The organism is Paenibacillus beijingensis (assembly GCF_000961095.1).
Taxonomy (GTDB): Bacteria; Bacillota; Bacilli; order Paenibacillales; family Paenibacillaceae; genus Paenibacillus_O; species Paenibacillus_O beijingensis.
On the sequence record NZ_CP011058.1, the window covers coordinates 3,624,900 to 3,740,242 of the forward strand.

The 115,343-nt window shown below is 48.1% G+C and carries 88 protein-coding genes and 7 pseudogenes (2 of these 95 cut by a window edge); 76 read left to right on the plus strand and 19 right to left on the minus strand.

What is annotated here, in order from left to right:
• The 5 genes from VN24_RS16430 to VN24_RS16450 form a co-directional block, all read left to right on the plus strand.
• Positions 1-1,594 carry the 3' portion of a PrkA family serine protein kinase gene (locus VN24_RS16430; RefSeq protein ID WP_045671281.1) on the plus strand. 302 nt of this gene lie to the left of the window's left edge, so only the last 1,594 of its 1,896 coding nucleotides appear in the window; its start codon lies off the left edge, out of view; the stop codon is at positions 1,592-1,594.
• Positions 1,595-1,775: 181 nt separating this feature from the next.
• Positions 1,776-2,183 (plus strand): LytTR family transcriptional regulator DNA-binding domain-containing protein, encoded by a 408-nt coding sequence (locus VN24_RS16435; protein ID WP_045671282.1) that lies wholly within the window; start codon positions 1,776-1,778, stop codon positions 2,181-2,183.
• 237 nt (positions 2,184-2,420) lie between these two features.
• Complete coding sequence (locus VN24_RS16440; protein WP_045671283.1) at positions 2,421-3,878, plus strand: circularly permuted type 2 ATP-grasp protein; 1,458 nt, start codon at positions 2,421-2,423, stop codon at positions 3,876-3,878.
• A 16-nt stretch (positions 3,879-3,894) separates the two neighbouring features.
• Positions 3,895-4,887: an alpha-E domain-containing protein gene (locus tag VN24_RS16445; protein WP_045671284.1), complete on the plus strand. Its 993-nt coding sequence runs from the start codon at positions 3,895-3,897 to the stop codon at positions 4,885-4,887.
• Positions 4,884-5,762 (plus strand): transglutaminase family protein, encoded by an 879-nt coding sequence (locus tag VN24_RS16450; protein ID WP_045671285.1) that lies wholly within the window; start codon positions 4,884-4,886, stop codon positions 5,760-5,762. The genes VN24_RS16445 and VN24_RS16450 overlap by 4 nt, the downstream gene beginning before the upstream one ends.
• Before the next feature lie 134 nt (positions 5,763-5,896).
• Here VN24_RS16450 and VN24_RS16455 read toward each other — a convergent pair whose 3' ends face one another.
• Positions 5,897-7,333 carry a SpoVR family protein gene (locus VN24_RS16455; protein ID WP_045671286.1) on the minus strand — a complete coding sequence of 479 codons (1,437 nt, stop codon included), beginning with the start codon at positions 7,331-7,333 and terminating at the stop codon, positions 5,897-5,899.
• Positions 7,334-7,586: 253 nt separating this feature from the next.
• On the opposite strand from VN24_RS16455, the gene VN24_RS16460 reads away from it, so the two are divergent.
• Both VN24_RS16460 and VN24_RS16465 read left to right on the plus strand, forming a co-directional pair.
• A complete protein-coding gene (locus tag VN24_RS16460) occupies positions 7,587-8,663 on the plus strand; it encodes an LLM class flavin-dependent oxidoreductase (RefSeq protein WP_045671287.1) in 1,077 nt (358 codons plus the stop codon).
• A 283-nt stretch (positions 8,664-8,946) separates the two neighbouring features.
• Positions 8,947-9,711 carry a hydrolase gene (locus VN24_RS16465; RefSeq protein ID WP_082083801.1) on the plus strand — a complete coding sequence of 255 codons (765 nt, stop codon included), beginning with the start codon at positions 8,947-8,949 and terminating at the stop codon, positions 9,709-9,711.
• Positions 9,712-10,080: 369 nt separating this feature from the next.
• Here the strand turns inward: VN24_RS16465 and VN24_RS27430 are convergent, their stop codons facing one another.
• Positions 10,081-10,275 (minus strand): hypothetical protein, encoded by a 195-nt coding sequence (locus VN24_RS27430; protein WP_148505263.1) that lies wholly within the window; start codon positions 10,273-10,275, stop codon positions 10,081-10,083.
• Between the two features lie 606 nt (positions 10,276-10,881).
• Here VN24_RS27430 and VN24_RS16470 point away from each other — a divergent pair.
• The 20 genes and pseudogenes from VN24_RS16470 to VN24_RS28465 all read left to right on the plus strand — a co-directional run bounded on the left by VN24_RS16470 (position 10,882) and on the right by VN24_RS28465 (position 34,444).
• Positions 10,882-11,592 (plus strand): metallophosphoesterase family protein, encoded by a 711-nt coding sequence (locus tag VN24_RS16470; RefSeq protein ID WP_045671288.1) that lies wholly within the window; start codon positions 10,882-10,884, stop codon positions 11,590-11,592.
• Positions 11,593-11,638: 46 nt separating this feature from the next.
• The gene (locus VN24_RS16475; protein WP_238590712.1) at positions 11,639-12,337 is read left to right on the plus strand and encodes an MgtC/SapB family protein; all 699 of its coding nucleotides are present in this window, start codon (positions 11,639-11,641) and stop codon (positions 12,335-12,337) included.
• Positions 12,338-13,103: 766 nt separating this feature from the next.
• The gene (locus tag VN24_RS16480; protein WP_082083802.1) at positions 13,104-14,117 is read left to right on the plus strand and encodes a LacI family DNA-binding transcriptional regulator; all 1,014 of its coding nucleotides are present in this window, start codon (positions 13,104-13,106) and stop codon (positions 14,115-14,117) included.
• Positions 14,118-14,211: 94 nt separating this feature from the next.
• The gene (locus VN24_RS16485) at positions 14,212-15,510 is read left to right on the plus strand and encodes a sugar ABC transporter substrate-binding protein (protein ID WP_045671290.1); all 1,299 of its coding nucleotides are present in this window, start codon (positions 14,212-14,214) and stop codon (positions 15,508-15,510) included.
• Positions 15,511-15,593: 83 nt separating this feature from the next.
• Positions 15,594-16,937, plus strand: a complete 1,344-nt coding sequence (locus tag VN24_RS16490; RefSeq protein WP_338012182.1) for a carbohydrate ABC transporter permease — start codon at positions 15,594-15,596, stop codon at positions 16,935-16,937.
• Positions 16,934-17,761 carry a sugar ABC transporter permease gene (locus tag VN24_RS16495; protein WP_045671291.1) on the plus strand — a complete coding sequence of 276 codons (828 nt, stop codon included), beginning with the start codon at positions 16,934-16,936 and terminating at the stop codon, positions 17,759-17,761. The genes VN24_RS16490 and VN24_RS16495 overlap by 4 nt, the downstream gene beginning before the upstream one ends.
• 75 nt (positions 17,762-17,836) lie before the next feature.
• Positions 17,837-18,847: a LacI family DNA-binding transcriptional regulator gene (locus VN24_RS16500; protein ID WP_052702999.1), complete on the plus strand. Its 1,011-nt coding sequence runs from the start codon at positions 17,837-17,839 to the stop codon at positions 18,845-18,847.
• Between the two features lie 86 nt (positions 18,848-18,933).
• Positions 18,934-19,872, plus strand: coding sequence for an AraC family transcriptional regulator (locus tag VN24_RS16505; RefSeq protein WP_082083803.1), 939 nt, complete (start codon positions 18,934-18,936; stop codon positions 19,870-19,872).
• A 140-nt stretch (positions 19,873-20,012) separates the two neighbouring features.
• On the plus strand, positions 20,013-20,495 hold the full coding sequence (locus VN24_RS28460; RefSeq protein WP_052703000.1) for a glycoside hydrolase family 66 protein: 483 nt from the start codon (positions 20,013-20,015) through the stop codon (positions 20,493-20,495).
• A gap of 28 nt (positions 20,496-20,523) precedes the next feature.
• Positions 20,524-21,657 carry a glycoside hydrolase family 66 protein gene (locus tag VN24_RS16510; protein ID WP_274520450.1) on the plus strand — a complete coding sequence of 378 codons (1,134 nt, stop codon included), beginning with the start codon at positions 20,524-20,526 and terminating at the stop codon, positions 21,655-21,657.
• A 298-nt stretch (positions 21,658-21,955) separates the two neighbouring features.
• A pseudogene (locus tag VN24_RS16515) lies at positions 21,956-22,147 on the plus strand (alpha-amylase family glycosyl hydrolase); the annotation flags it as partial.
• A 564-nt stretch (positions 22,148-22,711) separates the two neighbouring features.
• Positions 22,712-23,899 (plus strand): sulfite reductase subunit alpha, encoded by a 1,188-nt coding sequence (locus VN24_RS16520; protein ID WP_238590713.1) that lies wholly within the window; start codon positions 22,712-22,714, stop codon positions 23,897-23,899.
• A 270-nt stretch (positions 23,900-24,169) separates the two neighbouring features.
• Complete coding sequence (locus tag VN24_RS16525) at positions 24,170-25,375, plus strand: ROK family transcriptional regulator (RefSeq protein WP_045671294.1); 1,206 nt, start codon at positions 24,170-24,172, stop codon at positions 25,373-25,375.
• A 114-nt stretch (positions 25,376-25,489) separates the two neighbouring features.
• The gene (locus tag VN24_RS26425; protein ID WP_082083805.1) at positions 25,490-28,369 is read left to right on the plus strand and encodes a CBM35 domain-containing protein; all 2,880 of its coding nucleotides are present in this window, start codon (positions 25,490-25,492) and stop codon (positions 28,367-28,369) included.
• A gap of 249 nt (positions 28,370-28,618) precedes the next feature.
• Positions 28,619-28,954 carry a DUF2325 domain-containing protein gene (locus tag VN24_RS16535; protein WP_045671295.1) on the plus strand — a complete coding sequence of 112 codons (336 nt, stop codon included), beginning with the start codon at positions 28,619-28,621 and terminating at the stop codon, positions 28,952-28,954.
• Between the two features lie 471 nt (positions 28,955-29,425).
• Positions 29,426-30,067: a glycine betaine ABC transporter substrate-binding protein gene (locus VN24_RS16540; RefSeq protein ID WP_202967432.1), complete on the plus strand. Its 642-nt coding sequence runs from the start codon at positions 29,426-29,428 to the stop codon at positions 30,065-30,067.
• A 200-nt stretch (positions 30,068-30,267) separates the two neighbouring features.
• A pseudogene (locus VN24_RS16545) lies at positions 30,268-32,023 on the plus strand (ABC transporter ATP-binding protein).
• Positions 32,024-32,229: 206 nt separating this feature from the next.
• A complete protein-coding gene (locus VN24_RS16550; protein WP_045671296.1) occupies positions 32,230-33,879 on the plus strand; it encodes an FAD-dependent oxidoreductase in 1,650 nt (549 codons plus the stop codon).
• Positions 33,876-34,256 (plus strand): 4Fe-4S dicluster domain-containing protein, encoded by a 381-nt coding sequence (locus VN24_RS16555; protein ID WP_045671297.1) that lies wholly within the window; start codon positions 33,876-33,878, stop codon positions 34,254-34,256. The genes VN24_RS16550 and VN24_RS16555 overlap by 4 nt, the downstream gene beginning before the upstream one ends.
• 62 nt (positions 34,257-34,318) lie before the next feature.
• Positions 34,319-34,444, plus strand: coding sequence for a hypothetical protein (locus tag VN24_RS28465; protein WP_274520383.1), 126 nt, complete (start codon positions 34,319-34,321; stop codon positions 34,442-34,444).
• 340 nt (positions 34,445-34,784) lie between these two features.
• Here the strand turns inward: VN24_RS28465 and VN24_RS16560 are convergent, their stop codons facing one another.
• Positions 34,785-35,831: a LacI family DNA-binding transcriptional regulator gene (locus tag VN24_RS16560; protein WP_045671298.1), complete on the minus strand. Its 1,047-nt coding sequence runs from the start codon at positions 35,829-35,831 to the stop codon at positions 34,785-34,787.
• Between the two features lie 420 nt (positions 35,832-36,251).
• Here VN24_RS16560 and VN24_RS16565 point away from each other — a divergent pair, with 420 nt between their 5' ends.
• The 19 genes and pseudogenes from VN24_RS16565 to VN24_RS16665 all read left to right on the plus strand — a co-directional run bounded on the left by VN24_RS16565 (position 36,252) and on the right by VN24_RS16665 (position 60,653).
• On the plus strand, positions 36,252-37,211 hold the full coding sequence (locus VN24_RS16565) for an ABC transporter permease (protein ID WP_045671299.1): 960 nt from the start codon (positions 36,252-36,254) through the stop codon (positions 37,209-37,211).
• Between the two features lie 19 nt (positions 37,212-37,230).
• Positions 37,231-38,112, plus strand: coding sequence for a carbohydrate ABC transporter permease (locus tag VN24_RS16570; RefSeq protein WP_045671300.1), 882 nt, complete (start codon positions 37,231-37,233; stop codon positions 38,110-38,112).
• A 55-nt stretch (positions 38,113-38,167) separates the two neighbouring features.
• On the plus strand, positions 38,168-39,793 hold the full coding sequence (locus VN24_RS16575; RefSeq protein WP_045671301.1) for an ABC transporter substrate-binding protein: 1,626 nt from the start codon (positions 38,168-38,170) through the stop codon (positions 39,791-39,793).
• Between the two features lie 124 nt (positions 39,794-39,917).
• The gene (locus tag VN24_RS16580) at positions 39,918-41,396 is read left to right on the plus strand and encodes a glycoside hydrolase family 32 protein (protein WP_045671302.1); all 1,479 of its coding nucleotides are present in this window, start codon (positions 39,918-39,920) and stop codon (positions 41,394-41,396) included.
• A 98-nt stretch (positions 41,397-41,494) separates the two neighbouring features.
• Positions 41,495-45,310 carry a GH32 C-terminal domain-containing protein gene (locus tag VN24_RS16585; protein WP_052703005.1) on the plus strand — a complete coding sequence of 1,272 codons (3,816 nt, stop codon included), beginning with the start codon at positions 41,495-41,497 and terminating at the stop codon, positions 45,308-45,310.
• Positions 45,311-45,731: 421 nt separating this feature from the next.
• Positions 45,732-47,048: an MFS transporter gene (locus VN24_RS16590; RefSeq protein ID WP_045671303.1), complete on the plus strand. Its 1,317-nt coding sequence runs from the start codon at positions 45,732-45,734 to the stop codon at positions 47,046-47,048.
• Between the two features lie 402 nt (positions 47,049-47,450).
• Complete coding sequence (locus VN24_RS16600) at positions 47,451-48,098, plus strand: helix-turn-helix transcriptional regulator (protein WP_338012183.1); 648 nt, start codon at positions 47,451-47,453, stop codon at positions 48,096-48,098.
• 157 nt (positions 48,099-48,255) lie between these two features.
• Positions 48,256-49,422 carry a threonine synthase gene (locus tag VN24_RS16605; RefSeq protein ID WP_045671305.1) on the plus strand — a complete coding sequence of 389 codons (1,167 nt, stop codon included), beginning with the start codon at positions 48,256-48,258 and terminating at the stop codon, positions 49,420-49,422.
• Between the two features lie 26 nt (positions 49,423-49,448).
• Positions 49,449-50,741, plus strand: a complete 1,293-nt coding sequence (locus VN24_RS16610) for a cation:dicarboxylate symporter family transporter (RefSeq protein ID WP_045671306.1) — start codon at positions 49,449-49,451, stop codon at positions 50,739-50,741.
• 12 nt (positions 50,742-50,753) lie between these two features.
• Positions 50,754-52,174, plus strand: a pseudogene (aspA, locus tag VN24_RS16615) (aspartate ammonia-lyase).
• A 21-nt stretch (positions 52,175-52,195) separates the two neighbouring features.
• Positions 52,196-53,170, plus strand: coding sequence for an ornithine cyclodeaminase family protein (locus VN24_RS16620; protein ID WP_045671307.1), 975 nt, complete (start codon positions 52,196-52,198; stop codon positions 53,168-53,170).
• 4 nt (positions 53,171-53,174) lie between these two features.
• Complete coding sequence (locus VN24_RS16625; protein WP_052703006.1) at positions 53,175-54,275, plus strand: alanine racemase; 1,101 nt, start codon at positions 53,175-53,177, stop codon at positions 54,273-54,275.
• Between the two features lie 290 nt (positions 54,276-54,565).
• Positions 54,566-55,198 (plus strand): annotated as a pseudogene (locus VN24_RS16635) (alpha-galactosidase); the annotation flags it as partial.
• Positions 55,199-55,631: 433 nt separating this feature from the next.
• The gene (locus VN24_RS26435; RefSeq protein ID WP_052703007.1) at positions 55,632-56,060 is read left to right on the plus strand and encodes a hypothetical protein; all 429 of its coding nucleotides are present in this window, start codon (positions 55,632-55,634) and stop codon (positions 56,058-56,060) included.
• A 217-nt stretch (positions 56,061-56,277) separates the two neighbouring features.
• Positions 56,278-57,186, plus strand: coding sequence for an AraC family transcriptional regulator (locus VN24_RS26980; protein WP_082083807.1), 909 nt, complete (start codon positions 56,278-56,280; stop codon positions 57,184-57,186).
• Between the two features lie 35 nt (positions 57,187-57,221).
• Positions 57,222-57,725, plus strand: coding sequence for an NUDIX domain-containing protein (locus VN24_RS16650; RefSeq protein WP_045671310.1), 504 nt, complete (start codon positions 57,222-57,224; stop codon positions 57,723-57,725).
• Between the two features lie 80 nt (positions 57,726-57,805).
• Entirely contained in the window at positions 57,806-59,167 is a 1,362-nt protein-coding gene (locus tag VN24_RS16655) for a helix-turn-helix domain-containing protein (protein ID WP_045671311.1), read from the plus strand.
• Positions 59,164-60,114: a VOC family protein gene (locus VN24_RS16660; RefSeq protein ID WP_045671312.1), complete on the plus strand. Its 951-nt coding sequence runs from the start codon at positions 59,164-59,166 to the stop codon at positions 60,112-60,114. The genes VN24_RS16655 and VN24_RS16660 overlap by 4 nt, the downstream gene beginning before the upstream one ends.
• 128 nt (positions 60,115-60,242) lie before the next feature.
• Entirely contained in the window at positions 60,243-60,653 is a 411-nt protein-coding gene (locus VN24_RS16665; RefSeq protein ID WP_082084232.1) for a VOC family protein, read from the plus strand.
• Positions 60,654-60,918: 265 nt separating this feature from the next.
• Here VN24_RS16665 and VN24_RS16670 read toward each other — a convergent pair whose 3' ends face one another.
• Entirely contained in the window at positions 60,919-61,164 is a 246-nt protein-coding gene (locus tag VN24_RS16670; RefSeq protein ID WP_045671313.1) for a hypothetical protein, read from the minus strand.
• An 83-nt stretch (positions 61,165-61,247) separates the two neighbouring features.
• Here VN24_RS16670 and VN24_RS16675 point away from each other — a divergent pair.
• Positions 61,248-61,556: pseudogene (locus VN24_RS16675) on the plus strand (PLP-dependent transferase); the annotation flags it as partial.
• Between the two features lie 292 nt (positions 61,557-61,848).
• On the opposite strand, the gene VN24_RS16680 reads toward VN24_RS16675, so the two are convergent.
• Positions 61,849-62,115 (minus strand): hypothetical protein, encoded by a 267-nt coding sequence (locus tag VN24_RS16680; RefSeq protein WP_045671315.1) that lies wholly within the window; start codon positions 62,113-62,115, stop codon positions 61,849-61,851.
• A 216-nt stretch (positions 62,116-62,331) separates the two neighbouring features.
• Between VN24_RS16680 and VN24_RS16685 the strand changes: the two genes are divergently transcribed.
• The 5 genes from VN24_RS16685 (at position 62,332) to VN24_RS16705 (ending at position 69,951) form a co-directional block, all read left to right on the plus strand.
• Entirely contained in the window at positions 62,332-64,116 is a 1,785-nt protein-coding gene (locus VN24_RS16685) for a cache domain-containing sensor histidine kinase (protein WP_045671316.1), read from the plus strand.
• Positions 64,113-65,291, plus strand: coding sequence for a response regulator (locus VN24_RS16690; RefSeq protein WP_045671317.1), 1,179 nt, complete (start codon positions 64,113-64,115; stop codon positions 65,289-65,291). Before VN24_RS16685 ends, VN24_RS16690 begins: the two co-directional genes overlap by 4 nt.
• Before the next feature lie 68 nt (positions 65,292-65,359).
• On the plus strand, positions 65,360-66,637 hold the full coding sequence (locus tag VN24_RS16695; RefSeq protein WP_045671318.1) for an ABC transporter substrate-binding protein: 1,278 nt from the start codon (positions 65,360-65,362) through the stop codon (positions 66,635-66,637).
• A gap of 312 nt (positions 66,638-66,949) precedes the next feature.
• A complete protein-coding gene (locus tag VN24_RS16700; RefSeq protein WP_238590935.1) occupies positions 66,950-68,686 on the plus strand; it encodes a sensor histidine kinase in 1,737 nt (578 codons plus the stop codon).
• Positions 68,683-69,951, plus strand: a complete 1,269-nt coding sequence (locus VN24_RS16705; RefSeq protein WP_045671320.1) for an extracellular solute-binding protein — start codon at positions 68,683-68,685, stop codon at positions 69,949-69,951. Before VN24_RS16700 ends, VN24_RS16705 begins: the two co-directional genes overlap by 4 nt.
• A gap of 54 nt (positions 69,952-70,005) precedes the next feature.
• Here the strand turns inward: VN24_RS16705 and VN24_RS16710 are convergent, their stop codons facing one another.
• Together VN24_RS16710 and VN24_RS16715 are read right to left on the minus strand one after the other, a co-directional pair.
• Complete coding sequence (locus VN24_RS16710) at positions 70,006-72,612, minus strand: glycoside hydrolase family 31 protein (protein ID WP_082083808.1); 2,607 nt, start codon at positions 72,610-72,612, stop codon at positions 70,006-70,008.
• Positions 72,613-72,717: 105 nt separating this feature from the next.
• Entirely contained in the window at positions 72,718-75,219 is a 2,502-nt protein-coding gene (locus VN24_RS16715; RefSeq protein ID WP_238590714.1) for a glycoside hydrolase family 31 protein, read from the minus strand.
• 750 nt (positions 75,220-75,969) lie between these two features.
• Between VN24_RS16715 and VN24_RS16720 the strand changes: the two genes are divergently transcribed.
• From VN24_RS16720 to VN24_RS16730, 3 genes are all read left to right on the plus strand, one after another.
• A complete protein-coding gene (locus VN24_RS16720; protein ID WP_045671321.1) occupies positions 75,970-77,604 on the plus strand; it encodes a response regulator transcription factor in 1,635 nt (544 codons plus the stop codon).
• Positions 77,605-77,835: 231 nt separating this feature from the next.
• The gene (locus VN24_RS16725; protein WP_045671322.1) at positions 77,836-79,317 is read left to right on the plus strand and encodes a spore germination protein; all 1,482 of its coding nucleotides are present in this window, start codon (positions 77,836-77,838) and stop codon (positions 79,315-79,317) included.
• A 64-nt stretch (positions 79,318-79,381) separates the two neighbouring features.
• Positions 79,382-81,037, plus strand: coding sequence for a Ger(x)C family spore germination protein (locus tag VN24_RS16730; RefSeq protein WP_238590936.1), 1,656 nt, complete (start codon positions 79,382-79,384; stop codon positions 81,035-81,037).
• Between the two features lie 26 nt (positions 81,038-81,063).
• Here VN24_RS16730 and VN24_RS16735 read toward each other — a convergent pair whose 3' ends face one another.
• Both VN24_RS16735 and VN24_RS16740 read right to left on the minus strand, forming a co-directional pair.
• Entirely contained in the window at positions 81,064-82,710 is a 1,647-nt protein-coding gene (locus VN24_RS16735; protein WP_045671323.1) for a GMC oxidoreductase, read from the minus strand.
• Positions 82,711-82,716: 6 nt separating this feature from the next.
• Positions 82,717-83,505: a coiled-coil domain-containing protein gene (locus VN24_RS16740; RefSeq protein ID WP_045671324.1), complete on the minus strand. Its 789-nt coding sequence runs from the start codon at positions 83,503-83,505 to the stop codon at positions 82,717-82,719.
• A gap of 187 nt (positions 83,506-83,692) precedes the next feature.
• Here VN24_RS16740 and VN24_RS16745 point away from each other — a divergent pair, with 187 nt between their 5' ends.
• The 16 genes from VN24_RS16745 (at position 83,693) to VN24_RS16820 (ending at position 100,160) form a co-directional block, all read left to right on the plus strand.
• Positions 83,693-84,448 (plus strand): ThuA domain-containing protein, encoded by a 756-nt coding sequence (locus VN24_RS16745; protein WP_045673400.1) that lies wholly within the window; start codon positions 83,693-83,695, stop codon positions 84,446-84,448.
• A 231-nt stretch (positions 84,449-84,679) separates the two neighbouring features.
• Positions 84,680-85,150, plus strand: coding sequence for a DUF2269 family protein (locus VN24_RS16750; protein ID WP_338012184.1), 471 nt, complete (start codon positions 84,680-84,682; stop codon positions 85,148-85,150).
• Between the two features lie 215 nt (positions 85,151-85,365).
• Entirely contained in the window at positions 85,366-86,736 is a 1,371-nt protein-coding gene (locus tag VN24_RS16755; protein WP_045671325.1) for an ABC transporter substrate-binding protein, read from the plus strand.
• 69 nt (positions 86,737-86,805) lie between these two features.
• Complete coding sequence (locus tag VN24_RS16760) at positions 86,806-87,675, plus strand: carbohydrate ABC transporter permease (RefSeq protein WP_202967396.1); 870 nt, start codon at positions 86,806-86,808, stop codon at positions 87,673-87,675.
• A 12-nt stretch (positions 87,676-87,687) separates the two neighbouring features.
• On the plus strand, positions 87,688-88,518 hold the full coding sequence (locus tag VN24_RS16765; protein ID WP_045671326.1) for a carbohydrate ABC transporter permease: 831 nt from the start codon (positions 87,688-87,690) through the stop codon (positions 88,516-88,518).
• 20 nt (positions 88,519-88,538) lie between these two features.
• Entirely contained in the window at positions 88,539-89,615 is a 1,077-nt protein-coding gene (locus VN24_RS16770; RefSeq protein WP_045671327.1) for a Gfo/Idh/MocA family protein, read from the plus strand.
• A gap of 43 nt (positions 89,616-89,658) precedes the next feature.
• Entirely contained in the window at positions 89,659-90,642 is a 984-nt protein-coding gene (locus VN24_RS16775) for a sugar phosphate isomerase/epimerase family protein (RefSeq protein ID WP_045671328.1), read from the plus strand.
• 31 nt (positions 90,643-90,673) lie between these two features.
• Positions 90,674-91,465: an AAC(3) family N-acetyltransferase gene (locus tag VN24_RS16780; RefSeq protein ID WP_045671329.1), complete on the plus strand. Its 792-nt coding sequence runs from the start codon at positions 90,674-90,676 to the stop codon at positions 91,463-91,465.
• Positions 91,462-92,967, plus strand: coding sequence for a M81 family metallopeptidase (locus VN24_RS16785; protein WP_045671330.1), 1,506 nt, complete (start codon positions 91,462-91,464; stop codon positions 92,965-92,967). The genes VN24_RS16780 and VN24_RS16785 overlap by 4 nt, the downstream gene beginning before the upstream one ends.
• A gap of 15 nt (positions 92,968-92,982) precedes the next feature.
• Entirely contained in the window at positions 92,983-93,744 is a 762-nt protein-coding gene (locus VN24_RS16790; protein ID WP_045671331.1) for an SDR family NAD(P)-dependent oxidoreductase, read from the plus strand.
• Positions 93,745-93,774: 30 nt separating this feature from the next.
• Entirely contained in the window at positions 93,775-95,070 is a 1,296-nt protein-coding gene (locus VN24_RS16795; protein WP_045671332.1) for an aspartate aminotransferase family protein, read from the plus strand.
• Positions 95,071-95,088: 18 nt separating this feature from the next.
• Positions 95,089-96,846 carry a dihydroxy-acid dehydratase gene (gene ilvD / locus VN24_RS16800; protein ID WP_045671333.1) on the plus strand — a complete coding sequence of 586 codons (1,758 nt, stop codon included), beginning with the start codon at positions 95,089-95,091 and terminating at the stop codon, positions 96,844-96,846.
• A gap of 21 nt (positions 96,847-96,867) precedes the next feature.
• On the plus strand, positions 96,868-97,533 hold the full coding sequence (locus VN24_RS16805) for an RraA family protein (protein WP_045671334.1): 666 nt from the start codon (positions 96,868-96,870) through the stop codon (positions 97,531-97,533).
• A 46-nt stretch (positions 97,534-97,579) separates the two neighbouring features.
• Positions 97,580-98,500 carry an SMP-30/gluconolactonase/LRE family protein gene (locus tag VN24_RS16810; RefSeq protein WP_045671335.1) on the plus strand — a complete coding sequence of 307 codons (921 nt, stop codon included), beginning with the start codon at positions 97,580-97,582 and terminating at the stop codon, positions 98,498-98,500.
• On the plus strand, positions 98,484-99,257 hold the full coding sequence (locus VN24_RS16815; RefSeq protein ID WP_045671336.1) for an SDR family NAD(P)-dependent oxidoreductase: 774 nt from the start codon (positions 98,484-98,486) through the stop codon (positions 99,255-99,257). The genes VN24_RS16810 and VN24_RS16815 overlap by 17 nt, the downstream gene beginning before the upstream one ends.
• 12 nt (positions 99,258-99,269) lie before the next feature.
• Positions 99,270-100,160: a fumarylacetoacetate hydrolase family protein gene (locus VN24_RS16820; protein WP_045671337.1), complete on the plus strand. Its 891-nt coding sequence runs from the start codon at positions 99,270-99,272 to the stop codon at positions 100,158-100,160.
• A gap of 36 nt (positions 100,161-100,196) precedes the next feature.
• Here the strand turns inward: VN24_RS16820 and VN24_RS26440 are convergent, their stop codons facing one another.
• Both VN24_RS26440 and VN24_RS27775 read right to left on the minus strand, forming a co-directional pair.
• Positions 100,197-100,457 carry a hypothetical protein gene (locus VN24_RS26440; protein WP_052703009.1) on the minus strand — a complete coding sequence of 87 codons (261 nt, stop codon included), beginning with the start codon at positions 100,455-100,457 and terminating at the stop codon, positions 100,197-100,199.
• Positions 100,457-100,861, minus strand: a complete 405-nt coding sequence (locus VN24_RS27775) for a hypothetical protein (protein ID WP_052703010.1) — start codon at positions 100,859-100,861, stop codon at positions 100,457-100,459. Before VN24_RS27775 ends, VN24_RS26440 begins: the two co-directional genes overlap by 1 nt.
• On the opposite strand from VN24_RS27775, the pseudogene VN24_RS26985 reads away from it, so the two are divergent.
• Positions 100,752-101,006, plus strand: a pseudogene (locus VN24_RS26985) (LysE family translocator); the annotation flags it as partial. The gene VN24_RS27775 and the pseudogene VN24_RS26985 sit on opposite strands and share 110 nt — an antisense overlap.
• 173 nt (positions 101,007-101,179) lie before the next feature.
• On the opposite strand, the gene VN24_RS16835 reads toward VN24_RS26985, so the two are convergent.
• The 6 genes from VN24_RS16835 to VN24_RS16860 form a co-directional block, all read right to left on the minus strand.
• On the minus strand, positions 101,180-102,382 hold the full coding sequence (locus tag VN24_RS16835; protein ID WP_082083817.1) for an MFS transporter: 1,203 nt from the start codon (positions 102,380-102,382) through the stop codon (positions 101,180-101,182).
• A gap of 80 nt (positions 102,383-102,462) precedes the next feature.
• Entirely contained in the window at positions 102,463-103,455 is a 993-nt protein-coding gene (locus VN24_RS16840) for an aldose 1-epimerase (protein WP_045671339.1), read from the minus strand.
• 94 nt (positions 103,456-103,549) lie between these two features.
• Positions 103,550-104,572: a Gfo/Idh/MocA family protein gene (locus VN24_RS16845; protein ID WP_045671340.1), complete on the minus strand. Its 1,023-nt coding sequence runs from the start codon at positions 104,570-104,572 to the stop codon at positions 103,550-103,552.
• A 75-nt stretch (positions 104,573-104,647) separates the two neighbouring features.
• Positions 104,648-105,460, minus strand: coding sequence for a sugar ABC transporter permease (locus VN24_RS16850; protein ID WP_045671341.1), 813 nt, complete (start codon positions 105,458-105,460; stop codon positions 104,648-104,650).
• Entirely contained in the window at positions 105,457-106,767 is a 1,311-nt protein-coding gene (locus VN24_RS16855) for a carbohydrate ABC transporter permease (protein WP_045671342.1), read from the minus strand. The genes VN24_RS16850 and VN24_RS16855 overlap by 4 nt, the downstream gene beginning before the upstream one ends.
• An 83-nt stretch (positions 106,768-106,850) precedes the next feature.
• Positions 106,851-108,167, minus strand: coding sequence for a sugar ABC transporter substrate-binding protein (locus VN24_RS16860; protein WP_082083819.1), 1,317 nt, complete (start codon positions 108,165-108,167; stop codon positions 106,851-106,853).
• Between the two features lie 412 nt (positions 108,168-108,579).
• On the opposite strand from VN24_RS16860, the gene VN24_RS16865 reads away from it, so the two are divergent.
• The 4 genes and pseudogenes from VN24_RS16865 to VN24_RS28715 all read left to right on the plus strand — a co-directional run.
• The gene (locus tag VN24_RS16865; protein WP_158453681.1) at positions 108,580-109,428 is read left to right on the plus strand and encodes an IclR family transcriptional regulator; all 849 of its coding nucleotides are present in this window, start codon (positions 108,580-108,582) and stop codon (positions 109,426-109,428) included.
• A gap of 65 nt (positions 109,429-109,493) precedes the next feature.
• Entirely contained in the window at positions 109,494-111,206 is a 1,713-nt protein-coding gene (locus VN24_RS16870) for a cache domain-containing sensor histidine kinase (protein WP_238590937.1), read from the plus strand.
• Complete coding sequence (locus tag VN24_RS16875; RefSeq protein ID WP_045671345.1) at positions 111,203-112,762, plus strand: response regulator; 1,560 nt, start codon at positions 111,203-111,205, stop codon at positions 112,760-112,762. Before VN24_RS16870 ends, VN24_RS16875 begins: the two co-directional genes overlap by 4 nt.
• 106 nt (positions 112,763-112,868) lie before the next feature.
• A pseudogene (locus VN24_RS28715) lies at positions 112,869-112,925 on the plus strand (S-layer homology domain-containing protein); the annotation flags it as partial.
• Between the two features lie 42 nt (positions 112,926-112,967).
• Here the strand turns inward: VN24_RS28715 and VN24_RS16880 are convergent.
• Both VN24_RS16880 and VN24_RS16885 read right to left on the minus strand, forming a co-directional pair.
• Positions 112,968-113,882 (minus strand): NADP-dependent oxidoreductase, encoded by a 915-nt coding sequence (locus VN24_RS16880; protein ID WP_045671346.1) that lies wholly within the window; start codon positions 113,880-113,882, stop codon positions 112,968-112,970.
• 102 nt (positions 113,883-113,984) lie between these two features.
• A protein-coding gene (locus VN24_RS16885) for an MFS transporter (RefSeq protein WP_045673405.1) crosses the window boundary here: on the minus strand, positions 113,985-115,343 show its 3' portion. 36 nt of this gene lie beyond the right edge of the window; the window shows 1,359 of its 1,395 coding nt (coding positions 37-1,395); its start codon lies beyond the right edge, outside the window; its stop codon occupies positions 113,985-113,987.

Genomic DNA, 115,343 nt, shown 5'->3' on the forward strand with positions numbered 1-115,343 from the left:
GGGACCCGTGAGCGGTGGTAAGTCGACCATCGTCACGATGCTGAAAAAAGGGCTGGAGCGGTTTTCCCGTACCGAGAAAGGTGCCGTTTACGCGATCAAAGGATGCCCCATGCACGAAGATCCGCTGCATCTCATTCCGCACGATCTCCGTCCGGAAATCGAGAAAGCGATCGGGCTGCGGATTGAAGGCAACCTGTGCCCTTCGTGCCAGCTGCGCGTCCGCACCGAGTATGAAGGTGATATCGAGCATGTGCTGGTGGAGCGGGTGCTCATCTCCGAGGACAACCGCGTCGGGATCGGGACGTTCAGTCCATCCGACCCGAAATCGCAAGATATCGCCGATTTGACGGGAAGCATCGATTTTTCGACGATCACCGAATACGGCTCGGAATCCGACCCGCGCGCTTACCGGTTCGACGGCGAGCTGAACAAAGCGAACCGCGGCCTGATGGAGTTCCAGGAGATGCTCAAATGCGACGAGAAGTTTTTGTGGAATCTGCTCTCGCTTACGCAGGAAGGTAATTTTAAAGCAGGCCGGTTCGCGCTGATCAGCGCCGACGAGCTTATCATTGCGCATACGAACGAATCGGAGTACCGGGCGTTCATCAGCAACAAGAAAAACGAAGCGCTGCAGTCGCGCATGATTGTCATGCCGATCCCTTACAACCTGAAAGTGTCCGAAGAGGAAAAAATTTACGAGAAGCTGATTGCGCAGAGCGACATGAAGCATATCCATATTGCGCCGCACTCTTTGCGCGCGGCTGCCATATTTTCCATTCTGACGCGGCTGAAAGAGTCCAAGAAACAAGGGATGGACCTCGTCAAAAAGATGCGCATGTACGACGGGGAAGAGGTGGAAGGCTACAAAAATGCGGATCTTAAGGAGATGCAAAACGAATACATCGAAGAAGGGATGTCCGGCATCGATCCGCGCTATGTCATCAACCGGATTTCCAGCGCGCTCATCAAGCAGGATCTGCAGTTTATAAACGCCCTGGACGTTTTGCGGGCATTGAAAGAAGGACTCGACCAGCACCCTTCCATTACGAAGGAGGAGCGCGAGCGTTATCTCAACTTTATTTCCATCGCACGTAAGGAGTATGACATCCTGGCGAAAAAGGAAATACAGAAGGCGTTTGTTTATTCCTTTGAGGAGTCGGCGCGCACGCTGTTCGAGAACTATCTGGACAACATTGAATCGTACTGCAACTGGTCCAAAATCAAGGACCCGCTGACCGGCGAGGAGATGGATCCGGACGAGAGGCTGATGCGGTCGATCGAAGAGCAGATCGGCATTTCCGAAAATGCGAAGAAAGCGTTTCGCGAAGAAATTCTGATCCGGATCTCCTCATATTCCCGCAAAGGGAAGAAGTTCGATTATTCAAGCCATGAACGGCTTCGCGAAGCGGTTGAGAAAAAATTGTTCGCCGACTTGAAAGATATCGTCAAAATTACGACTTCGACCAAGACGCCGGACGAAAATCAGCTCAAACGGATTAACGAAGTGATCAAGCGTCTTGTCGACGAGCACGGCTATACGCCGGCCAGCGCCAACGAGCTGCTTCGTTACGTCGGAAGTCTGCTGAACCGGTAACGGCATGATTTGTCAGGGACCTGCCGAAGGGCGGGTCCCCTAAGCGCTAGAGGCAACTTTTTGTTCGAATGTTCTCCTTATATTTACAAAATTCTCCCAAACCTTCATAATAGTATATGAAAAGGAACGTGACGGTGGGCGTCTTACTGTAGACGATCGTCGTTACAGGGGAGGATTTGCGATGAAATTGCCATTGCTGGACAAGAATGGAGCGCCCCATAGCGTCGACATCGACGATGTTCTGACAATCAAACCGACTACCAGAGGGCCGGAATTCCATACGGCAACCGGTATATACACGTTTCCAACGACAACCAATGAACTGATTTCGCTGTTCAACAAGCACGGTTTCCAAAAAGTCGACCGCTGTTCCATTATTAATATGGATAAAGCCGTCCTGTTCGACGCCAAACAGCGCAAAGTCTATTTTGACGGGGAATCGGCTGAGGGGAGCGTCATCTACGCGACCGTATCGGAGCATAACGCGGGCAAGCTGAAGCATCTGATCCGCGAGGACTTTGGGATCCAATCTTACGGTTCCCGATCCTGGATCAACCGGCTTAGTCATCATCCGACCGGTCCGAATTAATCGCCGGCGGGCTTTTTTCTCTGCCTGCGGCAAGCCGCAACAAACAGTGAAAGGACAGGGCTTCCCCAGGCGGCTCTGTCCTTTGTTATATAAGTTGACATGCTTCCGGGCCTCTAGTATGATTTACCTACAATTATTTCCGGTTTAAACGCTAGAATCATCTGATTTCAGACATTTTCCGGCGTTTTTACCGATCAAATCGCGCAGTAGGCGTCATCCCGAAGGAGGCGGTCCATCATGTCGACGGCCCGGCAGTCTCAATTCCCTTTTTACGATTCACAGTCATTTTATGATGAAATGTTTGACGAACACTGCGCGGTTCGCCCTCATTACGAGCCTGTTCACCGAATGTTCTCTCATTTGAAGAAGCCTGAGCTTTCCTACAGGCAGAAGGAGCTCAACCGGCGGATGCTTGAGGAAGGCATTACGTTCACGCTGTATTCCCCGGATCAGCCGGATCCGCTTGAACGTACGATTCCGTTTGATTACATTCCGCGCGTCATTCCGAAACATGAATGGGTCATGATCGAGCAGGGGCTCAGTCAGCGTACCCGTGCGCTGAACCAATTTATCCACGATATTTATCATCGCCAGCAGATTATATCCGACGGTGTCGTGCCGCGGGGCATGATCGTCGCCAACAAATATTTCCGCCCGGAGATGATGGGGCTGGATGTGCCCGGAGGCGTCTATATCACAGCGTCGGGCATTGATTTGATCCGGGATGAGAAGGGACAGTATTTTGTCCTGGAAGACAATTTGCGCAGCCCATCCGGCTTTTCCTATTTGTTCAAAGGCCGTACGATGATGAGTGAGCTGTTCCACGATCTGTATTTATCCTGTGCCGTTCAAGACGTTGAACGCAGTCTGAACGTGTTCCTGAGCTCGCTGCGCGCGCTGGCCCCTTCGGGAAACCGGAATCCGCTCATTGTGCTTCTCACCCCGGGAGCTTACAATTCCGCGTACTACGAGCATACCTTTTTGGCCCAGCAGCTTGGCATCCATCTGGTAGAAGGACGCGATCTTGTCTATAAGGATCACAAAATTTATTTGCGTGATTTGCGCGGTCTCCGTCAAGTAGACGTCATTTACCGCCGGATCGACGATGATTTCCTCGACCCGCTCGCTTTTCAACCGGATTCGATGCTGGGCGTTCCGGGCCTCATGAACGCTTACCGCGCCGGCAATGTGGCGATTGCCAATGCGCCGGGAACAGGGGTGGCCGACGACAAAGCCGTCTACGCTTATGTGCCGGATATGATCCGCTACTACTTGGGCGAAGAGCCGATATTGAACAATGTGCCGACGTATATTTTATCGCGCAAGGAAGAATGCGAATATGTGCTGGATCATCTGCATGAGCTGGTCGTCAAGGAGACGTCGCTTTCCGGAGGCTACGGCATGCTGATCGGACCGAAAGCCGGGGCGGCGGAAATTGCCGCATTCGCGGACGCGATCCGGTGCGATCCGGGCCGTTACATTGCGCAGACAACGATGAAGCTGTCGCGGGCGCCGGTTATGCTGAAAGACGAGATGGCTCCGCGTCATATCGATTTGCGCGGATTTGTGCTCAGCGGACAGGATGTTCATGTCATACCCGGAGGATTGACGAGGGTAGCATTGCAGGAAGGATCGCTTGTCGTCAACTCCTCGCAAGGCGGAGGCGTCAAAGATACGTGGGTGCTTAACCGATAGAAACGGAGGGATTCGCATGTTAAACCGTAATGCCGAAGCATTATTTTGGACGGGAAGGTATATGGAACGTGCGGAAAATCATGCGCGCCTGATCGATGTCCACTATCATCTGCAGCGGGACTTGCCAGAAGGAGACGAACCGGACGGATTGAAGTCGGAAACCGAATCGCAGAGCAAGTGGGCCCGCGTCGTGGATGCTCTCGGAAGCCGCAACGAATACGAGCAGCAGTACGGCGGATACCGGGAGGAGGATGTTCTGCGATATGTCACGATGGATCGCGACAACTCCAATTCATTGGTCTCCTGCGTCAGTCACGCCAGAGCCAACGTGCGCACGCTGCGCGAGAAAGTGCCCGGGGAGCTTTGGGATACAGTGAACGGGTTCTACCTATGGCTCCGGGAGAAGCAGGAAACCGAACCGACGCCGGCTTCCCCGCACCAGTTTTTCCGCCGCATCAAGGAATGGACGGCCTTGTTCCAAGGTTACGCCCAATCGGTGATGCCCCGCGAGAACGAATGGCATTTTCTCGAGGCCGGGCGTTATCTGGAGCGGACGGAGAACACGCTTCGCATTCTGCAGGCGATCGGCAATGCCGTTCCCGGCGGAGACTGGAGCAGCCCCGAGGCGTACCCTTATTTGCAGGCCGTGCTGAAGTCGGTCAGCGGCAATGAAACGTTCCGCCGCAATCACGGCGATGGACTTTCCGTCGACGCGATTATGGAATTTGTCGTGCTGCATCCGGTATTTCCGCGCTCCGTCCACTATTCGCTCCATGCGATGGACCGGCATTTATGCGGCATCGAGCTGCCGGAGAAGCAGCTGCGCAGCGCACATATTCGCGTTATCCGCCAGGTTGCCAAAGTAAAGGCCGATCTCGCTTGTCTGGAACAGGAGGATCTCGTTCTTGACAAGGACGGCCAGATCGTGGCGCATCTGCTGGATGCGGCCGGACAGCTTGGCTTAACGGTTGCCAAAACGTACTTTCGCCTGGGGGAGGCTAGCGCATGAAGCTGAAAATCTCCCATGTGACGCAGTACCGCTACGGATCTCCGGTCGTGGACAGTGTCAATGAAATCCGGCTGACGCCGGTTACGAATGAGCGCCAATCGTGCTATCAGCACAGCATCACCATCGAGCCGAATGCGCCGCTGTTCGCTTACGAGGACTATTTCGGCAACCGTGTACACGCTTTTTCCGTCAACGGGCCGCACGACACGCTGACGATCCGGACGCAGATGACCGTCGTCACCGAGGAGCCGCGGTCGTCGGAGGAGCTTGCCTTCGCCTGCAAGCTGACGCCGGATGAATCGTGGGCTTGGCTGAAAGGAGAAGAAGCGGAAAACCGCTTCGCGGAATATTTGCTGGAGACCGGTTATACGGAGCAGACGCCGGAAATATCCGAGTTCGCTTCATCTGTGCCGGCAGGAGAGACGCCGGGCGTCTACGAATGGCTGGAAGCTTTGTCCAAGCATATCCGAACGGAATTCGTCTACGATCCCGAAGCGACCAACGTCAAGACGAAGTCCGGCGATTTGCTGGAAGCAAAGCGTGGCGTCTGTCAAGACTTCGCACATTTGATGATATCGGCCAGCCGCAGCCGGGGCATTCCGGCCCGTTATGTGAGCGGCTACCACTTTGTAGGCGATCTGCAGGGAGGCAACGCCGATTTCGAGCAAGCTTCGCATGCTTGGGTGGAAGCTTACGTCCCTTCCATCGGCTGGTGCGGCTTCGATCCGACCAATGAAGCGCTTATTGACGAACGGTATGTGAAGCTGGGGCATGGACTGGACTACAAAGATATTGTGCCGGTTAAGGGAGTTTACCGGGGTGCGGGCGGCTCGGAGCTGCATGTCACCGTCGATGTGAGCCGCATAGACGAATAACCGGACAAGGGTAAGCTCTGCGGAACGGTTTGAACCGAGTCCGCAGGGCTATTTTCCGTTTAGTAGCATCGCCGCAGGGCGGCACAGCTTTCTTCTGTGAGCCTGGTCGGACGTCCTAATCAAAGATGGACGCTTCAAATAAATTTCCGGCTTGTTTTTTTGCCGTCGCAGCTGAACACGATTTTTTTGTCCTCGACAACCGTTTCCAGATGGACCGACTTTCCCCACAGCTGAACGACATTGGGCAGGGTGCGCTCCACATATTTAAGATCGAGTTCCACCCCTTCGTAATTGTGCTGCAAATAAAGCTCCCCAACCCGGTTGAAATCCCCATTCCATACATGCAGGCTCGGAAAGCCTCCGTTTACGCGCGAGAAAACAAGCTGATCGCGTATATTTTCCCACGACTTATCGGTAATTTTCCATTCCGGACCTTTTTTCTCAAACACGTACAGATCGAGCTCGCGCACCAAATCCTTGGTTAAATAATTGCGGAGAAACGAAATATCCGAGTCGAGCTCGCGCACCTCGAACAATTTTTCCCGCCCTTTTCCCGGCTTGTAGTCGAACCGTGTCCGCTCCTCCTCGCCCGGATTGTCCCAGCGCCTCTCAATGTCTTCGAAAATTTTCAGCCCTAAATAATACGGATTCAACGAATTGCGGGAGGGGACGACGACGGACGAATTGAGCTTGGCGAATTCGATCGTTTCCTCGCTCGTCAAGTCAAGCTCGCGGATAATGCGCTGATGCCAGTAGGAAGCCCAGCCTTCATTCATAATTTTCGTCTCGATCTGAGGCCAGAAGTACAGCATTTCCTCGCGCAGCATGCTCATAATATCCCGCTGCCAATCCTGCAGATTAGGGGAGTATTCCTCGATAAACCAGACCAGATCTTTTTCCGGCAGCGGCGGAAACCGGTTGGCATCCGCGGTTTGATTCGAGCTGTCCGTTCCATCGTCCAGCGCCCAAAGATCGTCGTAAGCGGTATGACGGACCGAAGGGGCGGAGGCGCGCTCGTTATTTTCGCGGAGCAGCTGCACATAACGCGTTTTATCGAGCTGGTAAGGTTTGATGATGATTGGATCGACATGCTCCTGAATCGACAGGACGGCATCGATGAATTGCTCGACCGTCGCGGTGCCGTAAGACATCTCATACTGCTGCACCCGTTCGGCAGTGGCCGACATGCTCTCCACCATATCGCGGTTCGTGTTCCGGAAGCGGACATTGTTTTTGAAAAAGTCGCAGTGCGCCAGCACGTGAGCTACGATCAACTTATTCTGGATGAGCGAGTTGCCGTCGAGCAGAAACGCGTAGCAGGGGTTGGAGTTGATGACCAGCTCATAAATTTTGCTGAGCCCCAGATCATATTGCATCTTCATCTTGTGAAACGTTTTGCCAAAGCTCCAATGGCTGAAGCGGGTCGGCATGCCGTAAGCCCCGAACGTATAAATAATATCGGCCGGACATATCTCGTACCGCATCGGGTAAAAGTCGAGTCCGAATCCATGCGCAATTTCCGTTATTTCATCTATTGCGCGCTCCAGATTGCGGATTTCATCCTGAGTCATCGTCTATCCCTCCGTACGTCCTGAATGAGGTTCATACCAATTGTATGCTGCTTGGGACAGATTATGAAAAGTTACCGCAAACCGGCTCGTTCAAAATTTTTATTGACATTTCAGTTTTGGGCATGATACGTTTTGATCATATCAAATATAAATAATATATTGATATAGGTAATTAATTGATGGAGATTTAAATCGTACGCAATCTCCATGATTTGATTCTAGCGATTCATTTCAACTGCATAGGGAGGTAAGGATGAAAGCAGATCCAGAAGAAGAACGTTCCGGTATGGAAATCGGGGTATATACATTAGCAGATTTAGGGCCTGATCCGCATACGGGGCAAACAATTAGCGCAAGACGGAGATTGAAAGAAATATTGGATGCCGGAACAATGGCTGAAGAAGCAGGGTTGGACGTTTTCGGTGTTGGTGAACATCATCGTTTGGATTACGCGGTTTCAGCCCCCCCAGTAGTATTATCTGCCCTTTCGCAAGTTACAAAGCGTATTAGACTCATAAGTGCAACGACGGTTTTAAACACGGTAGACCCTGTCAGGTTATTCGAGGATTTTGCTACGCTTGATCTATTGTCAAACGGACGGGCCGAGATCATTGCCGGGCGTGGGGCTTTTGTTGAGTCTTTCCCATTGTTCGGATATGATGTGGATCATTATGATGAATTGTTTGAAGAAAACCTGGAACTATTTCTAAAACTGAATGCGGATGAGAAAGTAACTTGGACGGGCCGTTTTCGTTCCCCATTGCGGAATGCAGATATTTCACCCCGGCCTGTCCAGAAGGCTGTTCCGATATGGGTTGGAGTTGGAGGAACGCTGGAAAGTGCAGCGCGAGCGGGTAGATTAGGCACCGGTTTAGCTTTAGCCATACTCGGGGGCAATCCAATCCGCTTCAAGCCGCTTGTGGATGTATATCGAAAGGAAGCTCTTCAAGCTGGCCATGCTCTCGAAGATTTGAAGGTTGGAGTTGGAGGACATACCTATATTTCGAAAACGACCCAACAGGCTAAAGACGAGTTCTATCCTTATTATTCGAATTATTGGGGATATCTCAATCGTCAACGTGGAATGAGTACACACATGTCAAGAGCGGATTTTGAACGCTTGGCCGGCGCGGACACCGCTTTATTCGTTGGGAGTTCGCAGCAGATCATCGAAAAAATTTTGCATCAACACGAGTTATTCGGACATCAGCGGTTTATCGCCCAAATGGACATAGGTGGTATGCCGTTTAAGAAGGTCGCGGAGAACATCGAGCGATTGGCAACGGAGGTTGCGCCGGTCGTACGTCGGGAAACGAACAAAACAAAATAAGTTGTAGATGAAAAATGAGGCCTCCTTCAAAATTGAGGGGGGCTCTTTGGAGTTCAAAATGATGCTTAAAATATTATAAATATAAATTTTATTTTGATATTACTAAAAAAAGATGTTGACACTCTGTGGGGATCGTGTTAAATTCAAAATATAAGTAATATGAATTAAAGATTGATATTAGAAAAAATGGTATCGTCTATTAAAATTTAAAAAGGCGGGTGAAGTCATTTTTTGCAATTAAGTTTTGTCATTTCTACAAACAATAATCCTTGGAGGGTAAACCATGAATAAGAAAAGCAAAAAAATCATCTTGTCCGTTATCACAGCTACAATAATTGGCGGTGCAGCAATTTATCAATCTACAGTGAACCCTACTCCGGTTCAAGCTGAGACTCAAAAGGTAACAATACCTAAAAACTTTAAGTCCGAATTTCTTTCTCCTGAAAACTCTGTTCTGTTACTGGTTGACCATCAACTTGGGCTGATGCAAGGAGTTAGAGATTTCCGATCTCTCGAAGAATATAAAAACAACGTGATTGCACTTGCCAAAACTGCTAAAGCCTTCAATATTCCAGTTATTCTGAGTACTAGTGTTGATACCGGACCGAACGGTTTCTTAATGCCAGAATTGGAGGAATTGTTCCCGGATGCACAGGTGATCCGTCGTCCTGGAGTAATCAATGCCTATGAATGGCCGGAATTCCGAGAAGCGCTGGAGAAGACCGGCCGCAAGAAAGTGATTATTGGCGCGGTTACACTTGAGACCTGCGTTTTGTTCCCCACTCTCTCCATGTTGCAAAACGGTTACGACGTCTATCCTGTAGTCGATGCATCCGGTAGCTGGAGTGAAATGGCTGCCGAAGCGGCTATGCTTCGTATGACGCAAGCTGGCGCAAAACTTACAAGCTGGGCTTCCGTTGTCGCTGAACTGCAGGCCGACTGGCGCAAACCAACCGCCGCAGCAGCTGCCCAGATCTTCCATGATCATTTGGCCTCCTACGGATTCCTGATGGATACTCACCAGAATTACGCATCTGATAGAAAATAAAAAATTAACAAGACAAAACAAGCCCGCAAGTGTGATACGCTCCATGTCGATGGTGTGCGAATTGCACACCTGAACCGCTACGTCATGCGGCCTTCATTCATATCCCTCATCTGGTTGAATCGTCAGGAAAAGAGAGCTATCACAAAAAAAGGACCCGCTGCCATTGGCAGCGGGTCAAAGCATTTATCTATTAAAAGGGGGTTGAGTCCTATTATAGGAGAATAATGTTAAACGAAACTGAACGAACGATTTCAGTTGTGTTACAGATTGTTTACAGTATGATTGGCAAGAAATATAGATAGGGAAACCACCACCTTCTAAAGAGGGGGGAACTTCTTCCCCCACTTTTCAGTCAGTGGGGGAAGTGATTTAGCTCTGAATCCCTTGCATGTGGTTGTAGCGGATGATGAAGAGAGGGTCGAGTTGGCAGGCAAACGTGACAGCTTTACGGTTGACGTTTGGCATTTCGTAAACAATTTCGGCAATTTCCTGACCGTTGCCACGAGGAATTGTTTGTGCATGCGGATAGAACATCGTGGCCCGGGTCAGGACATAGCGGGACACTATGACGGATCATGGAATCCGTGTGCGATACGATCAGGTAAATGATAGATGAAAGCGCTGCTGCATTGTCGTTTTTCCGGCCTTTATTGTAACCGTCATTCATGTAAAATAAGATTTTGTGTAAGATTAATTGACATCAAGCGGAATTTGTGTTTATACTTAGCTTCGTTGGGGCCAAGTTGGATTAGGCACCGCGTCCAGGCTGGTTCCGCCTCAAACATAGCCCTCGTTTCAATGATAAAGGTAAAGGATTTCATTTTGTTCTACAAGCTCCTTTCTTCTCAAACTCAAGCGATATGAGTGAAGAATTCGCAGCATGAACGTAGTAAGTTAACAGCACCTTAAGCGCAAGCACAATTTCTGCCTCCAGTTCTCACCACTATTGACTTGCGAAGTTCATTCGCTAACAAGTTTATTAAGCCCGCTATTAGCGATCCTGCATTTCAAAGAACATCCATTCAAGTCAAGCGGAATTGATTCGGAAGATTCGAAATGTTCCATCTGGCTAAATGAGCAAGTATAAAGTATATAGTTGCTGGAAACGGTTGATTGGAGGTACGAAAAAGCTGATTTCGTTTAAGGCATTACAGGGAGGTTTATTTGATTATGAAAGCATTGCTAGTCTCGGATATTCACGCCAACATTTTCGCCCTTGAAGCGATATGGAAACAAGAGAAGGATAGCGACGTTATTTATTGCGCCGGCGATTTGGTCGACTACGGCCCTTACCCAAAGGAAGTCATCCAGTGGGTTCAAGAGCATAACGTCATATGCGTCAAGGGCAATCATGATGAGAAGGTTGCGGCGTTCTACCGGAATCAGGACAGTCTCTGGAATGTTTCGGACGAGGAGCGAAAATGGGCGCACGATAACGCACAGAAGCTGGATGAGACGGATGTTGAATTTTTGGAAAACCTGCCGTACTCGGCAACCTTCACGCTGGATGCTGTCGGCTACAGTATGCAGCATATGTACAAGGGCTATGAAACGATTCAAAGTCTTCACCACTATAAGGAATTTTGGGAGCATCAAACTGTTGAACCGATCAAAAGCATGTCACACAAAACAATGATTTTCGGTCACACTCACCGCAGATGCATACACCATCTGGGCAATACGGAACGCTGGATTAATCCTGGCAGCGTATCGTACCGGCGCCCGGATGACCCAGACAAGACCGCGCACTATATGACGATTACCGACGGCCGAATTGACATGAGACACGTGAAATATGACCGGTCTCCCTTGCTGCAAGCAACGTTAGCGAACAAGCTGAATCAGTGGGAACGTGATGTGGCACTGGTCTTTTTTGGATAGCACGTTCTAAAATAGGAGATCTCATACAAATAGGGGGTCAGGAGTATTGGATGTTTGGCATATTTCACATTGGGAAATGGCAATCCGATTGTTCACGGCGATGATTGGAGGAGGCCTGATTGGTCTGGAACGGCAGTGGAGCCAGCACCATGCCGGGTTAAGAACACACATGCTTGTTGCGCTTGGCTCGGCCATCATCATGCTGCTGTCCATTTACGGGTTTTCTGAATTTGTCAATGAACCGAACGTGAGGATGGACCCGGCCCGTCTGGGGGCGCAGGTCATAAGCGGCATCGGGTTTCTGGGAGCCGGCACTATTATTCGCAATGGATTGTCCATATCCGGATTGACGACTGCCGCATCGTTATGGGTATCCGCCGCAATCGGACTGTCGGCTGGAGCCGGATTTTATTTCGTGACCGCTCTAGCTACCGTATTGATCGTAACGACGCTGTTTATTTTGAAGAAGGTCGGCAGGAAGCTGATCCCTTCTCCGACGAATAAAACGCTGCACATTATTGTGGAAGACTTGCCAGGCAAGCTGGCGGAAATTTCGTCGATTTTTGAAGCGCAAAAAATCAAGATGGGCGACCTGATCGTAGAGTCACAGGAGGAAGAAGAGCTGATCTGCATCAAGCTTCGTTACCAGGATCCGCGAAAACAGGGCGTGTATAACGTGATTGGAGAAGTGCAGCGTATATCCGGAGTTCGCAGCGTAGGCACCGTCGATGGAGAAGGTTTATAGCTATTGTAATCTATGGAGTGTAAACATCTTGTTTATCATCCGTTGAGCAGCAGTTTTTTATTGGATTAAACATGACATGTTTATAACACAATATTATTTAGAAAATCCAATAAATTTCGACGATGGCTAAACAATAGTGCACGTTGCATAATAAAAGAGGACATTATTCGTCAAATTAAACAAATCAGATGTGAACATAGTTGACCTTATTGTCGGGAGGATGTATATTTTCCTTACACGAATAATTATTAAATCTAATGCAGTTAATAAAACGTAGCTTTCGGTGGTTTAGTCAAATGGTAGTAAGCCATTCAGTCAAATGCCAAACCACTCTGAATAAGATTTGGGAAATCGATTTCCTAACATCAAATTAAAGGGTGGAGAAGCCTTGAGCATTAAGATAAAAGATTGCCACGAAAGCCGAGGTTTCAGCAGCAACTGTATCACGGGTTCACAAAGGTAGTGGACGTCCCGTCTAACATATGCGAATTACAATCCACTTTAAAAGATTCAGGAAATCGATTTCCTGTTTCACCGGCAACCGTATCACGGGTTCTCAAATGATAGTTAAGCGTCCCGTCTAATGTATGCAAATTACAACCCCCTCTGTATAAGTTATAGGAAATCGATTTCCCACTTCACCAGCAACTATATCATGGGTTCTCAAACGATAGTTAAGCGTCCAGTCTAATGTATGCAAAGTACAAACCATTCTAAATAAGATTTAGGAAATCGATTTCCTAAATCTTATTAAAGGGGTGAAACCTTGAGCATTTCGATAAAAGATATTGCCATGAAAGCCGGGGTTTCAATAGCAACCGTATCACGGGTTCTCAATCGGAGCAAGCCTGTGAGCAAGGTGGTGCGGGAGAGAGTAATGAAGGTTGTGGAAGAGCTTAGCTTTAATCCCAACTCGGTTGCCCGCAGTCTCGTTATGAGGAAAAGCAGGCTCATAGGTGTTCTCATTCCCAGTATGGATAACAAATTCATTTCGGATTTTGTCAACACGCTTGAAAAAGAGCTCTTCAAGTGCAACTATACGACGCTGGTCTGCAATACAAAACGAGATGATGATATAGAGATGGATTTTCTGAGGCTCCTGAAAGACAAGTATGTGGATGGAGTCGTGATGATGGCCTCTAATCCGAAACCGCATCAAATTGAGTTCTTGGAGAAGATGGCGATTCCTGCCGTATTCGCAGGCCATACGGATTCAACGAAGCAATTCTCGTCCGTTAATATTGATCATTGTCAAGCTATGTATGATGCGACCCGGTATTTGCTTCAGAACGGCCATTGCAAAATTGCATTTTTTGGAGGGCCTGATATTTATCAACAGATTGTCGAGCGGTTATCCGGTTATAAGCAGGCGCTGGCCGATTATGGAATCGAATACGACGAATCGCTGTTTTATTATGCTCATGACTATGACATTGAGAACGGCTATGAAAGCGGCATGAAATTGTTCCAAAGAAAGGACAGGCCTACGGCGGTTTGCTGTGTGAGCGATATGGTCGCGATCGGAGCGATCCGGGCAGCGGAAGACAATAGGCTCAGTGTTCCCGAAGATATCTCTATCATGGGATTTGACGACATCTCCATTGCAAAAGCTTACCGTCCCGGCATTACGACAATCCGGCAGCCTATCCATGAACTCAGTGTTCAGGCAGCACAAATGCTGCTGAGCCAAATACAGCAAAAAGAGAACTATGTAAGAGAAACAAGGATTCTTCCGCACGAAATTATGGTAAGGGGGAGTTGCATGGCAGTATCCAACTAATATTCGTATTGAATGGTTTCTGATTTACACGCTTCAAATGTAATGCAGGTTGATAAAAAAACTAGACTTTTACTTGCAAAGGGGAAAAGAATCCATGAAAAAGAAGTTAGGTCTTGTAATGCTGTCTACAACAATAATGCTTTCGCTGGCTGCTTGCGGCGATAAAACGGAAACAGGAGCGACTAATCAACCAAGCAATGCGACAAACTCTCAGACGAATACGAACGAGACTGGTGCAAATGATGAGCTTAAGCCGGAACCAGGGGCAGAATTGAGATTCTGGACGTTCACCACGGACCTGAAGCCGTTCACGGACTATGCTTTGAAAGAATTCGAGCAAAAGTATAACATCAAAGTCATAGTTGAAGACGTGGGTTACTGGGACAGCGTGGGCCGAATTACAACAGACGGTCCAGCCGGTGTGGGCGCAGACGTGTTCGGTCTTCAAACCCCTGATGTTGCCAAGGCTGTAAAAGCAGGACTTATACTGCCAAATGACTATTATGAAGAAGAAACCAAGAAGGTTAACAAACCAGACGCGGTTGCTGCAGCATCATATGACGGTATTCTATACGGCTACCCATGGAACGTCTATACGTTTGGTCTATACTACAACAAGGAGCTTGTTAAGGATGCCAAGCTTGAAACATGGGATGACATCATTGCCTTCTCCAAACAATTCAATGATGTGAAAAACAATAAATTCGGCTTTATGATGGATGCAGGTAACTCTCCTTTTGATGTTGCGTTTATGACGGGTTATGGCGGATACATCTTCGGCGATAATGAAACAAATGTGAATGACATCGGGGTCAATAATGAAGGTTCCGTTAAAGGAATGAAATTCTTCCAATCGCTAAAAGAAATTCTTCCGCTTGAACTGAGCGATTTGGGTGTAAGGGGAGGCTTGTGGGAGCAAGGCAAGCTCGCCATTAATATGGATGGAAGCTGGTCGATCGGTGCAAATAGCAAATTGCCATTTGAAGTAGGCGTTCTTCCGATGCCGAAGCTGCCAGGCGGAGATAATGCGAAGCCGCTTGCCGGAAGCACAGGATACTATGTCAGCTCATACTCCAAATATCCGAATGCGGCAAAAATCTTTGCTAACTTCATTACATCCAAAGAAATGCAAATCAAAAATAATGAGTTGACCGGCGCTCTTCCGGCAGCAGCAGTGTCTGAATCCGAACCGGGTCTTCGCACAGATGATCTTACTAAAGGGTATATGAAACAAATTGCCAGTAGCCACATATTCCCTGGTGTTCCTGAAACAAGTTTTGTCTGGGATGCTTTGAATTCTGCAATAGCTGAAATTTGGAAGGGAGCCGATCCGAAAACTGAAATGGATAAGGCCGCAGAAAGAATCAAGTCAAGCATTGCTAATCAAAAGTAAGTTTAACTAGCAGCAGTAGGCTAAACAACCGGCGATCACCTGGCTTGTCAAGGTGATCGCCTTTCATTGAAGGGGGCTGAAGGGTGGTGCAACAGCTTATTATGGATCAAAACTTGTCAAAAACGAAACCTTACAGGAAAATAGCAGTGGTGTTATCTGTAATCGCGATGGGACTGGGACAATTATATAACCGCCAGTATGTAAAAGGGATCATTCTGCTGGCTTTTCATGCAATCGGGTTATATACATTTATTTTTCGTCTTCCTCATGCTGTATGGGGACTTGTAACACTCGGTGAAACTAAAACTCAACTTAAAAAAGTGGGCAGGTTATATCAGCAGATTTTGGGTGACCATTCCGTCTACTTGATGATTCAAGGTTTGATTACAGTATGTGCAGCGTTCGTTCTCATCTACATTTACACGATGAGCATTAAGGATGCCTATCAAGTAGGCAAACGGAGGGAACGAGGCGAACAGCCCCATAACTTCCTGCAAACAGCCCGTTTTATTGCAACGTACCGTTTTCCTTATCTGATACTTGCGATTCCTTTAGTAGGCGTCTTTTTCTTTACAATCATGCCTATTATATTTATGATTTTACTAGCGTTTACGAACTATACGTCTAATAATATGCCCCCAGCACATTTGCTTGACTGGGTAGGTTTTGATGTTTTCAAGGATATCTTCACGATTAAACAATGGAGCCACACATTCTATGGCGTACTGCTCTGGACGTTCATATGGGCGATTCTGGCGACGGTAACCGGTTTTTTTGGCGGGTTCGCGATCGCCTTGCTTGTACAGCAGAAGGGAATCCGCTTCAAAAAAGTTTGGCGCACTCTGCTTATAATGCCATACGCGATTCCGATGTTTGTCTCCATGCTCATTTTGCAGAATATGTTTAACGGCCACTTCGGTCCGCTTAATCAATACTTAGGACTAATAGGCATTGATTCAATTCCATGGTTGTCTGATCCAACGTGGGCGAAAGTAACGCTGGTTCTTGCTAATTTCTGGGTATCTTTCCCTGCGTCCATGCTTTTGATAATTGGAATATTGTCCACGATTCCAACTGATATGTATGAGGCAGCCGATATTGACGGTGCGACTGCATTTCAGAAAACTCGGCTGATTACATTTCCGTCTGTCATGTATTCGATGGCCCCGCTGTTGGTTATGTCTTTTGTAGGCAATATTAACAACTTTACTATCGTGTACCTTCTGACGAACGGCAATCCGGTGAATGGCGATTACCAGTTTGCCGGAGATACCGATCTTCTGATTACTTGGCTCTACAAACTTTCCTTTGAGCAGGGTCAATATAACTTCGCTTCGGTAATCGGAATCTTTATCTTCATTATTCTGTCGGGATTTGCAATTTGGAATGTTCGCCGCACGAAAGCATTTAAGGAGGACTTGCAATGAACCAAAAAACGACGGTCTGGTTATCAGTCAGTTATATATTGCTCATTCTAATAGTTGTCTTTTCGGTGTACCCTGCAATTTGGGTTGTGATGTCGTCATTTCGGACGGGTGATTCATTGTATAGTGATAGCCTCCTCCCGACAACGTTCACATTAGAACACTACAAGACTTTGTTTACAAAGTATCAGTTCGATCTATGGTACATGAATACGTTGAAGATAGCTGTATCCAGCATGATTCTCGGCACCATCCTGACGCTGCTGACCGGCTATGCTTTCTCGATGTTCCGCTTTTATGGACGGAAGTCCCTGATGAATACACTGTTGGTGCTGGGCTTATTCCCGGGTTTTATGAGTATGATTGCGATATTTATTTTGCTGAATCAGATGAATTTGCTTAATACACATACTGCGGTTGTTATCACGTATGCATCAGGAGCACCTATGGGTTTTCTATTTTGCAAGAGCTTTTTCGATACCATTCCTAAAAGTCTTACCGAAGCGGCGCATATTGACGGCGCAGGTCACAATACCATTTTCTTCCGTATCGTCATGCCTTTATCGACTCCGCTCATCGTATTATTGGCACTGGGCTCCTTTGCAGGCGCTTTTACCGACTTTATTTTCGCCAAGCTTGTACTGAAAACGCCGGAGAAGAAGACGCTGGCCGTAGGACTATTCGACATGATCAACGGCCAGCAAGCAACAAGCTTCACAACGTTTGCCGCTGGTAGCGTACTTATAGCGCTTCCGATTACGGTTCTTTTCATTTTGCTTCAACGATTCTTGGTTGAAGGAATGACCGTTGGGGCTGAAAAGGGATAATATTCGCATTCATACGAACACTATGGGTCTGTAGCCTGGCGATTATTCCTGTCACAAAGATTAGGGGGTAAAGTCTTGGACATTACAATATATGATGTTGCCGTGAAAGCCAACGTTTCAGCAGCAACCGTATCACGGGTTCTCAATCGGAGCAAGCCTGTGAGCAAAGCGGTGCGGGAGAGAGTCATGAAAGCTGTGGAAGAGCTTAACTTTAAACCCAACTCCGTTGCCCGCAGTCTCATTATGAAGGAAAGCAGGCTCATAGGCGTTCTCATACCAGGCATCGCTAATGTATTTATTTCAAGTTTCATCGACACGCTTGAAGAAGAGTTCTTCAAGTATAACTATACGACGCTGCTCTGCAATACAAGACGCGATGATGATATAGAGATGGATTATTTGAGGCTCCTGAAAGACAAGTATGTGGATGGAGTCGTGCTGATGACCTCTAATCCGAAACCTCATCAAATCGGGTTTTTCGAGAAGGTGGAGATTCCTGCCGTATTTGCGGGCCATACGGATTCAACGAAGCAATTCTCGTCCGTTAATATTGATAACTATCAGGCGATGTATGATGCCACCCGATATTTGCTGCAAAACGGCCATCGCAAAATCGCATTTTTTGGCGGACCTGCTAACTATCTACAAATTATGGAGCGGCTATCTGGTTACAAGCAGGCGCTGGCCGATTATGGAGTCGAATACGACGAGTCACTGTTCTATGCACATGACTATGACATTGAGCACGGATATGAATGCGGCATGAAGTTGTTCCTAAGAAAGGACAGGCCTACGGCGGTTTGCTGTGTAAGCGACATGGTCGCGATCGGGGCGATCCGGGCGGCGAAAGACAATGGGCTCAGAGTTCCCGAAGATATCTCGATCATGGGATTCGACGACATCTCCATTGCGAAAACTTACAGTCCTGAGATTACGACGATCCGGCAGCCGATCCGTGAGATGAGTGTTCAGGCAGCGCATATGCTGCTGAGCCAAATACAGCAAAAAGAGAACTACATGAGAGAAACGAGGATTCTTCCACACGAAATTATCGTAAGGAAGAGTTGCATGACAGTATCTGGCTGAAGCTCGCTTTAAGCAAGATCATGCATTTAAGTTTTTTTCTCGTTAACACGAATTATACAACTATGGGCAACAGGAGAACAAAATCGTTGAAAATCCATTTTGAGAATGTAGCCTATGAGAATCCTCTTTTGTCACTTCGTGTATTCCAAGTCCAGCGCTTCGATAACGTTTTGAACAATTGGCACTTTCATCGGGAACTGGAGCTGCTCCTTGTGAACAGCGGCTCGCTGGAAGTTTATATCGACGAAGAATGCTTCGACATACAGGCAGGCGATATCGCCATTATCGGCACCCATCAGCTTCACCGAGACCGAAATTCCGGCGACCAGCTGGATTATATTGTGCTCCAATTTGATCTGGAGCAATTTTTCGATCACAGCACGATGCCCTATATGCGTTTTTTTTCGGAAACGATAAACCCGCTGAGCCAGGCAAATTACATTTTCCGGGAAAACATTGCCGTCCGGGGCGAATTCGCCTCCTGCGTCCGCGAAATCTTGCAGGAGGTAGAACGCAAGGAAAGCGGGTATGAACTGGCGGTCAACCTGCTGATCAAAAAAATATTATTGCTGCTGCTGCGGGGCGACAAGAGAAAGGTGCTGGCGGAGCAGGAAACCTTCGACCAGATCCGTTTGAAGCCTGTATTGGCGTTCGTGGAGCAGCATTTGACTGACAGGATCCAGGTGGAGGAAGTATGCAAGCTTGCCAATATGAGCTATTACTACTTCGTCAAATATTTCAAGAAATCGATCGGACACTCCTTCACCGAGTATGTCAATTACCGCAAAATAAAATTGGCGGAGCGCATTTTGCTTACGAAAGACTTGAGCATCTCTGAGGTGGGAGACCGGATCGGAATGCCGAACATGGCCCACTTCTACAAAATGTTCAGAAAATATAACGACTGCTCGCCGAAGGAGTTTCAGAAACGGATGCTTGCCTCGGTTTCACGGAGTGATAGAGATTCAGGGTTGCGATCAGGACGGGAGGATTCAATGAAATACCTCCAGATGCCAAGAGGATAACTTAGCTTAATAAAAAAAGAGTCTTATCGGGCATTATATTGAAGGAGTCAAAAAGGAATATATAAAAGACATATTTTTTTAAAATGAGGTTAACCGGTTACGTAATACCCATATCATTCACGATAAGGAGTGTTTTATAGATGATGACAGACAGAGCCTTTCTTCGCAGGGCCGGGTTGGCGGCAGCAAGTATGATTCTTATGCTCTCCGCCGCATGTACAAACAAAGAGGAGCTGCGCGTGGATCAGATTCAAACCGTTTCCGTCATGAAAAGTTTATCTACAGACAAAGCGAGCTACAAGCCGGGCGATTCGGTGAAGTTCTCGCTATCGTTGAAATCATCAAGAGCAGATCAGTCCGTACTTATTCGTTACAAGCATCTCAATAAGCTGATTAAGGAAGAGACGCAAGCGTTTACGGGAGACAGCCTGTCCTGGAAGTGGAAGGCGCCTGCAGATGACGGCACCGGGTATATGGTCGAAGTGATCCTTAATCAACAGGACAAGCCGGTTGATCATAGCAATATCGCCGTGGATGTATCATCGGATTGGGGCAAGTTTCCACGTTACGGGTATTTGGCTGATTTCCCTGCGATGAGCAGCGATGCGATGATCCGTAATTGAGCGTCTAAACCGGTTTCATATTAACGGAATCCAGTTCTATGATTGGCAGTACAAGCATCATGATCCGCTAAAAATGGACGGCGACAAGCCTGCCTCTGAGTGGACGGATATCGCGAACCGGCCTGTGTCGTTCGACACGGTTAAAGATTATATTGAACTTGCGCACAACCGGGGCATGAAGGCAATGAACTATAATCTGATTTTTGGCGGTAACAATGATGCGGATCAGGACGGCGTATCGAAGGAATGGGGCCTTTATAAAGATGCCGGGCATGCTGTTCAAGATTCTCATCCGCTTCCAGAAGGATGGAAGAGCCTTGAATTATACGAACCCGGGAACCCGGATTGGCAGAATTACATCATTTCAAAAGAGGAGAATACTTTCAAGTGGCTCCCTTTTGACGGGTGGCATATCGACCAGTTGGGTAGCAGAGGCTCGTTCACTTATGACGGGAAGCCAGTGAACCTTGCGCTCGGTTATCAAAGCTTCATTGAGAAGGTAAAAGATAAACTGGATATCGATTACGTCATGAATGCAGTAGGTCAATACGGACAGCCCTATATTGCTAAGGCTCCGGTCAAATTTTTGTATTCTGAGTTATGGAGTGCTCATTCTACGTTTAACAGTTTGAAAGAAGTTATTGACCAGAATTTGAGCAATAGCGGCAATAAGCTGAATACCGTGCTTGCAGCGTATATGAACTATTTCTTGTCCAACAACGAAGGAATATTTAACGCGCCGGGAGTGCTGCTTACGGATGCAGTGATTTTTGCTTCTGACGGCTCCCATCTAGAACTTGGTGAAAACATGCTGTCCAAAGAATACTTACCGCATAAAAATCTGAAAATCACTCCTGAACTAGAAACAAGTCTGACTCATTATTATGATTTTCTGGTTGCCTATCAAAACGTGCTGCGTGATAGTGTGGAAGATTCCGATGTTAAATTGGAGAGCAGTCAAATCCAGCTTTCCGACAGTGCGGATAAAGGGGGCGTGTGGGCAATTGCCAAGAAGAAGGAAGGTTACGAGATTGTCAATTTCATTAATCTCTTGGATGCGACTACCTTAGGTTGGAATGATACATTTGGCACCCAAAAAGAACCGGCTGAGAAGACGAATATTGACATTTCTGTGGAAACGGAGACAAAGGTCAAAGCTTGAGCCTTGTGGGGCCGTTTCAGAAAACTCCGTATGAGTCCCCGGATATGCAATCAGAAGCGAGCGAAATTCTCTTAGATCAAGAACATCTAGGTCGAAGTGAATAATAACTTTGGATTTGTTTCGCTCTTTAAGCCACCTCAGCACGTCAGAGCTGTCCACTTTAATACGTTGAGGTCCGACGATATCCAATTTGAAATCCTTCATGGCTTCGGTTTTTAATGGCTCCATCATATCGTTTAACCCAACATAAAGAACCTGGTCATCTTGAAATTTTAAGGGGACTTCTTCGACGAATTCGGAATTTTTGAAGGAGATGAACCGCGAGGTGCTGTCTCGCTATCCGGTCATGACGGTCGGCGAAATGCCGGGTGCGACGGTGGAAGAGGCGAAGCTGTATACCGGCTCGCAGCGAAACGAGTTACAGATGGTGTTTCACTTTGAACATGTTAACGTTGGAGACGGCAAGTTCGGCAAGTGGACGCCCAATCCGTGATCGGAGCAGACGGTTTTGTTCTCCGCTCCGCAGGAAATCGCTAAGTATCAAGTAGGAGGACAGCTTATCATCGGAAACTATAAATCGATTGAGGATGAAACGCTGAACAGTATAACTTTGCGGCCGTATGAAGCCCGGGTATACGAGTTAAAGCTAATGCCAACCAGATAAACTGCTCTCGTATATTTAGTCATTTTTTGTACAATCGAATAAGAAGAGCTGCCGAAACTCCAGGTGGTATTATCCCCTTACGGTAGACAGTGAAAACAGAGTTCACGTTATGATCAATTCAACACTGTTGACCGGAGGGGATTTTCATGGCAAAAAGGGACAAACATTCAATTATTATGATGAAGCAACAAAACAGGAAGCAGTTAGACTGCGTCTGAAGCTCATAACCGACACCGGACAGTTCCGCCGCTAAAGATTGCAAAAGGGGAATGTGAAGTTTCCTATTTGTTTCGAGTACGGAAGGTCGGATTTTCACTTCGCGAAACAATAGTGATGTATCCAATGATAAGACTGTGTTATCCTAGACGTATACTTTTTTTTGAGGTGAAGATGATGCAATTTTCTACAGTAAACTCCGACAATACGAAAGAAGGTAAAAAGGTGAGTGCAATATTTTCAAGAACAAATCCATTCCATGCGAAAGTTCTCAGGAATGTAAATTTAAATGGAGTTGGATCCAGCAAAGAGACAAGGCATATTGAGTTGTCGTTAACAGGATCCGACCTTTCTTATGTCCCGGGCGATTGCCTTGGGATGTTCCCTCAAAATGACCCGGAACTCGTGAATTCCATTCTTGAGGAAATCAAATTGGACCCGGAAGCGGCTGTTGAAATTAATAAGCAAAGTGAAACACTCCCATTAAAGGAAGCTCTAACAACACACTTTGAAATTACGCTATTAACGAAAAAAATTGTACAGCAGGCAGTGGGATTGACCGAAAACGAAGAGCTGCAAAAGCTTGTAGCGGCTGAAAATGCCGATCAACTGAAAGAGTATGTAGACGGGCGTGATCTGCTCGATTTGTTACGTGATTATGGACCGTGGAAAGCTTCTGCCCAGGAGCTTGTCTCTTTGTTAAGAAAAATGACACCACGGCTATATTCAATTGCAAGCAGCATTACCGCTAATCCTGAGGAAGTGCATCTAACCATCGGTGCTGTGCGCTATACGGCTCACGGACGCGAACGAAAAGGAGTTTGTTCGACATTAGTTGCTGAACGTCTCCAAGAAGGAGATACGCTGCCGATATTTATTCAACAAAACAAACACTTTAATCTGCCGGAGTCTCAAGACAAAGACATTATCATGGTTGGTCCGGGCACAGGCATCGCGCCATTCCGTTCCTTTATTCAGGAACGTGCAGAGAATAAAGCCCCAGGCAGAGCATGGCTGTTTTTTGGCGACCAGCGTTCAGCCACGGATTTCCTTTATCAAACCGAGTTCGAAAATTATCTAAAAGACGGGGTACTGACCCGATTAGAGACTGCGTTCTCCCGTGATACGGCGGAAAAAGTATATGTACAGCATAAAATGCTTGAAAACAGCAAAGAATTGTTTGAGTGGCTGGAAAATGGCGCATACTTCTACGTTTGTGGAGACAAGCAGTATATGGCGAAAGACGTCCACAACACACTCATTGACATTATTGAAAAAGAAGGCACGATGACCCGTGAAGCAGCCGAAGCGTATCTGAATGATATGAAAGAGCAAGGGCGTTATCAACGTGATGTATATTAAAATCAATAGGCGATAGCTGCACGGACGAATGATTTAGAAGAAGAGGAGTGACTTTATTCCGTAATAAGCGGTTGAAGTCACTCCTTTTTTGCTGAGAGCCCGTGTTAGAGTCGCAGGCTCTTTTTTTGCGACTTTGTATGCGCTTGCATTTTGAATGGGATGGTAATATAATGTAAATAAATTACTTCCTTCATTGAATGAAGTAAGATTTGGATCGTTTTTAACCCTACTTGGAGTTTCCAAATCTAAAGAATTGGAAGGGGGGAAACAGTGAACAAATTAAGAAATGGAAGCAAAGAATTAATTAAAGATATCAATCGATATAAAGTATTGAATATTATTCGCGAGAAACAGTATATTAGTCGATCCGAAATTGCTAGATTAAGTGACTTAGGAATGTCGACGCTCACGTACATCATTGACGATTTAACAAGACAAGGATTGATTTCTGAAGTAGGGGAATCTTCTTCCACAGGTGGGAGAAGAGCTAAGCTCATTGAATTTAACAAAAATTTTGGTACGACGATTAGTGTGAAAATTGAAGAAGAACGTTTTCTCATCGCGTTGACGAACATGAATGCTGAAATCATTGACATGATGAAAATACCATTTGAGAAATATGCTAAACCAGAGTTTGTTGTGGCCATGCTGGAAAAGCAAATTGAAATGCTTCTCCTTAAGAATCAGAAGGTTCGGTCTGATCTTCAGGGGATTGGTATACTTTCTTCCGGCCTAGTGAACCGCCATGAAGGAATCATCCTTCGATCATCTATGCTGGGTTGGAACAATGTTCCGATAGCTCAATTATTGCAACAACAAATAACAGATGTTCCCATTTTTGTGGATAAAAATATTAACGGATACGCTCTTGCAGAGCTTTCGAATGGAGAGGGTCAAGAAAGCGATGATTTTGTATTGGTATCTGTCGGTGCGGGTTTAGGACTTTCCGTTGTTATAGGGAAAAAAATTCACTATGGTTCCATTGGAGGGGCGGGTGAATTTGGGCATACAACGATGGAAATGGGCGGTTACCCATGTCATTGTGGGCAGCAGGGTTGTTTAGAAATGTATGCTTCTGAATTTTATTTTAAAAACAAGGGGAAAGAGTTGCTTTCTCTCTATCCGAATACAAGCCTGAAACACTTTAACTTTGAAGAAGTAGCCGAACACGCTCAAAAAGGAGATCCGCTTGCTTCGGAATTAATGGATAAGATGGGTTGTTATTTAGGTTACGGGATTCGTAATCTGATCAATACCTTCAATCCGGACAAGATTGTTATAGCGGGTGAGGGGATAAAATATAGCAGCCTATTTATGGAAAATGCAAAAAGAATATCCCAAGATAACTTTTTCTCAAAAATGGGTATCGAAACACAACTGGTTCAATCTCGATTGAAAGACGATGCCTGGTTAGTCGGGGGCGCACTACTTGCTATCAATCATATTTTCCAACCACCACTATGGGTGAATGAGTGAAACGTTATCGGAAGAACACCGAAGTGGTGGCTGCGGCATATTAATGTAAAGGCTTCTCTATTTATGTAAGCGCTTTTATATGAGTGAGAACTTGATAAGGAGGTTTTTTTGATTATGAGTAAACATTTCAATAAAACCAAGAAGAGTTTGTTAACTAAGATTACGGCTTTCTCTGTCCTTTCCACTCTGGGACTCACGACAGCAATTACGGGATCGGTTTCAGCTCAGGATAGTGAATTCACAAGGCACGGAGCAGGTCCGATGTATTTTATGACGTATGAGCATCAGTGGACGAAAAATACATTCATGCCCGAGAAGCGTTATAAGGAAAATATCGACTGGATGGCAAAAAATTTTCTGCCGTATGGCTATAACATGGTTTCCACGGATGGATGGATTGAGGGAGCCACTCTGCTTAATAAAAATGGATATGTTGTGAGCCATAATGATAAATGGATGACTAATCCATTGAACATGGACGGTAATGAAGAAGTCACGCTCGGTAAATTACTGAATGGAGATTTTGAAGAAGGCATTGAGAGTGGATGGAAAGTAGAAACTGATGCATGGTTTGGCGTCGATGCGAATGATGCGTATGAAGGTTCAAAATTGTGGGTGTATCACCCTGAGCCGCATACGGCAAAAGTTTCTCAAACCGTCAAAGAACTGGAAAATGGAAATTATACGGTCACAGCACGGGTGAAATTCCCGAATGACGTTCAAGATTACGTTGACGGTACAAGCACGGCCAACATGAAGCTGACAAACTATGCAGAAGCAAAAGAGGGAGAGGAAGCACCTGAACAAGTCGCCCTGTTGAAGGAAGGTTTGACCGATGAATACGGAAAAGCGCGTTATGGACTTTTTGAACTTCAGGCAGAGGTGACAAACGGCCAGCTGAAGGTTGAGTTTAACGTAGACGCCAAAGGACAACATAGCTCCTTCCAACTCGATAATGTCGAGCTTTACAAGACGGGAGAAAAGCCTGCGGAAGGTAACGAGGAGAATGAGCCGTTCCAGTATCCATCGGAAAAATATCCGGAAGGCCATACTTGGAAATTCTGGGGCGACTATCTTAAAGAAAAGGGCATGGAATTCGGCATTTATTACAACCTGCTTTGGATAAGTCCCGAGGTTGTTAAAAACCCGGATAAATATATTGTCAAAGGAACAGAAAACAATCCAGGCGGCCCGACATATGTTGTGGACCTCATTGATCAAGGTGATCCGAATGATCCGACAGACGGCGACCGGTTTAACGGCGGACAAGGTAATGCGCGTTCGCTTTATTGGGTCGACGTCAATCATCCGGACGCTGAAAAATATATAAAGGGTTACATTGAATTTTTTGCAGAGCAAGGAGCACAGTTTCTGCGTGTAGATTTCCTTTCCTGGTATGAAACCGGAACGGATGCAGGTATTGGAACGGTAGGAAGGGCACATGGCGGAGAGCGGTATGAAAAAGCGCTAAAATGGATGTCGGAAGCATCTAAGGAAAACAACGTCTTTTTAAGTCTGGTCATGCCCCATCTCTTTAACCACGGAGAAGTCGAACACAAATACGGCGATATGATCCGAATTAATGAAGACGTTTTCTCGGGCAGTTGGGATCATATCAGCGGCAGACGCCAGGAATGGCAGCCGGGCTGGTCACAGTGGGCAAACTCTTTTCAAGGTTTTACCGGATTCTCTGATATTGGCGGTCGTTCAAGCATGATTTTAGATGGAGATTTCCTCAGGCTGAATACGTTCTCAGGATCTTATAAGGAAAATGAGAAGAAAACAACATTGTCTCTTTACACGTTGGCAGGATCTCCAATAGCGATTGCCGATCAATACGACACAATTGGCGACAATTATAAGTACTATCAAAACACCGAGTTGATTGAGTTCAACAAAATGGGGCTGGTCGGAAAGCCAATCTATGAGAGTGCCGTTCCTTATGAGCAGTCAAATGCAAGCCGTGACAGCCATCGCTGGGCAGGTCAGCTGCCGGACGGTTCATGGGTAGTCGGTTTGTTCAACCGCAATGATGAAAGTAAAACCTTCGATTTCGATTTTAAAGAAGAACTGGGTATTGAAAAAGGCCAGGTCCGCGATGTATGGGCTCATAAAGACCTTGGCATCCAGTCCTCCCATTCCGTGACACTCGAGCCCCATGACAGTGTTGTCTTGAAAGTCGTACCGACAACACCGGATAAAACTTTTGAAGCAGAAGTTGCTTCTTATTCGAAAGGTATTCAATTCGCCAATGCGACTGAAGGTCATGATGGATTTGGTTATCTAAATGGATTTAACAAGGCAGGGGAAAGTGTCACGTATGCGATCAGTGCCCAAACAGCAGGAATCTATCACCTGGATTTAAAATATTTTGCGGATGAAGCCAGTGGAGCAGCCCTCCAGGTAAGAGATGTGAAAAGTGGTGAAACCACTTATTCAGAGTCGGTTTTATTGAACGCGACGCACGGTAAATGGAAAAAAGCGAATCAAAAAGTTGAGCTTAAGGAAGGAACGAACCTTGTAACGGTTAATGCTGCTCACGGTAACTTTAATCTTGACTCCATCACAGTTGAAAATGTCCAGGGTGAAAAAACCATCCTACAAAATGGCGATTTCGAAGGAGGATTCGATAACTGGAGCCGCAGCAACATGGTTAATCAGTCCATTGTTGAAGGGGCTGTTCAAATTGGTGGCGAGGAAGCGTTTAAATCTGATCTCTGGCAATATGTTGTTCCAAATGAAGGCACCTATACGCTGACTGCTGATGTCAAACGAAACGGTAATTTTGATGAAGCTTACCTTTATGTCGAAAACGGTAAAGATAAGCAAATCATTGAGGTTCCTGCATCTGACGTCCTGAAAACGGTTACTATTTCTGGGATCAAAGTATCAAAAGGTGACGTTCTGAAAATTGGAAACATTGCCAATGCACAAGCGGGTGGTACGCTGTCAATGGATAATGTCCGACTCACCCTTCAGGATGATCAAGATTGAGCAAAATCTACCGCCACGAAGCTATATCATTGCGTTTTATAAGGTGAAGAAATGAAAGAAAGCGAGAATTGACTCCGGTGAAAATCGGAGTCAATTTTTTTACGGATTCGATGTATTCCTAAAGGTACGATTTTCGGCCCGTTATTTTTCCGACTAAACTTATTGACTTTAACGTATATTGAGTTAAGATAAATACAACAGATTATGGGAGCGCTGAAGAGGATTTTATTAATATATGGGGGATCGAAAATGAAGACAGTGGCGATCATCGGAGGAAGCCAAACCGAAACGTTCAAAAAAATGGGTGAAAAGCGCGGTTTAATCATAGAGCATCATAATGGAAAAACGGGTGGAGGCTCAGTGGAACATTATTTTCAACGAATTATCAATAAAGCGGATGTTATTATCATTTTAAAAGGCGCCATAAGTCATTCTTCGATGTGGGCCGTGCGGGAGCTCGCAGAAAAAAAGGGGAAGAAGATCGACTACCACGATGGGTTCGGCGCATCCGGGGCGTTGGAAAAGGCTCTGCAATTATCGCTTCCCATGCCGCGCAAAGTTTCGATGACAAAAGCCGTAGAGTAAATTTGTCTATCAATTAGCTCCCTTCTGCAGATGCTTAAAACGCATCAATAGCAGTCAACTTTAAAGTCATTCCCGATCATCTCCATTCGAACTATATCATCAGTCAGTTTTGGGTAATGGAAGACGGCTAAAATGACGGTTGTAAACCCATCGTACGCGTGAACTGTTAGTGCTGTAGTCTTGTATTATTTGACAAAATACTACACGATGTTATATTCCAATTCAAAGTAAATCTCTATGAATTTACTTTTTTGTCAACTGGTCAACCAGAGACTCATTATTTTCTGCGGAACTCATAGTTCCAAAGAAAACAATGAGTCTTTTTTTGGGCTGGTGTTTTCAGAAAACCAATTAAATGAAATTTTACAAAAATGAACAAAAAGAAGTCCATTGTGATTAAAGAAATTCGCGTTTAAATCAAGAAACCAAGGTATGTTTCAATTTTTATTATTCAAAGGGCGTGTTAGAGAGATGAGATTAAATAAAAAGACAGCGAGTAAATTGGGTTTATTACTCACCGCAGTGGCCATGGTGGCCTTCATTCTATCAGGCTGCGGCGGAAAAAATGATGCAGCAACCGCTTCCGGCAACGCCCCCTCCTCTGGAAAAAAGGAACTGCGCATCGGCCATCAAAAATACGGTACATTGAGCTTTCTAAGAGCTCAGGGGACTTTAGATAAAGTACTGAAAGAACAAGGTTACACCGTTACATGGACAGAGTTTCCGGGCGGGCCGCAGCTGCTTGAAGCTCTGAACGTGGGCAGTATTGATTTCGGCTCTACCGGAGAAGCGCCTCCGATCTTTGCACAAGCTGCCAGCACAGAACTCGTTTATCTTGGCTACGAGCCGCCAAGTCCGCAAAGCGAAGCTATTCTCGTTCAAGAGGATTCCCCGATTAAGAGCGTGGCCGAACTTAAAGGCAAAAAGGTTGCGCTCAATAAAGGCTCCAACGTGCATTACCTGCTCGTTAAACACCTCGAGAAAGCAGGGTTGAAGGAAAACCTCCTGTGGGGGAGTGAAGACGCAACCGCCGATGAAATCGTCGAGGCAACGGGAAATGCCCAAATCCACGATACGATCATGAAGCTGCCCATGCAGTATGACGGAGAGTAAGATCCTGTCAACTTTGAAGTCATATGCCTGCACAACGCTATTCATCACCCAGAAGGTGAGTGCGGCGAAGGAGGCGGACAGAATTATTTTGCTGGAAGACGGGCAGATGCTGGCTCAAGGCACTCACGAGGCGCTGCTTCGGTCTTCGTCTCTGTATCGGCAGATTGTATTTTCTCGGCTTAACGAGGAGACCGTACCCCATGCATAACCGGAAAGGAACCACACGAAGCTGGATTACTGCACTGAGGAACATCTGGACTTATCTTTCCCGCTACCGGCTGCTGCTTATGTTGATCTTTTGCCTGGTCGTCGTGAGCTCCGCCCTTAGCTTGGTTGGCCCTTATCTAATCGGGTTTACCATTGACCACAAATTGAGCGGTAACGACCGTAGCGGGCTGCTTGGCATGATCGGCATACTATTAGCCGTTTATTTGTCAGGCACGTTCAGTACCGTCTTGCAAAATGTTCTCATGATCGGTGTTGCGCAAAAAACGGTCGCATCGATCCGGAGCGCACTGTTCAGCCATCTGCTTAAGCTTCCTATTTCCTTCTACTTGAGACGTCAGCAGGGGGAAGTCATGAGCAGACTGACCAATGATATCGATAATATCAGTCAAACGTTGAAACAGCTCATTTATTCAGCTATGTTCCAGTTTGTTGACCTTTGCCGGAATGCTGGGGCTGATGTTTTGGCTGAGTCCCCTGCTGACGTTAATTACGCTAATCGTTGTCCCGCTTATGTTTCTCGGTATGAAATGGATTACGACACGTACGGGAAAATTATTTAAAGAGCAGCAAATCCAGTTGGGAGCGATGAACGGATTTATTGAAGAAACGCTGTCCGGACAGCGAATGATAACGGCTTATTCACGGGAGCGAAAGGTGCTGGAGCAATTCAGAGATAGAAACGAGCGCTACAAAGTCTCGGCGTATTGGGCGCAAACCTACTCGGGGTTCATTTCCAAATTAATGATCGTATTGAACAATTTAAGCTTTGCCATCATTGCGGGGGCCGGGGGGCTGCTGGCGTTGAACGGAAAGGTGACTGTCGGCGTCATTGTAACGTTTACGGAATATGCGCGGCAATTCACCAGACCGCTTAACGACCTCGCCAATCAAGTCAATACGGTGCTTTCCGCGGTTGCTGGAGCGGAGCGGGTCTTCGAGATTATGGCGGAGGAAAACGAGACAGACGGTGAAGACGCAATAGAGCTGAAGAGTGTAAAGGGCGAAATTCAATTCTCGAATGTTTCTTTCTCGTACGGTCAAGAGGGTCGGAATACGCTGGTCGATATCAATTTTCATATGTCTCCCGGTGAAACCGTCGCTTTGGTCGGGCAGACCGGAGCCGGCAAATCGACAATTGTCCAACTGATTTCAAGATTTTACGATGTCGAGCAAGGCCGGATTCTAATCGACAAACAAGACATTGGCAGTATAAAGCGAAATAGTTTGCGCAGTCATTTGGGATTCGTGCTGCAGGACGTGTTCCTTTTTGACGGGACCATTCGTGAAAATATCCGTTACGGGAATCTTAAGGCAACGGACGAAGAAGTCGAGCAAGCAGCCAAGTTAGCTAATTTGCATGTATTTATCGTCAAACTTCCGGATGGATATGACACGAAATTGAGCTATGACAAAAACCGGATCAGTGAAGGGCAAAAGCAGCTCTTATCGATTGCCAGGACCATTTTGGCCAATCCATCGATTCTCGTTCTGGATGAAGCGACAAGCAGCGTCGATACTGTAACCGAGATTAAAATTCAGGATGCGTTATACAAGCTAATGCGGGGACGGACATGCATCGTGATCGCACATCGATTAAACACGATCCGTCAGGCGGATCAAATCATCGTGCTTCATCAAGGACACATTGTGGAAAAAGGCTCGCATGAATCGCTTTTGCAGAAAAAAGGGTTTTATTATGATCTCCATCACGCTAAAAAGTCCGGATAAGCAGTAGGAAGAGATCTTTATGGCGAGAGGAAGAGAGCATTTTCACTAAAATCTGTGACCTCTTGGTGAATTGACGCGGTTGACGGAGTATAAGGTCGATGATAAAATTAACTAATCCTATCTAAATAGTTTTTTATTGTTAACCAGATAACTGGAGACACATGCCGATCGAGCTGTGTCTCTTTTTGCGTTTAGGAGGCTGGAAGATGAAAAGTAAAAGTGACTTACAGCTGACTGCCGACGTTCTCGTACTCGGAGGCGGTCCGGCAGGGGCGTGGGCAGCCTGGAGTGCAGCGAAGCAAGGCGCGAAGGTCGTCATCGCGGATAAAGGTTTTCTCGGTTCGAGCGGAGCGACGGCGCCCGGAGGAACGAATTTGCTTTATTTGCCGCCCGATCGAGAAAAGCGGAATGCAGCGGTGCAGCAGCGTTACCGCGAAAGCGGTTATTTGGCGGAGCCGGCATGGATTCATCGCGTGCTGGACCAAGTCTATGAAAGCTTGCTGCTCGTGGAATCGTGGGGTTATCCGTTTCGCCGGGATGATGACGGTACGCCGCTGCGCGACCATCTTCAAGGACCGGAATATATGAAAATTATGCGCCGCGCAGTAAGCAGAGCCGGCGTTACGATTCTGGACCAATCGCCGGCGCTCGAGCTGCTTGCGGATGAATATGGCGTTGGCGGAGCCCGCGGCCTATCCCGCCTTGAATGTAAGGAGTGGAAGGTGCGGGCGAACGCGGTCATCATCGCCACTGGGGGATGCGCATTTCTTAGCAAAGGGCTCGGCTGTAACGTGTTGACTGGCGACGGTCTGCTTATGGCCTCAGAGCTCGGAATCGAGCTGTCCGGTATGGAATTTTCCCGTCAGTATGCGCCCAGCGCTGCTTTTGCCACTGTCACCCGCGGCAGGCTGCTCGGCTGGGCGACGTATACCAGGGAAGACGGAGAAATCCTTGAGCCCGGCGGTCCTCGGGCGGGAGACTTTCTTCCGCGCATGCTGAGCAAAGGGCCGGTATATGCAGTTTTGGATAAAGCGGACACGGAAGAAAAAAGAACGATTCTCCGAAATTCGCACGCCATATTTTTTCTCCCTTATGACCGGGCCGGCATTGATCCGTTCACACAACGGTTTCCGCTTACGCTGCGCTATGAGGGCACGGTGAGGGGAACGGGCGGCATTCGCCTGACGGGTGACGATTGCTCCACGACAGTCGCCGGATTATACGCAGCGGGGGATGCGGCAACTCGCGAGCGAATAACCGGGGGGAAATCGGGAGGAGGCGCATTTAACGCCTCTTGGGCGATCTCATCAGGCACATGGTCGGGTAAAGCCGCGGCGGACTATGCGCTGTCTCAAGGCCACGATGCCCGTCATCGCAACCTGCGTCCGGCTGGGCGGTATGGACTCGCGTCACAGGGAGCAGGAGGTCCGGAACGGTCAGTGCCTGAGCTGGATGCACACGCCATTATTGAAGCGGTTCAACGCGAGGTATTCCCGCTGGAAATCAATTACTTCCGCAGCGAGCCTGTGCTGCGCGCTTCGCTTAATCGGCTGAACGATCTATGGCCTCTTCTACGTGGCCGCGTTCAATGTAACGTTCAGCAACGTGTCCGGGCACGAGAAGCTGCGGCAATGACTGCCACCGCCAGGTGGATGTATACGGCCGCGCTAGCTCGGCGCGAAACGAGAGGAATGCATACGCTTTGCGAATATCCGTTGACGGATCCCGCCCAGCAGTACCGTTTGCTTGTATCCGGCCTCGATGCGATCCAGGTAAGACCGGAGAGCGGCACAGCTTTGCTGCAGAGCCCTTATTCAAGTCGATCCGACTTTTACGGGGAGGTGCCAACTTCATGATCGAACTCGTCAGCAAAGACCGGTGCGTTCAGTGCAGCTTATGTGTGAAAGTGTGCCCGACCAATGTGTTCGATACGGGTACGGATGGCGTTCCCATAATCGCCCGGCAGGAGGATTGCCAAACGTGCTTCATCTGTGAAGCGTATTGTCCGGTCGATGCGCTCTATGTGTCTCCTTATGCGGACGTTTCGGTAACGTACGAGGAAAACGAGCTGGCTGAAAAGGGATTGCTCGGCAGTTGGCGGGCAACGATCGGCTGGGGACCTGGGCGGACGAAGCTGGCCGCCATCGACACGACCCCGTTTATTGATTGGATTCTTCCTCGGCGTTCGAACGGGGAGGCGGCGGATTCGAGGCGGGACCGAGCAGTAGAATAGGAGTGATAATTCCATTACCCGATAGTCTGTGAAGAATTTTCATCAGCGAGGAGGGCGGATCAATGGCAAAATCCGAACGAGCAGCGGCGGAAGCAGGCGACACGGTATCGTATCCTTTCGAGCAGCCTGTCTGGGGAAGTTACACAGATGTGAAGAAGCCGCGTCATGATTTTCCAGACACTTTGTGATCTGGTCGCTATTGATATCCCCCAATCTGTAGAAGGAAAGAGTTTAGCTCCAGCCATCAAGGATCCACATGCCAATATTCGGGATTCGTTATATTTCGGTTATGGGGATGTCATCCGCGTAAACCTCTAGAAGAGGGTGGTTGGTGAAAATTTTTAAACAGCATTAAGGAGAGGCGAGCCTCTCCTTTTTATTTTCTTTTTTTATACCAATTCACTTAATACCCGATGTGTCTACTAGACAAAATGCAAAATCTATATCGACATATTTCTCGAAGCAGTCTTGTTGGAGAGATACAGTCTCCATCGGATTTTATTACGCTCAATGGGGTTGTTGCTCTAATTAAAGGGGCCAGCTGATATTCGGGGTTGAGTCCCTGATGAGCGGTTTGGTGTAAAAATGCGTAACCTGGTAAGGCTGCGCAGGATCCTCGATGCGCGAAAGGAGCATGTCCGCGGCCTTGGCCCCCATTTCATGACGATAGATGTGGACCGTTGTCAGTTGCGGTTCGACGATGCTGGATTCGGGAGCATTGTCAAAGCCGCAAATGACCACATCCTGAGGGATAAGAATGCTACGGTTCTTTAGGGTTTTCATAAAGCTCACGGCAATGTAATCGTTGGCGCAAACAAAAGCCGCGGGAAGTTCGTTCATATCGTTCAGCCGATCATCCATCCATTCAGGACTGGAAAAAAACCGGTCGTCATCCACGATGCATTGGGCGAGATCGAGGCTGATGCCGGCCTCTGCAAGAGCACGGTTAAAGCCCGACCATCTTTCGTTAAAGCTCCGGCAATGGTTGTAATCACCAATGAATCCAAAGCTCTTGTAACCGCCATCAATCAGCTTTTTGGTGAGCTGATAAGTGCTGTGTTCGTTCTCCATTAGCAGCACATCTGCATGAAACTCCGGGTAACAGATGTGTGCGGAGCAATCGATAAATATGGTGGGTATGCCAATACTTGTAATGAGCTTGCTGTATTCCAGGTCAAAAAGCTCAATGCAAATAATCCCGTCCACATTGGCCGCATCGAAATTATTCGGTAATGACAAGGATTGCAGCTCAATGTCTCGGACGATGTGAATGGACAAATTATATCCTGCGGAACTGATTTTTCTCTCCAGTCCGCTGATCAGGGTGGAACCAAAATGGGAAGTGTTGGGCAGGTTCTCCGTTAACAATGCAATGTTTCCCGAAGGTTTGGACAACTTTTTCTCGCTTTCCATAAAAGCAAATTGTTTATATTTTAATTCAATGGCTTTCTTAAGGACCTTGTTGCGTGTCTCGTCCGGAATACTTTTGCTCCTGTTCAGCGCCTTGGAGGCGGTATTGCGCGATATTCCCAAAGCATCTGCGATGTCTTGGATAGTTACTCTTTCCTTCGCCATTATTACACCTCAAGTTCTCTTTCCTATTTTTCCTCAAATGTATAATAGTTCACGAAAAATATCAACTTAAGATTTGCAAATGCACAACTGTGTTTACATTTTTCTAAAGAAGGTTGGCAAAGAACAAGAGAAATTTTCCTCAGTTGCTCATAGGGGATGTGTAAAAAAAGAACGTGGCAAACATCGACCTTTGAAACTTCTCTTTTTCTGTGAGGAGAACGCCCATTTTGTGCAAATGTAAAAAAATCATTGCTATTCAAAGTTCCGTTTTGCATAAAATTGATCAGAATAATTTTTACAAAATCATTGACGAATGGTGGGGTCTAATGCTAAATTGTAAATGTGGAAATAACAAACGCCCTTTTTTGAAAGCCCTTACTTTTTACAAATGTAAATTTTCATAGAGAACGGAGGTAAGAAATGCAACACTCACTTAAGACCCATCAAGAAAGAACAGCGGTACGAAGCCGGGGGATACAAAGCGGCCTTGAATATTTAAAAAAGACTTATCTTCTTTATTTGTTGCTTGCGCCCGCACTCATTTTAACCCTCATCTTCAAATATGGCCCCATGTACGGAGCCGTTATCGCTTTCAAGGATTTCAGCCCAATTAAGGGGATTATGGGCAGCGAATGGGTAGGATTCAAGCATTTCGACAAATTTCTATCGTCGCCAAATTTTGAAGTCATTTTTATGAATACGCTTAAATTAAGTGCCTTTGGTCTTTTTCTCGGTTTCCCCGTACCGATTTTGCTCGCTTTAATGCTCAATCAGGTGCGAAGAGCAGGCGTGAAGAAGAATATTCAATTGTTTCTGTATGCGCCGAATTTTATTTCGGTTGTCGTTATCGTCGGGATGCTGTTTATTTTCCTGTCGCCTACCGGCGCGATCAACCAGCTGGTTATCTGGCTGACGGGCGAACCGGTCATGTTTATGCTAGGTCCGGAGTATTTCAGATGGATCTATATTTTATCCGATATCTGGACCGGGGCTGGCTGGGCATCCATTATTTACGTGGCCGCACTGGCGAACGTGGACCCTGAGCTGCATAACGCGGCAAGCCTGGACGGGGCCAATCTGCTCCAGCGGATTCGTCATATCGATCTGCCGACGATCCGTCCAATCATGGCCATCGTATTCATTCTGGCTGCCGGCGGAATCATGTCAATCGGTTTTGAAAAGGCTTACTTGATGCAAACGGCGATGAATTTGCCAACATCGGAGATTATTCCGACTTATGTCTATAAAATCGGCTTGCAAAAAGGGGACTACTCTTACTCCGCCGCCGTAGGACTGTTCAACTCTGTCATCAATGTGATCCTGCTCATTACAGTCAACTTTGCTGTCAAGAAAATGAACGACGGCGATGGCCTCTACTGAAGAAGGGAGCAAACAGAAAATGCCCATCAAACATTCCCGGCTGGATCGCTCACTGCTCGTACTTAACGCCGTTTTTTTAACAATGGCAGTTCTTCTGGTCATCCTGCCGCTGCTTTACATTGTCGTTGCCTCATTCATGGACCCGTCGGCGCTGCTTAGCCGGGGGTTATCCTTTAACGTCTCGGATTGGACCGTGGACGGCTACCAAAAGATTCTGTCCAACCCTGCCATGATTCGAGGTTTTGGAAATGCGGTGCTCTACTCGGCATCATTTTCCATCGTCACCGTGCTGATTTCCATCTGCGCTGGATACGCGATGGCGGATGCCCGCCTGAGGGGCCGGACGTTTTTTATGACCCTGTTTCTAATCACGCTGTTCTTTGGCGGAGGGCTTATTCCCACCTACCTGCTCGTCAAGAGTCTCGGGATGATCGATACCATTTGGGCCGTGATCATTCCCAATGCCGTGAATGTGTGGAACATCATTTTGGCCCGCACCTTTTTCAAAGGGGTGCCGCATGAGCTGAAGGAAGCGGCCAATGTGGACGGAGCCTCCGAAATGCAGATCTTTGCACGCATCGTGCTGCCGCTCTCCAAACCGATTATATTCGTTCTGGCGCTGTATGCTTTTGTCGGACAATGGAATTCCTACTTCGATGCCATGATCTATCTGGACAATACGAAACTGCATCCGCTGCAGCTCGTGCTCCGGTCCATTCTGATTCAGAACCAGGTAGACCCGGGGATGATCGGGGATCAGCTGGCTATGGCGGAGATGAAGCGCTTGTCCGAAATTATCAAATACGCTGCCATTGTGATATCCAGTCTGCCGCTTATTATCATGTATCCGTTCTTCCAGAAATACTTCGAAAAAGGTGTCTTGGTCGGTTCTCTAAAATAGCGTGCCGGCTGCACATAAATGCTTAAGAAGCAAATGAACCAGGGAGGTCATTTCGATGAAAAAGATCAATAAGCCAAAAGTCTCCTTCAAGGCCGTTTCTGTATCGGTGCTTGCTTCGGTGCTCCTGCTGTCCGCATGCACCAACGGGGAGAACAGCGGTTCCGCCAACAGCGGTTCCACCAGCACGGAGCAGGAGCAAAGCGGGAAAGTGACACTGAATATGATGACACAGAGCTCACCGACTGCTCCGTCCGATCCGAACGAGAAGCTCATCCTCAAACGCCTGGAGGAGGAGACGAACGTTCACATCAATTGGAAAAACTTCACCCGAGACGTGTTCGTGGAAAAACGAAATCTCGCCATGGCGAGCGGCGATCTGCCCGATGCCATTTTTGACGCCGGGTACAGCGATTACGAGCTGCTCAAGCTGGCCAAAGACGGCGCGATCATCCCGGTGAACGACATGATCGAACAATATATGCCGAACTTTAAAAAAGTGCTGGAAGAAGCGCCGCAATACAAAACGATGATTACGGCGCCGGACGGCAATATTTATGCTTTCCCGTGGATTGAAGAGCTCGGAAGCGGCAAAGAACGCATTCAGGCGGTGGATGCTGTACCTTGGATCAACACCGATTGGTTAAAGAAGCTTGGACTTGCCATGCCGAAGACGACGGACGAACTGAAAAAAGTGCTGATCGCCTTTAAAACTCAGGACCCGAACGGAAACGGCAAAGCGGACGAAATTCCGTTGTCCTTCATCAACAAGCCGGGAGCCGAAGATGTTGCCTTCCTGTTCGCTTCGTTTGGTCTTGGCGAAAATCCGGATCACGCGGTCGTCACGAACGATGGCAAAGTTGTGTTTGCGCCTGCCGATGAAGGATACAAGAATGCGGTGAAGTTCATCAGCGAGCTTTATAAAGAAGGACTCGTTGATTTGGAAGCGTTTACACAGGATTGGAGCACTTATCTGGCTAAAGGAAAGGATCAAAAATACGGTCTTTATTTCTCCTGGGACAAGGCGAATATTACCGGGGCCAATGACAGCTATGATGTCATGCCGCCGATCGCCGGCCCAAGCGGCGAAATTAATGTCGCGCGGACAAACGCTCTGGGCTTAGCCCGCGGCAGAACGGTCATCACTAGCGCCAACAAAAACCTCGAGGCGACGGCCAAATGGATCGACCGGATGTACGACCCGATTCAATCCGTTCAGAATAACTGGGGCACTTATGGCGATGACAAGCTGCAAAATATTTTCGAGTATGACGCTGAGAAAAAGACGCTGAAGCACCTGCCTCTGGACGGCGCTTCTCCGGTTGAACTGAGGGACAAAACGAGCATCGCCGGCCCGCTCGCGATTTTGGACAGCTATTACGGCACATACACCACCTTGCCGGATGACGCAAAAGAAAGATTGCGGATCGTCAAGGAAGTGATGGCTCCCCACATGAAAGCGGAGAACGTCATGCCGAGCGTCTTCAACTCGATCGAAGAGCTGGATCGCTTGGTGACCATTGAAGCCGACTTGTTCGCTTATGTGCTGAGAATGCGTTCGGAATGGTACCAAAACGGCAAGGTCGACGAGCAATGGGATGCATATTTGAAGGAGCTTGACCGGCTCGGGCTGAAAGAATGGCTTGAAATCAAGCAAACCGGTTACGACAGAGCGACGCAATAGTCATTGAGGAGCGCTCAGAGGTCAAAGGCAACGTGCCAGCAATTTATATCATAGACCAAGAGAGACAAAATCCGGCAGGTCAACTGCCGGATCTCATTTATGGAGTAAAGGAGAGAGGCATCCTGTGTCTACGATGATCAAACACAATTACAGAGGGAAATATCATTTTTCGCCAAAAGAGAAGTGGATGAACGACCCGAACGGGATGGTGTATTTTAAAGGGGAGTATCATCTTTTCTATCAGCATCATCCGTATGGAATGACCTGGGGCCCGATGCATTGGGGCCATGCGGTGAGTAAAGACCTTATCGTATGGGAAGAACTCGATATTGCGCTCGCGCCGGATGAGAATGGCATGATCTTTTCAGGAAGCGCTGTCGTGGATTGGAACAATACAACGGGATTTTTCGAAAATGAACCGGGCCTTGTCGCGATTTTTACGCATCATCTTGTGCAGGAGGGCGGCGACCCGGTTCAAACCCAGAGCCTGGCGTACAGCAAGGACAGCGGAAGAACCTGGACGAAGTATGAAGGGAATCCGGTACTGAAGCACGACACTTTTGTCGACTTTCGCGATCCCAAGGTGTTCTGGCACGAGCAGACCGGGCGGTGGGTCATGGTGATCGCTTGCGGGCAATCGGTCTGCATCTATCATTCGGGCGATTTGAAATCGTGGACATTCGGAAGCGAGTTCGGGGCCGATATCGGTTTCCATGGCGGTGTTTGGGAGTGCCCGGATTTGTTCGCCCTGGCGGTCGATGGGGATTCATCGCGTCAAAAGTGGGTGATGCTTGTCAGCATCGGCGATCACCCGGCCTATAAGGAAGGCTCGAGAACGCAGTATTTTACTGGTGAATTTGACGGAGTGACGTTTATGCCCGATGAGGATTCGTACACGGTGCGCTGGCTGGATTACGGCAGGGATAACTACGCCGGCGTAAGCTGGTCCGACGTTCCGGCTGCGGATGGCAGACGTCTCTTTATCGGTTGGATGAGCAACTGGAAATATGCCAACCTTACCCCAACGGAAGGGTTTCGCGGTGCAATGACCGTACCGAGAGAAATCGGGCTCGGGTCGCTTGCGGACGGCAGCGTGATCTTGGTACAGAAGCCCGTGCATGAACTGGAGCGTGCTCGCGTTCCGGTATTGGAGCTTGAGAATGTTTCCAGGGAAGAAGCGGAGGAAGCGCTGTCCGCCTTGCAATTGGAGAGCTACGAGGTAACAGCCGTCGTCCCGGCCGGTTCAACTTTTGCATTCAAGGTAAGAAAGGGCGGCCGGATCGAGACCGTGGTCGGAGTTGAGGCAAGCCGGGGCGAAGTTTATGTCGACCGGACGAAATCCGGATTGCATCAATTTCATGAGCATTTCAGCGGCGTTCATGCAGCCAAGCTGCAATCTCCGGGAAAGACGCTCGATCTAAGAATCTTTATGGACCTCTCTTCCGTTGAAGTATTCGCGAATGACGGGCAGGCGGTAATTACCGACCTGATCTATCCGAATGCCGATTCCACAGAAATCTCCCTGGTTTCCGATGAGGAACGGTTTAAGCTTTATTCATTGTCGGTCTATACGTTGGTACCGTCTGCCAAGGGTTCGAACTAAAGTCGTAAGGAAGGAGCTGCCGACAAGCAGCTCCTTCTTCTCGGCCGTCTTTCAATCCAGAATCTGATCCTATCCTTTTGAAAGAAAAGAGGGTGCGAATGAAAAGAATCAAAACGGTGCTGCCTGTTCTGTTGACCTTCGTACTTGTCCTCGCTTCGATGCCGCTCCTGGCCGCCTTTCCGGGAATGGCCCGAGCCGCCGGGGAACAAGCTGCTGTGGAGCCCGATAAGGAAGACTCCGCTATTTTTGAAAGCGCAACCAAATCAAACAGCGATCTGTCGGGCTGGAGAATAACAGGAAAAGGAAAGCTTGAAGACACGGAGCAAGGGATTGTGCTGACTTCCGATCCCAAAGAGAATGTAATGGCCATTTCAGATACGCGGGCGGATGATTTTATCTATGAGGCGGATGTTATGGTGACGGACGCGAAGGCGGACGCCACGCTTGTATTCCGTTCCAATGAGGATGGCTGGTCCTCCTACTTGCTGCAAATTGTACCTCAAGCCGGACTGCTCCGGTTGAAAGACGCTAACGGTGCAGGCGCTTTGTGGGTGGAACGCCAGGTTAGCCTTGCGGCGGGCGGCATCTATCATCTGAAGGTGAGAACCGAAGGGACCAATATCAAGGTTTTTTGGGAAGATCGCTATAAACCGATCATCGATGTGGATGACGAGGCATACGCGACCGGTTACCTGGGGCTGAATGTGTGGGACGGTTCGGCGGTGTTTCAGAATGTGAGAATAAGCGGTATGAAAGGGAATCTCGGTACTCCGGTCTACCATACAGGTACCTGGAAGCCGGACCTGAGAGGTTATAAAGGTGCGGGAACTTTGGAGCTTCAGGCCTTGCAAATTTATGGGGAAATACACCGGGATTTCGTATTTGAAGGGGATATTTCCTTGAGTCCGGCATCGGCGGACGGTGCGATGCTGTTCAGGGTGGATGAGAAGGGGGTATCGGGCTATGCGGTTTCCTTGCGGAATGAAGGAAATCAGGTTTGGGTGCAGCTGAGGAAAGCGGACGGAACGGTCATCAAGAGTTCGGACCAGACCTATCCCACGCAGCCGGTGTCCCGGCACCATGTTGAAATCCGTGCAATCGGCGACCGGATCAAGGTATATATCGATGGATATGCCGAAGCAGCCATCGATGTAACTGATAGCAGCTACATAAGCGGTCGGGCCGGTTTGTCCGTATCCGCGGGCAGCGCGTATTTTCAGAATGTGTATGTGACCGCGGCAGACGACTATTATACGGAGCCGTATCGTCCCGCCTATCATTATAGCCCTGCCCGCGGGTCTGCCAGCGACCCGAACGGGCTCGTTTACTACGAAGGCGAATATCATCTGTTTCATCAGGATGGAGGGACTTGGGCCCATGCAGTCAGTACCGATCTTGTGAATTGGAAGCGCCTTCCGATTGCCTTGCCCTGGAATGATCACGGACACGTATGGTCGGGCTCGGCCGTTGCCGATCTTCATAATGCATCCGGGTTGTTCACGGAATCGGGCGGTAAAGGGTTGATTGCCTACTATACGTCCTTTAATCCGGATCTGCCGGGCGGCAATCAGCGCATCGGAATCGCATACAGTACGGATAAAGGCCGAACCTGGGTTTACCCCAAGGAACGCCCGATCGTGATCGAAAATCCCGGAAAGCAAGGAGAGGACCCGGGCGGCTGGGACTTCCGCGATCCGAAGGTCGTACGGGACGAGGAGAATCGACGTTGGGTGATGGTCGTTTCGGGAGGCGATCATATCCGCTTCTTTACCTCCACCAATTTGATCGACTGGACGCTTACCGACAATTTCGGCTACGGCGATTACGTTCGGGGCGGAGTGTGGGAATGTCCGGACTTGTTCCCGCTTACCGTGGAGGGGACGGGCGAGAAAAAGTGGGTGCTCATGATCAGTACGGGCGCCAACCCGAGAACGCAAGGCTCGGACGCGGAGTATTTTGTCGGCACGCTTACGCCGGAAGGCAAATTCAGCAATGATAATCCCGTCGGCAAAGTGCTGAGAACCGATTACGGCAAGGAATTTTATGCGTCGATGTCCTTCTCGGATCTCCCCAACCATCGCCGGATCCTGGTAGCTTGGTTGACAAACTGGGATTATCCCTTTGCTTTCCCCACTCAAGGCTGGAAGGGAGAAATCACCCTGCCGCGCGAAGTGACGCTGAAGCGTACGGAGGAGGGACTTCGATTGGCGCAAGCCCCGATCGAGGAGCTGAAATCGTTACGAAGGGAGATTTTCTCCGTTGTTAATCGCGAAGTAAACCCGAACGGGAGCAATTTGCTGGATGGATTGACTTCCGGGGCCTATGAAATCGAAGCTGAAATTGAAATTCCGAAGGGAAGCGGAGTGCGGGAATTCGGTTTCCATCTCCGCAAGGTTGCCGAACAGAAAACGGTAACCGGGTATAACGTCACGGACAATCGGATGTTTGTGGATCGATCCGATTCCGGCGTAACCGATTTTTCCAATCTGTTCTCTACGCTTCATACCGCACCGCTTCAGCCGGAGAACAATCGCGTAAAAATGCATATTTTCGTGGATGAATCCTCGATTGAGGTGTTTGCGAATGACGGCAAGGTTGTCTTCAGCGACCTGATATTCCCGGATCCGGCCAGCCGGTGGATGAGCTTTTACACCGACGGCGGCAAGGTGAACGTGGTATCCATGAAGGTGTACGCGCTTAACGACGTCTGGAATCAAGATACAGCGGATCCGGATTCGGCCCGGATTCGGATGAACACGACCGTCCGTGAAATCGCTCTCGGGGGGGCGGAGACTTTGCATGCCGTGGTGGAGAGCGGAAAAAACAACAACGGAGAGCGGCCGATCCAATGGAACACCAGCGACCCAAGCGTCGTGCAGATCGTCTACGCCGATCATACGCAAGCCGTCATTCGGGCTGCAGCCAAAGGCGAAGCGGTCATTACCGCGTCTACACCTAACGGGAAGACGACGGCAACGGTGCCGGTAAGGGTTTTTGACGGCCAATTCCTTACGAATCTGACCGGCTGGACCCCCGATCTGTCCTCGTCGAAATGGATGGCTGCGGAGTACGGCATCCGGGGCAGTTATTGGAGCGACGCCAATTACATGGCGCAGGAGCAAGCAGGCGACTTCACGTATGAAGCGGATATGAGGCTTGCTGAAACCGGCGGCGCGGGCTCCCTGTTGTTCCGGGCCAGCCAGGACGGGCGCAGCGGCTACTATTTCAATATCGATCCGAATATGAAGGCATTTCGGCTGTTCTACAAAGTGGACGGAGGGTTTGCCGACCGGCAAGTGCTGGCGAAGGTACCGACCTTTGTGACGCCCGGGAAAACATACAGCGTCAAAATCGAAGCGAATGGACCGCATATCCGCATCTCCGTGGACGGAGTAAAGATCATGGACCTTTCGGACGGTACGTTTGCGGAGGGGCATTTCGGCGTGAATGTCTTTGGCGGCCAGGCTTATTATCAGAATGTCAACGCGAGCCAGATGCAGCCGGCCAAGCTGCAAAGGGCAAGCTTCGTAAACAGCGCGACGAACAAGTTCCTGTTCACCGCGACATCGCAAAACGGGGAGCCCGTCACGATTCGGGATGTCAGGGAAGGAGAGGCTAAACAAGCCTGGGTTTTAGTGCCGACGGGCGATGAACTGGGCTCCTACTCCATCCGCACTCCAGAAGGGAAGGCCCTCGATCTGGATACCGGACAAAACAAAATCCAGCTGTACAATTATCTTGGCTTTAACAATCAGCGATGGCTGCTTCGCAACAACGAAGACGGCACGGTTACCATCACCTCGGTTCATCATGGAAAAGCGCTGGAGGTCTCGGAGACGGGGACTGAGCTGATCTTAAATGATCCCGACCCTGCTCTTGATAGGCAAAAGTGGAGCGTGGAAGTTATCGAATAGTCTGCTCTTGAAAAGTTTCGACTTCATTCCGTAATTTATTATACACGGTGCGGCTTCCGGAGTTTTCGGGAGCCGTTTTTCGTTGTTATCTCATTATAGACAAGCAGTGGAAGAATTGGATGACTGAATTATAGATGCTTACTTTTGAAAGAAGCCATGACCTCAGCGTGGCTTCCTGGCATCCTGTGGAAGCATTTTAATTGGTCCGGTGTCGTCATTTCAATGGTAGGTTTTATTTTGTTAGCACTCAGCAGTAATTATTTTCTTGGGGGAAAACGAAATCATCCTGTTCAATCTAATCGAGTGCATGTATAATTATGCATAATATATATGGTATAATCATGGATGCTGGTATTATCGGTTGACAACAATATTGTCCGATTGTTCACTAGCACCGGTACATCAGGAGGAAGACATCATAATGATTCAATCGATTGAGCATGCACAAAAGCGAAACATCGCAAGCAACATCTTCAAAGGTTCGGTCGGAAATCTGATCGAATGGTACGATTGGTACGTTTATGCTGCTTTTGCAGTATACTTCTCGTCTGAGTTTTTCCCGACAGGAGATCCTACCAGCCAGCTGCTAAACACAGCTGCAATTTTTGCGGTCGGCTTCCTGATGCGCCCGATTGGGAGCCTGCTGCTGGGCCGCTATGCCGACCGTCATGGACGCCGTGCCGCGCTGACGCTTTCCATCTCCGTTATGGCCGGCGGTTCGCTGATCATCGCCTGTACCCCGAGTTACAGTACGATCGGCATATTTGCTCCGATCATTCTGGTTCTTGCCCGTCTGCTTCAAGGGTTATCGCTAGGCGGAGAGTATGGCACCTCGGCTACCTATTTGTCCGAAATGGCCAGCAGCGGCCGCCGCGGCTTCTACTCCAGCTTCCAGTATGTCACCCTTATTGCCGGACAGCTGGTCGCGCTTGGGGTTCAGATCATTCTCCAGCAAATGCTCAGCGAACCTGATATGAAGGCCTGGGGCTGGCGAATTCCTTTCATTATCGGAGCCATCGGGGCACTCGCCGTATTATGGCTGCGCCGCACGATGGACGAATCCGAGCAGTTTTCCAAGATGAAGTCCGAAAGCCGGGCGAACGCCGGGACGATTCGAGCTCTGCTTAAGCACCCAAAGGCGGTTGTGACGGTTATTGGACTCACCTTGGGCGGAACGGTCGCTTTTTATACGTACACGACTTATTTACAGAAATTCATGGTCAATTCGATGGGACTTCCGAAGGAAGTTGTCAGCTGGATCAACTTTATCGCTTTGCTCGTATTTGTTATCCTTCAGCCGCTCGCCGGCATGCTGTCCGACCGGATTGGACGGCGGCCGCTGCTCATCAGTTTTGGAATTCTCGGAACGTTGCTGACGGTGCCGCTGTTCTTCATCTTGGAGCATACGAATAGCTCTATCGGGGCATTTTTGATCATGATGGCGGGTTTAATCATTGTTACCGGATACACGTCCATCAATGCCATCGTGAAAGCCGAACTTTTCCCGACGGAAGTCCGCGCGATTGGCGTAGGTCTCCCTTACGGACTTACCGTGGCGGTGTTCGGCGGGACGGCGGAATTCATCGCATTATGGTTTAAGAGAATTGGAATTGAGTTTCTCTTCTACTTCTACGTAGCTGCCTGCATCGCCGTAAGCCTTATCGTTTACTTGCGTATGGGTGAGTCTTCGAAAGTCTCCCGTATCGAAGCTGAGCTCGATGAAACAAAAATACATTAATTTAGCCTCCCAGCGGCCACCGTGCACTGCTCCCAGTGCACGGTGGCCGCTGCTTGACGTTGGTCGAGCGCTCCGGCGCTTACACCTTCGCCTGTCTGACGAAATCGTTCTCCAATCGCGTCGACCATTGCTATAATTGAATAATCGTCAATATTGGGATAGTCTTTCTGAAATTGCTTGATCATGTCCGGGAGCCAGTGGACGACTTGTGCGGGGATCAATTTATCCGTCCAATTAGTTGTCCGAATTGGAAAAAGGGGCGGGGACGCTTTTCGTATGTAAGGAAGAGGCTTGCTCTTGCGTTACGCAGGAGACGATAAAAGGGACATAGATTTTTTTATATTTTATCTTTACAAAATTATATTAATTCGTATAATAAACTATATGAAAAGGAGTTGCAGTATGATGAATAAATCAGAAGTGGAATTGAAACGGTACATCCCTATAGTAGAAGCGATCGCTCAAACATTCGGGAAACACTGCGAGGTGATTCTGCATGATTTAACCCATCCTCAATCGTCCGTAATATATGTAGCTAACGGCCATGTTACAGGAAGAGAAGTCGGTCAGCCATTTAATCATTTGATCACCCAGGTGCTGCTGTCCAATAAATTCCAAAACGATCTTGTTGCCAATTATAAAACAGAAACGATCGACAACAAAGTGATAAAATCCTCTACAGCTCTTATAAGAAATTCTATAGGGGAAGTGATTGGAGCCTTATGTATCAACTTTGACCTGACGCATTTGGAAATTGCAAAAGATTTTTTCGGAAGCTTCTCCCAGCTTGAGCAAGATTCCGTAAAAGAGGAGGTGGAGCTCTATGGAAATGTGCTCGACATCGTTGATGACCTAATCGGTAAAATTGTAGATAAAGATCGTGTTGATGATATGGACCGTAGTCATAAGCTTCAACTCGTGAAATTTATGGACGAGAAGGGCGTGTTTTTGATTAAAGGAGCAATCGATAAGGTCGCTGATTTGCTGAAGGTGTCTAAAGTGACGATTTATAGCTATCTGGATGAAATTAGAAAAAATAATTCGGACTAGGAAGTGAATAAGCATCTCAAATGGGAAGGATAATTCCCATTTGAGATGCTGGGATCTACATATAAAGAACGAGCTTTAACACTTAAAGACTGAATATTCAAACTATATCTGCTGATCATCATTCATCGGTTGAGCTAATTGAAGGAGAGAGTGCTCTATGAAATACATATGCAATTTGTGCAAGAGAACTTATGCCCCGGACAAGACATTATGGCGATGCAAATGCGGAGGCTTGTTTGATCTTGTTGATTTTGACATTCGATTCGACTTGGAAAAAATACAATCCAGATCAAAGGATATTTGGCGTTACAGAGAAGCGCTTCCTTTCGCGCAGCAATTCGACGGCAGCAGTTCCGTTTCTCTGGGGGAAGGGGGCACTCCAATGGTGGCATTATCTCCGGACCTTCCCGATATATTCGTGAAGCTTGATTTTTTAATGCCCACACTTTCATTTAAAGACAGAGGAGCAGCTGTGTTAATTACAAAAGCGCAAGAGCTTGGAGCCAAGTTTATTGTTGCGGACAGCAGCGGGAATGCCGGTACTTCCATTGCGGCCTATGCGAATCGGGCGGGTATGGAATGTGAGATTTATGTCCCTGATCGTACTTCAAGCAAAAAGATAAAGCAGATCAGCGCACATGGCGCAAAGGTCTGCCCGGTTCCAGGAAGCCGCGAAGATACAGCGAAGGCGGCTCAAGAGGCGGTTCGGAAGAAAGAAGCTTTTTATGCGAGCCACGTTTATAACCCGTTCTTTTATCAAGGGACAAAGACCTATGCCTATGAAATATGGGAGCAGCTAAGGAAGGCGCCCGATGTCGTCGTCGTTCCTGTCGGAAATGGAACTCTGCTGCTGGGAGCTTATTACGGTTTTAAGGAATTGCTGGAGTGGGGTTTGATCAACAAAATGCCAAGATTATTAGCCGTTCAAGCAGAGGGGTGTGCGCCTATTGCAAGGGCTTTTGATGCAATGAAAGATGAAGCTCATCCGGTCGTAAATACAGGAACGGCAGCCGAAGGGATCGCTATAGCAGATCCGCCAAGAAGCAGGCAAATACTTGCAGCGGTAAGAGAAACCCGCGGGGTTGTCGTGACGGCACCGGAAGCGGCGATACCGGATGCCAGAATAACACTGGCGAAGAAAGGATTTTACGTAGAGCCTACAACCGCGGCAACTTACGCCGGTTTTGTCGAGTATGTAAGGAAATGTACATCCGGGAAGTTGCCGGTGGATCAGAATCTTTTTCCAAGTAATCCATTCGAACTTAATCATCATGGAACCACCGTTGTAATTCCCTTGTGTGGAGCGGGATTAAAAGCTGATTAGTAATATCGTTATCGGAGGCGAAGCAATTGAAAAAGAAGAAAATTGGCTTGGTTTGGCAAATCGTCATTGGACTAATTCTTGGGATCGCAATAGGGTCCGTTTTTTACGGCAATCCGGCAGTTTCCGTTTATTTAAAGCCGATAGGCGATATTTTTATTCGGCTTATTAAAATGATCGTTGTGCCAATCGTATTTTCAACTCTCGTTGTGGGGATTGCTGGAGTAGGTGATATTAAGAAGCTTGGCAGGCTCGGCGGGAAAACGATTCTTTATTTTGAGATTGTGACGACGTTTGCGATTGTATTCGGATTATTGATTGCCAATTTATTTAAACCGGGTAAAGGTGTCGATATGTCTCATCTTTCCAAAGGCGATATCGGCAAATATGTGGAGACTTCGGAAAAAATAAGTCATAGTATGTCCGATACATTCGTTAATATTGTACCGAGCAACATATTCCAGGCGTTTGCAAATGGAGATTTGCTTGCCATTGTCTTTTTCTCCGTACTGTTCGGTCTTGGAGTTTCAACACTGGGCGAGAGAGGCCGGCCCATACTTCAATTTTTTGAAGGTGTCTCGGAAACGATGTTTTGGGTAACGAATCAGATTATGAAGTTTGCTCCATTCGGTGTTTTTGGCTTGATTGGAGTAACAGTTTCTAAATTTGGTGTCGCCGCTTTGATTCCAATGGGCAAGCTGGTACTCTCTGTCTATATTGGCATGCTGATGTTTGTGTTTGTTATATTTGCACTCATCGCGAAATATTGCGGTACCAACATTATTACGATTATAAAAGTGCTGAAAGACGAGATCGTTCTTGCGTTTTCAACAGCAAGCTCTGAAGCAGTATTACCTAAACTGATCGAGAAAATGGAGAAGTTTGGATGCCCCAAGTCAATATCCTCTTTCGTAATTCCTACCGGATATTCGTTCAACCTCGACGGTTCAACTCTCTATCAAGCGATTGCGACTGTTTTTATCGCCCAAATGTTTGGAATTGATTTGCCGATTAGCTCCCAAATTTTGATTGTATTCGTTCTGATGCTGACATCCAAGGGGATGGCCGGAGTTCCCGGAGCGTCTCTGGTCGTTCTCTTGGCAACCTTGAGCTCGGCGGGTCTTCCGATCGAAGGAGTGGCGTTTATTACGGCTATTGATCGACTTTTGGACATGGCACGAACGGCGGTTAACGTGATAGGGAACGGACTGGCTGCAATCGTGATGTCAAAATGGGAACGTCAATTTGACCGGGACAAGGCTCAGAAGTATGCATTCTCGTTGAAAGCCGCAACCGGCATTCAGAACCATACAACGATATGAGGAGGTATTGGAATGCCGAAGAAAGTGCGGATTGAAAAGGATTTTTTGGGATCAAAGGTAGTTCCGGCTGAAGCTTATTACGGTATTCAAACCTTGCGGGCTGTCGAGAATTTTCCCATTACCGGTTACCGAATTCATAAAGAACTTATTGTGGCGTTGGCCATCGTAAAAAAAGCTGCTGCCTTGGCCAATAAAGAGATTAAGCAGCTTGCTCCCCATTTGAGTGATGCGATCGTGCAGGCAGCGAATGAAATTATCGGAGGAAAGTGGCATGATCAGTTTATCGTCGACCCTATACAAGGAGGGGCCGGCACATCATTTAACATGAATGCCAACGAAGTTATCGCCAACCGGGCGATAGAGCTTTTGGGAGGGGCCAAAGGGGATTACAATATCGTGAGTCCGAACAACGACGTCAACAGGGCCCAATCAACGAATGATGTTTTCCCCACAGCCATCCATATTGCCGCTCTTTCTTTACTGGACAAGCTGCTGGAAACGATGAATGAATTGCACCGGGCTTTTGGGAAAAAAGAAAGGATTTCGCCGGCGTAGTCAAAATGGGTCGTACGCATCTGCAGGATGCCGTTCCGATTCGACTTGGACAGGAGTTTGAAGCATACAGCCGTGTATTAGCCAGAGATATCGTACGAATCCAGATGAGCGGGGAATATCTGTATGAAATAAATATAGGTGCAACAGCGGTGGGGACGGGTTTAAATGCAGATCCGCGCTATATGAAAAGGGCGGCTGAGCTTCTCGCGGAATTAAGCGGTTTTCCATTATACAGTGCGGAGGATCTGGTGGATGCGACTCAAAATACAGATGCTTATACCCAGTTTTCCTCAGCTTTAAAGGTTTGCATGATCAATATGTCCAAGATAGCGAATGATCTGCGGCTGCTTGCTTCCGGCCCGGGGGCAGGCTTGGGCGAAATCAGCATTCCTGCCCGCCAGCCGGGATCGTCAATCATGCCGGGCAAGGTAAACCCGGTGATGTGCGAGGTTCTTAATCAGGTCGCTTTCCAGGTTATCGGAAACGATCACACCATATGCCTCGCTTCAGAGGCCGGGCAGTTGGAATTGAACGTCATGGAGCCGGTAATGGTATTTAACCTGTTGCAATCCTTGAGCATGATGAATCAAGTGTTCAAAGTTTTTCGGACCCATTGCCTTGAAGGAATCGAAGCGAACGAAGTCCGATGCAGAGAATATCTAGAGAAAAGTGCCGGAGTCATTACGGCGCTTAATCCTCATCTGGGTTATGAAGTATCGGCAACAATTGCCAGAGAAGCTATTCAAACCGATCGGTCGGTTCGGGAACTATGTCTGCTGCATCAAGTATTGACGGAGGAAGAATTAAACATCATCCTCGATCCGTATGAGTTGACACATCCGGGAATTGCGGGAGCCCGTTTGTTAAATAAATTATGAGCTATTAATTTGGGAAGGACGATGAACTGCCAAGTGATATTCATTAGCGAACGTGATGTTAAAGACTTGTTGACCTTACAGGATGCCATTCATTTAACGGAAAGAGCTTATGCCGAGCTGAACGCTTCTCAAAGCGTCATCTTTCCTGCGGTGCGGGAAGAAATACGGGAGCATCGAGGGATCTTCGGCATCAAATCCTCTTATCTGAAAACGAAGAAATATATCGGACTGAAGGCAGGCGGTTTTTGGTTAGGCAATGCGGTTAAAGGAAAGATGAATCATCAATCAACGATGATGTTGTTTGACGCGGAAAGCGGCGAGCCGTTATGTGCATTGAGCGCCAATTATTTGACGGCCGTGCGCACGGCAGCCGCCGGAGTCGTTGCCGCCAAACGTCTCGCCCGAAAGGATAGCAAAATTGTCGGGATCATAGGAACCGGTGCTCAAGCAAGGTCACAGTTGGAAGGGCTGATCGCCTCTTTTTCCGTCGAAAAAGTGCTCCTATACGGAAAGTCGGAGGGGAAAGCGGAACAAATGGCCAAGGAAATCATCGAAAAAAAGGGCTATTCGGCTGCGATCTGCCCATCTCCTCGGGAATTGGCCGGGCAATCGGACATCATCGTGACAACGACCCCGTCTTATACGCCTGTTTTACATACATCCTGGGTCAAGGATGGAACGCATATCAATGCGATGGGGAGCGACACCAGAGGGAAACGGGAGCTTCTGATCGACAGAAAGCCGGACAAAATGGTATGCGATCTGTGGGTGCAGAGTGCGGCCATGGGAGAATTTCAACACGGAATCGCACACGAAGAGCTTTATGCGGAGATTGGGGAAATCGTAAACAATAAGAAGAAAGGCCGCGAGAACGAACGTGAAATTACGTTGTTCGATTCAACGGGGCTGTCGGTTCAAGATCTTGAGGCCGCATCATTTGTGTACGAATCATTGAAGTCCAAAATCAATTCGATAAATGAACTCCAGGAGGTATAAATCAATGATTGGAATGAAAGCCGAACAACTGGATACGCCGTCTCTTCTTATCGATCTGGACCGGATGGAACGAAACCTGAAGGAAATGCAGGCTCTGGCCGACTCCGCCGGAGTCAAATTAAGACCCCATACAAAAACGCACAAAATGGCGGAAGTAGCCCAATTGCAGTTGGAATACGGAGCCCGAGGCATTACGGTGGCCAAGCTTGGCGAAGCGGAAGCGATGGCGGGGGCCGGAATAACGGACATTTTTATCGCGACCGAAATCGTTGGTGAGCAGAAAATGGTCCGTTTGCGCTCGCTTGCCGAGAAAGCGAAGGTTCGGCTTGCTGTAGACTCGATTTATCATGTCGAACAGCTGGATCGTTTCTTCGGGGACCAAGTGCCCGTTGAAGTGATGATCGAAGTCGATACCGGAATGCATCGCTGCGGCGTGGAGCCGGAGGAAGCGGTTGAGCTGGCGGGAGAGATCGTGTCCCGGTTCCCGCAAGTAAAGCTCGCGGGCATATTTGCCCATGAGGGCCACACCTATAATGCGTCGGAAAAGGAAGAGATGAAGCAAATCGCGCTCGATACGCAGAAGCAGGCTGTGGAAACTGGGAAACAAATCGAAGCGAAGTGGGGAATCTCGTGCGAAATCAGTATCGGCTGCACATTGGGGCAGCTGGCCGGGGAATTTCTGCCGGGAATCACGGAAGTCAGGCCGGGAACTTACGTTTTTTATGACGTGGGACATGCATATTATCTTGGCGACATTAATCGTTGTGCGGCTACGATTTTGTCAACCGTTACCTCCAAGAAAGGCGAGGAAAAAGTCGTTGCCGATGCAGGAGCCAAATCGATGACCATTGATCAACGATCGAGCGGGGTACTGAAAACGGAAGGCTTCGGTAAAATCAAATCTCATCCTGATTTAATGATTAAGAAGCTGTCGGATGAACATGCCATTATTTATCCGGGAGGTTCCTTGAATCTGGGCGATCGGATAGAAATTTACCCCAATCATGTGTGCCCGACGGTTAACCTGTACAATAAAGCCTATGGGATTAGAGACGGAAGGGTCGAGAAAATTTTAACGATTACCGCAAGAGGGTGCAACCAATAATCATTCATCTTCACTTTTCATGTCAGAGGAGGATCCGTCCCGCACGGATCCTCTTTTTTGCCCCCCTAGGGAGAGGTTTAATTCGGCACGTCTTTGTGATACATTTGACAGCACATGGATAGGCTACGGGGGAATGAAAAATGAAATTCCGCAAACGAGCGCAATGGCTCGGCAATCTGCAGCTGCGCAACAAAATCATCCTGATGTTCATCCCGCTGATCGTGCTGCCGAAATTCATTCTCGCGCTGCTGTCAAACCGGATGTTCAGCAGCTCCATGATCGACAAAACCAGCAGCCATAACCAAAATCCGTTCATCGCCCTGCTTGCCAAGGACGCCACCGAGGAGCGCGGCGAAGTGTACGGGCTCTCGCTCGTCTACAGCGGCGGCTTTCTCGCTCAGGCCGAAGTCGACTAATATTTTACGACGCGGGTTCAGATCGGCATGACGCCGTTCGATTTCAGCTGGAAGCTGGCGCCGGGCGAATCGTTCCAGTCGCCGGAGGCCGTGCTCGTCCGCTCCTCCGAAGGGCTCGGCGGCATGTCGCGCATTTACCACAAGCTGTACCGGACCCGCCTGTGCCGCGGCGCGTTCCGCGACAGCGCGCGGCCGATTCTGATCAACAACTGGGAAGCGACCTACTTTAACTTCAACGCCGATAAAATCAAGGAAATTGCCGCTGCGGGCGCCGACCTCGGGATCGAGCTGTTTGTGCTCGACGACGGCTGGTTCGGCAAACGCGATAACGACGACAGCTCGCTCGGCGATTGGGTGACCGACGAGAGCAAGCTTCCGGAAGGGCTCGGCAAGCTCGGCGAAGATATCAACGCGCTGGACATGCAGTTCGGGCTGTGGTTCGAGCCGGAGATGGTATCGCCGATCAGCGAACTGTACCGGAAGCATCCCGACTGGTGCCTGCACGTTATAATTTGGAAAGTTCCTAGTACTACCTATATTCTTGGAATTCTAATACTTATTTGTGGAATGCTACTGCTGATAATCAAGAGTAAATTTCTCAAACGACAAATCGAATTAATAAAAAAGAAGAATGAAGAATTCAATAAAAATCACGAATCTGAAACTCTTAATAAAAATGAAAATATAGAAATGAGAGAATAGTATGCATATCAAAGAAGCCCCCCGAAATCACCTAACACTATATTCACACCCTCAGTCCGGCAGAAGTTAGAAGTGGATTCGATGAGGCATCTCAGTATCGGGGAGCTGAAGCCGGACACACCCGCACCACCTACCCGTATCGCGGCCGCCCCTTCGGGGCTTAAGGTGGTGGGGGTTCGTAAATACAAGAACGTTATCGGAAATTGCTGAAAATCTTATAATGAACAGGAGAATTGAAATGGATTCAGCTGAATTTCTCGAAGTCATTAAGAAAAATACATATCTGGCTATTAAATACGCAAAATCATTTGAAGTTGATCTGAATTTTGAAGAGAGAACTATAAATGATGTTGAGAGGATTCTTGAATATTACTCAACAGAATTTCTAAATGCTACAGAAGAAGAAAAACCCACCGAAAATCAAATTTGGTCGATGGCAGTAATTTGGGGAACTTATGTTGGAGAATTAATGAAGAAAACTATAGGAGAGCCATGTATGTGGATTTATGAAGAAGGAGAATTTTTGCTTGAAGTAAATAAGGCGAAAGCCAATCCAATAGGAAAGGCATATAAGAGAATTGTGAATGGGCCTGAAGATAATATAGTGTCTTTTTATGATTTAAGTTGTATGAAATTCAAAGAATATATTAATACAGGATCTTGGTAGTATTTCGAAGTGGTCAGCAACATCTGATAACACCGTATTCCCGCTGCATCGTTGACGCTCCTTGGTCTGCCCGAAGATAAGTCGGGGAAGCGATGTCAGGCAAACATTCCTGTGAGGCTAAGTCTAACGACCCGTTTGCTGACGCTCATTTAGGCCTCTCGGATTCGGGAATACAACAACGTTATAAGAAAACCGGCGAAGGGACATAAGACCAACAATGAACGATTACGCTGATCGGATTGACAAAGTAATCAAATATATAGAAGAAAACTTATCTCATAAGATAAATCTGGATAAGTTAGCGGAGGTTTCAAACTTCTCCAAGTATCATTTCTCCAGAGTCTTTACCTCTATAGTTGGAGTGACGCCGCTCTCATTTTTAACAAATAAGCGGTTACAAAAATCAATAACCTATTTAACTGAAACAGATATAACAATACTGGAAATCTCGATGTTATGTGGCTTCGAATCACCTTCTAATTTTAATGTGGCATTTAAGAAGCTTTTTGACATGACGCCGAGTGAACTTAGAAAAAACCGGGTCAACAATAGCAATATTTCATTATATCTTGGCAATAAGCAAGAGGAAGTAAATGATCCTTCTCGCTATGATGAAAGAAGCAATAATAACTTTCTGAGGAGGATTTGGCAAATGAATATTTCGATTAAAGAACTTCCTGATTATGATGTGGCATTTGTAAGACATGTTGGGAGTTATCTGGACACTTATCAAGCATGGGGGAAGCTAGGTGCTTGGGCAGGGAAGAACAATTTGTTTCCACCCGAACAATATTTTATCGGGGTTTCTTTAGATGATCCAAGTATTACTGAAGAATATGCTTGTCGTTACGACGCCTGTATCACAATTCCACAGACATTCAATCAAGAAAATGAATCAGAAGTACAATTTAAAACTTTACCGGGTGGCCTTTATGGACTCTATCAGTTTTACGACACGATCGACAAATTTGCTATTACCTATCAGAGTTTATATGGTCAATGGTTACCTAATAGTGATTATGAACCCGATGAAAGGTACTGTCTGGAGTTCTGCATGAATAATCCTTCAGATGATCCTGAAAGGAAAGCCAAGATTGAATTATATATTCCAATAAAGAAGAGATAAGAATTCGGGGCAAATTTACAGGGGGGAGTACACCAATGAAGAAACACAGAATAAGACCAACGGCATTAATATTTCGTGAGGATCAGATTTTGTTGATTGAGTATGAAGAGAACGGTGAATTCCATTATAACCTGCCGGGCGGAGGTTTAAAGAAGGGCGAATTATTGATGGATGGATTAAGCAGAGAGGTGTATGAAGAGGCTTGTATCCATATTGAGACGGGTTCAATTGCTTTTGTTTATGAGTTTAATCCTAATAAGCAATCGGGTGATTATGATCCTGAAACAAAACCTTCCATCCATATCATCTTTGAATGTACCCTGAATGCTGAAGAAGAGCCTAAATTGCCTGCCAAACCTGACCCCAATCAGACAGCTGTTCGATGGATGCCTCTCAGTAAATTGAAAACGATCGTCTTATACCCTAATATAGCCGACCACATTCTTGATTATTATAGCAATAGAAGATCAATCGAACTCCTAGAAGATTATAAACTTGCGAGTTATGGCACATTAACCGATCCATCAGCTTCCTTCTAATATCTGAGAATTTTGAACATATTGCCGATAATTTCCTCTGTTATAATGTGATCAAGACGGATTCGATAACAGGTGAAAAGATGAGCTACGTGGAGTCGGTGCAAAGGGCGATTGACTATATCGAGGAGCATCTGGATCAGGAGCTTGATCTCTCCAGCATTGCAGAGGAAGCCTATATTTCGGTCGCTCAATTGTATCGGGTGTTTTACGCACTTACGGGACATCCCGTCAAAGACTACATTCGCAAAAGAAGAATAAGCGACGCTGCCAATCATCTGAGAAACTCGAAACGCAGTGTGGAGGAGCTTGCGTGGAGCAGCGGATTTGAGTCTTATCATTCATTTGCCAAGGTGTTTAAGAAGATCGTAGGGTTGACTCCTGCTGCCTATCGTAACGCCGACATTTTCTTCAGCTTCGAACCGATTCGTCTTAACGAACGGATCGCCTACAAGGAGGAAAAGGAACAAACGGAACTTTTTCCGGATGTCAAAGTGATCCGGTTCATGCCGGAGAAGATGGTTGCCTATCTGCATATTTCCAAGCATGAAGAAGGAATGGAAAATGAGGCTTTCCGGATTGTTTGCCAAAAGCTCAACGCAGCTGAGGCAACCAGGTGCTTTAAATCCAGGCTGCGATTTTTCGGATACAATGTGGATCTTCCCGAAGAAGACGGTGAACCCCGATATGGTTATCGGGTGCTGATCGCGGATGCGAAAGAGCGAATTGATGATGATTCGTTTATCGAGGAGCCATTCGTTGGCGGGCTGTATGCCGTAAGAAAGATCGCCGCATTATCCCCGAAGACCGTTCAGGACGGATGGAACAGGCTGCTGTCCGAATGGTTGCCGAAAAGCACATTTGAAATCGGGACACATCAATACATCGAGGAGTTCATCGCATACAACGATAAAGTAACGAGAATGAACCTGTACCTTCCCGTGCAACGAAAGTTCCATAATGAACCGATTGAAATCGTTGAGCTTACAGAGGTCAAAGCTTTTTTCTGCCGGGGATACGGAGCCGAGGCTCAAGCGGTTGCCGAACAGCAATTGATCGATTGGTACGAGAGAGGGTCTGACGAAAACCGGCGAGCGGATCAAGGCAAATACTATATGGCCTTTCATTACGGCATTACAGATTGTGAAGAATACTGGTGGGAAAACGGGATCTTATCGGCTGAAGCGGAAGCTCCGGCACTGGAGAGACTGGAAGAGAAACGTATCGGATCCGGTACTTATGCCTGCTGCGTCTCCAAGACATACGGTTTGTTAACCGGCGTTCTGGATAAAATGCATCGCTGGATTGCGAACAATGGCAGCTACAGGCTGGATGAAGAGCGGCAATGGTTTGCTGAATATCACACCAACGACGGATCAAATGTAGAGCGGGATACGATTGTAAAAGTCTATATTCCAATCCTAAAAGGAGAGCGCTCTCAATGAAAAAGTCTGCAAATAAGGTTAGCGAAGAAAATGTTCGGCCTCAATTTGTGACACAGGCATTCAAAGTGATCATGGGCTCAAGCGAAAAATCATCGGATCGCACGCAAGAGCCGGCAATCGACTCGTCCAATGGACTCGAGTCCGGGATCGATCTCATGACGCTGATCCAGTTGCCTGCTACCCGGCTGAAGCAGACGGTGACGTTTTATGTCGAGGTGCTGGGATTGACACTGTCACATCCGGAACGGTCAATTGAAAGAAACACGTTCGTCGAAACCATACCCAGGATCGGTCCGGGTCTGCATCTACTGGAAACTCCGGATTCGGAATTCCGCCATCTGCATGGAACGGCGAATGACAAGCTGGAAGAATTTCTTGCATTTTACGCCAAAAGTCTCGTTCATCTCCACCAGCGGCTATTGCAAGCGGGGGCAGAGATCGTAAAGGAACCATCGGACGGATATATGTCCTTCTTCGATCCGGAAGGCAACTTGATTGGGGCTTACGAGCGAACGGATCCCGGAATCAACGATCGGTTCGAAAGCAACATTACCGGATTCCGTCATATTCAGATGTACGCCGCAGATCCGGTGAGTACGGCAGCATTTTTCGAGCGTGCACTTGGGTTTGAAACTGCAAAATCAGATGAGAATGCAATCGATATGGCGGTGAATAGCGGCGAAGAGAATCAACCGATGATCCGATTGGTGCACGCGGATGATCCGGCGAACCCGCAGCCCATGCATTGGAGCCTGGACGGCCTGCCGAAGCACGCACTGGAGCTGCACTCGAAAAATATTCGGGCACTGAAGGAGCGGGTGCTGGCCAATGGAGGAGATGTGAAGGAAAACTTGGAGTTTAACGGATGCGGTGGTTATCTCAAGTTATATACGCCTGACGGTCATTACATCTGGGTCAATCAGGATCGAAGATACTGCGGTTACTAGAGGATTTCCATTCAGAATGATCCGGAGGGTTAACGATGTGCCAAATACCAATTCGTAAAGAGCCGCCGGAAGGTTATCGACCGGTGATGGTTCCGAAACCGTTAAAAATGATCTATGGAGGAAAACCGATGAATAAACAACAGCAATCTGAAGAAGGTTCCAAATTCATGAGCCCGATTAAGAACAAAGTTGGAAGCGTTTTTGTTCCGGTACGAGATATTGAAAAGTCCCGTACTTGGTATTGTCGGGTTCTGGGGTTAAATGAGGCTGACTGTGAAATTATTTCGGGTCACTTGTGCCCGCTGCCCATGGAAGGAACCAGTGTCATTTTGGATACGATGCCGAAGTGGGGAGGCGAACAGCCGGGCGGAGCGCCGAACATCGAGACCCCATCCTTTATGCTCATGACCGAAGATTTGCAGGGTTCACTTAATTATATGAAAGAACTCGGCGTTGAACTGGTAACGGAAATCGAACATGATCATTGGTTCGTTGTGAAGGACCCGGACGGCAATAAATTGATGATCTGCCGTGAATAGTACACTGGACGACCGAAAGAAACGACAGCCCGATATTTGTTAGTATGTTACGGCAAGCTGTCCCCTCACCTTACGACCAGAACGGGGAGGGGACAGTTCGTTTACTTCTTACGGGCGTTGCTCCTACGGTAGATCATTCAGCCTATTTGGTTGACCGCAAGCAAGCCGGCTATGATGTAAGCCGACCATTCAATCGTCCGTCCCAGATCCATCCATTGTCCGATGAACCCGACCACAAGGACGGGGATACCGATCCCGATAAAGGTTACCGCATAAAACAAGAGATGTTATTGGCACGCTTGTCGTTCGGCGAGACGTGATTGATAGGAATCAAACTACCGGCGTAACTCGGTCCATGACCCAGGCCAATGAAGGCCGTCGTCAGAATGAGCACAAACAAAGACTGGGTATATAAAGTCAGGACGATGCCAAACACACCGACAACCATCAAAGAATTGCCGATAACAATCATGCGCGACGCTGTCTGACGCTTCAACAGGATTTGGCTCATCGTGGATAGTCCGAGCACAAGAGCAACCATCGTTCCGGACAGGCTAAGACTTGGCTTGCTGACAAAAAGATTCAGATACGCAGCATGAGCTCGCCAAGAAAATGTTCAACGACAGAGGCTACAGCGGCATGCTCAGCTTTATCGTTCCGGAGGATATGGATAAGATCGACGCCTTTATGAACCGACTCCATTTTGCCCACTATGCTCCGACGCTTGGCGGACTTCGTTCTACCTTAAACCATACCTGCACATCTTCCCACAGCCATGTTCCCGACGATGTACGGCGAAAAATGGGCATTATCCCCGGCATGTTCCGTCTCTCCGTAGGAATTGAAGATGCCGACGATTTAATTGCAGACTTCACCCAGGCGCTTGAAGTTTTCGGAAACTAGAGCCACAGCGCTCAATCAGTCAAAAGGCCTTTTCATTTTCGATCAGGCCTTTCACCCTTCATTGAAGAACAGCAGCTTGGACAAGTGGTACAGCAAGTAAAGACGCTGCCTCATGTGGTTGATGTGGAGACGAACGCACAGAGCCTTTTTTCATTCCTGCTGGTCGCCTATTGCCTGTGCATGACGCTGCTCGGCAACAACCTTCCGGCCCCCCTCTACGCCTTGTATCGGGAACAGTGGCAGTTATCTTCAGGGGTCATGACCTTTATCTATGCCTTGTACGCCCTTGTTGTCATTCCGACCATTGTCTCGGTCGATCCATCATGGGCTCGTTCGGCTTTCTTTTTGCAAATGGCGTCAATGGACCGGAGTGAAAAATCAAGCGCCCAAAGGGAATATCGTCATTGCCGCAAGAGATGCGCAAATCTTCCAGCTCAATGCCTTGATAGTCGCTCAAACCTATCAGATTGCCCAGCTGAATACGGTCATTGCGACGCGGGATCAGCAAGTGTCCGAAAGATACGGAGGAATTAACAAAGTTCGGCATCAAGGTCATCATTGCTTAGACATTCTGCCAAACCTGTTTACCCGACCTCAAGAGGTCGGGATTTTTGCTTGATGTCAAAAAAAGACCCCTTTCCAATCAATAGAAAACGTTTTCTTCGATCGGTTTGTTTTTTATAATTTGGATAAGCGGAAGGGGCTCTTACTCTGATTCAAATTTACGTTTACAATAGACATGATGTGAAAACAAGAGTAAAGGAGCATCATTGTCGTGAAAAGTATCCGCAGCCGCTTGCTTGCCATGCTTCTCGTCTTTATTATCATTCCTTATTTTTTGTCGGTGCTGCTTATTTATTGTCATACGAAACAAAAGGCCGAGCAGCACGAGCTTGCCGATTCCCGGGATCAAATTCAAAAAACCGCTGAAGATTTGGAGGAATATTACGAGGATCTGCTCGATTTGCCGTATATTTTATACCGTAATCCCGACCTGTTCCGTATTTTTGAAAAAGGTTTTGAAAGCGCTATCTACTTTAATCAGCTTGAAATCGACAAGGGTATGAAAACGTTTTACCTAATGCGCCGGGAAATTCGTCAGATCAGGATCTATATTGCCAAAGGAGAAGATTCCTTTACCGTCTATGATGCGATGGTAAGCCCCCGCAAGCATCAGCCGGAAATCATGCGGCAGCTGGCCATTCGCCGATTAATGGGCTCAAAGAGTAATGTGTTAATCGAACCGCCGCATCGAATTCAAAATTATCATCGTTCCGCTAATGTGCCGCAATCAGATAAAACGATGGTGCTCACGATCCATCACAAAATGGTGGATGTCTTATCGAACGAAGTTCTTGGAGTTGTCACGATTGATTTTGATCTGAACCGTCTTGCAGATATTTGCAGCCGGATCACCCATGGGGTTGATGAAACGGTGTATTTGACCGATTCCAACGGCTATGTGATGTATGCCTCCGACCCGGGATTGATCGGTTCCCGGCCCGATTCACAAGACCAAGCAGCTATGCTTACTTCAATTGGGCGGGGAAATCCGGGTGATATCGTGTTATCGAACAAATTGACAGGCGCATTAAACGATTGGCAGTTAACCAAATTCACCTCAAGCCGCCTGTTGTACCGGGATGCAAGGGAAACCGCATACAGCAGCATGATGGTAGGGGGCGGTATGATGCTTCTCGGGCTTATTATGGTAAGCATCATCTCCGACCGGATCACCCGTCCAATTAGGCTGCTTAGCCGAAAAATAAGACGAATTGAAGGCGGCAATATGGATGTTCCCTTCAACAGTATGGGAAAAGACGAGATCGGCCATCTGGAACGTCATATTAAGGAGATGATGAACCGGATAAATACACACATCGAGCGCCAATACAAGCTGGAAATCGAGAATCGGACGAATCAGTTCCGAGCGTTAAAATCGCAGATCAACCCGCATTTTCTTTATAATGCCCTGCAGTCGATCGGCGCTGTGGCGCTGCGTTCCCATAATCCGGAGGTGTACCGTCTGATTACCTCTTTGTCAAAAATGATGCGGTACACCATTCGCGGGAATCAATGGACGACGGTTCGAAAAGAAATCGAGCATGTGGAAGCGTACTTGCTTCTGCAGGCGGAACGCTTTCGCAGCGATTTCCAATATACCATTGCGATCGAGGAAGCGCTTCTTGATTTTCGGATCCCGGCCATGATTATACAGCCGCTGGTCGAAAATTTTTTCAAGCACGGTGTCGAAGAAGGCTGGCATGAAGCGCAATTGCGAATTTATGCGGAAATGAACAATGATAGAGTTACGCTTGCAGTCGAAAATGACGGTCCCGGGTTGGCAGACGAACCGCTGCGTGCGCTGAGAAACAAGCTTTACGGAATCGGACATGACGAATCGAATGCCGATGATCATATCGGGCTGAAAAATATTCACGACCGGCTCGTTTTGAATTACGGTTGGAATGCGGGAATCATTCTAGAATCCGACAATGGACAGGGGTTCAAGGTGCTTCTTGTTATTCCCGTTCTGTCCGGGGAGGGGGCATTAGCATGAAAGCTTTAATTGTGGATGATGAGCTTAATGTGCGGGATGTCATTCGCTTTCTGGGGAAATGGGCGCAGCATGGAATTACGGAGGTTTTAGATGCGGCAAGCGGTATGGAAGCGAAAGAAATCATCGAGAGGGAACGTCCCGAAATTATATTTACAGACTTGAAAATGCCGAAAATGAGCGGGGTCGAGCTGATGGAATGGCTTAGCTCTATCGGTTACCCAGGTAAAATGATTATCGTCACGGGGTATGACGACTACGCTTATATGCGCAAAGCGATCCACTGCGGCAGCTATGATTATTTGCTTAAGCCGATCGAATCGGAAGCATTGAATGAAGCGCTGTCGGGAGCGATCCAAATGTTGAAAAAGGAAGCCGCCGAACGAAATCCGATATCTTCCGGTCTCTATAAGGAAGCCCGAAAGCTGCATGCGAACAAGCTGATCACGGCGGCATGCGAAGGAGAGCCGTTCGATCCGGTTGACGTTGCCGCCTATCTGCCGAAAGCGGACTTATACGATGTGACGCTCATCTGTTTTTATGAATCTCACCATCCCGATCCTTATATTGCGCGGTTGGATGAACTGCTGGAGGAACGGGGGTGGGGAAGCGTCTTCCGTCTTCATCACAATCGTTCGGTCTGCTTGCTGATCAGTATACACGGACAGCTGCTGCTGCTGGAGGATTGGATCAGCCGCGAGTTCGACATGCCGCTGCGTCTGGTCAGCGGGGAACCGATCACAACCTTTGCCGGTCTTCCGATATCTTATAGAACTGCTCAACAAGCGCTCGCCGTACAAAGCTTCCGGGCCATTCACCGGATGAACGAATTGGATGTGGCGCGCCGCATCCACGATATTGTTGATTATGTAGATAAACATTACTTGGAAGAAATCAGTCTGGATCAGCTGGCAAACCGTTTTTTTCTAAGCAGAGAGTATATTTCCAGACGTTTTAAACTTGAAAAGGGCATGAATCTGTCAAGTTATATCATCCAACGCAGGATTGAGCAAGCCAAGCGCTGGCTCGTTGAAACCGATGAAAAAATGTATTCCATAGCCGTGAAGCTCGGTTATCGGGATGAAAAATATTTTTCCAAACTATTTAAGAGGACTGTAGGCCGGACGCCGCTCGAATACCGCATGAGTCCGGCTAAGCCGGAATCGAAGCTCATCTGATATGTCCGTACCGCTTCAAGCGGGAAGTGCACATATAATCATGCAGAAATTACAGGAGGGTCGCATCAATGACGAAAAGAATGGTTCAAATGATGTTGGGATGCGCGGCAGCCGTATCGCTTACGGCATGCGGAGCAAACGGGGAGACGGGCAGCGAGAGCGGCGCCGGTTCAAGCAAAGTCGTAACTTTGGAAGTGCTTAATCCTAAAGTCGAAATCTCCTCACAGTTCGAACAGATGGTGAGAGCGTACGAGAGCGAAAACCCTCAGGTTAAAATTCATGTCAACACAATCGGCGGCGGCGCGGACGACCGTGCAGATTTAAAAGCGAAGTTTGCCGCCGGGCAAGGTCCGGATATTTTCACAAACGGCGGATACGAGGAAGCGAAGCTGTGGAAAGATTATTTGGAAGATTTGTCTGATCAGCCTTGGGTAAAAAACGCATACGATTATGCCCTTGAGCCCATGAAATTGGATGGCAAGATCTATGGAATGCCGGTCAACCTGGAAGGCTACGGTTTCATCTACAACAAAGATTTGTTTGCCAAGGCCGGAATCGAGACCTTACCGAAAACGCTTACAGAATTGAAGATGGCTTCGGAGAAATTAAACGCAGCCGGCATTACTCCGTTTGCCGTCGGTTATTCGGAACAGTGGATACTGGGCGTCCATTTGCTGAACATCGCCTTTGCGCATCAGGAGGACACGGACGCTTTTATTCAAGGGCTTAACGATGGCACCCATACGATAACAGGAAACCAGAAGTTCAAGGATCTCATTCAATTGCTTGATTTAACGTTGAAGTATGGAAACAAAAACCCGCTGACAACGGATTACAATACCGAAGTGACGATGTTTGCAGTCGGGCAAACCGCTATGATTCAGCAGGGCAACTGGGTTCAACCAATGCTGGATCAGCTGCAGCCGGGTATGAATGTCGGATTCCTGCCGATGCCGATTAACGATGATACGGATAACGATGCTCTGGCAATCGGCGTTCCGAACAACTGGGCGGTTAATAAAAAAACGACGGATGAAAAGAAGGCGGAAGCGAAGAAGTTCTTGAACTGGATGGTAGATTCGGAGCAAGGCCAGAAATATATGACGGAGCAGTTCAAATTCATCCCGGCATTCAAAAATATAAAGACCGATAATCTTGGCCCGCTAGCATCCGATATTATCCGTTACTCAAAAGATAATAAAACGCTGACATGGAATTGGTACAAATACCCTGACGGAGCGGGAAGCGAATTCGGTCCCGCCATGCAAGCCTACGTTGGCAAGCAGTTCACTGCCGATCAATTGCTGGAAGAATTCCAGAAATCGTGGATCAAGGCTTCAAAATAAACGATATATAGTGGAATTGTGCTTGCGAACCGGTTCAGGGAACCGGTTCGTTTTTGATTTAGAAACGGTATCGTTAGGGAAATCCGATCTTGCAAATTCTGACAAAGGTCGACAATTTTCCTCCACTTCCGTATAGTTAGAGAGGGAAAAGTAACTCTTTCAAAGATTCCGTAAAGGGTGCTTTTGCTGATTGGTGAACAACGGAGAAGGTGGTGCGTCGGGATGCGGGCTTTTCTATTTTCCAACCGTTTCGCTCTTAAAATAGTGCTGACTTTTTTGTTCCTGATCTTATTTTCGACTCTCACTATCAGCATGCTTTTTTATATAAAATCAACGTTCATCGTAAAGAAAAACGTTCGCGAATCTGCCGCTCAAATCGCTGAGCAAACGGCGGATTCCCTCTCCTATATTATTAACTCGGGGAGCGATACGGTGGATTTTATTTACAGCAACCCGGACATCCAGAACGCGGTCGTCAACATCAATACCAGTCCGCGTGAAGAGCAGGGCCGGATTTTTCAATACATGAACAAGATGTTGAACCAGCTCGTCTCCTCGAACTCCTTCGTTAAAATTGTTTATGTGCTTAAGGAAGAAAGCAGCGGCTGGGGGAGCGGCACGTTTTCCCCCTATATATATAATCCGTCCATGTACAAACTGATGCGGGCACGTGCAATTGACCAGGAATGGATTCAAGAAGCGAAACGGAAGGACGGAAGCTTGGTGTGGCAGGGGCTGCAGTTCAACCGGCTTGTCGGGGGAGGCCGCAATACAGACCTGATTCTCCCTGTCGGGAGGGTTCTCAAAAATTTTAAAACCATGGAACGGATAGGGTATATATTAGTTGATTTGAATGGGTATGCGATCTTGAATAAGATCGAGAAGCTCAAGCTAGGGGATACGGGGAAGTTTTTCGTTGTGGATTCGGAAGGCAGAATCATGATTCATTCCGATCTCAAGCTGATCAATAAGAGAGTTGAACACCCTGAACTGTTGAAACAAGTTGTGGGCGATGATCGTGCCGAGTTTGAATACACGGAGAACGGGGTTCCGTATTACGGAGTCAAGCAGCTGCTGAGCAATGGATGGATGGTCGTAGGGACAGTGCCTGTTCATGAAATCACCGGAGAGTTGGACAAACTGCAAATGTTTATCCTGTATTCCTTCGGGCTTCTTGCGCTGCTTGCAATAGGAATCGGGGTGTTGATCGTCGGAAGGGTTACGAAGCCTATCAAGCAGCTTACTTTAGATATGCGTAAGGTCCAGCAAGGTGATATAACGGTCAGGACGCAAGTTAAGTCTGATGATGAAATAGGCCTCTTGAGCCGTCAGTTCAATAAGATGCTGCAGGAAATCGAACAGCTTATCCGTAAGGTGGAGGAAGAACAGGGGCAGAAGCTTCAGGCGGAGCTGCGCGCCCTCATGCACCGGATTCACCCCCACTTCCTGTTAAATACGCTCAGCATGTTGTGGTGGTCGATCAAATCGAATCAAAATGAACGAGTTGCAAGAGGTTTATCGGCATTAATTCGTCTGCTGGAAGCGCATATGGGAAAAAGCGGAAGCATGATTCCATTGGAAGAGGAGCTTGACTTCCTGCAAAAATATATCACGATATTGGAGCTGCGCTACGAAAGGACCTTTATACTGGACTTAGACGTGGAGCAGGGGCTGGAAAAACAGGTCATTCCCCGCATGCTGCTTCAGCCCTTGGTGGAAAACGCCATATTTCATGGAATCATTCCGAAAGAAACGGACGGCCGCATCTCGATCCGTGTTTGTATAAGCGGCGATTATACGGAATTTCTCGTGACGGACGACGGTGTGGGGATTGGGGAAGAGAAGCTGAATCTATTGGCCGATCCGGAGAAGGCCATCGCGGACGGGAAAATGGGAATCGGTTTGCGGCATATCTACGATATGCTGCGGTTCTATTATGCCGGACGTTCAGAGTGGTCAGTTGCCAGTAATCCCGGAAACGGTACGACGGTTCGAATTTTGCTGGGAAAGGTATCGAATTTCCTCGACGGAAAGGGAGAGGCTGGATGACAAGACGATGGATTTTCATTTTTTTGATCATCGTTCTCACCGCCGGTTGCGGAAGATTAAAGGTGATCAACGATCCGGATGAGATTCAGTTGCTCCACGAGAACAAAATGCGGGTGGTCGAGTTTTGGCATACTTACAGCGACGAAGAAAGCCGGATTTTGGAAGAGGAGCTGATTCCTTCATTCGAACGCCAATTTCCCGACATTAAAATCATATCTGAAAGGCAACCGTTCAATATTGGTTTGAAGAACACACTGATTGCCCGAGCTGCTTCGAATCGGGGACCCGATGTCGTCCGGATGAAAACGACCTGGATTCCTGAATTTTACCAATTGAAGCTGCTTTTTTCTTTGAATCAATTTTCGGATTTCCAAAATGTGCGCAGTGCTCTTAACCCTGAAGTAATGTCGGCCGGCTTTCATCAATATCATGATTACTCCCTTCCTTTGGATATGTATGTACAAGCGGCCATTTATAACCGGAGACTCTTATCTCAGGCAGGGTATTCGTTACCGCCCCGGACAATGGAGGAAACTTTAGATCTGGCCAGAAAAAAGCGTTATATGATCGGACTTGGGGGATTGAATGCCTGGAAGACTTTACCCTATATTTACAGTCTTGGAGGCTCGTTGTTTGATCCTTCCTTCACCAAGGCAACCGGCTATTTAGATGGACAAGCGACGGTTCGGGCCGTCAGAAAACTGCTGCTCCTTTATAAGGAAGGGCTGATTGACCCCATGGTGGGCGATGATGGCGGCGATAATTGGGAGGGTGTTAAAAGCGGAAACGTGCTGATCACGGGCGAGGGCCCTTGGTTTTATAACATTTGGACCGATACAGAACGGCACAGAGCTTTGCAATTTACGATCCCGATGTCGTTCCCCTTTGACAAGGTGCCTTCTCCCGTTGCAGACGGCGAAGATTTGGTCATTATGAAAGGAAGCAAGCAGCCGGAAGCTGCCTGGATCTTTCTGAAATGGATGACCGGTAAGGAAGCTCAGCTGAAAATGTCAAAAATCGGGCTTTTCCCGACAAACCTGGAAGCGGCCCGTTCGATGAAAGTGAACAGGGATTCTTATATCTATCCTTATCGTGAGGCTATTGACCATGCTTTCCTGAAGACTTCGATAAAAAATTGGGACAAAATCGATGAAGTGTACACCCTTTATATGCGTAAAATATTTCGCGAAGAAATCTCGCTGAAGATTGGATTGACACAAGCGGCGGAAGCAATCGACCGGTTATTGGCCGAAAAAAAGGGCTGAAGACAAGGTGTCTTCAGCTCTTTTCAATTGAGGCAGTGGCCGCTGAGCTATAACTTACTTGTTGTTTCCGGCGTTCACATGAAGAGTGACGTTGTTGACGTCGGCATCCGCGTTAATGGAAGCGTCATTTTCGGTTTGAATGATTACTTTATGGTTTTCCATGACCGGGATTTTAACATATAGAACGTTGTCTTTCGCATCGAAATAAAAAGCTTTCTCTTGCCCGTTCATTTCTTCGAGGCTGTTTGCTTTTGCATATTTATTATTTGCTGCCTGCACTTTCTTCGGCTCTTCGGCCTGATTCAGCTTTAAAGTGTAGGACTGAAGGTCGGATGAGTAGTTCTGAACTTTTTTGTCCTGCTCAAATTCAATGTGATTCCCTTTCTTTTCCACATGGAAGTCGGTAACATTGTATTCGCCTCTTGTGTAATCCTCTGTATTCGCATCATCCTGATAGAAGCTGTATTTGGCTTTGTTATTCAGATACGTATCGAGAATCAGATTGGTCAGTTTTTTCTCGCCGGTATACTGCTGAACTTCGCGGCGAGGGATAATCGAGTCTTGCTTCACATAGATTGGAAGCGTGCCGAGATCGGCTTGTTTCATGATCTTTTGGCCGCCTTCAAGCTGTTCACCGGTCCAGTAGTCCACCCATTTTGAACCATCAGGGAGGTACACGGTACGGGACGTTGCTCCTTGATTCACCACAGGCGCGATCATCAGCGAATCGCCGAACATGTATTGGTCGTCAATGTTGTAGGTATTCGGGTCATGCTGGAATTTGTAAACGAGCGGCTGTTGAACGGGCTGCCCGCTTTCCTGCGCCTGTTTGAACTGGTTGTACAAGTAAGGCAGCAGTTCATAGCGCAAGGAAATATATTTGCGGCTGATGTCCTCGACTTCCTTGCCGAATGCCCACGGTTCTTGCTCCTTATCCCAACTGTAATGGTCGCGGGAGAACGGCACGAAGGCGCCGACCTCGATCCAGCGGGCAAACAATTCAGGCGTCGGTATATCCTGCGAGGTAGGTTTTGCAAAGCCGCCGATGTCGTTGCCCACAAAAGCTGCGCCGGACAATCCGATATTCGAATTCATCGGGATCGTCATGCGGAGATGATCCCAGTTGCTGGAATTATCACCGGTCCAGATGGCGGCGTACCGCTGGGTTCCCGCATAGGCAGCCCGGGTAAGCACGAACGGGCGGATGTTCGGCTTGTTCACTTTGAACGCGTTGTACGTTGCTTCGTTTTCCAGATGGGCGAAGAGGTTATGCATTTCTTTGTTCTCTTTTTTGCTGCCGTCATCTGCCTCATAAACGGTATCCAGCGGCATTGACCAACCTGGACCGCCAAATACGGCCGGTTCGTTCATATCGTTCCAAATTCCGGCTACGCCTTTGTCAAATAGCGCTTTGTGCTTTTTCGCCCACCAATCGCGGACATCCGTTTTCAGGAAATTCGGGAACACAGAGTCGCCCGGCCAAACATTACCGATGTAGGGGCTGCCATCGGCATTTTTCACCCAATAATTGTTGTTTGTTCCTTCCTGAAAGGTATCGAAGCTATTATCCACTTTGACGCCCGGGTCGTTGATCGTCACATATTTATAATGAAGTTTGTCCATATCTTCTTTCAACTTGTCGGGATCAGGATATTTCGGTCCCCAGGTAAATACACGATAATCATTCATGTAATCGATGTCTGCGTACATCGCATCCGCCGGAATTTGCTTTTCGCGGAAGGTCTTCGCCACCCTCACAATGTCATCCTGCAAATAACCCCATTTGCTTTGCTGGAAACCCAGCGACCATTCCGGCGGCAGATTGATTTTACCCGTCAAATCGGTATAACGGTCAACAACATCTTTGATTTCCGGACCGTTGATGAAATAATACGTCAATTTTCCGCCATCGGCATAGAAGTAATAATAATCGTCGCTTTCTTTCGCCATGTTGAAGTGGGAGCGGTACGAATTATCGAAGAAAATGCCGTACGCCTTCTCGTTCTTCAACCCGATAAAAAACGGAATGGTCGCATACACATATTTCGTATCTTTCGTATAGCCGTACGCATCCGTGTTCCACATGCCGATATCGTAGCCGCGTTTGTTCAAGCCGCCGGTTTGCTCGCCGAAACCGTAAAAGTTTTCGGTCTTGTCGGTTTTCTTGAACACGTAGGGTTTTCCGTTTTCATAACCGGCCCCTTTTACGTCGTCTTCGTTAATTACGTTCCCGTTTTTATCCAAATATTTGATACCGAATGGGCTTTTTTTAATGTCTACCGTTAAGTTATCTGTCGTTATGACGATTCTCTTTTCGTATTCCTTCACTTTGAATTTGGGAGCGGGCCAATCCTTTTTGGCAATCCCCGGAGAAACAAATTCCTCCTCGCCTTTGTTTAAGAGGGACACTTTGGCCATATCGGATGTGAGCAGCCGGATATAAGCTTCCTGCGCGCCTAGATTAAGCTTAACGCCATTGGCCAGCTTCTCGACGCTTTGTACCATCATCGGCTGCTGCAGTTTGTTTTTCTCCAAAGGCGTATCGGGAGCCGGCTGCTGGACTTCCGCAAAGACCGGGTCGGCAAGCTGTGAAACGGCACTGCCTGAGAACAGAATTGCCGTCGATAACAATAACGGCGACCACTTCTTTAGTAACTTCATTTAAGTGTTTCCCTCCTTGAAGTGAAAGGTTATCAGATTTTTGGAAAAAAGAGGTTGGAGACAAAAGTCTCCAACCGCTATTTCTGTGGTCTGGCCACACCGGTTTTATTTGTTGACTCCGATATTCGCTTGAACCTTCACGCTGTTGCCTCCGACGTTCGCTTGAACATCCACATCGTTTTTCGTTTGTATCTTCACTTTGTGGTCCTCGTTCACCGGGATTTTGACATAGAGCACCTTTTCATTCGTATCGAAATAGTATGCTCTTTCTTGCCCGTTCATTTCGTCCATGCTGCCCGCTTTTGCATACTTGTTGTTCGCGGCTTGTACTTTCTTCGGTTCTACCGCGTTATGCAGCTTCAGCGTATAGGATTTGATGTCGGATGCGTAGTTCTGAACTTTTTTGTCCTGTTCGAATTCAATTTGGCTTCCTTTGTTTTCCACGCGGAAGTCGGTTACGTTGAATTCGCCTCTTGTGTAATCCTCTGTAGTCGCATCGTCCTGATAGTAGCTGTAGGAGGCGCTATTTTTCAGATAGGTGTCGAGAATTAAATTCGTCAGTTTTTTTTCGCCGGCATACTGCTGAACTTCGCGGCGCGGAATGATCGAATCCTGCTTTACGTACATCGGAAGCGTTCCAAGGTCAGCTTCTTTATGGATCGTCTGGCCGCCCTCAAACTCTTCGCCCGTCCAGTAATCCACCCATTTCACACCGGCCGGCAGATAAACGTCGCGGGAAGTTGCGCCTTTATGAACAACCGGTGCGATCATAAGCGAATCGCCGAACATGAATTGGTCTTCATTGTTATAGGTGTTCGGATCGTCCTGGAATTGGAATACGAGCGGCTGTTGAATGAGGTTTCCGGTTTCATGCGCTTGTTTGAACGCGTTTTGCAGGTAAGGCATCAGCTCATAGCGCATATTGATATACTTGCGGCTGATGTCCTCCACTTCTTTGCCGAATTGCCATGGTTCTTGTCTATTGGTATTTTGCTTAACCGATGGGCTGGCACCGTCATTATTGTAATGGTCGCGGGAGAATGGCAGGAATACACCAAGCTCAACCCAGCGTGCAAACAACTCCGGCGTTGTGATTTCGCCTAATTGTTTATTTTTCGTAAATCCGCCGATGTCATTGCCGACAAACGGGTGACCTGCCAATCCGAGATTGGAGTTCATCGGAATCGACATTTGCAGATGCTCCCAAGTGCTGTGGTTATCGCCGGTCCATGTTGCGGCGTAACGCTGGGTTCCCGTAAATCCGGCACGCGTCAAGACAAACGGACGGATGTTCGGTTTGAGGTATTTGAATGAGTTGTACGACCCTTCCACCTCTAAATGCGCATAAATGTTGTGAACCTCTTCATGCGTATGTTTCACGCCGTTATCGTCTTCAAGTATAGCATCCAGCGGGAGCGTCCAGTGGTCTTTGGCAATGAAACTGACCGGTTCGTTCACGTCATTCCAAATGCCGTCTATGCCTGTGTCAAAAAACGGTTTGTACTGCATCGACCACCAATCCCGAGTTTCTTTTTTCAGGAAGTTCGGGTAAACGGAGTCCGGTGGTGCCGATGGATTCCACGGCCAGAGTTTACCAAGGAAGTTGCTTCCGTCGGGATTTTTGACCCAGAGGTCCTTCTTGGTCCCCTCGTCATAAACACCGTATCCCGGCAAGGCTCGGATAGCCGGATCGAAGATATTCACTTGGTGGAAGCCCATATCTTCCATATTTTTTCCTAATCCGGCAGGGTCCGGAACTTTCTTGCCCCATGTAAAGGCTTTATAGTCGTCCATATATTCGATATCAAAGAACAATCCATCCGCCGGAATTTTCCGGTCGCGGTAACCTTTGGCTACTTCCTCCATGTCGTTTTGAGAATAAGCCCAACTTGATTGATGAAAGCCCAAAGACCATTCAGGCGGCAGAGGGACTTTACCTGTCAGATCTGTATAACGGTCAACGACGTCTTTAATCTGCGGTCCATTGAAGAAATAATAGGTCAGTTTTCCGCCATCGGCGTAGAAGTAGTAGTAATCGTCGCTTTCCTTCGCAAAGTTGTAATAGGAGCGATACGTATTATCAAATAAAATACCGTACGCCTTTTTTTCCTTTAAACCGATAAAGAACGGGACGGATTGGTAAATGTATTTTGACTCATACGGGAACGGATCCTGATGCCAGATTCCTTCTTCCTTGCCGCGTTTGTTGAGGCCGTCTGTTTTCTCGCCTAAACCGTAAAAATTTTCGTTTTTATCGGTTTTCTTGAACACATAAGGCTTCCCGTTTTCGTATCCTATGCCTTGCTCCCCGTCCTCGTTGATTACGTTTCCGTCTTTATCTAAATATTTAATTCCGAACGGGCTTTTCTTGATGTCTACCGATATGCTGCCGGTGGTAATGACGATTCTCTTATCGTCTTCCTTTACTTTGAATTTAGGAGCAGGCCAATCCGTGTTAGCGATGCCCACAGAGGTATATTCTTTGTCGCCCTTGTTTAAGAGTGACACCTTGGCCATATCGGATGTGAGCATCCGAATATAAGCTTCCTGCCCGCCCAAATTTAGCTTTACACCATTCTCCAACTTCTCGACGCCTTGCACCGTCATCGGTTTTTGCAAATTCTCTTTGACAAGGGGCCTATCATCTGTCGGCCGAAATGCTTCTACCGGGAAAACGAGTTCCTCTGCTGACACGGGTTTGGCAAAATAGAGATCCGAAACGGCAGTGCCTGAGAGGAGAACAGAAGTTGCTAAAACATAAGGTGACCATTTCTTCAATACTTTCATTACGTTTCTCTCCTTTGATGTGGAATGCTTATCCTTCGAGGATAAATGAAACCATGATTTGCCCGACCCTTATGCGATCCTCCTTCCGGTTTGGTGAATCATGCCCGTCAAAAAGGGGCTACTAAAAAAGTAAATGTTGCAGACCGCTCATACAATGGACGGTTCGAACCAAAAAGCGTTCAACAGGGTCAAAACACCAAAAGAGAGCGCTTTCCTATAGCCTGTGCCGGAAGCGAGTCGGACGCCGAAAATACAGATCCGGGGCGGTTTTGCGCCTTCATTGGATGCCTAGCGGATTGTTTTGTAAAAAATTTGTGTTTCCTATTTTCAAATGGAATAACGTGGGAAGATCTAGTGCTAAGGAATGAGGGACACTCGGGAACGGGATTCCATAAATTGGTGTTAACTATACGATATTAATATGATTATCGTAATATTTGACGTTGCCTCATTAAAATTTCTTATCTATACGAATTATATGGATTGAATAGAATGTTTTTTTTATCATGATCCGATACGTTAGAACATACCAATAATGCTTTTTAGATTGCAAATTCAGGAGGGGATTCAATGTATCGGGTTGTTATCGTCGACGATGAGCCGATTATTTGCAACGGAATTCAAGCCTTCATTGATTGGGAGAAGGAAGGGGTGGCGGTAGAAGCCGTTTGTACCAACTCGGCAGCGGCTTTGACGGCAATGGAGAACCTTCCCGTCGATATTCTCATTACGGATATTCAAATGCCATTGATGAACGGCATAGAACTAATGAAGGAAGCATTCGTGCTTTACCCACGGCTAAAAGTAATCATGATCAGCAGCTACAGCGATTTCGAATATGTAAGGGAAGGCCTCAAGTTAGGCGCCGTCGATTACTTGCTGAAGTCGGCTTTGGAGCCGGCTGAGCTTCTTGCCGTCCTTCGCAGGTGTGTCTCCATGCTTGAAGAAGAACGTTCAAAGGAAGCTGAATTTCTCCAATATCAACATGAGGCTGTTTACAGAGAACGCAAATATGTCGAGCAAGAGATCAAAAGGCTGATCGTTCAGGAACAAGTTCCATATCCGCCAATCGATTGGGCCCCCTCTTGGCTGGAACAGTGTTATGCTAGTGTCTATTTCATACTGGATAGGGTCGAGGAGTTAAAAGAAACTCATGGCATTCAACATGTTCAATTACTGCTCGAGGATTTACAGAAGCTTTTTTATGAGCAGATGGACGAGGGAGCCGCCATGCTGTTGACTGAGAACAGCTTGTTTCTTCTCGTTCCGGTCAGCACTGGCGAAGTTCGCAGCGCCAATAAAGAACGCGATACTGCGTTTCAGGAACCGAAAGTGAATATCACCGAATGGAAGCGCTTGGCGGAAACGAAATTAGGTATTGGCCTGTCTGCCGGCTATACCGTCATGCAAGGAATAAGCGGCATTCCCAATGGAATGGCACGCAGCCGCATGGCCTGTCATCAAAGATTTTTCGAGGGATTGGGTCGTTTGTTTGTATGGGAGGAAACGGCGGAAAGATGCCGGTATCCGCTTTTTTTGGCAGAGAAAACAAAACAGTACGACTGGGAACCCTTCTTCAAAATCATCCGCAGCGGGGACCCCGTTTCAGCGGCGGTTGGCTACGCCCTTGAACGTTGGAAAGGCTTGTTTTTAACCCCGGAACAAATCAGGCAAGAAGCAATCGATCTTCTAACGGAGACTTGTGAACGACTATCCGCCGCCGCAACGCTTCTTCCAGAATGGCTGGAAAGGGTAAAGCGAGCCGAGACCCTGAAGCAGACCGCTTCGCTTATGACGGATATGCTGAATAAAATCAGTAATGCCGCAATCCCGAGCTTGCTCGATAAAGGAAGCGGAGGCGAAATCATTACAAGAGCTTTGGAATATATCGCCGATCATTATAAAGAGAATTTAACGCTGCAGAACGTTGCGGGTGCTGTTCACGTCAGTAAAAATTATTTCAGCCTCCTGTTTAAAAAACAAACGGGCCGAAATTTTATAGATTATTTGATCGATCTGCGAATTCGGGAAGCGAAGCGGCTCCTGGTGGAGGAGGACGGCCGAATCTATGATGTAGCCGAAACCGTCGGAATAAGTGATGTCAAATATTTCAGCAAGCTGTTTAAGAAATTGACGGGTTTAACACCGTTGGAATACAGGGAAAAGTACCGAGGACTAGAATCGCACAAAGGTATCCTGATCTAGCCAGATGAACATCCCGAAAAGCGATGAAGAACGAGGCTGGATCGGGGACGAGCGGATCCATATACTAGGCAGCAAGCTGGCGTCGGTCACTCAACCGGCGTCAGCTTGTTTAGTTTTCAATCCAGTCCCCGCGAGATGTCCGAATGGAGCGACTGCAGCTGTCCTCTGCATAAAATTTCTATGACTTGGAAAAATTGAACTAAGATTTACATCAAAGAAAGGGGATGACTTATGAAAGGAGCGCCGTTTCGTGAGACATCCGACAGCCCGCTTAAGTCAGAGCTTTCCGAAAACAAAATATGGCTGGAACAAGCTATCAAAAACTGTGGTGATGTTTCCGTTACTTCCTATCACTATGGTCCCGAACTGCAGTTTAAAGCACTTGTCGTTTATTTTGAGACTTTGGTTCAGAACCAGAAAATCAATTTATTGAAATCGGCTTTACAGGACCTTTCGGATCATAGTGTTGGACAGGCCGCGGATATCACCCCCGATGAAGTGATGCTCTATTTTGAACGGAAAGGCGTTTCGGCCCAGTCTGCCGCAACGATCGAAAGGACTGGACAAGCACTGGAAGCGATTCTTTCGGGCCAAGTGCTGGTTTTTTTCGACCGCTGGAATAAAGCGCTCCGTTTCGATGCCTTTTCGATCGAAGAGAGAACCGTATCCGAGCCGATTACTGAACCGGTTATAAAAGGCCCCCATAACTCCACGACTGAAAACCTGAAAAAAAACGCGGGGCTTCTTAGAGCAAGATTGAAAACGGCGGATTTTAAACTTGAGTTTGTGCAAACAAAAGGGAAGACAAATACAGAATTTGTGTTTGGATATGTTGAAGGAGTCGTTGATTCCGAAACGCTATGCGAGTTTAGAAAAAGGATTGCTCCGCTCAAAGAGCAAGAGGTGCTTGGTATTTCCTACATCGAGCAGCAGTTGGAAGACGCGGTTTATTCCCCTTTTCCGCAGGTTCGGTGGACGGAACGTCCGGATACGGCGGTTGCCGCTCTCTTGCAAGGCAAAATTATCGCCATGGTTTCCGGTTTTCCGGCGATTCTCATTTGTCCCGGATTATTTACGGAATTTCTTCAATCTCCGGAAGATTATTACGAAAGGACCGTATTTTCTTCTTTAACAAGGATGCTGAGACTCATTGCTTTTGTCATTTCCCTTATGCTGCCCAGCATCTACATTGCGCTGACTACCTTTCATCCGGAATTGATTCCAAGCATCCTGCTGCTCTCGATTTTAAATTCGCGGGAAGGGATTCCATTCCCGTCTCTTGTGGAGGCGGTGCTGATGGAGTTTTTCTTCGAGCTGCTCCGGGAGGCGGGTGTCCGCCTGCCGCGTCCTACAGGCAGTGCAGTAAGCATTGTCGGGGCGCTGGTTATCGGGGAAGCTGCTATTAATGCCGGCATCGCTTCTCCGATCATGGTCGTCGTAGTGGCGTTAACGGGAATCGCATCTTTCTCGCTGCCCCAGTACAGTATCGGAGTTGCATTCCGGATACTTCGTTTTCCGATGATGGTGCTTGCTGCCACAATGGGGGGATTCGGAATCATGATCGGTTCACTGCTTATTCTTGTTCACCTGATGAGTTTGCGCGCACTAGGTCAGCCGTATATGTCGCCGATAGGTCCGTTGCGTCTGCGGGAATGGCGCGATGTCATTATTCGCGCGCCTTCCAATCTGCGGCAGCGGCAGCCCGACAAATAATCCGCAGAAAGAAGGACGTATTGTGGGAAGAGTCATCATCATGATTGTCCTATTCCTGATGCTGATGCCGTTAACCGGCTGCTGGAACGCAGTCGAACTCGATCAATGGGGATTCGTGCAAGGGATCGCAATCGATACGGGAAAAAACAACATGATTGAGTTGACGGTCCAGTTCTATAAGCCGGGTGGCGAGGAATCGGGCGGAAAAAAAGGCGGCGGCAGCAGCGGAGGAGGAGAAACGGTCAATTTGAAAACGAGAGATGCCTCCGTATTTGAAGCGATCCGCGATATAACGATCCATTTGGGACGCAAAGCGCAATGGAGCCATATGCGTGTCATTATTATCGGAGAAGATCTGGCGAAAAAAACAGAGCTTGGCGACATACTCGATTTTTTTATGCGGGATCACGAACCGAGGCCGACTGTTGCCGTCGCGATCGGACAAGGCAAGGCAGCCCGTTATTTGACAAGCAAACCGTTTCTTGAATCAAGCATGGGGATGCAATTGCGGAAGAGCGAAAAAATGTCTCATCAATTTGCCGGCAAAACGTTAAGGGCCACATTGATGGATTTAGCGCATCAATTGAAAAACGAAACGCAGGTGGTCATGATGCCCTTTATTTATTTTGATCCGAAGAGCCAGCCATTCGAGGCTGCAGTGACGGGACTGATGATCGTAAAGAACGGAAAAATGGTTCAAAAGGTTCCTCCTAATAAAATTGAAGGTTTGCTTATGCTGATTGATAAATATCAAGGGGGCATTATTCAAGTGCCTTGCTCCAATCGGAGCAAAGAAAAAGTGATGGAAGCCATTGAAGTGGATAAGGTCAAAACGAAATTTACGGTGAAAACTAACGGTGAGTCCATATCCGGCCATGCATTGGTTTCAATCGACGGGTATGCCGGCGCACTTAGCTGTTCCTCGCTGGAGACGTCGGAAGAAGTCGAGCAGTTTAATAAAAAAGCTGCAGCAACCGTCCAACAGAAATTGCAGAAAGTTGCCCTTTATTTTCAACAACAGAAATTGGATGTGTTTGGAATAGGGGATCGTATTTTCCGTAAAAATCCTGCTTTATGGAGCCGTTTAAAACCGGAATGGGAGGATAGAGTTGCCCGTATTCCGATTAATATTAGCGTAAAAGTAAATACTTACAATAATGGGGTTGACGGCGTTTATTTTGCATGGGGTTTCCCCAACGCCGAACTGGTGCTTTTCTCCATGCTTCTTCCGTTTGTGAAGAGAGAGGGGAAGCATGTGGGTAGATGGATGTTTACGATGCTGCTCGTTAACGGCATTTCGCTTACGATCGTCATTGTATGCACTATCATGGGGCTTGGACAAATGACCGGAATTTATAAATATTCTTTATTTTCCCTCGCGCGTTTGATTGAAGTCAGAGATTTTATCGAAAGAATCGAATCGATACCCGGAATGGCCCTCATCGCCGGTTCCTATATGAAGGCCACCATCGTGTTGTACATTACCAGTCTTGGAATTTCCCAATTATTTCGGATCAATGATTACCGTATCCTTGTTTTTCCGGTCGCAATGGTCGCGCTGCTGCTCTCATTGACCATGTTTACGCACGAAGTCGAATTTATGGAATTCGTAAACAACGTTTGGCCTTTGCTGATTACGTTAACCGGAGTGATCCCAATCCTGGTTTTAACTTTGGTTACGGCAATGAAAAGTATTAAGAAAGGGACCGCAGGAAATTAATTCATCGAGCCGGGCTAACTGATGAACTAATGAGCGGTTCGTCCGGAAATATAGTCGGCTGTCCGAATCGCCAGCGCAACGGTTGTCAAGGTTGGATTGGCCGCCCCGGTTGTCGGAAGTACGCTGTTATCGGCAATATAGAGCCCTTCCGTTCCGTGAATTTGACCATACGGGTCGGCGGCGGAAGTGGCTGGATCAAATCCCATCCGGCACGTTCCCATCTCATGATAATCGGTTCCCGGAGTGTGCAGGCAATAATCTGGCGGCAGGTCAAAGCCTAATAAATCCGCTGTTTTGTGAATCGATTCGATTATTTCGCCAATGATTTCGTTGTCTCTCGCACTATAAGAGAAATCGACTTGTATTTCCGGGATGCCGTATACATCTTGACGATTGCGGTTCAAGAAAAGTTTATTCTCATAACGGGACTCCACCTTGCCGAATGATAATCCGGACAATTCAAAACGTTGTTGTCCGATCCTGCTATAACCCGATCTAAGGAACTGTAATTGAAATGGCTTTCCTACCGATTCGGGAACAAGGATTTGCGCCGGCCACTCCATATAGGGCGGGTTCCCGATATCCGGCAAATATGCAGGCTTTGCGCTCGCCCTGAGCGTGAAGTCAAGAAACGAATGATTGGTAAGATAATGCCCGATCGGCCCATCGTTAATTCCGGAGTACAGAAGCAGCCTCGGGGTTTCGAACGCATTTGCCGATATAACAAGAGATTTCGTTCGCAGCGAATAGGTCGTCTTGTCCGGCGTCATGACCTCGATTCCGGCCACTTTCTTGTTAGCAGTCAAAATTCGGATCGCCCTCGCATGGATCGCCAAATCATACGGATGCAGCTTCGAGGCATCCGCCAAAAACGAAATCGAACTGAAATATACGACGGGCCCATATCGTGCCGGATCAAGGTTAATCGCCTTCGGCGCAATTTGAGCTTGCGGAACCCCTTTTTCCCAAAATCGATTGAGCACTGCTTGTTGCAATGGAGTTACCCATTCCGTCTGTTTGGATACGAACATCTGTTGTTCGGCGATATTATAATACGTCTCCATTTCTTGGGCGGAAACGGGGAGGTGCTGCAGCTCGAATGCGCTCATTCGGGGCGAAACGAGTCCCCAATAGAGCATTCTTCCACCTAGAGCGAACACTTCTCTGGCTCCGGGCATGTCCGGAAAGAAGTCTCCGATCGGGAATGAATGAAGAGGGTCTAAAAAAAAGTCCCAAAACCTTCCATCCAGTGTCGGAAAATTTGCAATATGCGCTTGCAAGACGATGGGCCCCCGCTCGACGACCCCGACTTTCTTTCCGGTCTGCCGCCACCTTTCGCACAATCTCCAAAGCGCGGCCCCTCCGCCGGCTCCGGTCCCGACGATGATGACATCGTAATCCGTCTCTGCCATTTGCTCCAATGAAGTCAACGCGATAAATTGCTTCATCGGATACTCTATCTTGCGGGGCGGGCAGACCGGAATGCCCGAGAGGTCGAATTTCCTTTCTGTCGAAGGCGGAATTGACAGCAGGCAGCCGCCCAGCTTTATATCAGGATCCCGGAGATGAGGGTTGAGGAGAATAAGCTGGTCGACTTCGACGTTATACCTGTTTGCAATCGCAACAAGCGTATCGCCGTCATTTGCAAGGTAATATTTCAATGGATTCCCCATCCTCTCCTATACTCCTCCGTCATTATTTTTTCCGATTTCGGCCTCGGCCATTAACCGCTCGATAAGCTCGTTTTTCTCGCGAATCTGTGCGGTTGCTGAGGAAAGCATATCGTTTAATTGAAGGAGCTGCATATCTCTAAGCGTCAGCAGGACGCTCCGCTCGGAAATTTGCTGATCACGCGTTGCGATAACGGTATCCCGCAGCGAGATGGCGGTATTTAGCTCCGAAATTTGCTGATCCCGCGTCGCAATGAGCGTGCCGAGCTGCGCAATCTGATAAGCTTGAGCGGCTATCGTGGCGTTTAGCTGGAATATTTGCGCATCTCTGGCGGCGATGACGATATTCCGTTCGGCAATCTGCGAATCTCTGGCGGCGATGATGGTGTTCAGTTCGGAAATTTGCAGCTCCCGGAGAGCGATGATGGTGTTCCGTTCGGCAATTTGCTGCTCCCGGAGGGCAATGACGGTGTTCCGCTCGGCAATTTGCTCATCCCGGGCGGCGATGACGGTGTTCCGCTCGGCAATTTGCTCATCCCGGGCGGCGATGACGGTGTTCAGTTCGGTAATTTGCTGGTCCCGGAGGGCGATGACGGCATCCCGTTCGGTGATTTGCCGCTCCTGTTCGGCAATGACCGCTTCCCGCTCCGCAAGCTGCGCTTTGAGATTTGCGATTTTCTCTTTGCAAGTGCTCATCTTCGATTGCGTGTTATTTGCGTTATTTTGCCGATTGGAGCGTCTTTTTTTGTTTCGGGTGACAGGTGGTATTTTTGGTCCGGGACGTTGTTTTCTTCCCACCTTATCAAGCATCCTTTTTCGTTACTGCATCGAAAGTTGGTCTGTCATTTCATAACAACGAATGGTTTCTTTACTGTATGGATATGAGGCCCGGGGCTAATTCATAACGAATATCGTTGCTGCGCATGTGTATAAATTGTAGTATGCGGATTTTCGAAAAGAGGGGGTATCCCAGGCCGTGATCCAAATGAGGATAGGAAATCAATTGTTTCAACCTGCCAAAACGATTCGCGTTACGGTGTGGAATGAATATGTCAATGAAAAAATAGATCCTCATGTTGCCCGCATCTATCCGAAAGGAATACACTATGCAATAGCGGACGGGCTGCGGCCAAGCGGCTTTCTGATCCGCACCGCTACGCTGGAAGAGGCTGAGCACGGATTGACGGAATCGGTATTACATGATACCGATGTGTTAATTTGGTGGGGTCATCTGGCTCATGACCGGGTCTCGGATGCGGTTGTTGACAGGGTCCAGCAGCGTGTGCTCCAAGGAATGGGGCTGATCGTTCTGCATTCCGGACATGAGTCGAAAATATTCCGGAAACTAATGGGCACAACATGCAGGCTCAATTGGCGGGAGGAAGGAGAGCGGGAACGAATTTGGGTCGTCAATCCCGCCCATCCGATTACGGAAGGAATCGGACCCTACTTTGAACTGCAGCAGGAGGAAATGTACGGTGAATTTTTTGATATTCCCATTCCGGACGGACTGATATTAGTCGGCTGGTTTGAGGGAGGAGAGGTGTTTCGCAGCGGATGCACATTTTATCGCGGGCTGGGGAAAATCTTTTATTTTCAACCCGGGCATGAAACCTATCCCACTTATTATAATAAGGCGGTTCTACGGGTTATCGCCAATGCCGTGAGATGGGCCGCATCACCGCACGGTGCCCAGCCGACTTTTGGACAGAGAGCTCCTCTCGAAAACATTGGGCAATAATAGGTTAAACGGGAAAGCTGCATGATTGCAAAAATCACTAAGGCGGCTTTTTCGCTTTAGTGATTTTTCACTTTGAGAGGAGTTATTAAAGAGCTTTTATTCTTGAGATCCACTTGCGGGAACGTCGTCTGGTTTCGCTGGCTGCACGGCTGATTTATTTTATTTACAAACCGATGGTCGGTTTGTATAATGTAAATAGATAAAATTGGAAACCTTTCATGGAAGGCAGTGATGAAGATGATGAGCTTGTACTTGTTTCTGCATCTGCTTGGGGCCGTCCTTCTTGTCGGGAACATCATAACGGCCGCTTTTTGGAAAATAAGGGCGGATATGAAAGGGGATTTGGCTGTTATTCACAGTGCGGCAAAGAACGTGATGCTGGCTGACTTTCTGTTCACGATTCCCGGAATTATCCTGATCATCGTGACCGGCAACCTGATGGCGATAGAAGCCGGATATTCGTTGTCCGGATTTAGTTGGGTCACGCTTTCACAGGCATTGTTTATTTTGACCGGTGTGATCTGGGTCGTGTTGCTGCTGCCGCTCCAGCGCAGCATGATTCGCCACAGCGCCAAAGCGCTGGAAACGGGAGCTCTGCACGGTGCCTACCGGAAAGCGAGCCTGATCTGGGCCATCTTCGGCACAGTGGCGACGCTGCTGCCGGTCGTCATTTTGTACCTCATGATTCATAAGCCGGTTTGATTTAAGGAGGGATCTCGATCGGTTTCAGTTTCTGCATTTTTAAATTCGTTACGGATTGCCCGATCGTACATGAGGCGCTTGCCTTATGTACGATTTTTTTCCATATAGAAATAAAGGTAATGAAATGATAACAAATCCGCAATAATACGTCATCACAGATGATCCGCTCATTACGCTATTCTAGAAGTGAAGTTAGTGACAGAGGAGGGGTTCGCATGAAAGTCAGGCTATCATTGCTTGCTGTTGCTTTTATGGCATTTTTGCTGTCCGCTTGCGGTAACAACGAAAAGTTGCCGGATCTTTCAGCCAATGACAAAGCCGACGGCGGCGGGGGGGCTGGTACCGACAAGCAGATAAAGCTCGTTTTCTGGAATAATCGGTTTCCCTCAGTGGATTCCAGCGACAAGACCAAGAAAAAGGAAGATTTCTACATCTATCAGGCGATTCAAAGGTTTGAGGACAGCCATCCGGGCGTGACAATTGATGTGCAAGCTTTTCCTGACGATATCTCTCAGGTCACAAAGTTCCGAACGGCGAGCATAGCGGCTAACGGCCCGGATGTGGCCACTCTATGGACCGGTAACTATCTGCTCGGATTGAAAAATTATTTGGAACCAATGAATGACTATTTCAGCGCAGATGAGCTGTCCCGAATTCAGGGATGGGACGCGGTCGCGGAAGGCTTGGATGCCAAACAGGGACAAATTTACGGCGTACCCTCCAGTTCCGACGGCAGCATGCTGCTGTTCTACAGCAAGAAAGCGATGCTAAAAGCCGGCGTGGATGATCCAAGCTTGTACATGACGAATTTTGACAAGTTCTCTGAATTGATGGATAAGTTAAAAACTTCAGGAATAACTCCCATAAGCCTGGATAAAACCACTTACGTATTCCATTTCCTGTCCTACTGGCTTGCTCAGACGCTTACGCCTGGCGGCCTGGCCGATCTGGTGAATAAGAAGGGGCACAACTTCAGCGATCCGGAAGTAGTGGATGTGCTCGACAAGTGGGGGGAGCTCGGAACCAAAGGTTATCTCGCGGCTGGTTCGAGCAATGCCGATGAAGGGCAGGCCACTCAGCTGTTCTATACCGGCAAAGCGGCGATGATTACCGGGGGGCCATGGAACGTCGAAGATTTTCAGAAGGCAATGGGCGATGATCTTGGCTACATGCGGTTTCCTGATATCAGCGAGAAAGCGCCCATCACCAACGGCGGGCTCGGAGGAGCGGGTAGCGGCTGGGTCGTAACTGAGTATTCCGCACACAAGAAAGAGGCTGTCGAATTTATCAAATTTATGATGAGCAAAGAGGAGAAGGAAGAGCAGCTAAAAGGACAATTAGCTTTCATTGTAAATGTTACCGATGTCGATCTGTCGAAGTTCACGGACAATCCGATCATGCTTTATATGCAGGAGCGTGCCTCAAGCCCAAACAATATCTTCTGGCCTGACAATGTTTTCCCTTCTGAGCTGAGCGCCGAAATCTCGTCACTAGCCTCACTTGCCATCACGGGCAAGATGTCGCCGGAGGATTTCGCCAAGAAGCTGGATGAGAAGCGCGATGAATTGTTGAAAAACGCGCAGTGACAATGGACTTGGAGGGTCGGAGGGGCTTGCAAACGAACGGCAATCCTCTTCCGCTGAGGAGGTAAAGATTTGAAGCTGCGATCAAGAGAAAGATGGACATCCTATCTGTCTCTAGCACCGATGTTTCTGTATTTACTGCTTCTCATGGCTTATCCTCTGGGAAGCACCTTCTACCATAGCTTTACTCGTTGGAACGGGGTGGAATCGCACTGGGTCGGAATGGACAACTACATCGACATCTTCAAAAGCGGAGAGCTGTTGAGGCTCCTTCGCACCAATTTGATAATGCTTTTGTCCGTGCCCGGCATTCTGATGATCTGCCTGGTGATTGCCGTATTAATGTTTGAGAAAGTGCCGGGTACGAATTTTTTTCGGATGGTTTACTATTTACCTTCCACCTTGTCAGCCGTCGTTGTCGGTTACTTGATGAGAACGATGTTCTCTCCGGTCGGACCGGTCAATCAATGGCTTCAGTTTCTGGGAATGGATATGTCTCAATTCGATTGGCTGTCCAATGTGCCGACTGCGTTTCTAGTGCTGATCTTTTGCTTTTACTGGCAGACGGTCGGCTACGGGATGCTGATTTTTCTATCTGGACTTTCCAGTCTGCCTAACGAAGTTCTGGAAGCTGCGCGCATAGACGGAGCGAATTGGCGAACGCAGCTTATCCGTATCGTCATTCCGCTGCTCTTACCGGCAATCGTCTTCTTTTGTGTGACCAACGTCATTTGGGTTTTCGTTGGACTGTTTTCTTTAGTATTCACTGTGACAGGAGGCGGGCCTGGCTATGAAACGACGCCGATCGACTACATGATCTTTCTTAAGGCGTTTCAGTCAGATCAGCTGGGGTACGCAAGCACGCTGTCGGTTATCCTTTTCGTTCTGGTGCTATGCATATCTTGGATTCAACTTCGAGTATCGGAGAGATTTTCGGATTAAGGAGAATGCTAAATGGTGTATAAGCGGTCGTATACCATGCGTTGGTTCATCTTTGCTACCTTGCTTTTTATCGCTATCCTTACGTTCTATCCGATTCTGTTCATGGGCTTCGCTGTATTCAAACCGACAATCGAATATTTCAAATCTCCACTGGCCTTTCCGAAAACAGCGTATTTGGACAATTTGAAGGCGATGTACTATGCGTTTGATATTTTTCGTTTGTTCGGCAATACATTATTCTGCGTTGTCGTGGCGAGTATCATTAACTTAAGCTTGACCGTACCGGCAGCATACACGTTCGCCAAGAGAAATTTTCCCTTTCGTTCACAGCTGTATATTGTCGTTATCGGTGTCAGCACGATTCCGACGATTACATTCATTCTGCCTAATTATCTGTTTATGTCGAAGTTGAATCTCTTAAATACTCCGTTGTCGGTCATCCTGATTTGGGTGGCAGCGAGCATTCCATGGACTGTTTTTCTGCTTTCTTCCTTAATGCGGTCCATTCCTTCCGAATCGATTGAAGCGGTGACCATTGACGGAGGGAACTACTTTTCATTGCTTCTTCGCGTGATCGTGCCGCTTAGCACTCCGGCCATTGCGACCGTAAGTATTTTCAACGTGACGAACTGGTGGAACGATTTGCTGACGCCGCTGATATTCCTGCAATCCGATTCGGTCAAAACGATGACGGCGGGACTCGCAACGCTGATCTCCCGTTTCTCCTCGGATGTTCCGCTTCAAATCACCGGTTTATTTCTTACGTCACTGCCGCCAATGCTTATTTATATCTTTTTACAGAAGTTTATCCAGCAAGGTCTTGTTGTAGGCGCCGTTAAATAATTCGATTGGAGCGATTGAGAATGCGAACAAGCAAAATTAAAGTCGGAATTTTAGGTGGAGGCGGAATTCTCCATGCCCATGCCCCGGGTTTCACAAGACTTAGAGACGTATGCGAAGTAGTGGTGGCGGAACGCGATGTCAGTCGGCATGGACTGATACGGGAGCTGCTTGGAAATGAGACCGAGATCGTAACCGATTATAAAGAACTGCTGAACCGGGCTGATATCGAGGCGGTAGACATTTTACTGCCTCACGATCTTCATTTGCCGGTTACATTGGAGGCGGCTGAAGCGGGAAAGCAAGTACTTACCGAGAAGGTAATGGCAAGAAACGTTTATGAATGCGACCGAATGATCGAAGCTTGCCGGAAGGCAGGCGTTACCTTGACGGTATGCCATGATAGGCGATATGACGGCGATTGGCAAGTGCTGAAGCATATTGTCGAATCCGGGGAACTGGGCGAAATCCTGTTCTGGAAGCTCGAACATAACCAGAATGTCGTGGTGCCGGAAGGACACTGGATTCGTTCTTACGACAAAATCGGCGGGGGAGCGATTATGAGCTGTTTGACCCATCAGATCGACTCTCTGCGCTGGTATGGAGGCGAGGTGGAGAACGTAACCAGCATGAGTAAAGTGGTGCCGGAACGAATGGAGGGCGAAGTCATCGGCGGCTTACTGGCGAGAATGAAGTCGGGGGCTTTGGCATTGCTCTCAATCAACTGGCATACGCAATCCCATGATGCGCCGAACGGTTTATGGTATGAATTCAACCATGTGACCGGGACGAAGGGAGAAGCGTATTTCATGAGCGGTAAAGGAACATACGTCAAGATCCATAATGGAGAGTCTCAATTGTTCGAATATAATCAACGTGGCGAAGGAAGTTTTGTGAAAATAGAAAGTGCTTCCCAGCTTACCGGACATCAGCGCTGTATAGAGGAGTGGGTTAAAAGCCTCCGGGGAGAGGAAGCTAGCATTTTGACGGACGGAACGGATATTCGCAAAACAGTTGAGGTGGCCGAAGCGGCGTATCTGTCCGAACGTACGGGATGCGTTGCGAAAATACCAATCGAGCCGACGCCGTGGCAGCAATAAATGCTTCGAGATACGAAACGAATGAAAAGGACGGAGTGATGAGATGCGGATAGGTGTTGACACGTTTACGTTACGGGAGTTGGAATTGGACCCTTATCAAACGCTGGATTTCATCAAAAAGCTGGGATTTGACGGTGCGCAATTCGGCGGGATCAGGAGCATGAGCCCCCAATTGGATGTCGGGTCTCTCAAAGATATTCACGAGTATGCGGCATCCCAAGACTTGTATGCCCATGTTTCCGTGACTTATGTCAACCCGGTCATTACCGGAAGTTCAATCGATGCATTTAGGCTTAGGCTGGAGGAAGAGATACGTGCGGCGGCGAAGGCCGGATGGCATGAGCTTCATAGTGCGATCAACACGTCAAACGAGAGGTACGAGCATGCCGTTCCCTGGGAAGAGCATGTACGGCAGTGCATTAATGTCATTCGCAGTCTCAGGCCTGTCCTGGAGCAATGCGGCTCGCGAATCAATCTGGAAACCCATGGAGAAACCACATTTGATGTGCTTCGGGTAATCGAGGCGGTAGGCGAGGACATTGTCGGCGTATGCCTGGATACGGCGAATACTCTGGTCAATGCGGAGGATCCTGTATTGGCGGCCAAACGGGTGGCCCCCTATACTCATATGACGCATGCCAAGGATGGAATTGTTTATTTTTCGCAGAATGGAATCACCAGACAGGGGAAGCCGCCTGGGCAAGGCGTAGTGGATTGGGAACAAATTCTTCCGATACTCGGGCAATACAGTCCGGACCTGCCATTATCTATCGAGGATCACAAGTGGCTTTTTGAAGCCAAAATTTTCGACCGGGAATGGATGGATCGCAACCCGGACTTAACAGCTTACGAACTGGGACAGTTTGTCAAGCTGGCCTGCCGGACGGAAGCGGAGCTTGCAGAGGGAAAAATTCAAAACCCGGACGAGTATGAATCCATCCCTTATTTGGATCAGATGGAAGAAAGACTGGTCAGCGGGCTTCATTACTTCAGAAAATTGCTGGCGCAGCTTCATTTTGCCACGTAGTTTCCGAATGATGTAAGAAGGAGGCTGCCCCATGTACACCAAAGAAAGCTTGATACGGAATCTTGAGCAATTGGAAGTCGATCGGAACGGCACGCTATTGGTCCATTCGTCATACAAGAGCATTGGTGAAGTGGAGGGAGGTCCCGATACTATCCTCGATGCTCTAACGGACTATATGAAGAATGGGCTGCTCGTGATGCCTACCCATACATGGTCTTACATTGACGAGAACAACCCTAGATTCCACGTTCAGGACTCCCCCTCCTGTGTTGGCATTCTGACGGAGCTTTTTCGCAAGCGACCCGGCGTTGTCCGGTCGCTGCACCCAACTCATTCGGTCGCTGCGCTTGGCAAGGATGCGGAAGCATTCGTAACGGGGAACGAGAAGTGTGATACCCCTTGCGGACCGCAGTCGCCATGGGGGAAACTCCTCGAACGGAAAGCCACGATTATGCTGCTTGGAGTGGATTTGCGCAGGAATACATTTATGCATGGCATAGAAGAATGGGCCAATATTCCGAACAGAGTCGCAGACCGTCCTGTCCTGCTGTACACGATACTTCCTGACGGGACCGAAATTCCCGTTCCTTCGCGAAGGCACAGCGGAGGAGAGAACTGGTCGGATTATTTCTGGAAAGTCAACGACATTTTTATAAAGAAAGGCGTTATGTATACCGGACGGTTCGGGTTGGCGGAGGTTCGAATTTGCGATGCGGACCGGATGACGAGTTTGCTTAATCAAATGTTGCGTATTAATCCCGATCTCTTCTCCACGATTGATCCGCTGGATCCAGCATTAGAATATGAAGGAGACAGGACATGACTTTGAGGATATTGATTGGCGCTCTCGTTCAGGAGAGCAACACCTTTAGTCCTTACATCAGCAGCATGGACGATTTTCGCAGCAACGTGTTTTTGCTGGGGGACCAGATCAAGGAGCTCCAAATTGAAAATGAGGTCCGCGGCGGTATACAGGCTGCGGAAGATGCCGGCGTGGAGGTTGTTCCTGTCTTATGCGCATATGCCGTTTCGTCCGGTAAGTTTGCAAGACATGCGTTAAAGGAATTAAAGCAACTTATGCTTTCGCAGATCCGGTCTGCGGAACAGTATGACGGTGTTTATTTCGCCATGCATGGGGCGATGGTTGCGGAAGGCTGCGACGATGTCGAAGGGGAATTGACAGAGGAAATCAGGCGCGTAATCGGAGACCTTCCTTTCGTGCTGTCCTTGGATTTGCATGCCAATGTAACGACGAAGATGATTCGTCATACAGACGCTATAGTAGGCTATCGCACTTACCCTCATATGGATTTCTATGAAACCGGCTATCGGGCTGTGCAATTGCTGATATCGGTTCTGAAAGAAGGCAAGAAACCGGCTATGGCGATGGTCAAGCTACCCATGATCGTTCCGGCGGAAAATTCCCAGTCCACTCACGGCCCTTTCGCGGAACTGTGGAAAGAAGCGTTCGAAGGGGAACAACGGGGGATATCCAGGGTCACGTCGCTTTTTCCCGTCCAGCCTTGGTTGGACATTGCGGAGATGGGATCGTCGGCAGTCGTTGTTGCGGACGAAGCGGAGAAAGCCGAGCGTGAAGCGGAAAGGCTGGCGGAGCTTTTCTGGCAAAAGAGGCACGACTTTGATATCCGATTGTATAGCGTACAGCAGATTGTCGAGTTGGCTGATACGTATACGGGAGAAGAAGGACCGATTGTCATCTCGGACGTCGCGGACAGCCCGGGTGCAGGATCAACAGGAGACAGCGCTTTTGTGCTGCGTCAATTGTTGGATCTGGGTGTACAGGAGCGGCTGAACAGCCTGCTCGTCATAACGGACGAACGAGCCGTCGAACAGGCGATTCAAGCCGGTGTCGGGCAAAACGTGGAATTAACGGTCGGACATACGTTGGACCGTTCCGGAGAACCGCTGACGATCGCCGGTAAAGTGAGAAGGATCGGCGACGGACAGTTCCGCCTGAATGGCGGACATGCCAAGAATACGGTCGCCAACATGGGACGAAACGTAGTCGTGGAAATCGGGACCCTCTCGCTGTTGATCGGGGAAAGACCGGTATTCTCCGGCGATCCAAGCATGTACCGGACGATGGGGCTTGAGCCTGAGAGGGCGGATATCGTCATGGTCAAGTCGGCCAACCAGTTCCGGGCAGATTATGAAGCCATCTCTAAACGCATTTACATTCTGGACACGCCCGGCAGCAGCCCTGCTGATATCACAAAGCTGTCCTATCACCATATTGTAAGACCCTTCTATCCCTTTGACGACAACTTCGAATGGAAGAAGCTGAAAGGATATACATCTTACTGATAGGGGGTGTTGCCGATGAAACTGCTTCATAAAGTCGCCATCATTACGGGCGCTTCCCGTTCGATTGGCGCAGCGATCGCAAAGAGATATGCGCTTGAAGGAGCTAAAGTTGTTATCAATGACCGGGCCTATCCCGGGTTGGCTGAACGGGTCGTAACGGATATTCAAGCGTCCGGAGGCGAGGCCTTCGCATTCCAAGCTGACGTATCGAACGAATCCGAGGTTCAGGATATGGTGAATGAGACAGCGAGGCGCTTCGGAACCGTTGATATTCTGGTCAATAATGCAGCTATAGATCCGCGTGTGCCTTGGCATGAGATTTCGTCTGAAGATTGGGATGAGGTGATGGGAGTAAATGTCCGTTCCCAGTTTCTTTGCTCGAAAGCAGTGTTTCCCTATATGAAAGCCAACCATTATGGCAAAATCATCAACGTATCCTCAGTTACTTATTTTACAGGTCAGCCGGGCTTCGTTCATTATGTTGCTTCCAAGGGTGCGATCGTCGGATTTACCCGTGCCTTGGCGCGTGAAATCGGGAAACATGGCGTAAACGTTAACTGCATTACGCCGGGAGCTGTTCTGACCGAGACGGAACAGGAGAAAGTGAATCCGGATGACATGCCCAGGGTAGAGAAAATGCTGGCCGAGGCGCAGTGCTTCGCAAGAAGAGAGACGGCAGCGGATTTGGAGGGGGCGTTCGTTTTTCTCGCTTCGGCCGACAGCGATTTTATTACGGGACAGACTCTGAACGTGGATGGCGGATGGATTATGCATTAAAGGATGAATGAACAGATCTGGAGGCTTCCTATGAATACATTCAAAATTTCAGAACAAAGCTGGCTGAAGGCCAAACGGGTCGTAGCGGGCGGGGCGGCTAGCTCGCTTCGTGCCTCCATGAAGCCCGTACCGCTGTATGTGTCTTCCGCATCCGGTTCAAAGCTGCTGGATGCCGACGGCAATGAATATATTGATTATTTGCTTGCTTACGGCCCGCTCATTCTAGGTCATGCTCATCCCGAATGGACAGCCTTGGTTCAAAATTCCCTTCTTCGCGGTGTGACGTACGGACTTCAGCATGAGGGGGAAATCGAACTTGCTTCCCTGCTCACAGACATCCTCCCATGCGCCGACAAAGTGGCATTCAGCGGGTCGGGAACCGAAGCGGTCATGATCGCGCTCCGGCTGGCTCGCGCTTACACTCGCAAATCGAAAGTGATTCGTTTCGAGGGTCATTATCACGGTTGGTCGGACACTATCTTCACCTCGTTTCCGAGTCCGGACATGCGGGGGGAAGCCGAAAAGGTTACAATGGCCGGTACGGCCGGACAAAGCGAAAACGCTTTGCAGGATATTCTGCTTGTGAAGTGGAACGACGCGGAGGAATTAGAACGGGTCCTGACCGAACATGCGGATGAAATCGCTTGCGTTATTACAGAGCCCGTTATGTGCAATTCCGGCTGTCTGGCCCCAAATCCGGGGTATCTGGAACGGATGCGGGAGCTTACGACCCGGTTTGGAATCGTATTAATTTTCGATGAGGTGATTACGGGTTTCAGGCTCGGGTTGTCCGGCGCGCAAGGGCGTTTCGGTGTCACACCCGATTTGGGCATTTTCGGCAAAGCGATCGCAGGAGGAGTAGCGCTTAGCGCGGTTGCCGGCAAAGCAGACATAATGCGACTCATCGATGAAGGCACTGTCAACCATCTCGGAACGCTGAATGGCAGCACGTTGTCCATGACGGCAGGGCTTGCAACCTTGGCTCTTCTCTCGGAGGGTGAAGGGAGGGCATACAGCCGCATGGAAGAAGGTATGAACCGACTGGCTAGCGGTTTAAGGAAGTCCCTGCAAAGGCACGGAATTCCTGGAATCGTCAATCGGATCGGGTCGGTTATGCATATGATGTTCATCGACAAGCCCGAGGTAAGCGACTTTGATACATTCCAGCAACGTGATTCCGCACGATACACAGTATTTGCAAGCAAGATGCTGGAAGCGGGCATCCTGATCCGGCCCAGCGGCTTATGGTATATATCGACCGTGCATACGGACGAGGACATCGACAGGACCATAGGTACTGCGGATCAGGTGCTGGCGGCATTATAAAGATTGGGGGAAGTGAACATGGATAAAGAATGGGCAAGTCAAAAGGTCCGCAAGATCAGCTTCGAAGGCGATGCGTTGCGTATGTCCATGGATTGGACAGTAGAAGATCTGGACAAAGTGCAAGTTCTGGTCGAAAGCACGCACGGTGCCAGTCATCCGAGCTCGTATCATCTTGGGGAACTCATGGAGGAAATGGAGAAAGGCGTTTTTCAGGCCGGCGGCAAGCCCGCCTTATATACGACGACTGATATTTGCGATGGCGTTGCGCAGGCGCACGGCGGCATGCATTATTCGCTGCCGTCCCGCGACTTCATCGCTTCGATGGTGGAGATTCACGCGCTTGCCACGCCGATGGACGCCATGGTTCTGGCGTCCGCGGGAGATAAAGCTGTTCCTGCCCACCTGATGGCGATCGCAAGGCTGAACATTCCCGCTGTTCATGTCCCCGGAGGGGCAATGGGGGCCGGGCCCTGTCTGAAGTCCAATGAAGAGCTGTGGGCAATGAGTGTTCAAGTGAAAGAACAGAAGATGAGCAAGGAGGAGTTCCTTGCGTTCCAGCGCGCCTGCTGTCCAACCTGCGGAGCTTGTCAATATATGGGTACGGCAGCTACGATGCAAGTCATGTCTGAAGCGCTCGGACTGGCTTTGCCTTGGACGGCGCTTATTCCCGCAACCAATGCGGAAATCCGCCGTGCAGCAAGGGCGGCGGGACAGCAGGTCATGAGATTGGTTGAGCACGGGATCACACCAGACAAGATTTTGACAAAGGAAGCGTTCGAAAATGCGATTATGGTTCATTCCGCGATCGGAGGTTCACTGAATGCGATCATGCATTTGATCGCGATTGCGGCGGAGGCGGGAATTAAACTGGATGCCGAGACCTTCGATCGGATTCATCGCGAAATTCCGGTATTGGTTGATACGAAGACGGCCGGCAAGTACCCGACTGAACTGTTCTGGTATGCCGGAGGTACGCCGCGGGTCATGCAGGAACTGCGTTCTTTCCTTCATCTCGATGCGTTGACGGTTACCGGTCATTCACTGGGGGACAACCTGGAAGCGTTCAATCAGAACGAAATGCCGAGATATGCCGAGATGTTTCTCGCAAACTATAAGCTGAATTACCGTGATGTGATCTATCCTATCGGTAAACCGCTAAAGCCGGAAGGATCGGCTGCGCTGTTGAAAGGAAATCTGGCACCCAAAGGAGCAACGATCAAAAAATCGGCGGTTGCGGAACAAATGATGGTACACGAAGGAAAGGCTAAAGTGTTTGACAGCGAGGAGGATGCAGTCAAGGCGCTTCTCGCCAAGCAGATCGTTTCCGGCGATGTGGTCGTCATTCGCTATCAAGGACCAAAGGCCTGCGGCATGCCGGAAATGTTCTTCATGTCCGAATTGATTGCTTCCGATCCAGTCCTCTCCGTAACCACTTCACTTGTAACGGACGGGCGTTTTTCTGGGGCGACAAGGGGGCCCTGCGTCGGCTATGTGTATCCGGAGGCGCTGGAAGGGGGGCCGATCGCTTTCGTGGAAAGCGGCGATCTCGTTCGGATTGATATTCCGAAACGAGATTTGTCGATTGTCGGTATTGCCGGAAAGTATGCGACCGATGATGTCATCGCAGCCACGCTGGAAGAACGGCGCAAATCGTGGATAAAGCCCGACATCCGGCATCGGGGAGCGCTTGGGCAATATACGAGACTGACAAGACCGGCACTGGAAGGCGGTTCGATGAACCAAATAATAAGTTATATCGTCTCGGGAGAAATTTAATACGCCTCAGGAGGAAATCCAATGGATTTTTCGAATCAAAGTGAGTTATTGCATTATATGAAGCTGCATCTATACACAGCCGTGATTTGTGATATGTTGGATGATCTTGGGTTCAGAAATCAGGCTATGCGAGCCAATATTCGTCCAATGGATGGAGGTATGGTTATCGTCGGCTTTGCCAAGACGATTCTATCAGCTGATGTCTATTATAAGCATGATCATCCTTACGAATTGGAAATTAAAGCGGTAGACAGCATCCAGCCTCATGAGGTTGTTATAGCCGGAACGAATGAGTCTACCCAAACCGGGTTATGGGGTGAATTGCTTACTACTGCTTCTATCATGCGCGGGGCAAGCGGTGCGGTAATAGACGGTTTCATCCGCGATTCGAATAAAATTATGGAAATGGGCTTTCCTGTTTTTTGTACGGGCTTTAAGCCGGTTGATTCCAAGGGAAGATCAAAAGTTATCGATTATGATTGCCCAGTGAAGGTAGGAGACGTTCTGGTATATCCGGGAGACTTGATCTTTGGGGATCGTGATGGTATTGTCGTTATTCCGAAAGAGCATGCGGACAAAATCGTAGAAATGGCGATGAAGAAAGTTCAATCAGAAAATATGACACGTTCCGAATTGTTGGAAGGAAAATTGCTAAGCGATGTGTACCAAAAATACGGCATACTCTAAAATCTGGGAGTACTGATGTGCAATAACCCACCTTTAGGAGGTATTTATGCCTTATAAAATTGAAATGGTGCTGAATATCGGTTCCACCTTGGGAGAAGGAGCGTATTGGGATTATATTGCGAAACGATTATATTGGGTAGATATTTTACAAAAAAAATTGCATATTTACAACCCTGAAACCGGTTCTAACGAAGAGCATCTGTTCGATCAATTTGTCAGTTCCGTTGTAGTTAGCCGGTATGGAGGCTTGGTATTGACATTAAAAGACGGATTCTATTCCTACAGCCCAAAGACGAGAGAACTTAGGTTAATTGCCGCTCCTGAATCTCAAGAGGCAGACAATCGTTTTAACGATGGGAAATGCGATGCGGCTGGACGATTCTTTGCCGGAACAATGAATTTGAGTGGCAAGCGGGAGGCAGGGAGATTATACCGTTTGAATACTGACGGTTCAATCGACATTGTATTAGAGAAAGTGAGCATATCAAACGGAATCATTTGGAGCTGCGATAATAAGACGATGTATTACACTGATACTATGACTCGCGAAATTTCCGCCTACGAGTATGACTTGTCATCCGGAGAAGTCGGTAAGCGGCAAGTCGTTGTCTCGATTCCGGAAGAGGAAGGATTGCCGGACGGTATGACCATTGATGAGGAAGGGATGCTGTGGGTTGCCTTATGGGGAGGCGGGAAAGTATCAAGATACAATCCGGACACGGGTAATAAAATCACCGAAATCCCTTTTTATTCCAATTATATAACCTCCTGTGCCTTCGGCGGAGCAAATCTGGATGAATTGTACATCACGACAGCTAACGAAAATAATGCCGATAGCCGTACTGCCGGCGGCTTATTCAAGGTAAAACCGGGCGTAAAAGGCGTTCCGGCTCATAAGTGCGGTATCCAAATCCGGGATCGCGGCGTATATAGGGGGAGGGATAAGCTGGATGCGATTGAAAGATAAAGTCGTTCTGATTACCGGCTCAGGGTCGGGTATCGGTCGCAGTGCTGCTTTGCTTTTCGCCAAAGAAGGAGCGTCCGTGATCGTAAACGATCTCGATTCTTCCAAAGGAAACGAAACGTTCGAGGAAATCCGGACATTCGGCGGTCAAAGCAGGTTCATCCAGGCCGACGTCACTCACCAGGAATCCGCCCAAAATCTGATCCGGCAAGCGATCGCGGAATTCGGGCGGGTCGACGTCCTGTTCAACAATGCAGGAATCAGCGGAGTCGGAGCCATCCATGAGGTGGAGCCCGAAGTGTGGGACCGGGTTGTCAGCGTCAACATTCGGGGTGTATTTCTACCTTGCAAATATGTGTTGCCATCCATGATGGAACGGAGGTCGGGTGTGATCATTAACATGTCATCCTGCGTTGCGGAAATCGGATTGGCCAGAAGAGCTTCATACGCGGCGACCAAGGGCGCCGTACTGGCACTGACCAAATCGATGCAGGTTGATTACGCCCCGTATAACATCCGGATCAATGCCCTACTGCCGGGAACGATTATGACACCGTTCGTCGAAGATTATTTGAAATCCTCGTACGATGATCCGGAAGCCGCATTCGAGTCCATCAAAAAGCGTCAGCTCAGTGGCGAACTCGGACGTCCGGAAGACGTTGCCCATGCGGCGCTGTTCTTGGCGTCAGACGAGTCCAGATTTATTATGGGCGCGCCTTTATATATTGACGGCGGAGTTACATTCGGTAAAAATGCCTGAGGAGACGTTACTATGAAATTGTTTGCGTTCGTTCAAAACAAGGAATACAGATTGGGTGTAAAAATCAGCATGGGGGCCCTGGATGTTGTTTCGGCATTTCCGAATGCCAAGGAAGAAGGTATTCCTTGTTCTGTTCACGAGGCGATCGGAGGCGGGCAAGCCGCCTTAACCAAGCTGCAGAAAGCGTTAGACCGGATATCGGACCCGACGCCGCATCTTCTTGACGAATCTGTACTTACATTCGGGCCTTGCGTCACCCATCCGAACAAAATTATTTGCGTCGGTTTGAATTACCGCAGGCATGCTGAGGAGACCAATGCACCGATTCCGGAGTATCCGATCCTGTTTAACAAATTCAACAACACGCTCACCGGTCATGGACAAGACATACCGCTGCCGCGGACATCCGCTAAGGTTGACTATGAAGCGGAACTCGTCATTGTTATGGGCAAAACGGCTAAATACGTGTCCAAAGAAGACGCTTTGGATCATGTGTTCGGCTATTGCAGCGTCAACGACTTGTCTGCGCGCGATTTGCAGATGCGAACGAATCAATGGATGCTTGGCAAATCGTGTGACGGTTTTTGTCCGCTTGGCCCATACTTGGTTACGGCGGACGAGGTGGGAAATCCGAACGGTTTAACGATCAGAAGTCTTGTCAACGGTGAGGTCCGACAGCAGTCCAACACGTCAGATATGATTTTCTCCTGCGACGAAATCGTAAGTTACATTTCGCATCATATGACACTAATGCCGGGTGATATCATCATGACGGGCACACCGGAGGGCGTAGTCCTCGGTTATCCGCTGGAGAAGCAAGTATATTTGAAATCCGGGGATGTTGTTACGATCGAGATTGAGAAACTCGGCACCCTGACCAACCGGATGGTTTCGGAAGAGTAATAACATCTAACACGTCCAAATAAGGCGTGTTTTTTTTCATTTGAAGAAGCGCATAAAGGGGGTACAGTGCTTAACCACAAGCGATTCAGGTAAAACTATATAACTAGTGCGTAAAGACGGAAGCAGCGTTTTTGAGAAGGTCCCCAAATAAATGATGCTCGCATGGCTGTCCAACGCTATTAAAGCGGGAATCGGTTTGTTTTCATAACGAAACTCGCCGTCATAATCGTCTTCAATAATAAAGCCCCGCTTCTCTTTTGCCCATTCTAAAAGCTCCAGTCGCAGATTAAACGGCATCACCATTCCAAACGGGTATTAGTGCGAGGGCGTAATGTATACCATATCAGCTTGACTTGCGTTAAGACGATGAACTTGAATGCCGTCACGAGCAAGTGAAATCGGTACAATCGGAAATCCGTGCTGTTCAAAAATATAGCGTACGTGGTCATAACCGGGATCTTCGACAGCCAATGCATGCTGGCCGCTAAGAACTGTTTCGCATAATAAATTAAGCGAGTGCTGCGTGCCTGAAGTAATGATAATTTGTTCTGCCGAGCAGGCGACGCCTTACTCGCTTTCGCTTTCGTTTCGCTTGCCGTTTTGTATGTATCGCTACTGCCACAGTTTGAAGACCCGGCCCAAGGATCTTTGCTTGTGCAAGGTGCGGTTTTGGGTTTTACACAAATATCCGTCAGCTTCATTGTCAACCTCCTGATTGTGCTGGTGGCGAGCAGGGTTGCTGTGTGGTTCGGGACACGCCCAACGTGGCTGCGGGTGCAGCGTTGGCTCATGGCCAGCGCCTTGACAGGTCTTGCTGCACGTCTTGCTTTGGAACGTCAGAAATGAATATATGCTCTCATCCGGTATATCCGGAAGTTGAATCAGTGTGAACATGACTTCACTTCCGGAACCGTTCGGAATAATGGAATTCAAGATTTCTTGGCGAGACGTGGAAAACTAACGGGTAATTGTATGACCAATCTTGAAGACCACACAAGCGGCATGGCGCTTTTTTTTTGTTATTTGGTCAGGCGCTCCATGGTATAGCTGGTAATCGTAATCAGCAGTCCGATGACGGCTATAATCGCTGCCGCCAAAGGGACGTACTGAAGGCCGATTCCGCTAACGGTTAAACCTCCCAGGAAGGCGCCCCCCGCGTTACTGAGATTTAATGCGGAATGGTTGACGGTGGAAGCCAGGCTCGGCGCATCTTTGGCCATATCCAGGACGCGCATCTGCAAGCCCGGAACGATGGCGAAGGAGAATGTGCCCCACAAAAAGATCGTGACGACGGTCGCCGCTTTCAGATGGTCCGTGAAGTAAAAGACGATCAATATGGCCGTAAGCAGAGCCAGACAGACCATCAAGGACGGCATCAACCGGCGGTCCGCCAGCTTACCGCCGAGCAAATTGCCCAAGGTGACGCCGACGCCGAATAACAAGAGGATGTAAGGAATCTGGTCTTCTCTGAATCCGGTTATGTCCTGCAGGATCGGAGCGATATAGGTAAAAGCGGTAAATACGCCCCCGAACCCGAAAATCGACATGGCAAGCGCCAGCATGACCTGCGGCTTGCGGAAGGCGTGAAATTCCCGTCCAAGGTTCAATTGGCTATCGGAGGAGGATACCGAAGGAACGAGCAGGGCAACGCCGAGAAACGCAACGGTTCCAAAGGCCGCAACGACCCAGAAGGTGGCGCTCCAGCCGAACTGCTGGCCGATGAACGTGCCGAACGGCACGCCCAGGATGTTCGCGATCGTAAGTCCCGCCATCATCATGGCGATGGCAGACGCCCGTTTCTCCGGTTTGACAAGCCCGGTGGCGACCACGGAGCCGATGCCGAAGAAGGTGCCGTGCGCAAACGAGGTTACGATCCGGGCGATCATCAATATGGTGTAATTAGATGATAAGGCCGCAAGGACATTGCCTGCAATGAAAATAACCATTAACGCGCATAATAGCTGCTTCCTCGGCATCCGGTAGGTAAGCACCGTCATAATGGGTCCGCCTGCTGCTACGCCAAGCGCATACCCTGTAATGAGCTGGCCCGCGCTGGATATGGAAACTTGAAGATCGTCGGCGATGTTCGTCAGGAGGCCCATGATGACGAATTCCGTCATTCCGATTGCAAAAGCGCCTAAAGTCAAAGAAAATAATGCCCAACTAGCTGATCTTTCCTTTTTTACTGCATAATGAACAGAACTTGTTATATCTTTTTTCATAACAGTAATGGTTTCTCCTTTATTAATTGGTATATATATTTTTAACGTAACGAACATGCTATAAGTTTTGGGGATGCGATTCAATCTGTCACATATAATCGGCTCGTCTCCTCCCAAATTTCTCCGGGTTCCAGTCCGAGCAGGCCGATCTCATCTTCCGGCAGATCAACATTCGGCGCATTGACGAGGCTGGTCTGCGGCTCCGGGCAGAAGTAGCCGCCCTTCGCGCCGTCGTTCCAAATCATCCATTGTTTGTAACCGGTTCCGACATCATATATAAGCTTGACACCTGTTCGGGTATCGATGAGCTCCATTCGATTTCGCCCTTCTTGCGGTTCTGCTGTATAATGATTGTCCATCGGCTCGAAGAATGGAGACTGCTTGCCGTCCCGCATCTTCTCTTCACTTACGGAAAGCGGAAGCAGACTTAGGGTTGGAAGCATTCGCTCATTCATCTCCCAACGCTTGCCAACCGTCAGTTTGAAACGGTGATCATTCGGTGCGCTGCCCGGAACGAAGGGGGTATTGACCGCAGTGTGGAATGCAAGCAGACATGGCATCCTCTCGGCTCCATTGTTGCGAACAGTTACACGCTGCAACAACCCGTATTCACTTAACGAATAATGCAGCTTGATTGTGAAGGAATGAGGGAAGTAACGGTAAATCGGATGCAGCGGGTCGACCATCAGCTTGAGTGAGACCCGGCTCTCCTCATCGTCTGCCCCAAACTGCTCAACAGACCATGGAATGTTGTGCACAAATCCGTGAAGGTGATTGCTCTTATCCGGTTCGTTTACCGGAAATCGATAGGTTTGGCCGTTCCATGGGAACTTGCCGTCCTCGTAGCGGTTCGGCGGGAACAGCACCGGTATGCCGTGAACGATCGGACGCGCCTTAAATGTCTCCATTTCTTCCTGCTTCGGCTCTCTCAAGAACTTGTAGCCGTTCTCCGCATCGCGAAAAGCGATCAGATTCGCCCCGATATTCGGCAGCACTGCCGCTTCATAACGATGCGCACACAGCCAAATCGCCTGTTCTCCGTAATAGTCGCCCGAATGAGCCTTGTTCACCATTGTCTCTATCTCTCTCCTTATATCTAAAACTTCCTCATCTAGTTCAATTGACTTTATCGCAGTAAAAGCCAGGTACGCTGTACGTTCTGACTAATCAAGTCATGCGCACAATTTTTCCGCTTGTCTGGGATTCGAATGCCGCCAGAACGACTTTAAGCGAACGAAGACCTTCTTCCCCTGGTATGGGCGGCGGAGTTTGCGTCAGGATGCTGTCGATAAAGGCGTCAATAATCCCGCTCGATTGCTGTCCGGCATTGGTCGCGATATCGTCCGCTCTATATCGTTCGACCGTTCCGTCCCTCATTTCAAGAATAATCTGGTCTTCAGGATGTGTTCCGACTTTCATCACGCCGTTTTCGCAATAGAGTACCGTGCTGTTATCAGCTTCTCCGTAATAGGTCCAACTGGCAGCAAGCGAACCCATGGCCCCCCCTTTCATTCGCAGGATGCAAATGGCATTGTCGTCTAAATCCGTGCCTCCCTTATGAATGGTTCCAACAAATGAGGCAACCTCCGATACCTCGTCATTCAGCAGCCAGCGTATCAAATCCGCCTTATGAACGCCCAAGTCAGCCGTAACGCCCATAATCGCTTTGTCCTTGCTATAAAACCAAGTTCCGTTCCCTTCCACGCTCCAGTTTTCAGGTCCGGAATACCCGAAGGAAGTACGAAACGTCAACACTTTCCCTAAACGGCCGGAATCTACTAGTTCTTTTGCCCTTACATGCTCGGGCATCATTCTTTGGTTCTGAGCCACCATAAGATAAACACCCTTCGCGCGTGCCGCATCAATCATCGCCAACGCCTCCGCTTCTGTTGAAGCGATCGGTTTCTCAACCAGAACGTGTGCCCCAGCTTCAGCCACTGCTATCGCTGTCCTTGCATGCAACGAATTTGGCGTGCACACGCTTACGGCATCTGGGTGCTCCTGTTTCAGCATCGTTTCGTAATCCGAGTATGCCCGTCCTTTGTAAGTTTCTGCATATTGTTTCGCACGCTCGATATTAGGATCGCAAAACGCCACGATTTCAACATTTGGATTCGCAGCATATTCTGGAATATGGCGAAGTCTGGAAATCGCACCGCATCCGATAACCGCAACTTTGAGTTTGTTCATTTGAATTGGCTCCTTTGATTTTTTTGTAATCAGGTTTATATTCCAGATTCATTTAACGGCACAACGGGGGGGGGGTCACCCTTTGTTGGCACCGGAAGTCAGGCCGGCGACCAGGAAACGCTGCAGAGACATGAACAAAACTACGATGGGGATAGAAACCAGTACGGCACCTGCCGCAAATGTTGTAAATTCCGTCGATTGCCTGCTGTTCACCATGTTCCACAGCCCGACTGCAAGCGTCCGTTTCTCTTCCGTACGTATGATCAACTGTGCAAAAATGAAGTCGGAGAACGTTTCAATAAAGATCATAAGGCTGACAAAAGTCAGCAACGGCCTTGTCAAGGGAAGCATGATGCGGACGAAAACGGTCCATTGACCGGCTCCGTCAATTCTTGCTGCTTCTTCCAAACTTTTCGGAAGCGTATCAAAGTAGCCTTTAGCAAAAAAATTATGGGTCAGTACGGCACTTGAACTATAAACAAGAATCAGCGCCCAATGATTATCGAGCAAATTGATTTGCAAAAGTAAAATGTATACCGCGATCATGGCCATGAATCCGGGAAACATGTGAAGCACAAGAAGCATGTTCATCGTTATTTTTCTTCCCGCAAACCGGTGCCGGGATATAGTGTATGATGTCAGCAGCACGAATAACGTTCCGATCAGCATCGAGATCACGGCGATTTTCAGCGAATTCATGAACCACAACGAATAATCGGTATTAAGGAATAAGTTCCGGTAATGCTCCAGTGTGAACGTTTCCGGAATCAACGTTTCGCTGAACAAACTGTTCCCTGTTTTCAAGGAAGACAGGACGATCCATAAAGCAGGATAAATGCCAATGATCGACAAGATGACCAGCGCGGTATAGCTAATGAAGGCTTTCATCCAATCATATCCTCCTCATTATAAGAGCGGGTGCGCCGATAATAGAAAATGGACAGGGAAGCGATAATGACAAAAATGATGATGCCAATAACGGATGCCAAATTGTATTGCTGATTGCTCAGAGTCAATTTATAGAGCCAGGTTACAAGTAAATCCGTGTCCCCGGCATACTGGTAATTCGGATTTACGGGTCCGCCATTAGTCAGCAGGTAGATCATGTTGAAGTTGTTGATGTTGTTCGCAAACTGCATGATGATGATGGGAGTCGTTGAAAAAAGCACAAGCGGCAGTGTGATGTGCCGAAACTTCTGTCTTGGTCGAGCCCCATCTATCTCGGCTGCTTCATACAAGTCTCTTGGAATAGTGACCAAAATGCCTGATATCAAAATCATGGAAACCGGTATGCCAATCCACAAATTAACCAGTAAAACCGTAACTTTAGCCCAGAATGGGTCGGTAAGCCAAGGCAAGCCATTCATGCCCAGCATCTTCAAATATTCGTTAATCGGACCAAACTTGTTGTTAAACAGGTTTCGCATCATAAGCAAGGAGACAAGAGTTGGGATGGCAATCGGCACAATGAGGATGGCGCGCCACATTTTTTTAAATCGGACGAATGGTTGATGAATCAGCATGGCCACAAACATACCGCCAAAATAACAGGAAAATGTTGCGATTACAGCCCAGACAATCGTCCAAATCAAGACGCCGACAAAAGTCGAACTCCACGATTTAAGTTGGACCAGATTGAAGAAGTTGTCGAAGCCGACCCAATTGATCAAATTACCCGGCGGCAGAATCGGATCCGCATAGTTTGTAAATGCCAGCAGCGTGCTAAAAATAATCGGAAGAACGGTCAAGAATAAAATCGATATAAATGGAAAAAGAAGCGTGATAAAGGGAAAATATTTATCCCTGAATGAACCGATCATGTGGAGGGGGGGAGCGATTGTTTCTTTCTCTTCCAACCTTCGGCCGTTGATATATGCATCCCGTACATTTAATACGTAGACGCTTATGATAAGCAGCAAAGCAAAAAATGCGATCAGCCCTTGAACCATGAGGAAGATCGAGTGGTCGCCCTGTATTGTCACATAAAGTCCATTGACTTTTTGCCGGTGTGTCGGCGTAACGCCCAACGTAACCAGGCCTTTAAGCGTTGCGAAAATATTGGAAGAGCATCCAATGAGGACAGCCGCCCACGTGACTGCGAGCGGCAAGCCTTTGAACCACTGTCGATTGTACAATTGCCCAAAACCCATAAAAAGAATTGATAGCACAGTCGCCCGTAATGAATGTCTGTTCATTCGATTTTCACACCCTTTGCATGAAAGTGAGCGGGCTCACATAGGATACAGCTCGTATGAAGCCCGCCGATTTTATGAAGGAGTTACTTTTTCAATTGCAATTTTTGCTTAATTGTTTCTACCGCAGTATCAAGCGTCGTTTTAGGATCGGCATCATTATTCCAGATGGAGACAAGCGCCCCATCCGTTGGCTCCCATACATAATCAAACTCTGGAATAGAAGGCATCGGATTGGAGTGAGTGAATTGCTGATAAAATCCACTGATGTAAGGATCTTGCTGAATGATCGGATCTTCTGCGGCTTCCGAATTGGCGGGTATGATACCGGTCATTTTATAATCCAGCAGTTGATTCTCTTTGCTGGTAGCAAAATGAGCAAATAAGCGCGCGGCATTCGGGTATTTGGAGTAAGCATTTACACAGTACGATTTCACACCCGAGAACGAGATGGATTGTTCGCCTGAGGGGAATTTCGGAAGGGAAACGACACCGAAATTGACTTTGTCGCGAAAACTGGAAATAGCCCATGGCCCATCGATGTTGAAGGCCAATTTCCCTTGCTGGAACAACTGGCTTTTAACGTCTCCCGTTATGTCGCCGCTGTTCAGCGGAAGTGCGCTTTTCAATTTTTTGAAATAGGTAAGCCCTTTGATGGCGCCGTCGTTGTTCAAACCAATATCAGAAGTATCGGTATCCTCTTTGCCGAAAATGTAGCCTCCCAGGCTGGAATAAAAAATATAGGAGTAATAGAAACTTCCGAGATCCCACATGATCGTGTATTTGTTGTTAGTCGGATCATTAAACGTTTTGGAAAATTCGATAATATCTTCCCATGTTGTTGGCGGACTTGGCACCAGGTCCTTGTTGTACAGCAATGCGTACGTTTCCACCGCTTTCGGGTAGCCGTATAACACCCCCTCGAATGTTGAAGCGGTAACGGCAGATTCTGTTGAAGAGGTACGTGTTTCCTCCTCAAAATAATCGTTGGGAAGAATCAGGCCTGCTTTTGCATTCAACCCGATATGGTCATGGGGCAGCGTGAGGATATCCGCCGCCAATCCGGCCGGACCATCCGTTGCAAGCCGATCGCTTTGCTCTTTATCGGCGCCTACTTCTTTGACGGTTACTGGGACGCCATACTGTTCCTCGAATTTTTTGCCAACCTCTTTGACAAACTCTAGCTGATCTTTGGTCTCCCACACAACCAGCTTTGCGCCTTCCTCAGTCTTCAACTCTTTTTTCATTTCTGTATTTGCCGAAGACGGTTGAGCATTTGTTTCCGTGCTCGAGGTTCCGTTGCCGCTCGAATTACCGTTGCCGTTGCTGCAAGCGTTCAATATCAAAACGAAAGTAAGCATTGCGGAGAATACCGGCAGCATCGTACGTTTCCATTTCATCATCTGTTTTCACCTTCCCCTTCCTTTAGCCCGTACCTGATTCATTCATTACCAGTAAAGTGGATCAGCCGCTCATTTGAATTTCGTACAATCGTTTCCTTGAAATTAAAAATGGATTTAATAGTAATATTTTTATGTTAAATCCATGTCGATTTTGAAATAATCAAGATTATTTTCGACAGGGATGAATATTCATGAATACGCTGTGAGACTGTGTATTAATCATACGGCATTTATCGAATTAGCCGTGACGACAGATATTTAGACATTTTTTATCTTTTATTTACTTCACTTTCTGTATGGATAAAAATTTTGACTTCTAATGGCATATATTATGACGAAAAACCGGTATTCAATGTCGAAGATAGAAGCATTCGCAAACTGCTTGTCAACGAAATGTAAGGAATACTTCCAAATGATGCTATTGACTGTTTTGATGACAGAAGGATATTCTATGTATAGAAAATTTAATTATGGAGGGAAAACTCATATGGCTGATGTTTCCCCATCGGTTGTGAAATCCGCCGATCGTGTTCTTGATATCTTTGAACTGCTGGCTCAGGAGAAGTCGCCTATGAGTTTAATGGATGTGGCGCGCAAACTCGACGTGCCTACAAGCAGCTTATATAAGCTGCTTCAGAATCTGCTCAGAAGGGGATACGTCACTACCAGCGCAAACGAGAAGCTATTCAGTCTTGGTCCCAAATTGTTTGAAACATGCTCTGCCTATTCGCACAATATTAGTTTGACAGAAGAATTCCAGCGTATCTCGGAAGGTATCGCTGCAGAAATCAACGAGTCCGTCTATTTGTCCATTCTGGATGGGAAGCAAGTATTGTATATTGCAGAGAAACAAAGCGCGCATCCGATTCGCTTCGTTTCCCATATGGGGATGCGTTTGCCTGCCCACTCAACGGCGATGGGCAAGGTGCAGTTGAGCACAATGTCGGATTCTGAACTGAAGAATTTGTATAGCGATCACGAACTTGGGGCTTTGACCAGCCGGACCATAACGAAGATGGATGAACTATTACGAGAGGTGAATGTCATACGGAATGATGGCGTCGGCTTCAGTTATGGGGAAGCAGTGGATGGGGTTCAATGCGCGGCAGCACCGATTTTTAATGCGGAAGGACGTAGTATTGCCGCAATCAGCGTGTCCATACCGACAGTGAGGGTAACCCCGACATTGTGGGAACAAACGGTCGATGCGGTTAAGCGGGCTGCCCGTGCGATGAGTATCAAGATGCAGTATTTTTCATGAAGCCGGCGCTTTTTCGCAGGTCGTACTGGAAATTGGTATCCTTCATTGTGTTGTCCGTCGTGTTAATGGTACCACTTGTCTTTCAAAGTATCTGGATCAGCGTCGTTTCGAGCAGGACCATTGATCGCCTGTACGAGAATTCCGTATCCCGGCAGATTGAATCACTGGAGACCGTTCTCAACTTATACATGAACCAGTTGGAGGACTTTAGCCGCTCCATGTCGGCGGATGACGAGTTGTCCAGACTACTGAAGGATCAGAACCGAACGAATGGCGAAATGGTCGTTGCGATTAATGTTTTGTCTGAAAAATATCATCTGCGGATTCCCCTTAATGTACACATATTGGCGGCAGAAGGAAAGGTCTACAGCAATTTTCCGCTCAATAATAGAGAAGAGAATCGATTAATGGAAACCGTGAAGAATTTCCCCTGGATGGAAAGCAACCTACAGATCGATCATATGGTTTTCTATCAGGATTTCGCTCTTGATTACCACGAGCCGCCGACGGAAGGAAAGCAGCTGTATGTCAGCAAGAACATCGTCAGCGATGGCCGCTACTTGGGATTGCTTGTATTGCAGATGAATCATTCGCTCATTGAACGATTGCTGCTGAGAGCGAAGGCAACGAAAGAAACGACTGTTTTTCTCATGAATGACAAGGGACGGCTTCTTGTCGCCAGCGATTTGAACGAAACTCAATTATCACAGGCCTCTATCAATTCACAAGCCCTTATTCGGGATAAAAAGGCTACCAATGGAGCGCAGCGAGTGAGATGGAAAGGAGAGAACTACGAATTTTTCTATCAAGTGCTGCCGGAGCTGTCATGGACGTTCGTTGAACTGACGCCAAGCCACGTTCTTTATAGCGATACAAACATTATCAAGCGTATCACGGTGATCACGCTCTTCTATTCGTTGCTTATAGCAACCGTGTTTTTCTTCCTTCTGACCCGAAAAATTACCGTGCCGCTGCAGCGGTTTTCCATGCTGGTGCGGCATATGCAGACCGGTCATCTTACCAGACGAATTAAGTACAAAGGATTGTATGAAGTGGAAGTGTTGGCGACAGGCATCAACGCGATGCTTGATCGTATCCAAACTCAAATCGAAACGATACGGGAAGAAGAGAATAACAGACGCAAGTTGGAGGTGGATCGCCTCCAAGCGCAAATCAGTCCTCATTTCGTGCAAAATTCGCTCATCTCGCTGCGATGGCTTGCTGAGGAGCAGAATGATCGGCCGCTTGTCGAAGCGCTCATTTCCCTCACGCAAATACTGGAATACTCCTTTCGGCAGCCGGATATCATTCTGGGGCCGCTACAGGATGAGCTGAATTATATACGCCACTACGTTCAGTTCCAGGAAGCGATTATATGTAAACCGATTCAACTGATTTTACAAATCGAAGAAGCATGCAGACATATCCCAATTCCGAAAATGACGCTGCAACCCCTTGTTGAAAATGCGATTTTTCACGGTTTCAAAGGCTGGGACAAAAGGGAATCCGTGTTGACGATCACCGCCGAACGGTCCGAAAGAGGCTTGCGGCTGGTGATTTCCGACAATGGTAGAGGGATGACTGCTGATGAAACGGATGCTCTGAGAAGAGAGATAGCGCAGACAGTCGGGAAGCGCATCGGACTTGCCAATGTGGTGCAGCGGTTGAAATTAAATATGGGATTGGAATTCCGCTTCAATTTGGTGTCCGAGGCAGATGTCGGAACTGCGTTTGAATTTGACATCCCCATTCAAGTCGGTGAGGAGGCAGACTTATGATTATTATGGTGGTAGAAGATGATCCGTTGATTCGCAGAGGAATTAAGTTAAAACTGCCCTATGAACATATTCCTATCACGTCTGTAATGGAAGCCAACGACGGATTAGACGCGTTGAAGAAATTCGAGCATCAGCCGCCGGATATCGTTTTGGTCGATTACATGATGCCGCGCATGAACGGATTGGAATTTGTGAAGCGCGCCAAAGCGTTAAGTCAGGAAACTGAATTTGTGCTGTTAACCTGCATGCAGGATTACGAAATGGCCAAAGAAGCCATTTCGTTGGGAGTAAGCAGCTTGTTGAACAAATCAACCGTCGATATGGACTTTCTGACCGGGGTCATCGTCAAGCTTGCAAAGAAACAAGAGCAGCAAAAACGACAGGATGCCCAATTTACCCAAATGAGCGCTCTGAAGCTTCGACAAGAAGAGGAACTTCTTCGACAATTGCTTGACGGCCATCTAAGTTTAGAGGATCATGAGCGATTGAAATTGGAGAAGAGGACTTTTTTTGGCCGTTCTCCATATGCTGCCTGGGTATTAGCTTTGGAAAACGAGGTGGCTGCTGAGCAGCCGCTTACGCGGGCTTACGGTTATCGGATCGGCAATGACCTTAACAATCTCGTGAAGAAGTTATATCCGCACTCCTTGATTGGTTGGGTTGCGGAGGAGTCAAAGCTCAGATGGAGATTGCTGCTTTCCGCTCCCATTCCAAATCCTCTTGATATCGTGAGGGCGGCGATGAGAGAGCTTAATCTTCGAATTTTTGTTTCGTGCAGCGAGACATTTCCATCCCCGCTGCAATGGACAAGCTATAACAACGCGGCCGAACAAAATATGCTTGTGAAATGGTACGGAGGAGACCATCCGCAGGTCTTCACCTCCTCTTCGCTGACCGTTCATTTGCCAAATGAATTGGCGGAACAATTCCGTACCATGAAACAAAACATCCAAAAGCTGCGCTTCGCCGCAGTTCTCGATTCATGGCCGGATTTTACGGCCTATTTCCGAACGTGCACTACTTTGCCTTACCCCCATGCAGTGTGTAAGGGTCTTGAGGAACTGATCATCTTCCTCTATCATGCCATCGAACCGTTTACCGGCCATTCGCACGTGATGAGAAAGGCGGAGCAGGATGCGCAGACGCGCATCAATCAGGCCGGTTCACTGCAAGAAGCGCTCACCGCCGCCTACAAGGAAATTCAGTGGGTCAACGATAACATTTTTCTGCATCAACAGGCCAAACAGAAGAAATATTTAATTGAATCGATCAGGCAATATTTGCTTGATCATCCGTTCGATACAGTTACTCTGCACGATGTGGCCGAACGCTATCACCTGAATGCTTCCTACTTAAGCCGGGTATTTAAAGAGGAGGCAGGGGAAACATTCAGCGGTTATATTCAACAGGTAAAGATTGAACTTGCCGAGAATATGCTCAAGAACGGTCAACGTGTGTCTAAGGTAGCCGAAACATTAGGATATTTGAACATCAGTTCGTTTACGAGAATGTATAAAAAGGTAAAGGGAATGCCCCCATCCTCCTTGCGTACATGAAGGACTGCGTTCGTGGTATTTCTACTCTTCACTCACAGGTCCTTTCACTACACGACATGATTCTGAACAAGCGATCGCTGGGCATTGAAGCAAGGGAGAAGGGGGCAGCGGCTATCCCGATGGCGCGTTCAGGCCCGATCATGCGGTTAGCAGAGCGGAGTTCACCGAGAATCTGTTTCGCAACCTGAAGCTCAAGTTCGAAATCTCAATCGATCACCAGTACGATCTTCCCGCGGCCGTGCCTCGTGTCGATCGCCCGGTGCGCATCGTCAGCCCGCTCCAGCGGGAAAGATTGCCTGATTTGGATGTGAAGTTTGCCCTGTGAATGCAGATCCGCCAGTTCGGCAAGGCGGGCTGCCGAGCGTACGCCGCGGACGACACGAAGGCCGAGCTCCTCGATGAGGTCATAGGCGAAGAACGTACAGATCCTTTTCTTGTCCTTCACCAATTCCACCGCAGCCCGAAGTCCTTCAGCTCCGGCTGTATCGAATGCGGCGTCCACGCCTTCCGGCGCGAGCGCCCGTACCCGCTCGATCAGACCTTCCCCGTACGTAACCGGAACGGCGCCCAGCGAGCGCAGATAGTCGTGGTTGCTCTCGCTGGCGGTGCCGATGACGGTCTTGGCGCCCCACTCCTTTGCCAGCTGTACGGCGAACGCGCCCAGCGATCCGGCTGCGCCGTTGATCAGGACGGTATCGCCCAGTCCGATTCCGATCGCCTTTAAGGCGATGTAAGCCCCCTGACCGTTGCCGGTCAAACCTCCCGCCTCTTCCCAGGACATGTTCCCGGGTTTGCTCACGATTTGGTCGGCAGGGGCCGTCACATATTCGGCATAGCAGTTCAATGTTGCAAAACCGAGCACTTCGCTGCCCACGGAGAAGCCGGTTACGCCGTCCCCAACCTGATCCACGATGCCCGCGAATTCATTGCCTGGAATTTGCGGAAGATTGATGTCAACGCCCTGCGGCGTCCAGCCGCTTCGTACCGCGCAATCGTAATGCTGCACGCCGGCTGTTTTAACGCGGACTCTAACTTGGCCGGGACCGGCCTGCGGATCCGGAAAGTTCATCACTTTCATGACTTCCGGTCCGCCGATTGAAGCAAATGCCGCTGCTCTCATACGATACTCCTCCTCTAATACGCTGCAAGGTGCAGCGTTTCGTTCCGTTTGTTCGAGAATTGGATGCCAATCGTTGCGATCAACGCGTCTTTCGGACTGGGACTAAGCCGCTTTGCGCTTCACTCTGCCGAATTGAAAATAATAGACCAAAAATATCATCACATGCAAAATCGCGAGAACGAGATACAGATTGCTGTATACGAGCGCTTCCGGATGCGAATTCGCCGGGTTCCAATGCGTTTCGGAACCTTGATCCACGACCTTGCTGTAAACAGCTGCGGAAACGGCACCGGCAATAAAGTTCAGCATCGAAAGCAGACCCATGCCTACACCGGTCTGTTCCTTGGGCAGCGTCCGGGAAATCGCATTGGAGAAAGCGATATAAATGAACGATTGTCCCACTTGGCCGAAGATTAGAAAGATGGCAATAAAAACAGGGGAGATTCCGGCAAAAGAAGATAATAGAATAAAACAAACAAGCAGCAGCGAGGATGCCGTATAGAATAGAGTCGAATTGCCTTTGGCGTCTGCCAATTTGCCGCCTTTTCGTCCCAGGACTGCTGTCGTGACTGCGGCGGGTACCATTACGAAGCCAACCGCTCCCGGAGCGAGATGACTGACATCGGTCAGCAGCTGTGGGCTCAAAAACGGGAGCGAGTACCCGATCCCGGTCGTCAAAAAAGCAATTGCCAGTACAAGCGAATAGCTTTTATTTCTGAACAGGCCGGGACGAATAAAAGGTTCGGGCGCAATTCGAATTCTTACCGCAAACAATAGGAACAGGATCAGGCATCCGGCTGCCGGCATCCACGCTTCATACGTAATCGCCAGAAGCAGCAAAGCCGCCGTACCGGCAAGCAGTCCGCCGCCGATCCAATCGATTTTACCCGTCTTCCCGCGTTCATCATCCAAATATTTGCGGTAATACGGCAGCGCGAGCAGCGTAAGAAGCGGCATGCAGAACAACCACCGCCAATGAACTGTACTAACGACTAAGGCGGCGACGGCCGGGCCCGCCGCGCTGCCAATCGCCAGCCCGGTCATCGTTATTCCCAAGGCGCGTCCCCGATTCTCCGGCGGAAAGTAGCGAATCGGAATCATTCCGGCCGTTGCCGGAATAACTGCAGCCCCTACTGCCTGTAATATCCGGCCGAGGAGAACCATCCAATAGGCTTGGGCGGCCAATCCGACCATCGATCCGAGAGCAAAAAAAAGAAGGCCGAACGTCAGCAAATCTTTGAGCTTATAGATGTCGGCCAGCTTGCCGAAGATCAAGGTCCCGATTGCGTAGATCAGCAAAAAAGCGGATGAAATCCAGCTTACTTGCGAGAAGGAAAGATGAAATTCCGCCCGGATCTCGGGCAATACGATATTGAACATCGTTGCGCTCATTACGGAGATGACAAGCGTGAATGAGAGAATACGAATGATTTTTTCTCCTGTTTGCTGCTGAACTCCGGC

Coding starts and splice junctions, on each gene's coding strand:
- VN24_RS16435 (WP_045671282.1), top strand. CDS start 1,776: ATGAAATTGCCATTGCTGGACAAGAATGGAGCGCCCCATAGCGTCGAC.
- VN24_RS16440 (WP_045671283.1), top strand. CDS start 2,421: ATGTCGACGGCCCGGCAGTCTCAATTCCCTTTTTACGATTCACAGTCA.
- VN24_RS16445 (WP_045671284.1), top strand. CDS start 3,895: ATGTTAAACCGTAATGCCGAAGCATTATTTTGGACGGGAAGGTATATG.
- VN24_RS16450 (WP_045671285.1), top strand. CDS start 4,884: ATGAAGCTGAAAATCTCCCATGTGACGCAGTACCGCTACGGATCTCCG.
- VN24_RS16455 (WP_045671286.1), bottom strand. CDS start 7,333: ATGACTCAGGATGAAATCCGCAATCTGGAGCGCGCAATAGATGAAATA.
- VN24_RS16460 (WP_045671287.1), top strand. CDS start 7,587: ATGAAAGCAGATCCAGAAGAAGAACGTTCCGGTATGGAAATCGGGGTA.
- VN24_RS16465 (WP_082083801.1), top strand. CDS start 8,947: ATGAATAAGAAAAGCAAAAAAATCATCTTGTCCGTTATCACAGCTACA.
- VN24_RS16470 (WP_045671288.1), top strand. CDS start 10,882: ATGAAAGCATTGCTAGTCTCGGATATTCACGCCAACATTTTCGCCCTT.
- VN24_RS16485 (WP_045671290.1), top strand. CDS start 14,212: ATGAAAAAGAAGTTAGGTCTTGTAATGCTGTCTACAACAATAATGCTT.
- VN24_RS16495 (WP_045671291.1), top strand. CDS start 16,934: ATGAACCAAAAAACGACGGTCTGGTTATCAGTCAGTTATATATTGCTC.
- VN24_RS28460 (WP_052703000.1), top strand. CDS start 20,013: ATGATGACAGACAGAGCCTTTCTTCGCAGGGCCGGGTTGGCGGCAGCA.
- VN24_RS16520 (WP_238590713.1), top strand. CDS start 22,712: ATGATGCAATTTTCTACAGTAAACTCCGACAATACGAAAGAAGGTAAA.
- VN24_RS26425 (WP_082083805.1), top strand. CDS start 25,490: ATGAGTAAACATTTCAATAAAACCAAGAAGAGTTTGTTAACTAAGATT.
- VN24_RS16535 (WP_045671295.1), top strand. CDS start 28,619: ATGAAGACAGTGGCGATCATCGGAGGAAGCCAAACCGAAACGTTCAAA.
- VN24_RS16540 (WP_202967432.1), top strand. CDS start 29,426: ATGAGATTAAATAAAAAGACAGCGAGTAAATTGGGTTTATTACTCACC.
- VN24_RS16550 (WP_045671296.1), top strand. CDS start 32,230: ATGAAAAGTAAAAGTGACTTACAGCTGACTGCCGACGTTCTCGTACTC.
- VN24_RS16555 (WP_045671297.1), top strand. CDS start 33,876: ATGATCGAACTCGTCAGCAAAGACCGGTGCGTTCAGTGCAGCTTATGT.
- VN24_RS28465 (WP_274520383.1), top strand. CDS start 34,319: ATGGCAAAATCCGAACGAGCAGCGGCGGAAGCAGGCGACACGGTATCG.
- VN24_RS16560 (WP_045671298.1), bottom strand. CDS start 35,831: ATGGCGAAGGAAAGAGTAACTATCCAAGACATCGCAGATGCTTTGGGA.
- VN24_RS16565 (WP_045671299.1), top strand. CDS start 36,252: ATGCAACACTCACTTAAGACCCATCAAGAAAGAACAGCGGTACGAAGC.
- VN24_RS16570 (WP_045671300.1), top strand. CDS start 37,231: ATGCCCATCAAACATTCCCGGCTGGATCGCTCACTGCTCGTACTTAAC.
- VN24_RS16575 (WP_045671301.1), top strand. CDS start 38,168: ATGAAAAAGATCAATAAGCCAAAAGTCTCCTTCAAGGCCGTTTCTGTA.
- VN24_RS16585 (WP_052703005.1), top strand. CDS start 41,495: ATGAAAAGAATCAAAACGGTGCTGCCTGTTCTGTTGACCTTCGTACTT.
- VN24_RS16590 (WP_045671303.1), top strand. CDS start 45,732: ATGATTCAATCGATTGAGCATGCACAAAAGCGAAACATCGCAAGCAAC.
- VN24_RS16600 (WP_338012183.1), top strand. CDS start 47,451: ATGATGAATAAATCAGAAGTGGAATTGAAACGGTACATCCCTATAGTA.
- VN24_RS16605 (WP_045671305.1), top strand. CDS start 48,256: ATGAAATACATATGCAATTTGTGCAAGAGAACTTATGCCCCGGACAAG.
- VN24_RS16620 (WP_045671307.1), top strand. CDS start 52,196: ATGAACTGCCAAGTGATATTCATTAGCGAACGTGATGTTAAAGACTTG.
- VN24_RS16625 (WP_052703006.1), top strand. CDS start 53,175: ATGATTGGAATGAAAGCCGAACAACTGGATACGCCGTCTCTTCTTATC.
- VN24_RS26435 (WP_052703007.1), top strand. CDS start 55,632: ATGGATTCAGCTGAATTTCTCGAAGTCATTAAGAAAAATACATATCTG.
- VN24_RS26980 (WP_082083807.1), top strand. CDS start 56,278: ATGAACGATTACGCTGATCGGATTGACAAAGTAATCAAATATATAGAA.
- VN24_RS16650 (WP_045671310.1), top strand. CDS start 57,222: ATGAAGAAACACAGAATAAGACCAACGGCATTAATATTTCGTGAGGAT.
- VN24_RS16655 (WP_045671311.1), top strand. CDS start 57,806: ATGAGCTACGTGGAGTCGGTGCAAAGGGCGATTGACTATATCGAGGAG.
- VN24_RS16660 (WP_045671312.1), top strand. CDS start 59,164: ATGAAAAAGTCTGCAAATAAGGTTAGCGAAGAAAATGTTCGGCCTCAA.
- VN24_RS16665 (WP_082084232.1), top strand. CDS start 60,243: ATGAATAAACAACAGCAATCTGAAGAAGGTTCCAAATTCATGAGCCCG.
- VN24_RS16670 (WP_045671313.1), bottom strand. CDS start 61,164: ATGAGCCAAATCCTGTTGAAGCGTCAGACAGCGTCGCGCATGATTGTT.
- VN24_RS16680 (WP_045671315.1), bottom strand. CDS start 62,115: ATGATGACCTTGATGCCGAACTTTGTTAATTCCTCCGTATCTTTCGGA.
- VN24_RS16690 (WP_045671317.1), top strand. CDS start 64,113: ATGAAAGCTTTAATTGTGGATGATGAGCTTAATGTGCGGGATGTCATT.
- VN24_RS16695 (WP_045671318.1), top strand. CDS start 65,360: ATGACGAAAAGAATGGTTCAAATGATGTTGGGATGCGCGGCAGCCGTA.
- VN24_RS16700 (WP_238590935.1), top strand. CDS start 66,950: ATGCTTTTTTATATAAAATCAACGTTCATCGTAAAGAAAAACGTTCGC.
- VN24_RS16705 (WP_045671320.1), top strand. CDS start 68,683: ATGACAAGACGATGGATTTTCATTTTTTTGATCATCGTTCTCACCGCC.
- VN24_RS16710 (WP_082083808.1), bottom strand. CDS start 72,612: ATGAAGTTACTAAAGAAGTGGTCGCCGTTATTGTTATCGACGGCAATT.
- VN24_RS16715 (WP_238590714.1), bottom strand. CDS start 75,219: ATGACGGTGCAAGGCGTCGAGAAGTTGGAGAATGGTGTAAAGCTAAAT.
- VN24_RS16720 (WP_045671321.1), top strand. CDS start 75,970: ATGTATCGGGTTGTTATCGTCGACGATGAGCCGATTATTTGCAACGGA.
- VN24_RS16725 (WP_045671322.1), top strand. CDS start 77,836: ATGAAAGGAGCGCCGTTTCGTGAGACATCCGACAGCCCGCTTAAGTCA.
- VN24_RS16730 (WP_238590936.1), top strand. CDS start 79,382: ATGCCGTTAACCGGCTGCTGGAACGCAGTCGAACTCGATCAATGGGGA.
- VN24_RS16735 (WP_045671323.1), bottom strand. CDS start 82,710: ATGGGGAATCCATTGAAATATTACCTTGCAAATGACGGCGATACGCTT.
- VN24_RS16745 (WP_045673400.1), top strand. CDS start 83,693: ATGAGGATAGGAAATCAATTGTTTCAACCTGCCAAAACGATTCGCGTT.
- VN24_RS16750 (WP_338012184.1), top strand. CDS start 84,680: ATGAAGATGATGAGCTTGTACTTGTTTCTGCATCTGCTTGGGGCCGTC.
- VN24_RS16755 (WP_045671325.1), top strand. CDS start 85,366: ATGAAAGTCAGGCTATCATTGCTTGCTGTTGCTTTTATGGCATTTTTG.
- VN24_RS16765 (WP_045671326.1), top strand. CDS start 87,688: ATGGTGTATAAGCGGTCGTATACCATGCGTTGGTTCATCTTTGCTACC.
- VN24_RS16770 (WP_045671327.1), top strand. CDS start 88,539: ATGCGAACAAGCAAAATTAAAGTCGGAATTTTAGGTGGAGGCGGAATT.
- VN24_RS16775 (WP_045671328.1), top strand. CDS start 89,659: ATGCGGATAGGTGTTGACACGTTTACGTTACGGGAGTTGGAATTGGAC.
- VN24_RS16780 (WP_045671329.1), top strand. CDS start 90,674: ATGTACACCAAAGAAAGCTTGATACGGAATCTTGAGCAATTGGAAGTC.
- VN24_RS16785 (WP_045671330.1), top strand. CDS start 91,462: ATGACTTTGAGGATATTGATTGGCGCTCTCGTTCAGGAGAGCAACACC.
- VN24_RS16790 (WP_045671331.1), top strand. CDS start 92,983: ATGAAACTGCTTCATAAAGTCGCCATCATTACGGGCGCTTCCCGTTCG.
- VN24_RS16795 (WP_045671332.1), top strand. CDS start 93,775: ATGAATACATTCAAAATTTCAGAACAAAGCTGGCTGAAGGCCAAACGG.
- ilvD (WP_045671333.1), top strand. CDS start 95,089: ATGGATAAAGAATGGGCAAGTCAAAAGGTCCGCAAGATCAGCTTCGAA.
- VN24_RS16805 (WP_045671334.1), top strand. CDS start 96,868: ATGGATTTTTCGAATCAAAGTGAGTTATTGCATTATATGAAGCTGCAT.
- VN24_RS16810 (WP_045671335.1), top strand. CDS start 97,580: ATGCCTTATAAAATTGAAATGGTGCTGAATATCGGTTCCACCTTGGGA.
- VN24_RS16815 (WP_045671336.1), top strand. CDS start 98,484: ATGCGATTGAAAGATAAAGTCGTTCTGATTACCGGCTCAGGGTCGGGT.
- VN24_RS16820 (WP_045671337.1), top strand. CDS start 99,270: ATGAAATTGTTTGCGTTCGTTCAAAACAAGGAATACAGATTGGGTGTA.
- VN24_RS26440 (WP_052703009.1), bottom strand. CDS start 100,457: ATGCCGTTTAATCTGCGACTGGAGCTTTTAGAATGGGCAAAAGAGAAG.
- VN24_RS27775 (WP_052703010.1), bottom strand. CDS start 100,861: ATGAAGCTGACGGATATTTGTGTAAAACCCAAAACCGCACCTTGCACA.
- VN24_RS16835 (WP_082083817.1), bottom strand. CDS start 102,382: ATGAAAAAAGATATAACAAGTTCTGTTCATTATGCAGTAAAAAAGGAA.
- VN24_RS16840 (WP_045671339.1), bottom strand. CDS start 103,455: ATGGTGAACAAGGCTCATTCGGGCGACTATTACGGAGAACAGGCGATT.
- VN24_RS16845 (WP_045671340.1), bottom strand. CDS start 104,572: ATGAACAAACTCAAAGTTGCGGTTATCGGATGCGGTGCGATTTCCAGA.
- VN24_RS16850 (WP_045671341.1), bottom strand. CDS start 105,460: ATGAAAGCCTTCATTAGCTATACCGCGCTGGTCATCTTGTCGATCATT.
- VN24_RS16855 (WP_045671342.1), bottom strand. CDS start 106,767: ATGAACAGACATTCATTACGGGCGACTGTGCTATCAATTCTTTTTATG.
- VN24_RS16860 (WP_082083819.1), bottom strand. CDS start 108,167: ATGATGAAATGGAAACGTACGATGCTGCCGGTATTCTCCGCAATGCTT.
- VN24_RS16865 (WP_158453681.1), top strand. CDS start 108,580: ATGATGCTATTGACTGTTTTGATGACAGAAGGATATTCTATGTATAGA.
- VN24_RS16870 (WP_238590937.1), top strand. CDS start 109,494: ATGGTACCACTTGTCTTTCAAAGTATCTGGATCAGCGTCGTTTCGAGC.
- VN24_RS16875 (WP_045671345.1), top strand. CDS start 111,203: ATGATTATTATGGTGGTAGAAGATGATCCGTTGATTCGCAGAGGAATT.
- VN24_RS16880 (WP_045671346.1), bottom strand. CDS start 113,882: ATGAGAGCAGCGGCATTTGCTTCAATCGGCGGACCGGAAGTCATGAAA.